This is a genomic window from Sphingomonas sp. BL-S-30 (assembly GCF_055521475.1).
This window is the reverse complement of the sequence record NZ_CM145481.1, coordinates 1526371-1641713: the sequence shown is the minus strand read 5'-3', so window position 1 is coordinate 1641713 and position 115343 is coordinate 1526371. Positions and strand designations below refer to the sequence as shown.

The 115343-nt window shown below is 65.9% G+C and carries 97 protein-coding genes and 1 tRNA gene (2 of these 98 only partly in view); 52 read left to right on the top strand and 46 right to left on the bottom strand.

The annotated features are described in order from the left end of the window. Both ACZ1I5_RS07575 and ACZ1I5_RS07570 read left to right on the top strand, forming a co-directional pair. Window positions 1-2594 carry the 3' portion of an LVIVD repeat-containing protein gene (locus tag ACZ1I5_RS07575; RefSeq protein WP_465173920.1) on the top strand. 1324 nt of this gene lie to the left of the window's left edge, so the window shows 2594 of its 3918 coding nt (coding positions 1325-3918); its start codon lies off the left edge, out of view; its stop codon occupies window positions 2592-2594. Between the two features lie 225 nt (window positions 2595-2819). Next, window positions 2820-3857 carry a glycosyltransferase gene (locus ACZ1I5_RS07570; protein WP_465173091.1) on the top strand — a complete coding sequence of 346 codons (1038 nt, stop codon included), beginning with the start codon at window positions 2820-2822 and terminating at the stop codon, window positions 3855-3857. On the opposite strand, the gene ACZ1I5_RS07565 is transcribed toward ACZ1I5_RS07570, so the two are convergent. Genes ACZ1I5_RS07565 through ACZ1I5_RS07550 form a run of 4 tightly spaced genes read right to left on the bottom strand, consistent with a single transcriptional unit; the run spans window position 3821 to window position 9331 of the window. Further along, on the bottom strand, window positions 3821-5188 hold the full coding sequence (locus ACZ1I5_RS07565; RefSeq protein ID WP_465173090.1) for a hypothetical protein: 1368 nt from the start codon (window positions 5186-5188) through the stop codon (window positions 3821-3823). The two genes, ACZ1I5_RS07570 and ACZ1I5_RS07565, sit on opposite strands and share 37 nt — an antisense overlap. After that, entirely contained in the window at window positions 5175-6029 is an 855-nt protein-coding gene (locus ACZ1I5_RS07560; protein ID WP_465173089.1) for a hypothetical protein, read from the bottom strand. The genes ACZ1I5_RS07565 and ACZ1I5_RS07560 overlap by 14 nt, the downstream gene beginning before the upstream one ends. After that, on the bottom strand, window positions 6030-8864 hold the full coding sequence (locus ACZ1I5_RS07555; protein WP_465173088.1) for a type 2 lanthipeptide synthetase LanM family protein: 2835 nt from the start codon (window positions 8862-8864) through the stop codon (window positions 6030-6032). Continuing rightward, window positions 8852-9331, bottom strand: coding sequence for a hypothetical protein (locus tag ACZ1I5_RS07550; RefSeq protein ID WP_465173919.1), 480 nt, complete (start codon window positions 9329-9331; stop codon window positions 8852-8854). Before ACZ1I5_RS07550 ends, ACZ1I5_RS07555 begins: the two co-directional genes overlap by 13 nt. Between ACZ1I5_RS07550 and ACZ1I5_RS07545 the strand changes: the two genes are divergently transcribed. After that, on the top strand, window positions 9221-9472 hold the full coding sequence (locus ACZ1I5_RS07545; protein WP_465174041.1) for a hypothetical protein: 252 nt from the start codon (window positions 9221-9223) through the stop codon (window positions 9470-9472). The genes ACZ1I5_RS07550 and ACZ1I5_RS07545 overlap by 111 nt on opposite strands. Before the next feature lie 66 nt (window positions 9473-9538). Further along, window positions 9539-10846: a hypothetical protein gene (locus tag ACZ1I5_RS07540; RefSeq protein WP_465173087.1), complete on the top strand. Its 1308-nt coding sequence runs from the start codon at window positions 9539-9541 to the stop codon at window positions 10844-10846. Between the two features lie 42 nt (window positions 10847-10888). Here ACZ1I5_RS07540 and ACZ1I5_RS07535 read toward each other — a convergent pair whose 3' ends face one another. From ACZ1I5_RS07535 to ACZ1I5_RS07520, 4 genes are read right to left on the bottom strand one after another with little or no spacing between them, the layout of a single operon-like run. Further along, on the bottom strand, window positions 10889-11737 hold the full coding sequence (locus tag ACZ1I5_RS07535; protein ID WP_465173086.1) for a phosphodiesterase: 849 nt from the start codon (window positions 11735-11737) through the stop codon (window positions 10889-10891). Between the two features lie 19 nt (window positions 11738-11756). Continuing rightward, window positions 11757-13556, bottom strand: coding sequence for a cytochrome c3 family protein (locus ACZ1I5_RS07530; RefSeq protein ID WP_465173085.1), 1800 nt, complete (start codon window positions 13554-13556; stop codon window positions 11757-11759). Window positions 13557-13563: 7 nt separating this feature from the next. Beyond that, window positions 13564-14442: a hypothetical protein gene (locus tag ACZ1I5_RS07525; RefSeq protein WP_465173918.1), complete on the bottom strand. Its 879-nt coding sequence runs from the start codon at window positions 14440-14442 to the stop codon at window positions 13564-13566. Further along, entirely contained in the window at window positions 14439-16898 is a 2460-nt protein-coding gene (locus ACZ1I5_RS07520) for a cyclic nucleotide-binding domain-containing protein (protein WP_465173084.1), read from the bottom strand. The genes ACZ1I5_RS07525 and ACZ1I5_RS07520 overlap by 4 nt, the downstream gene beginning before the upstream one ends. Window positions 16899-17022: 124 nt before the next feature. Between ACZ1I5_RS07520 and ACZ1I5_RS07515 the strand changes: the two genes are divergently transcribed. Continuing rightward, window positions 17023-17961, top strand: coding sequence for a tetratricopeptide repeat protein (locus tag ACZ1I5_RS07515; RefSeq protein WP_465173083.1), 939 nt, complete (start codon window positions 17023-17025; stop codon window positions 17959-17961). A gap of 100 nt (window positions 17962-18061) precedes the next feature. Here the strand turns inward: ACZ1I5_RS07515 and ACZ1I5_RS07510 are convergent, their stop codons facing one another. Both ACZ1I5_RS07510 and ACZ1I5_RS07505 read right to left on the bottom strand, forming a co-directional pair. Then, window positions 18062-20308: a CHASE2 domain-containing protein gene (locus ACZ1I5_RS07510; protein WP_465173082.1), complete on the bottom strand. Its 2247-nt coding sequence runs from the start codon at window positions 20306-20308 to the stop codon at window positions 18062-18064. Window positions 20309-20382: 74 nt separating this feature from the next. Continuing rightward, complete coding sequence (locus ACZ1I5_RS07505) at window positions 20383-20784, bottom strand: (deoxy)nucleoside triphosphate pyrophosphohydrolase (RefSeq protein ID WP_465173081.1); 402 nt, start codon at window positions 20782-20784, stop codon at window positions 20383-20385. 96 nt (window positions 20785-20880) lie between these two features. On the opposite strand from ACZ1I5_RS07505, the gene ACZ1I5_RS07500 reads away from it, so the two are divergent. Then, window positions 20881-21054, top strand: a complete 174-nt coding sequence (locus ACZ1I5_RS07500) for a Flp family type IVb pilin (RefSeq protein ID WP_465173080.1) — start codon at window positions 20881-20883, stop codon at window positions 21052-21054. Window positions 21055-21181: 127 nt separating this feature from the next. Further along, window positions 21182-21349 carry a Flp family type IVb pilin gene (locus ACZ1I5_RS07495; protein ID WP_465173079.1) on the top strand — a complete coding sequence of 56 codons (168 nt, stop codon included), beginning with the start codon at window positions 21182-21184 and terminating at the stop codon, window positions 21347-21349. Between the two features lie 119 nt (window positions 21350-21468). Here the strand turns inward: ACZ1I5_RS07495 and ACZ1I5_RS07490 are convergent, their stop codons facing one another. The 4 genes from ACZ1I5_RS07490 to ACZ1I5_RS07475 are packed head-to-tail and all read right to left on the bottom strand — an operon-like array spanning window position 21469 to window position 25248. Then, a complete protein-coding gene (locus ACZ1I5_RS07490) occupies window positions 21469-22416 on the bottom strand; it encodes an acetyl-CoA carboxylase carboxyltransferase subunit alpha (protein WP_465173078.1) in 948 nt (315 codons plus the stop codon). Between the two features lie 12 nt (window positions 22417-22428). Further along, window positions 22429-23346 (bottom strand): tyrosine-type recombinase/integrase, encoded by a 918-nt coding sequence (locus tag ACZ1I5_RS07485; protein WP_465173077.1) that lies wholly within the window; start codon window positions 23344-23346, stop codon window positions 22429-22431. Beyond that, the gene (locus ACZ1I5_RS07480) at window positions 23343-25130 is read right to left on the bottom strand and encodes a hypothetical protein (RefSeq protein WP_465173076.1); all 1788 of its coding nucleotides are present in this window, start codon (window positions 25128-25130) and stop codon (window positions 23343-23345) included. Before ACZ1I5_RS07480 ends, ACZ1I5_RS07485 begins: the two co-directional genes overlap by 4 nt. After that, window positions 25111-25248 carry a hypothetical protein gene (locus ACZ1I5_RS07475; protein ID WP_465173075.1) on the bottom strand — a complete coding sequence of 46 codons (138 nt, stop codon included), beginning with the start codon at window positions 25246-25248 and terminating at the stop codon, window positions 25111-25113. Before ACZ1I5_RS07475 ends, ACZ1I5_RS07480 begins: the two co-directional genes overlap by 20 nt. 99 nt (window positions 25249-25347) lie before the next feature. Here ACZ1I5_RS07475 and ACZ1I5_RS07470 point away from each other — a divergent pair, with 99 nt between their 5' ends. The 3 genes from ACZ1I5_RS07470 to ACZ1I5_RS07460 are packed head-to-tail and all read left to right on the top strand — an operon-like array spanning window position 25348 to window position 27405. Beyond that, complete coding sequence (locus tag ACZ1I5_RS07470; protein ID WP_465173074.1) at window positions 25348-25887, top strand: shikimate kinase; 540 nt, start codon at window positions 25348-25350, stop codon at window positions 25885-25887. After that, window positions 25884-26993, top strand: a complete 1110-nt coding sequence (aroB, locus tag ACZ1I5_RS07465; RefSeq protein WP_465173073.1) for a 3-dehydroquinate synthase — start codon at window positions 25884-25886, stop codon at window positions 26991-26993. Before ACZ1I5_RS07470 ends, aroB begins: the two co-directional genes overlap by 4 nt. 13 nt (window positions 26994-27006) lie before the next feature. Beyond that, window positions 27007-27405 (top strand): EF-hand domain-containing protein, encoded by a 399-nt coding sequence (locus ACZ1I5_RS07460; protein ID WP_465173072.1) that lies wholly within the window; start codon window positions 27007-27009, stop codon window positions 27403-27405. Window positions 27406-27601: 196 nt separating this feature from the next. On the opposite strand, the gene ACZ1I5_RS07455 is transcribed toward ACZ1I5_RS07460, so the two are convergent. From ACZ1I5_RS07455 to ACZ1I5_RS07425, 7 genes are all read right to left on the bottom strand, one after another. Then, window positions 27602-27937: a DUF423 domain-containing protein gene (locus tag ACZ1I5_RS07455; RefSeq protein WP_465173071.1), complete on the bottom strand. Its 336-nt coding sequence runs from the start codon at window positions 27935-27937 to the stop codon at window positions 27602-27604. A gap of 10 nt (window positions 27938-27947) precedes the next feature. Then, on the bottom strand, window positions 27948-28325 hold the full coding sequence (locus ACZ1I5_RS07450) for a diacylglycerol kinase (protein WP_465173070.1): 378 nt from the start codon (window positions 28323-28325) through the stop codon (window positions 27948-27950). Further along, window positions 28322-30076 (bottom strand): cation:proton antiporter domain-containing protein, encoded by a 1755-nt coding sequence (locus tag ACZ1I5_RS07445; RefSeq protein WP_465173069.1) that lies wholly within the window; start codon window positions 30074-30076, stop codon window positions 28322-28324. Before ACZ1I5_RS07445 ends, ACZ1I5_RS07450 begins: the two co-directional genes overlap by 4 nt. Next, window positions 30073-30507 (bottom strand): iron-sulfur cluster assembly scaffold protein, encoded by a 435-nt coding sequence (locus ACZ1I5_RS07440; protein WP_465173068.1) that lies wholly within the window; start codon window positions 30505-30507, stop codon window positions 30073-30075. The genes ACZ1I5_RS07445 and ACZ1I5_RS07440 overlap by 4 nt, the downstream gene beginning before the upstream one ends. Further along, on the bottom strand, window positions 30504-31070 hold the full coding sequence (locus tag ACZ1I5_RS07435) for a CvpA family protein (RefSeq protein WP_465173067.1): 567 nt from the start codon (window positions 31068-31070) through the stop codon (window positions 30504-30506). The genes ACZ1I5_RS07440 and ACZ1I5_RS07435 overlap by 4 nt, the downstream gene beginning before the upstream one ends. 182 nt (window positions 31071-31252) lie before the next feature. After that, a complete protein-coding gene (gene radA, locus ACZ1I5_RS07430) occupies window positions 31253-32626 on the bottom strand; it encodes a DNA repair protein RadA (RefSeq protein WP_465173066.1) in 1374 nt (457 codons plus the stop codon). Window positions 32627-32806: 180 nt separating this feature from the next. Beyond that, window positions 32807-33514 carry a glutathione S-transferase family protein gene (locus ACZ1I5_RS07425; RefSeq protein WP_465173065.1) on the bottom strand — a complete coding sequence of 236 codons (708 nt, stop codon included), beginning with the start codon at window positions 33512-33514 and terminating at the stop codon, window positions 32807-32809. A 129-nt stretch (window positions 33515-33643) separates the two neighbouring features. Here ACZ1I5_RS07425 and ACZ1I5_RS07420 point away from each other — a divergent pair, with 129 nt between their 5' ends. After that, a complete protein-coding gene (locus tag ACZ1I5_RS07420) occupies window positions 33644-34795 on the top strand; it encodes a glycosyltransferase family 4 protein (protein ID WP_465173064.1) in 1152 nt (383 codons plus the stop codon). Between the two features lie 12 nt (window positions 34796-34807). Here the strand turns inward: ACZ1I5_RS07420 and ACZ1I5_RS07415 are convergent, their stop codons facing one another. Continuing rightward, entirely contained in the window at window positions 34808-35119 is a 312-nt protein-coding gene (locus ACZ1I5_RS07415) for a DUF2218 domain-containing protein (protein WP_465173063.1), read from the bottom strand. 89 nt (window positions 35120-35208) lie between these two features. Further along, window positions 35209-35784 (bottom strand): PadR family transcriptional regulator, encoded by a 576-nt coding sequence (locus tag ACZ1I5_RS07410; protein WP_465173062.1) that lies wholly within the window; start codon window positions 35782-35784, stop codon window positions 35209-35211. A gap of 134 nt (window positions 35785-35918) precedes the next feature. Here ACZ1I5_RS07410 and ACZ1I5_RS07405 point away from each other — a divergent pair, with 134 nt between their 5' ends. From ACZ1I5_RS07405 to ACZ1I5_RS07385, 5 genes are all read left to right on the top strand, one after another. Next, complete coding sequence (locus ACZ1I5_RS07405) at window positions 35919-37232, top strand: replication-associated recombination protein A (RefSeq protein ID WP_465173061.1); 1314 nt, start codon at window positions 35919-35921, stop codon at window positions 37230-37232. Continuing rightward, entirely contained in the window at window positions 37229-37579 is a 351-nt protein-coding gene (locus ACZ1I5_RS07400; protein ID WP_465173060.1) for an MmcQ/YjbR family DNA-binding protein, read from the top strand. Before ACZ1I5_RS07405 ends, ACZ1I5_RS07400 begins: the two co-directional genes overlap by 4 nt. Further along, window positions 37576-37926 carry a hypothetical protein gene (locus ACZ1I5_RS07395; RefSeq protein WP_465173059.1) on the top strand — a complete coding sequence of 117 codons (351 nt, stop codon included), beginning with the start codon at window positions 37576-37578 and terminating at the stop codon, window positions 37924-37926. The genes ACZ1I5_RS07400 and ACZ1I5_RS07395 overlap by 4 nt, the downstream gene beginning before the upstream one ends. Continuing rightward, the gene (locus ACZ1I5_RS07390; protein WP_465173917.1) at window positions 37907-38776 is read left to right on the top strand and encodes a hypothetical protein; all 870 of its coding nucleotides are present in this window, start codon (window positions 37907-37909) and stop codon (window positions 38774-38776) included. The genes ACZ1I5_RS07395 and ACZ1I5_RS07390 overlap by 20 nt, the downstream gene beginning before the upstream one ends. Before the next feature lie 18 nt (window positions 38777-38794). Then, a tRNA-Thr gene (locus ACZ1I5_RS07385) sits at window positions 38795-38870 on the top strand. 470 nt (window positions 38871-39340) lie between these two features. Here the strand turns inward: ACZ1I5_RS07385 and ACZ1I5_RS07380 are convergent. Continuing rightward, window positions 39341-42208, bottom strand: coding sequence for a TonB-dependent receptor (locus ACZ1I5_RS07380; RefSeq protein WP_465173058.1), 2868 nt, complete (start codon window positions 42206-42208; stop codon window positions 39341-39343). 176 nt (window positions 42209-42384) lie between these two features. Here ACZ1I5_RS07380 and agaR point away from each other — a divergent pair, with 176 nt between their 5' ends. Further along, window positions 42385-43161, top strand: coding sequence for a transcriptional repressor AgaR (agaR, locus tag ACZ1I5_RS07375; RefSeq protein ID WP_465173057.1), 777 nt, complete (start codon window positions 42385-42387; stop codon window positions 43159-43161). A 14-nt stretch (window positions 43162-43175) separates the two neighbouring features. Here agaR and ACZ1I5_RS07370 read toward each other — a convergent pair whose 3' ends face one another. Further along, window positions 43176-44279, bottom strand: coding sequence for an amidohydrolase family protein (locus ACZ1I5_RS07370; RefSeq protein WP_465173056.1), 1104 nt, complete (start codon window positions 44277-44279; stop codon window positions 43176-43178). A gap of 144 nt (window positions 44280-44423) precedes the next feature. Between ACZ1I5_RS07370 and ACZ1I5_RS07365 the strand changes: the two genes are divergently transcribed. The 13 genes from ACZ1I5_RS07365 (at window position 44424) to ACZ1I5_RS07305 (ending at window position 62565) form a co-directional block, all read left to right on the top strand. After that, window positions 44424-46517, top strand: coding sequence for a glycoside hydrolase family 36 protein (locus ACZ1I5_RS07365; RefSeq protein WP_465173055.1), 2094 nt, complete (start codon window positions 44424-44426; stop codon window positions 46515-46517). Next, on the top strand, window positions 46514-47434 hold the full coding sequence (locus tag ACZ1I5_RS07360; protein ID WP_465173054.1) for an EamA family transporter: 921 nt from the start codon (window positions 46514-46516) through the stop codon (window positions 47432-47434). The genes ACZ1I5_RS07365 and ACZ1I5_RS07360 overlap by 4 nt, the downstream gene beginning before the upstream one ends. Before the next feature lie 67 nt (window positions 47435-47501). Further along, on the top strand, window positions 47502-48785 hold the full coding sequence (locus tag ACZ1I5_RS07355) for a D-tagatose-bisphosphate aldolase, class II, non-catalytic subunit (protein ID WP_465173053.1): 1284 nt from the start codon (window positions 47502-47504) through the stop codon (window positions 48783-48785). Further along, window positions 48778-49917 (top strand): SIS domain-containing protein, encoded by a 1140-nt coding sequence (locus ACZ1I5_RS07350; RefSeq protein ID WP_465173052.1) that lies wholly within the window; start codon window positions 48778-48780, stop codon window positions 49915-49917. Before ACZ1I5_RS07355 ends, ACZ1I5_RS07350 begins: the two co-directional genes overlap by 8 nt. A 23-nt stretch (window positions 49918-49940) precedes the next feature. Continuing rightward, window positions 49941-50879: an N-acetylglucosamine kinase gene (locus ACZ1I5_RS07345; RefSeq protein ID WP_465173051.1), complete on the top strand. Its 939-nt coding sequence runs from the start codon at window positions 49941-49943 to the stop codon at window positions 50877-50879. A gap of 264 nt (window positions 50880-51143) precedes the next feature. After that, window positions 51144-52397, top strand: coding sequence for a hypothetical protein (locus ACZ1I5_RS07340; protein ID WP_465173050.1), 1254 nt, complete (start codon window positions 51144-51146; stop codon window positions 52395-52397). Window positions 52398-52436: 39 nt separating this feature from the next. Continuing rightward, on the top strand, window positions 52437-53651 hold the full coding sequence (metK, locus tag ACZ1I5_RS07335; RefSeq protein WP_465173049.1) for a methionine adenosyltransferase: 1215 nt from the start codon (window positions 52437-52439) through the stop codon (window positions 53649-53651). 34 nt (window positions 53652-53685) lie between these two features. Continuing rightward, window positions 53686-55134: an adenosylhomocysteinase gene (gene ahcY, locus ACZ1I5_RS07330; protein WP_465173048.1), complete on the top strand. Its 1449-nt coding sequence runs from the start codon at window positions 53686-53688 to the stop codon at window positions 55132-55134. A gap of 9 nt (window positions 55135-55143) precedes the next feature. Further along, entirely contained in the window at window positions 55144-56088 is a 945-nt protein-coding gene (locus ACZ1I5_RS07325; RefSeq protein ID WP_465173047.1) for a methylenetetrahydrofolate reductase, read from the top strand. Next, a complete protein-coding gene (purU, locus tag ACZ1I5_RS07320) occupies window positions 56088-56945 on the top strand; it encodes a formyltetrahydrofolate deformylase (RefSeq protein ID WP_465173046.1) in 858 nt (285 codons plus the stop codon). Before ACZ1I5_RS07325 ends, purU (ACZ1I5_RS07320) begins: the two co-directional genes overlap by 1 nt. A 17-nt stretch (window positions 56946-56962) precedes the next feature. Then, the gene (gene folD / locus ACZ1I5_RS07315) at window positions 56963-57844 is read left to right on the top strand and encodes a bifunctional methylenetetrahydrofolate dehydrogenase/methenyltetrahydrofolate cyclohydrolase FolD (RefSeq protein WP_465173916.1); all 882 of its coding nucleotides are present in this window, start codon (window positions 56963-56965) and stop codon (window positions 57842-57844) included. 387 nt (window positions 57845-58231) lie between these two features. Next, on the top strand, window positions 58232-61003 hold the full coding sequence (locus ACZ1I5_RS07310; RefSeq protein ID WP_465173045.1) for a TonB-dependent receptor domain-containing protein: 2772 nt from the start codon (window positions 58232-58234) through the stop codon (window positions 61001-61003). Window positions 61004-61218: 215 nt separating this feature from the next. Beyond that, window positions 61219-62565: an MFS transporter gene (locus ACZ1I5_RS07305; protein ID WP_465173044.1), complete on the top strand. Its 1347-nt coding sequence runs from the start codon at window positions 61219-61221 to the stop codon at window positions 62563-62565. A gap of 45 nt (window positions 62566-62610) precedes the next feature. Here ACZ1I5_RS07305 and ACZ1I5_RS07300 read toward each other — a convergent pair whose 3' ends face one another. Together ACZ1I5_RS07300 and ACZ1I5_RS07295 are read right to left on the bottom strand one after the other, a co-directional pair. Then, on the bottom strand, window positions 62611-63741 hold the full coding sequence (locus ACZ1I5_RS07300) for a cobalamin-independent methionine synthase II family protein (RefSeq protein ID WP_465173043.1): 1131 nt from the start codon (window positions 63739-63741) through the stop codon (window positions 62611-62613). A 165-nt stretch (window positions 63742-63906) separates the two neighbouring features. Next, window positions 63907-64857, bottom strand: coding sequence for an SMP-30/gluconolactonase/LRE family protein (locus ACZ1I5_RS07295; RefSeq protein ID WP_465173042.1), 951 nt, complete (start codon window positions 64855-64857; stop codon window positions 63907-63909). Between the two features lie 191 nt (window positions 64858-65048). Here ACZ1I5_RS07295 and ACZ1I5_RS07290 point away from each other — a divergent pair, with 191 nt between their 5' ends. Next, entirely contained in the window at window positions 65049-66398 is a 1350-nt protein-coding gene (locus ACZ1I5_RS07290) for an MFS transporter (RefSeq protein WP_465173041.1), read from the top strand. Window positions 66399-66407: 9 nt separating this feature from the next. Here the strand turns inward: ACZ1I5_RS07290 and ACZ1I5_RS07285 are convergent, their stop codons facing one another. Beyond that, window positions 66408-66875, bottom strand: a complete 468-nt coding sequence (locus ACZ1I5_RS07285) for a YkgJ family cysteine cluster protein (RefSeq protein ID WP_465173040.1) — start codon at window positions 66873-66875, stop codon at window positions 66408-66410. Between the two features lie 66 nt (window positions 66876-66941). Next, window positions 66942-67817: an amidohydrolase family protein gene (locus tag ACZ1I5_RS07280; RefSeq protein WP_465173039.1), complete on the bottom strand. Its 876-nt coding sequence runs from the start codon at window positions 67815-67817 to the stop codon at window positions 66942-66944. A gap of 350 nt (window positions 67818-68167) precedes the next feature. Here ACZ1I5_RS07280 and ACZ1I5_RS07275 point away from each other — a divergent pair, with 350 nt between their 5' ends. Then, on the top strand, window positions 68168-69160 hold the full coding sequence (locus tag ACZ1I5_RS07275) for an adenosine kinase (protein WP_465173038.1): 993 nt from the start codon (window positions 68168-68170) through the stop codon (window positions 69158-69160). Here ACZ1I5_RS07275 and ACZ1I5_RS07270 read toward each other — a convergent pair. From ACZ1I5_RS07270 to ACZ1I5_RS07255, 4 genes are all read right to left on the bottom strand, one after another. Further along, window positions 69157-70470 (bottom strand): hypothetical protein, encoded by a 1314-nt coding sequence (locus tag ACZ1I5_RS07270; protein WP_465173037.1) that lies wholly within the window; start codon window positions 70468-70470, stop codon window positions 69157-69159. The genes ACZ1I5_RS07275 and ACZ1I5_RS07270 overlap by 4 nt on opposite strands. 76 nt (window positions 70471-70546) lie before the next feature. Then, a complete protein-coding gene (locus tag ACZ1I5_RS07265; protein ID WP_465173036.1) occupies window positions 70547-71062 on the bottom strand; it encodes a flavin reductase family protein in 516 nt (171 codons plus the stop codon). A gap of 564 nt (window positions 71063-71626) precedes the next feature. Next, entirely contained in the window at window positions 71627-72904 is a 1278-nt protein-coding gene (locus ACZ1I5_RS07260; protein WP_465173035.1) for a cobalamin-independent methionine synthase II family protein, read from the bottom strand. Next, window positions 72864-73985, bottom strand: a complete 1122-nt coding sequence (locus tag ACZ1I5_RS07255; RefSeq protein ID WP_465173034.1) for a peptidyl-alpha-hydroxyglycine alpha-amidating lyase family protein — start codon at window positions 73983-73985, stop codon at window positions 72864-72866. Before ACZ1I5_RS07255 ends, ACZ1I5_RS07260 begins: the two co-directional genes overlap by 41 nt. A 20-nt stretch (window positions 73986-74005) precedes the next feature. On the opposite strand from ACZ1I5_RS07255, the gene ACZ1I5_RS07250 reads away from it, so the two are divergent. From ACZ1I5_RS07250 to ACZ1I5_RS07230, 5 genes are all read left to right on the top strand, one after another. After that, window positions 74006-75040, top strand: coding sequence for a hypothetical protein (locus ACZ1I5_RS07250; protein WP_465173033.1), 1035 nt, complete (start codon window positions 74006-74008; stop codon window positions 75038-75040). Further along, on the top strand, window positions 75037-75933 hold the full coding sequence (locus ACZ1I5_RS07245; RefSeq protein ID WP_465173032.1) for a sulfotransferase domain-containing protein: 897 nt from the start codon (window positions 75037-75039) through the stop codon (window positions 75931-75933). The genes ACZ1I5_RS07250 and ACZ1I5_RS07245 overlap by 4 nt, the downstream gene beginning before the upstream one ends. Next, on the top strand, window positions 75933-76196 hold the full coding sequence (locus ACZ1I5_RS07240; RefSeq protein ID WP_465173031.1) for a PqqD family peptide modification chaperone: 264 nt from the start codon (window positions 75933-75935) through the stop codon (window positions 76194-76196). The genes ACZ1I5_RS07245 and ACZ1I5_RS07240 overlap by 1 nt, the downstream gene beginning before the upstream one ends. Before the next feature lie 133 nt (window positions 76197-76329). Next, window positions 76330-76479 (top strand): hypothetical protein, encoded by a 150-nt coding sequence (locus ACZ1I5_RS07235; protein WP_465173030.1) that lies wholly within the window; start codon window positions 76330-76332, stop codon window positions 76477-76479. Between the two features lie 141 nt (window positions 76480-76620). Then, window positions 76621-78513: an asparagine synthase-related protein gene (locus tag ACZ1I5_RS07230; RefSeq protein ID WP_465173029.1), complete on the top strand. Its 1893-nt coding sequence runs from the start codon at window positions 76621-76623 to the stop codon at window positions 78511-78513. A 9-nt stretch (window positions 78514-78522) separates the two neighbouring features. Here ACZ1I5_RS07230 and ACZ1I5_RS07225 read toward each other — a convergent pair whose 3' ends face one another. Further along, a complete protein-coding gene (locus tag ACZ1I5_RS07225; RefSeq protein ID WP_465173028.1) occupies window positions 78523-79578 on the bottom strand; it encodes a 50S ribosomal protein L11 methyltransferase in 1056 nt (351 codons plus the stop codon). A 9-nt stretch (window positions 79579-79587) separates the two neighbouring features. Here ACZ1I5_RS07225 and ACZ1I5_RS07220 point away from each other — a divergent pair, with 9 nt between their 5' ends. After that, a complete protein-coding gene (locus tag ACZ1I5_RS07220) occupies window positions 79588-79764 on the top strand; it encodes a hypothetical protein (protein WP_465173027.1) in 177 nt (58 codons plus the stop codon). 288 nt (window positions 79765-80052) lie between these two features. Here the strand turns inward: ACZ1I5_RS07220 and ACZ1I5_RS07215 are convergent, their stop codons facing one another. The 9 genes from ACZ1I5_RS07215 to ACZ1I5_RS07175 all read right to left on the bottom strand — a co-directional run bounded on the left by ACZ1I5_RS07215 (window position 80053) and on the right by ACZ1I5_RS07175 (window position 92849). Beyond that, window positions 80053-80541, bottom strand: a complete 489-nt coding sequence (locus ACZ1I5_RS07215; protein ID WP_465173026.1) for a hypothetical protein — start codon at window positions 80539-80541, stop codon at window positions 80053-80055. Then, window positions 80538-81479 (bottom strand): alpha/beta hydrolase, encoded by a 942-nt coding sequence (locus tag ACZ1I5_RS07210; RefSeq protein ID WP_465173025.1) that lies wholly within the window; start codon window positions 81477-81479, stop codon window positions 80538-80540. Before ACZ1I5_RS07210 ends, ACZ1I5_RS07215 begins: the two co-directional genes overlap by 4 nt. Further along, on the bottom strand, window positions 81476-84835 hold the full coding sequence (locus ACZ1I5_RS07205; RefSeq protein ID WP_465173024.1) for a glycosyl hydrolase: 3360 nt from the start codon (window positions 84833-84835) through the stop codon (window positions 81476-81478). Before ACZ1I5_RS07205 ends, ACZ1I5_RS07210 begins: the two co-directional genes overlap by 4 nt. Then, entirely contained in the window at window positions 84832-86136 is a 1305-nt protein-coding gene (locus tag ACZ1I5_RS07200; RefSeq protein WP_465173023.1) for a glycoside hydrolase family 1 protein, read from the bottom strand. The genes ACZ1I5_RS07205 and ACZ1I5_RS07200 overlap by 4 nt, the downstream gene beginning before the upstream one ends. Next, entirely contained in the window at window positions 86133-86993 is an 861-nt protein-coding gene (locus ACZ1I5_RS07195; RefSeq protein WP_465173022.1) for an alpha/beta hydrolase, read from the bottom strand. The genes ACZ1I5_RS07200 and ACZ1I5_RS07195 overlap by 4 nt, the downstream gene beginning before the upstream one ends. Window positions 86994-87019: 26 nt before the next feature. Continuing rightward, entirely contained in the window at window positions 87020-89314 is a 2295-nt protein-coding gene (locus ACZ1I5_RS07190) for a TonB-dependent receptor (protein ID WP_465173021.1), read from the bottom strand. Between the two features lie 37 nt (window positions 89315-89351). After that, window positions 89352-90188 carry a fumarylacetoacetate hydrolase family protein gene (locus tag ACZ1I5_RS07185; protein ID WP_465173020.1) on the bottom strand — a complete coding sequence of 279 codons (837 nt, stop codon included), beginning with the start codon at window positions 90186-90188 and terminating at the stop codon, window positions 89352-89354. 31 nt (window positions 90189-90219) lie between these two features. Next, window positions 90220-91776: a bifunctional 3-(3-hydroxy-phenyl)propionate/3-hydroxycinnamic acid hydroxylase gene (locus ACZ1I5_RS07180; protein ID WP_465173019.1), complete on the bottom strand. Its 1557-nt coding sequence runs from the start codon at window positions 91774-91776 to the stop codon at window positions 90220-90222. Window positions 91777-91955: 179 nt separating this feature from the next. Continuing rightward, a complete protein-coding gene (locus ACZ1I5_RS07175; protein ID WP_465173018.1) occupies window positions 91956-92849 on the bottom strand; it encodes a LysR family transcriptional regulator in 894 nt (297 codons plus the stop codon). A 186-nt stretch (window positions 92850-93035) separates the two neighbouring features. On the opposite strand from ACZ1I5_RS07175, the gene ACZ1I5_RS07170 reads away from it, so the two are divergent. The 3 genes from ACZ1I5_RS07170 to ACZ1I5_RS07160 are packed head-to-tail and all read left to right on the top strand — an operon-like array spanning window position 93036 to window position 95796. Beyond that, entirely contained in the window at window positions 93036-93926 is an 891-nt protein-coding gene (locus tag ACZ1I5_RS07170) for a VOC family protein (protein ID WP_465173017.1), read from the top strand. Between the two features lie 22 nt (window positions 93927-93948). Then, complete coding sequence (locus ACZ1I5_RS07165) at window positions 93949-94947, top strand: cupin domain-containing protein (RefSeq protein ID WP_465173016.1); 999 nt, start codon at window positions 93949-93951, stop codon at window positions 94945-94947. A gap of 27 nt (window positions 94948-94974) precedes the next feature. After that, complete coding sequence (locus ACZ1I5_RS07160) at window positions 94975-95796, top strand: IclR family transcriptional regulator (RefSeq protein WP_465173015.1); 822 nt, start codon at window positions 94975-94977, stop codon at window positions 95794-95796. 255 nt (window positions 95797-96051) lie between these two features. Here ACZ1I5_RS07160 and ACZ1I5_RS07155 read toward each other — a convergent pair whose 3' ends face one another. Together ACZ1I5_RS07155 and ACZ1I5_RS07150 are read right to left on the bottom strand one after the other, a co-directional pair. Next, entirely contained in the window at window positions 96052-98406 is a 2355-nt protein-coding gene (locus ACZ1I5_RS07155; RefSeq protein ID WP_465173014.1) for a transketolase family protein, read from the bottom strand. A gap of 76 nt (window positions 98407-98482) precedes the next feature. Next, entirely contained in the window at window positions 98483-99379 is an 897-nt protein-coding gene (locus tag ACZ1I5_RS07150) for a LysR family transcriptional regulator (protein WP_465173915.1), read from the bottom strand. A 228-nt stretch (window positions 99380-99607) separates the two neighbouring features. On the opposite strand from ACZ1I5_RS07150, the gene ACZ1I5_RS07145 reads away from it, so the two are divergent. From ACZ1I5_RS07145 to ACZ1I5_RS07095, 11 genes are all read left to right on the top strand, one after another. After that, window positions 99608-100813: an aromatic ring-hydroxylating oxygenase subunit alpha gene (locus tag ACZ1I5_RS07145; protein ID WP_465173013.1), complete on the top strand. Its 1206-nt coding sequence runs from the start codon at window positions 99608-99610 to the stop codon at window positions 100811-100813. Next, a complete protein-coding gene (locus tag ACZ1I5_RS07140) occupies window positions 100810-102069 on the top strand; it encodes a cystathionine gamma-synthase family protein (protein WP_465173012.1) in 1260 nt (419 codons plus the stop codon). Before ACZ1I5_RS07145 ends, ACZ1I5_RS07140 begins: the two co-directional genes overlap by 4 nt. Next, window positions 102066-103484, top strand: coding sequence for an FAD/NAD(P)-dependent oxidoreductase (locus tag ACZ1I5_RS07135; RefSeq protein ID WP_465173011.1), 1419 nt, complete (start codon window positions 102066-102068; stop codon window positions 103482-103484). The genes ACZ1I5_RS07140 and ACZ1I5_RS07135 overlap by 4 nt, the downstream gene beginning before the upstream one ends. After that, window positions 103477-104625, top strand: a complete 1149-nt coding sequence (locus tag ACZ1I5_RS07130; protein WP_465173010.1) for an NAD(P)/FAD-dependent oxidoreductase — start codon at window positions 103477-103479, stop codon at window positions 104623-104625. Before ACZ1I5_RS07135 ends, ACZ1I5_RS07130 begins: the two co-directional genes overlap by 8 nt. Then, a complete protein-coding gene (locus ACZ1I5_RS07125; protein ID WP_465173009.1) occupies window positions 104622-105878 on the top strand; it encodes a sarcosine oxidase subunit beta family protein in 1257 nt (418 codons plus the stop codon). The genes ACZ1I5_RS07130 and ACZ1I5_RS07125 overlap by 4 nt, the downstream gene beginning before the upstream one ends. Then, window positions 105878-106141, top strand: a complete 264-nt coding sequence (locus ACZ1I5_RS07120; protein ID WP_465173008.1) for a sarcosine oxidase subunit delta — start codon at window positions 105878-105880, stop codon at window positions 106139-106141. The genes ACZ1I5_RS07125 and ACZ1I5_RS07120 overlap by 1 nt, the downstream gene beginning before the upstream one ends. Continuing rightward, on the top strand, window positions 106138-108870 hold the full coding sequence (locus ACZ1I5_RS07115) for a 2Fe-2S iron-sulfur cluster-binding protein (RefSeq protein ID WP_465173007.1): 2733 nt from the start codon (window positions 106138-106140) through the stop codon (window positions 108868-108870). The genes ACZ1I5_RS07120 and ACZ1I5_RS07115 overlap by 4 nt, the downstream gene beginning before the upstream one ends. After that, entirely contained in the window at window positions 108863-109315 is a 453-nt protein-coding gene (locus ACZ1I5_RS07110) for a sarcosine oxidase subunit gamma family protein (protein ID WP_465173006.1), read from the top strand. The genes ACZ1I5_RS07115 and ACZ1I5_RS07110 overlap by 8 nt, the downstream gene beginning before the upstream one ends. A 219-nt stretch (window positions 109316-109534) precedes the next feature. Then, on the top strand, window positions 109535-110836 hold the full coding sequence (locus ACZ1I5_RS07105) for a spinster family MFS transporter (protein ID WP_465173005.1): 1302 nt from the start codon (window positions 109535-109537) through the stop codon (window positions 110834-110836). A gap of 25 nt (window positions 110837-110861) precedes the next feature. Further along, a complete protein-coding gene (gene purU / locus ACZ1I5_RS07100) occupies window positions 110862-111722 on the top strand; it encodes a formyltetrahydrofolate deformylase (protein WP_465173004.1) in 861 nt (286 codons plus the stop codon). A gap of 10 nt (window positions 111723-111732) precedes the next feature. Beyond that, window positions 111733-112890 (top strand): DUF3089 domain-containing protein, encoded by a 1158-nt coding sequence (locus tag ACZ1I5_RS07095; protein WP_465173003.1) that lies wholly within the window; start codon window positions 111733-111735, stop codon window positions 112888-112890. A 241-nt stretch (window positions 112891-113131) separates the two neighbouring features. Here ACZ1I5_RS07095 and ACZ1I5_RS07090 read toward each other — a convergent pair whose 3' ends face one another. Beyond that, a protein-coding gene (locus tag ACZ1I5_RS07090) for a TonB-dependent receptor (protein ID WP_465173002.1) crosses the window boundary here: on the bottom strand, window positions 113132-115343 show its 3' portion. Its footprint extends 233 nt past the window's final position; only the last 2212 of its 2445 coding nucleotides appear in the window; its start codon lies beyond the right edge, outside the window; it ends in the stop codon at window positions 113132-113134.

The window sequence follows — 115343 nt, the reverse complement described above, 5'->3', positions numbered from 1 at the left end:
CCGAGGCGGCCGCCGCGCTGGGGAGGTGGAGCGACCCGGATTTCCTGCGCAACGTCTATGATCTCAACCCGGGCCTGAAGGACACCCAGTTCGCCGATTATCACGGCCATGGCTGGAATTTCCGCGGGGTGTTCAAGCGCGACCGCGAGGGCAATCTGCTCGATGCCGAGGGCAAGATCGTCTGGCCGGACGATCCCGAGAAGTGGCGCAAGAAAGGCGAAGGCGCCTTCGTGCCGCCGGGCAGCAATCCCGGCAAGGCAGTGCACCTGATGGACATCCATGCCGAGAAGGGCATGCAGTGCGCCGACTGCCATTTCTCGCAGGATAGCCATGGCAACGGGCTGATCTATGGCGAGGTAGCCAATGCGGTCGAGATCGGCTGCAAGGACTGCCACGGCACCGCCGATGACTATCCGACCCTTAGAACGTCGGGGCCGGCGGCAAGGCCTCAAGGTAACGACCTGTCGATCCTGCGGAATCCCGACGGGCAGCGCCGTTTCGAATGGATCGGCAAGCCGCTCGGGCCGAGAGTGCTGATCCAGCGATCGATCGTCGATCCGAAGCTCAGCTGGGAGGTTCGGCTGGTCAAGGACAGCGTCGACCCGGCCAGCAGCCACTTCAACGCCAAGGCGGCGCGCGCGAAGCTGATGAGCCGCTATGGCGGGGAGGACGGGAAATTCTCGTTCGGGCCGGGCATCCCCGCCGTCGACCGGGCGCATGGCGAGGACAAGGTCACCTGCTACACCTGCCATCTGAGCTGGACGACGAGTTGTGGCGGCTGCCATCTGCCGATCGAGGCGAACTGGAAGAGCAGCACGCATCATTTCAAGGGCGAAGAGACGCGCAACTTCGCGACCTACAACCCGCAGGTGGCGCGGGACGACATGTTCCAGCTTGGGCGCGGCATGACGACCAAGGGCAAGGTGGTGACGCCGGTGCGCAGCTCCTCGGCGCTGGTGCTGTCCTCCACCAACGTCAATCGCGAGCGCATCTATATCCAGCAACCGCCGATCAGCGCGATCGGCTTTTCCAGCCAGGCCTTTGCCCCGCATTTCCCGCATACGGTGCGCACCACCGAGACCAAGACCTGCACCGACTGCCATTTGTCGGCGAAGGACGACAACAACGCGATCATGGCGCAGCTGCTGCTGCTCGGCACCAATACCGTCAATTTCGTCGGGCTGAACGCCTGGACCGGGCTCGATCGCGGGTTCGAGGCCGTGCGCGTCACCGAGTGGGAGGAGCCGCAGGCCGTGATCGGCTCCTATCTCCAGCGCTATGCCTATCCCGATTACTGGCGGATGCATGTCGAGGGGAACAAGCGCGAGCTGAAGAACTGGGTGCGCGGCAAGACCTTCGACAAACGTTTCTCCGGCGAGACCCGGCCGAAGGAGGAGTTCCGCAACGTGGTGCAGGGCACGTCCGACCGGGTCGGCTGCCTCCAGCTGCGCGGGGAGTACATGTACGTCGCCGAGGGGCGCGGCGGCTTTCGCGTCTATGACGTCGCCTCGATCGCCAACAAGGGCTTCTCCGAACCGATCGTCTCGGCGCCCTTCTCGAAGCTCGGGCAGAACACGCGTGTCGCGTCGACAAACGCGACCTGCATGGCGCTGCCGACCGATCAGCCGATCAACCCGCAACGCAACACGCCCGCCATGCGCGCAATGAACCAGGAACAGGCGTTCCTGCCGATCTACAGCTATGCCGCGGTCACCGACGCGGTCGAGGGGCTGATCCTGGTCAATATCGAGACCATGGCCGACGGCGAGTTCCGCAACAATTTCCTGAAGCGTGCGGTGACCTGGAACGAGGGCGGCGTGCTGAAGGGCGCGCGGCACATCGTGCTGGCGGGGTCGGTCGCGTACATCACCGCGGATGCCGGGCTGGTGGTGGTCGATCTGGCCGATCCGCTCCACCCGCGCCTCGCCGCCGTCCGCCCGCTCCGGGATGCGCGGGCGAGCGCGATCCAGTTCCGCTATCTCTGGGTGACCGATGCCGAGGGGGTGAAGCTGTTCGACGTGACCAGGCTGCTCGATCCGGTCGCGGTGCCATCGGGCACGATTCCGCTGGCCGACGCGCGGCGGCTCTATGTCGCGCGGACCTATGCCTATGTCGCGGCGGGGGCCGAGGGGCTGGTGATCGCCAATGTGACCAACCCGACACGGCCGGTTCTCTACAAGAAGGTCAGTTTCGACGGGCAGCTCAACGATGCGCAGGATGTGATCCTGGGCAGCACCAATGCCTCGCTGTTCGCTTATGTCGCCGACGGGCGGAACGGGCTGAAGGTGCTGCAACTGACCTCCCCCGACAGCCAGCGCAATTTCTACGGCTTCTCGCCGGCGCCGATGCCCGAGCTGATCGCCTGGGCGAAGACTCCCTCCCCTGCGCTCGCCCTGTCCAAGGGGCTCGACCGCGACCGGGCGGTGGATGAGACGGGCGGACAGATCGCAGTGTTCGGGCGGCTCGGCTCGCGGCCCTTCACCCGGCCGGAGATGGAGAAGCTGTTCCTGACGAGCAAGGGCGTGCCGTGGAAGGTGAGCGACACCGCGGACATGAAGGACTGGCGCCCGCCGATGCTCGCGCCGAAGCGATAGCGTCCAACAAAAGCGCGATTTTTCGCTTCGCTTTTTTCTTTCGCTGCTATGTTGGATTTTCAGCGGCATTTTGTCGTTGCGTACCAACGGCTTGGGGCGGGCTTTCCCTGTTATGGCATAACAGCGAAAAACCCGCCGGAATTGCGGGAAAAGGACGCAATTTTACCGCTGATCGGCGGGAAAACGCCTCCAACATTCGACCGACAATGAGAAGGAGCCGGGCGGTTGGCCGATGGCGCCGCCGAGCTGCATCCTGCATTGTTCGCGCAGGCGTTGAATCGGGCCTATTCCTCCCGACCCGAACGCATGGACCAGACGAAAGAGACGATGGCTTCACGACACCGCCTGTTGCTGATCCGACACTTCGGCGCACCCACCGGGGGCAACGTCAAGGTGCGCGACTATTATCTGCACGCAGCGGCGCACCCGTCGATCGACGCTGCGTTGTGGTTTTCGCCCGGGTCGCGTCACCGTGAAAGCGACATCTGGGAGGGCGTCGCGGAGGCGGCGATCGTCGGCGATCCTGGCGCCGATCTTGCCGACGCCCGGTTCGTCGCCCTGAACGGCAAGGACTGGTCGCTGCTGCCGGACCGCGCGTCGAAACCGGAAATTCTCCATTTCACGCAGCATCCCGGCTATCTCACCGATCCGGTGCTCCGCGCCTATCTGGCCCGGCCGGCGCGGCGCATCTGCACGACCCCTGCCCTGCTCGACGCGCTCGCGCCGGCTGCGGGCGGGCCGATGCATCTGGTCCCGATCGGCGCCGCCGACGGGTTCTTCGCGCGGCGATCGGACAGCAAATCGATCGGCGTGACGATCCTGTCCGGCAAGCAGCCTGCGCTCGCCGAGGCGCTCGCGGGGCGCCTCCGGCGTCGCGGGCTTGCGCCTGCCCTCGCCGGCGTCCCGCGCTTGCCGCAGGCGGCGTACGAGGCATTGATCGGGGCGACGGATGTGCTGGTCGCCTTGCCCAATGTCGTAGAGGGATTCTACCTCCCCGCACTCGAGGGAATGGCGGCGGGATCAGTGGTGGTCACCAACGATGCCGGCGGCAATCGCGGCCATTGCCGGCCCGAGGCGACCTGCCTGATCGCGCCGCGCGACGACCTCGATGCGCATGAGGCCGCGGTGATGCGCGCGCTGTCCGACGCGCCGCTTCGCGACAGGCTACGCGCGGGCGGAGACGCGGTCGCGAGCAGGCACACGATGGCGGAAGAGCGTCGCGCTTTTCACGCGGTGCTCGATATCGCACTCGCCGAACGCTGACGGCCGGCGGAAGCGGCATCAGGCATGGTGCGGAAGAAGGCGTGCTTGGATCCGGCACCGGGCGCGAGCCTGCGACCGAGCGGGCCGGCAACCAGCCACGCACCAAGTCGCGCAAGGTCATCGGCGACGGTCTGGACCGTCGGAAAGGGCGCGCCCGGCACCGTGCCGATAAATTCGATCTCGACCTGATCGAGCCGCCCCTGCCCCGCAGTGCAGCGGTCCAGGCTGACGAGGTAGGCACGCCCTTCCGGAAGAGCGAAGGGGATCTTGGTCTGCGCCTTTTCGAACATGGCTATTCGCGTCCAGCCAAGCTCGCTGGTGAACTCGGCGACCGGGCACAACGCGCCGTCGGCATCGGTGGTGCGCGACGCGATCGTGTCACGCAGCAAGGCCGACCCGAGCCGGCGTTCGCCGCGCTTCCGCTTGGCCGACAGGCGACCGGAGGCAGTCTCGACCACCGTGCACTCAGCGCCGGCGTCACCGTCATGGCAGACATGGTAGCGCCGCACGCGCTCGATCCGCGCCGGTGCCGGCAGCAGCGCCTCGAAGGTGTCGGCGATCGCTTCAGCCACCGCATCGGCGTCGTCGTCCGCAAGCCCGGCGGGAACGTCGAACTTGATCTCCATCTCCGGAAAGCCGGCGGGTGCCGGGTCGATCTTCTGCCGCAGCGCGTCCTGGAAAAGCAGGGCCAGCGAAGCGTTCGGCCGCACGCGAATGGCGCCGCCCGGATCGAGCGCCTGCCGCACGGCAGCGACCGCGGCGCGGGTCGGCGCCTTGATTTCGAGACGTGGGCCGAGATCGCCAAGAGACCTGATCGTCCCTGCCGCCGGGTCGATACGGAACAGCGCGCGCGTGCGATCGACCGTGATCCGGCGTAGTTCAGCGGCGGGCCCGAACGGCGCCGCCGCTCCGGGCGAGAAGCTTCGGTGTTCGCGCGCCGAAACCCGCACCGAATGGACGCGGTACACCCTGCCGCGCGACGTCAGAAGCGGCGCGCCGCCATCGGGCATCGTGCGGAGCAGAACCGGGCCCAGCTGCTCTATTTTGCCCAGGGATGATTTTGCCTGGAGCTTGCCCTCCACCCCGGACGACAGGACCGCCGCAACCGCGTCGGCCGACACTTCGGGCAAATTCCGGTAGGCGCGCATCCGGATCGCGGTCGCGACGTCCCAGTCGCCATCGACCGGATGCAGGAAGAAGGTCAGCGTGTGCTCGAACGGGCGCGGGATCAGCGGCCATGCCACCAGCCGCGCGGAAACCTCATCAAGGTCAGCGACGAACAGATCGCCGCGCCATTCCACACGGCGCATGCCGGCTTCAGTGCCAGACATGGTGCGCAGCGGGGTAGATCTTCATTTCCACCGGCCCGCCAGGCCGCGCAACCAGCTTGGCGTGATTGAGCGTCCGCACCACCCCGCTTCGCGCGTTCAGCAGCTGACCCGTCCACCGCGCCCAGTCCGGCAGATCGTCGACGACCGGGCCGGCCGCCTCGCCGGGCCAGGAGAGCCAGCGCGCCACGTCCGCGTCGCTGCACCAGCCGCGCCGGCGGCATAGCCCAAGGAAGCGCTCCCAATCCTTCACATAACATTCCAGGCCGACCCGATCGGATAGCGCACCGCGCGTCACATCGACGCTCCCCACACAATAACTGGTGACATCGGCCACGCTCGCCGCGAGTTGCTCCAACGGTGCAACACACAGGATTCCCGCGGCCAGAAGATTGAGACGGAGAAGAGAAGGTGAGCGCGCGGGCATTGCCGCCACATGCGAAACATAAGGCGCCAGGTCGTCGGGGACCTGCGTTCCCGGTACGACGAGGCTCGCGACCGCCCGCGCGCCAGTCTCGCGGGCCGGCAAGTCAGTGCGCAGCCCGACAAACACGCCCGGCGCATCGGTGTAGGGAGCGTCGAACTCAAGATACACGCTCTGCACGAACGCCGCGCAAGCCGCGTCCTCGTCGAGGCACGCGGCGAGGATTCGGGGGTGGAACCGGCGCCACTCCCCTTTGCGCGGCGGCACATGGGCGCACAGGCTAAGCGAGTCCGTGTTGCCGCTCCGTAGCTCGAGCGCGATGTAGGAGGAGAAAGGAAGCGCCGCCGCCATGCGCCGGAGTTCCGGCGCGTTGCGACCAAAGGGCAGAAGGTCGATCAGAGGGAGGAGCGAATCCGACACCTAGTCGAGGGCCAGCACGCAGGGCAGCGTGCCCGGACGGGCGCATCGCAACAGGCTGTAGCCGATCCCCGCCGAGCCGCGAAAGAAGCCCGGCTTGACGTCGTCCGCCGATGCATTCGCCAGCAGGCGGAACCCGCCATTCTTTTCCGCGCGCCGGCTCAGGAAGACACTCGCCGCCACGGCTTCGTCGACGATCGCGGCACGCCCCTGACGCACGCCCGCTTCGAGCAGCCAGTCGATCCGACCCATCGTGCCGCAGCAGACATAGTCGGGTCCCTGGATGCCGAACCGCCGCGTCTCGTCGATTGCCGCGTCGATCTCTCGGGCACTCGCGGCCTGCTCACCCCCCAGTCGCGACAAGCCGATACCGGGAGCACCGTGACACCAGGCAGTCGAGAAGGCAGGCGTATGGCCAACCCGGAAGGCATCCCGAAGATCGGGCCAATTACTCTGATCGGCGCTAAACAGGTCCCGCTCATAGGCGCGCGCTTCCGCCGCCGCCTCCGCCATCCGCGCGTCGCCGGTGACCTCCGACAGGCGAAGCAGCGCCATGGCGATTCCGGCCGCACCGTGGCCCATGCCGGTCAGCGGCACCGCGGCAAAGGTCCGCCACGCGCGCCGGCCAACTTCGCCCGTCCGGTGCCGCAGCAGATGGTCGCCGCACGCCACCGCGCGGTCCAGCAGCAGGGAGTCGGGATTCATCTTCCAGAGCGCCAGCAGCGCGCACAGGGTGCCGGCACTGCCGCTGGCGATGTCGTAATAACGGTCTTGCTCGATCCGCTCCGGCGTGATCAGCCGCGCCGCCTCGCATGCCGCGCTGACCAGGTCCGTATCGCCGAGGATGCTGCCGACCCGCGTAAGCGCATACACGACCGATCCGATGCCGCTCAGGCCGCCGGCGGGCACGCTGCGACCGAGCGCCTCCCGCAAGGTAGCGTCGTCGGAGGTCAGGGCACGGCGCAGCGGCTCGACCGTTTCCCGGGCGGCGGCGACATAGCGGTCGTCGCGCAGCACCATACCGGCGGCGGCGAGGAATATGGCGATGCCGGACGTGCCGCCATACAGGTCGAACCCGACCGGCTCGACCTGGAAGCACGGTGCCGGCGACCTGTCCTGCAGGGCAATCCAGCTTCGCCCACCATCGACCAGGAAGCTGGCCTGTACCAGCCGGTCGGCGATCGTTCGGGCCGCGCGCAGTAGCACGGCCTGGCCCGCCGATCCGTCATGCTCGGGAAAGGGCAGCGGCGGTTCGACGAACGGGACGGGTATGGCGGCCAGAGCACGGAGCGCGCCCCTGACGATCGCCTTTTGACGGCCAAAGGCCTCATCGTTCCAATGCCGGAGCCGTGCACCAACGTCGTTCCAGGCCGAATCGCGAAAAGGCAAGGACGAGGGCGCGAGGGTCGAGGCCCCGCACGCCACGGTGAACAGCGGGACGTCGCGCCGCCGCAGCGCCGCGCGTTCCTCTTCGGCGAGCTTCCGCTCCGCGACGGGATCGCAAAGGACCTCCATCGCCTTGTCCAGCACACCGAACGCCTGTTCCTGCGTTGCGGGCGACTGCAGGCTCTCGGGCTGGGACGCTTGCCAGAGCAGCTCGGCATAGAGCTGTGTCGGCCGATAGATGAAGCGCGTCGTCAGCGCGGCAAAGGCCTGCAAGGGCAGATCGTCCCTTGCACTTTCCAGGGCGCGCCACATCTCCTCGAACCCCGCCTCGACCTCGGCCTGCCAGTCGGCGGCGCTGGTCGCAGCGCCGTCGAGCCGGGCCAGGTTCGGCATCGGCCGCGTCGGCAGGTCTCCCCAGGTCAGCCGCATCGCGTCGGTGTTTGCCTCCAGCCACACGGGGCCACGAGCGGCGGTATCCGCGCCACCGCTCAGGCCGCTTATGTCGACCAGCCGGCCGGTATCGGTCAGTTCCCAGCGCGGCAGATAGCCTGACCGCGCGACCGTATCCCAGCCCAGCGGGTCGGCGATCTCGTAGAGGCCGGTTGTGGGCAATGGCGGCGTGTAGCGCGGCTGCAACAAGGTCTCCGCGTCGACGAGCACCGGATATGGGCCATGCGCGACGACATTCTCGCAATGGCAGTCGGTCGCCCCCAGCAGGTACAGCAACGCGGCGAGCCCGCCGGCACGTCGGTAGAAGTGCCGGACGTCGCGCACATCCGTGCAAGGGAGCGTCGCGACATATTCCATCCAGCCATAGCCGGCCTCGCTGCGGACCCATGGCACGTACCAGTCGAGACCCGGCATCCCCGGATTGCGGTTGCACCAGTCGAGCAAGCCGGAGAAGGCGTGTTCCATCGCCACGCTGCGCGGCTTGTAGATCATCGACTCGCCGCCGGTCATGAAGAGCCGCACGACTTCGCGGCCGCCATTGTGCGGATCGGAGCCGGCCATGCGCAGGCCCTCGACGGCCATCGCGGGGAAATCCGCCCGCACCCGCATCGCGAGTTCCGAACAGAAATGCGTCCAGTCCCGGATCAGCCCCGCCATGACCTCCGCGAGAACGGGATAGTCCGCATGGACCTTGCTCCAGCCATCGCCGAGCAGCCACGCCACGAAGGCGCGGTAGCGGAAATCGGCGGGTCGCGACGTTTCGGCCGAGACGAACAGCGATACCAGGCGCGCGCCCGGAGCGGAGAATTGCTCGAACGCGCGCTGCAAGACCGGCGCCGAGGCGGCCGACAGCCTGCGTAGGAGATGGTCGGCCAGCGCATCCCGCGCCGCGGGATGGAATGCCGTGAAATCTACCCCGGCGAGCGCCGCCTCCCGCAACGGCCGCAGCGCGTGGTGAAAAGGAATATCGGCACTCTCCGGGCTTTCACTCAGAGCGTGCAAAGGCAAGACTGCGTCGTGAACCCGCACTGCATCGAATAGCCCGAGGCCGTACTGGGCGAGCTGCACGGCGACGGCCCGGGGCTGGGCGAAGGACCGGGAGTGGGCGGCGGCCCAGGGGGTTCCGGCGACGGCGGAGGTGCTGGAGGCGGCGGTGGCAAGGGCGCCGGCGGCGGCGGAGGCGGCGGCCCCGGGGGCTCCGGCGACGGCGGAGGCGGCGGCGGTGACGGCGGCAGGGGCGCCGGCGGCGGGGGTGGAGGCGGCCCCGGGGGTTCCGGCGACGACTGCAGATACTGGATCGGATCGACCTGCGGCGCGGTATCGTCGCTCACGGCCTGTCGTTGCTCCAGCGTTGCGATGTGCGCCTGAAGCTCTTCCCTGGTGAAGGCGTAGCCGTGATCGTTGCCCAGCTGGACCGCCGCATCGAGGAACGCGTCGTGCGATTGCGCGCGCGCCAGCGTTTCCTGCAAGGCGGGATCCCGGAGCAATATGCGCTGGAACTGCTCGATGGGCGGGAGCGACTGGCTGACCGGTTCGGCGCCGGACGTCTCGCCCTGCCCCGTCAATGCCTGTCCGCCTGCGCGCGCGGCCCCGGCTGGATCGTTGGGTGACTTGGCACCCTGCTCGTCTTCAGCCATCGTCCCGCTCCCCGATTGGTAATTGAATACCACCCTATCATGGAAGGAAGCAGAGTCGAGATGCCGGGCGAGCCGATACCACCGCCTTGCCCCTTGTTTCGCGACAGCATGATTCCGCGCCGCATCGGCGACCTGGATGACGATGGCCTTCGACCCGACACCGCGCTGCCGCTCGCCGAGGCGCGCCTCGTCTTTGCCGATCATGCCTTGTTGCAGAACGACTTCCCCTCATTGCGGGACGATGCCCTGGCAGCGGGCGGTTACCCGCTAGGTGAATACGACGCCGTGCGCGAAGCGTGGCTGCTCGAGCACGCCGCGCTCATCTCGGTGACGCAAGCGGCGCAGGACATCACGAACACGCCGGTCGCCACCCGCGACGCGCCTCGCCGGGTGTGGCGGCCCACGCGCTATGGCCGTGCCTTTCTGTCGGACATCGGATGCGGACTGCTGGATCTGAAGGGCACCGGCCGGGAACCGAATTGTGCGCCCGCGCTCGACGTGCACAGCAACGGCCTGTTGCTGATGCGCGACGGATTGCGCGAGATCCTGTTCCAATGGATCATCGAGGCCGTCTTTCGGCATGCGGCGCCCCATTTCTCCACCGTGCCGGTCTATGGGTTCATCGACACGGGCTTCGGCGCGACCTCGCGGTCCGGGGCCGTCGAGCCCGCGGGGATCATGGTGCGACGCGCCCATCGTCGGGCACGGGGGAATGTCGATCTGCCTATCAGCGGCTCGCGCGACGAGGCGGTGAAGGTCGAGATCGAGCTGTTGCTGCGTCACTATGGGATCACCTCGGCGAACCGCGGCACGCGCTTCCTGTTTCACGACGAGGAAGAGCTGGTCGCGTCCTACGCCGGAACGCCCGTGCCGAGCCTTTCGCCCGACGATACGGCAACGGTGCGCGGCTGGATGCGCGGCGCCCGCCGGCTCGCCGGGGATGGCATGAACATCCAGACCGCGCGCGCGCCGGACGACCGGGCATCGTTCGACGCCCAGCTGGTCGATTTCGGCCAATATCAGGTCCGCGGGCGTTTCGACGATCCGCTGGTCAGCATGGGATATGGGCGCCTGCTGAACTGGAGCGCGGGATTATGGCCCGACGACCCGCATTTCGTGCAGCCGGTTCCGGCGCTTGCCCTGTCGGTCGAGCGATGGGGGTTCGGCGCACACAGCGCGACCAATCCCGACCGAGGCAAGCGCAAGGACGGCGAAGGAGCGACGCTGTTCACGGCGGCGCTCACGCGCGATTTCCGCGATGGTCGGCTTAGCGGCGGCGAGGTGCAGCGGGCGATGTGCGATTATATCGCGGATACGGTGCGCACTTGGCCCGGATTTGCGGCGTGAACATGGACGAACCGCGCGACGCCGGTCAGGCCGGACGCTCCCTCAACCCGACCGTTCCTCGAACATCTGCCGCACCAGCGGCTGCATGCCGTCGTCGAACGCCGCGAGGATGGCATGGTCCTGCACGGTATCGAAATGGCTTGCCAGGCGTCCCCCTTCCCAGCGGTGCAGCGTGTAGCCGGGCGGACCGTCGCTGACCATCGGGCGGCCGTCCGGACGGTCGGGGTCGATCGGCGAAAGGTCGAGGGACAGTTCCGCCCCGGTGGCGCCACCGATGGTGACGGCGATCCCGTTCCACAGGGTGACGATCGGCCGGTGGAGATGGCCGCACCAGATCGCGCGGATCTTGCGATGTCCGGCGATCGCGTCGGTGAAGCGCGCGATCCAGGGCTGGTCCGGGCCCGGATCCATCCATTCGATGCCGACATCGAGCGGCGGGTGGTGCATGACGATCACCGTCGGCGTGTCAGAATCCTCGGCGAGTTGGGCCCCGAGCCATGCCGCACGCACCTCGCAGAAGCCGCCGCCGTGCCGCCCAACCTCCAGCGTATCGAGGACGATGATGCGCAGCCCCGGCAGCATGATGCCGTACTGAACGAAGCCCGCGACCGACGGCACCTGCGGGAAGGCCCGGGCGAAATTGGCGCGGTCGTCGTGATTGCCGAGACAGGGATAGACCGGGAACCGACAGGCGCCGAGCGCTTCGGCGAGGCGGGCATAGCTTTCGGCATCGCCGCGATCGGCCAGGTCGCCGGTCGCGACCATCAGGTCAGGGCGATTCCGGCCTGTCGTCAGTTCGGCCAGCACCCGGTCGAGGCGCTGGCGGTTGGTCTCGTCCGGATTGCCCGGATCGAAACCGAGATGGATGTCGGTGATCTGCGCGATCAGCATGATCCCCTCTCCCTGGTTGTTATGGCGGACCCGACGCAGGTACGGCGACCGGCAGCGTGCGGATGCGGGCCCTGATTGTCGAGGGCATCCAGGGCGCGCCGGCTTTGGCGTGATAGCTGTGGCACATGGCGCAGCCCGACGGCACCTTGGCCGCGGCGCCCTCGCCGGCGTGGCAGGTGCGGCAGGTCCTGATGCCCGGCAGGAGCAGATCGTCGGCCGAGCTGGATTGCCGGGCGGTGTGGCAGCTCTCGCATTTTTCGGTGCGATGCGCGGCGTGATCGAACCAGCCGTGCATCATGTAGCGCATCGGCTGGTGCACCGGCAGCACCGTCCAGTCGGCCGCCCCGCTCGCCCCAGGCGGCGTGACGTCATGGCAATCGAAACAGGCGCCGTTCTTCGTGAACACCGCCCTGATCGCGGCGTCGGCATTGCTCGGCCGGCCGCCCGGGCCGAAATAGGCGTGATAGACCTGGCCCGGGGCATAGGCGCCGGGGCGGCGGCGATCGCCCGGGCCGGGCGCGCTGGGCGGGTTCGCGCGGTAGGTCGCGCGCAGATCGGCGATCATCTGCGGGACGTCGCCGTGGCGCAGGGTGCGTACCGTTCCGCCGATCCGGTCGAAGCCGAGGCTGTGGCACATCTGGCAGCTCTGCTCCATCCGGACGGGCAAGAAACGGACCCCGTCCGCGCTGGGCTTGTGGCAATCGGCGCAGACCAGCGCGTCGCCGAAGCCGTTCCGTGCCTTCATCGTCTGCGCCATGCGCGCGACGCCGCCGCGCGTGTCGAGGTGGAGATTGTGGGGGAATTTCAGGCCGTTGTGCTCGGTCGGCAGGCGATCGAGCGACGCACGCGCCAGCACGGGCGTGGCACCCGGCACGGTCGCGATCAGCGGCTGGAATTGCGGATGGCTGGTGCCGAAATCCCCGGCATCGCCGATTTTCGTGTCGGTCAACCGGGTCTTCAGCGAACCATGGCAGTCAGCGCAAAAGGCCTGAGGCGTCGGCGGCATCGGCCCGGCGCCTTCATGTTCGGTGTGGCAATCGACACAGGCGCCGGGGCCGGGCTTGCCGAAGGTCCGGGCGACCTTGGCGAGCATCCGTCCGGTGAAGTCAGGCGCGGCGCGGGCGCCGGCGAGGCGCGCGGGCGGCGCATGATCGTGCACGTCCTTGTGGCAGGCCATGCAGCTGTCGTCGCGCACCGAGACGAACGCCTTGACGTGGCAGGCCTCGCACTTGCCCTCCAGCGCATGATGCGCCTGACTGAGCGGGCCGCTCGACCAGCTATGGTCGGCCCTGAGCGCATAGATGCTGCGCGTGTCGCCGCGGTCGCGGTGGAGATAGCTCCAGACCGGCCAGGCGAGGAAGCCGAGCAACACCGCCGCGACGAGTAGCCAGGCGGTCGAGCGCTTGCCCGGGAGCAGGCCCTTGAGCGAATAGGCGTTCGCTTCCTCGCGCTCTTCCGCGGTGTCGGAAATCGCCCCGACCCGCGCGACGGTCAGCGCGATCTGCCCCCCGGCATCGCGCGTCACGGTGATGCGGTGGCCGCCGAAACCGAGCTCGGCGCCCCTGGCGGCGTTGATCTCGCCGCGCCGTACGGTGCGGCCGTCGATCTCGAAGCCCAGGGTGCCCAGCGCGACGACGGCAACATAACGGTCGTCGCGGCGCTCGATCCGGGCGTGGCGCGGGTCGACGGCGAGATCGGGCAGCGCAATGTCGTTCTCGGCGCCGCGGCCGATCGTCACGGCATCGCTGTCGATCTGGGTCGAGCGCACGATCTCGCGGTGATCCGCGGTGAAGCTGATCTGGCGGAGCAGGAAGGTCACGCCGCCGTCACCAGTAGAAGAACACGCTGACGATATGCGCGGTGAGCGCGGCGATCAGCGCGAAGGTGAAGGGCACATGCACATAGAGCCAGATCTCCAGCATCGCCTTCAACCGCAAATGCCGCCGGACTTGCGCCAGCATCGCCATTTTGCGGTCGAGCAGGGCATCGACCCGCTCGAGCGGGTCGTCGCCCATATCAGGGCGCGGGCCGGTGCGTTCGCGAATGGTATCGAAGGTGCGTTGCGTGGCGCAGCCCGGGTAACGGCCCGACAGGCGCGCGATCAGGCCGCCGCCGAACGGGTCCTGTTCGAGCGACGTGCGGACGAGGTCGGCCTGGCGCTGGCCGAGCGGCTGGGCGGCGTCGTGGAGCTGGCGGTCGATCGCACGGAGCGCGTCGAGCATTTGCGTCTGAGTCATCTCCTCCCGATTGGTGCTGAGATAGCGTGGAATCGCGGCATAGACGGTGATGCCGTAAAGGCCCGACAGGATCACCAGCAACATCAGCGCGTAAGCGAGGGTGTGCACGTTCCAGCCGAACTGGAAGCCGGTGTGCAGGGTCGCGATGACGATCAGGCTGAGCCCGAGATAGACATGCGCGCTGGTCCAGGCTTTTAACGACCATCGGCCGCTGGTCATCGCGCGTTTGCGCGCGCCGAGCAGGCTGAGCCACAGGATCAGCAGCACGCCGATCGTGCCGAGCGTATAGCCATAGGGCGAGCCGCCATTGGGGCGTGGCGTCACGTCGATCAGGGCATAGCCGAGGATCGCGATCAGGCTGATGGCGAGCGCGATCTTGAGCCAGCGGAAGCTTTTGTGGCGCAGGAATCCCTCGTGCAGCGCGACCTTGCCCGGGCGCGTCGCTCCACCGGAGGCGCGGCTGGCTATGACCGGGTTCCCTGTTCGAGCCGCGCGACGTCGAGGAATTCCTCGGGCGCGACGCGGATCGCGGCGCCGGTCGGGCAGGCACGGACGCAGGCCGGGCCGCCATCGATGCCCGAGCACATGTCGCACTTGATGGCTTTCTTCGGCTTCTCGACGCCCGGTTTGGCGTGTTTGCTGCGCCATTTCTTGGTCGGCTCGCCCGGGCCGGGGCCGATGCCGAGGAACATCCAGCTGAGCAGGCTCGGTTTCTTCGGCGGCACGCTGTCCATGCGGATCACGCCATAGGGGCAGTTGCGCTGGCAATTGCCGCAGCCGATGCAGGTGTCGTCGATCACCACCTCGCCATCGGGCCCGCGATGGATCGCGTTGGGCGGGCAATCGGCCATGCAATGCGGATGCTCGCAATGCCGGCAGCTGGTCGGCACGTGGAGATGGGCATAGGTGCGTCCCGCCTCGCGATCGAGCCGCGACAGGCCCTCATGACTATCGGCACAGGCCTTTTCGCAATTGTCGCAGCCGACGCACAGATTCTCGTCGATCAGCAGCACGTCGGTCGCCTCGCCGATGCCGTTCTCGACCAGGAAGGTCGCGGTCTGCGAATACATGTCGACCACGCCGGAGAAGCTGTCCTTGCGGCTCTCGACAAAGGCGTTGACGTTCTGGCGCTGCGCCATGTCGGCACGGGCCTTTTCGAGCAGGCGCGGCTTGGCCTCCATCAGCCGGCGGAAGGCAGCGCCGGGGAGCTTGATCACTTCGGACTTGATCGCCGCCTTGACCGTCGCGGTGCGCCTGCCGCCGCCGATCAGCGCCATTTCGCCGACATAGGAGCCGGCAGGCAGATAGGAGAGGAAGACCGGTTTGCCGCCGACATTCTTCTCGACGATCATGCTGCCGACACGGATGACGAAGATGTCCTCGCCCGCCTCGCCTTCGGTGATGATCGGCTCGCCAGCGCGCACCGTATGGATTTCCGACGAATCGAGCAGTTCGGCGAGGTCCGTTGAGGTGAGGCCCGAGCCGAACAGCTGAAGCAATTGGCGCTCGACCGAGATGCGCGTCACCGCGCGCTTGGCGGCAGGGACCGATGCCATCAGCTTGAGCGCGGCTGTGCGCGAGACCTCGACCGCGATCATGTCGCTGCCCGCGCGCACCGTGGCGCCGCGGCGGCGGCCGGAGATCAGCCCGACCTCTCCGAAGATCGAGCCCTGTTCGATCGGAACGGTGATCGAGGGATCGTCCCTGTCGACCTGGACCAGCGCGGTGCCCTCGGCGATCGCGAACAGCGAGGAGCCGGGATCGGCGCGTTCGACGATCACCTCGCCCGCCTTGTAGGAGCGCACTTCGGAATCGAGCATGAACTCGCGCATCTGCAGCGGCGACAGGTCGTGGAGGATGGTGATGTTGGCGCGCAGCATCTCCAGCCAGTCGTCGACCGAGCGCTTCGCCTTCAAGCGGGCGAACTTGGCCTGGAGGATCGGCTCGTCAGCGGGTTTCAGGCTGGTGTTGCCGTTGATGAACTCGACGACGTCATAGCCCTGGTTCATGCAATGCTTGATCAGCGGATAGCCGGCGAGCGCGCCGATCACGAAGATGCCGGGCTTGGTCGATTCGAACACGGGCGAGAGCCTGGGAAAAGCCTCGCGGTCGGCGCTGCTGAACTCGATGCCGCAGCTTTCGACAAAGGCGCGGGGTGCGGCCGACCCCATGCGGGCGATGATCCGGTCGCAGCGGATCGTCTCCTGCCCGTCGCGGGTCTCGAGCACCAGCTCGCCCGGGCGCACCTCGGCGGGGGTGGTCTCCAGCCGGATCGAGATGCGCCCCGCATCCGCCGCCTCGTTGAGCAGTTTGACGTTGGCGGCCTTGGACCGGGCGAAATCGGCGGAGCGGTTGAGGATGGTGACGACATTGCCCTGCGCCATATCGGCCGCGAGGCCGAGCGCATTCTCGATGCCCGCATCGCCCGAGCCGACTACGGTGATATGCTCGTCGACATATTCGCCGGGATCGTCGAGCTGATACTGGACGTGCGGCAGGGTAGATCCGGTGCAACGCATCAAATTGGGATTGCCCTGGGTGCCGATCGCCAGCACGATCGTCTCGGCATTGACGGTCGAGCCGTCGGTGAGCGCGATGCGGAAGTCGCCGCGCTCGCCTTCGATCGCCTTCACCTCGCTGCGGTAGCGGACATTGATGCCGAGGCTCGCCGCGAGCTGGTCCCAGATGCCAAGGACGGCCTCGCGCTTGCCCGCGTCGAACTGCATGTCGGAGCGGAGCACGAGCTGGCTGGGCGTCGCCATGACGTGCTTGCCCTTCTGGTATTTGAAGATCGTGTCCGACAGATGGTCGGTCTTTTCCAGCAGGACATGGCTGAGCTTGAGCTGGGCGGCGCGCGCGGCGGCGCTCAGCCCCGCGGGACCCGAGCCGATGATCGCGATGCGGACCCGGTCCGTCACGCACATTCCCCCAAAGCACCCGCCGCGGAGGATGCAGGCCCGTTCAGGATTGCATTTGCCGCTGGCCGGTACACACTAGCATGATGCGCGCTCGGCGCCAGCCTCAACAAGGTAAAGCCAAAGGATAGCGATGGAACCGGGCAAGCAAAAGTCGAGGACCGGACTGATCCTGCTGGTATTCGCGGGGGTGATTCTGGTCGTCGCGATAGGCTGGTCGGTGTTGGGCAGCGGCGGTCTCGAGAAAAAAGGCCCTTCTTCCGTGGCTTCGCCTGCGCTCGGCGGGCCGCCAACACTTGCCGCGATCGAGGAACGGACACGAACGACGCCGAATGATCCTGAGGCATGGCTCGCGCTCGGGCAGGCGCAGACCGATCTCGGCCGCCATGCCGAGGCGGCACAGGCCTATGAGCGCGGCACCCGGATCGCCGCAGGACGCGCCGATCTGTGGTCGGCGCTGGGCGAAGCGCGAGTGATGGCCAGCGCCGACAGCCCGATGCCGGCGCCGGCGCTCGACGCGTTCCGCAAGGCAGCGGCGATCGACCCGAAGGACCCGCGCGCGCGTTATTTCCTGGCGGTGGCGCGCGACCTGGCGGGCGACCACAAAGGCGCGATCAATGACTGGTTCGCCCTGTTGCAGGACACGCCGCCGGGCGCGCCCTGGGAGCGCGACCTGCGCCGGACGATCGAGCAGGTCGGCAAGATCAACGGGATCGACGTGGCCGGCCGGCTGGCGGCAGTGAAGCAGCCGGCGCCGCATCCGCTGGTGCCGGGCAGCGCGACCGCTACGGCGCCGATCCCCGGGCCGAACGCCGAGCAGATGCGCGCCGCCGCCGCGCTGCCGCCGCACGAGCAGGATGCGATGGTGCAGAACATGGTCGCGGGGCTGGAGGCAAAGCTCCAGGCCAATCCGGACAATGTCGATGGCTGGATCATGCTGATGCGCAGCCGGATGACCCTGGGCGAACCGGCCAGGGCAAGCGCGGCGCTGAAGGCGGCGGTGGCGGCCAATCCGGGGGCGACGGCGCGGTTGCAGGCCGAAGCGACGGCGCTCGGGGTACCGGGCGCTTGAAGCGCGGAGATGGGAAAAGGGGTCAGAGGGGAAAAAGGGGTCAGAGTGATTTATCGGTTGCGGGCGGCCGGAAATTCACTCCGACCCCTTTTTTGCGCCCCTATTTCTCGGTCGCCGAGAACACCCCATCCCAAGCCTCACCCGGCGGATTGGCCGCGAAATGGGCGATCCGATCGCGGATCAGCAGATAGAATTTGCGCAGGCCATAGCTGGTCGCGGACCCCTGCCCCGTTTCGGCCAGCGCGTCGGCCTTTGCCCAGTCCTGCGCTCGATAGGCTTCGAGCATGGCCTGATGGCGTAGCGCGAAGTTGCGGAAGCTTGCCTCCTGCTCCAGGCTTTCGTCGCCGAGCAGGGCGAAGATCTCCTCGGGCGCGTCACGGCCGACGACGCGGACATGATCGAGTGCGACGATGGCGAACTGGGGCAGATGGCGACGCAGGTCCTCGCCGATCGCGATCTGCACGCCGTAATATTTGGTCAGCCCCTCGATGCGCGAGGCGAGATTCACCGTGTCGCCGATCAGCGAATAATTGAGCCGCTGCGCCGAGCCCATATTGCCGACGCAGCAGGGCCCGGCGTTGAGGCCGATGCCGATGCAAACCTCGCCCGGCCATACGCCCCCGGTCTGGCCGCGCATCGCGAGATTGATCTCGCGCAGCCGCCTGGTCATGCCGAGCGCGCCGCGGGCGGCATTGGCATATTGATCGGGGTCGTCGAGCGGGGCGTTCCAGAAAGCCAGCACCGCATCGCCGATGAACTTGTCGATCGTCGCCTTGCGGGCGAGCAGGATGTCGCACATCGGCGTCAGGAACGCGATCAGGAACTGGATGATCTCCTGCGGAGTCAGCTTCTCCGACAGCCTGGAGAAGCCGCGGATGTCGCAGAACAGCACGGTCATCTCGCGCTCCTCGCCGCCAAGCTCGAGGCTGCCGGGATCGGCGACGATGCGCTTCACCATGTCGGGCGAGAGATAGCGGTCGAACGCCTGGTGAATGTACGCGCGCTGCCGTTCCTCCCGGTAATAGGTCAGCGCCGTCTCGATGACATAGACCAGGGTAAGGCCGAGCACCGGCCAGGTCGGATCGAGCAGCAGCTGGTCGCGGCTGAACGCCATCCAGCTGCCGCCGGCCAGGCCTCCCACCATCACCATGCCGAGGACCGCGCCGCGCGTCGCGCCCAGCCAGGGCAACGAGAAAGCCATGACCAGGCCGAGGACGAGCAGTGCCGCGCGCTCGGCACCCCGCGCCCAGTCGGGCTGGCGCAGGAAGCTCTTCGTGATGATCTGCTCGAGCGCCTGGGCATGGATCACCACGCCCAGCTCCGTCTCGGCGAGCGGAGTCGATTTCAGGTCGTAGAGGCCCTGCGCGCTGGTACCGACAAAGACCACCTGCCCCGCGAAGTTGCGCTGCATCTCGGCCGCCGACATCCGGCCCGTCATGACCTTCCACGCCGGCACGATCCGTTCGGGATGCGGCGCCGTGTAATACATTACGAGCTGGCCTGACCGAGTCGTCGGCACCTCCGAATCGCCGACCTTGAGCGACACGACGTTCGGGCCGCCGCTTCCCAATTCGCCGCTGGCATCGCTGGATTTCACGATCACCGACTGAGTCCGATAGGCAGTGCGGAGCGCCTCGAGCGAGAGCGCGGGCAGCAGCTGGCCGTTCTGAGTCGAGATCAACGGCGCCTTGCGCACGATGCCGTCGCTATCGGGTGGCAGGCTGACGAAACCCAGGCCGGCGGCCGCGTCGCGCAGCACGGGCAATGGCTGGATCGCGCCCGTATAGGTCGCCTTGCCAGTGCTCGGCGGCGAGCCGGCAACCGCGAAGCCCATCTTCGGCTCGACCTGACCGCCCTTCTTCTCGCCGGTCAGGAAAAAGGCCAGCGCGACGGTCGACTTCCTGAAGGTATCGGCGAGCACGGCATCATTGTCGGGCAGCGTGTCGAGCGCCGCGACGACTCGCGCATCGCCGCCCTGCCGCTTCACGCGCTCGGCCAGCTGAGTCGGCGAGGTGCGGTCGGGTTCCGAAAAGACGATGTCGAAGGCCACCGTGGCGGCGCCGGCATCGGTCAGGCGCCTGGTCAGCTCAGCAATGTCAGTGCGGGGCCAAGGCCATTGGCCCAGCCGGCGCAGGGTCTCGTCATCGATATCGACGATACGGACGCCGGCATCCTGCCAGGGTCGCGGCTTGGCGCGCTGATAACTGTCGAACAGCAAGGACCCGATTCGGTCGATCGCCGGCACCCCGACCATCTGCAGGCCCAGCATGACCGCGAGCACGGCAAGCCCGGGCAGAATCACCCAGGCCTTTGCCCGCAGGCCCTTGAGCAAAGGCCGTCCCGCCATTCTCCCTCCCCCGGGGGTTCGCCCGCCTGTGTGTATCACAGAATACGGATCGGCCCCAGTTTCGGACGCCTTGCTCAGACCAGCGCCATCAGCCGCCCAATCAGCGGCAGGTCAGCGGGCGGCATGTCGAGATCGTGCAATGCCTCCGGCAAGCACCATAAAAGTTCCTCCGCATGCAGCGCGCGCGGCGTGCCGTGCCAGGCGCGGCAGATATAGAGCAGCAGCAGCAGATGACGGCCGGCAAGGGGCTCGCTGGCGAAGGCGGCGGGTTCGAGCTGAGCCGGGTTCACGACGATGCCCAGTTCCTCGGCGAGTTCGCGGATGAGTGCCGCTTCCGGCGTCTCGTTCGGCTCGACCTTGCCGCCGGGGAACTCCCAAAGGCCCGCCATCATCTTGCCCATGGGCCGCTTCTGCACCAGCACCCGGCCTTCACGATCGATCAGCGCCACCGCGACGACCGGAAAAAGCCCTGCCATGACAACATCTTCCATGGCCTTCGCCATTCATTAACGCTCCTACATTAACGTTCGGGGGATTTTTCCAGCCGGGACCAACCATCAATGGCGCGCAACATGATCAGGAAGCTGGTGAAGAACCGCAAGGGCGCCACCGCAATCGAATATGGCCTGATCGCGGCGCTCGTCGTCATCACCATGATCGCGTCCTTCACCCAGGTCGCGCGGACCACGACCGACATGTGGGGCAACGTCAACACGAAAATGGAAAACGCGCGCTCGGGCCGCTGACCGGCCCCGTAAAATTTCCTGGAGCGGCTTAAATGTTTCTCAACCTTGCGATTCTAGTTTGAGCTTGCTGGCCCGGTTCACCGGATCAGCCGGGTACTGAAGCTTTAGACCATTGGAGACCGGAATCATGCAGACCATCCGCAAGTTCATCAAGAACAGCAAGGGCGCCACCGCAATCGAATACGGCCTGATCGCCGCACTGATCGCCGTCGCCGCGATCGCCGCGATGCAGGGCCTGGGCAACCAGCTGCGCACCACCTTCGAGAACGTCTCGTCGAACATGAAGGCTTCGTAAGCTCTTACCAGCTTGACGAAATGGGGGCGGCGGAACTTCGGTTCCGCCGCCCTTTTCGTGGTGCCATCGAAAATATACTTCTTTCCTTCAGCTCCCGCTCGCGGAAAGAGGGGGGGATTTTAGAGCCTGCCGATCGCCAGGAATTTGTCGCGTCGCCCACGGCGCAGCTGATCGGCACCCTGATTGCCCAATTCAGCCAACGCGCCATCGAGCGCATCGCCCAGGCTGGCGATGGCAAGCGCGGGATCGCGGTGCGCGCCGCCCAGCGGCTCGGGCACGATCGTGTCGATCACGCCCAGTTCCTTCAGGTCCTGCGCCGTCACCTTCATCGCCTCGGCCGCCTCGGCCGCCTTGTCGGCGGTGCGCCACAGGATCGAGGCACAGCCCTCGGGCGAGATCACTGAATAGACCGCGTGCTCGAACATCAGCACCTTGTTGCCGGCGGCGAGCGCGATCGCGCCGCCCGAGCCGCCCTCCCCCACCACCGCCGAGATCAGCGGCACACCGAGCGCGAGGCATTGTTCGGTCGAGCGGGCGATGGCTTCGGCCTGGCCGCGTTCCTCGGCCTGGACGCCGGGAAAGGCACCCGAGGTATCGACCAGAGTCAGCACGGGCAGGCCGAACCGGTCAGCGAGCTGCATCAGGCGAATCGCCTTGCGATAGCCCTCGGGCTTGCCCATGCCGAAATTGTGGCGGAGGCGGCTGGCGGTGTCGTCGCCCTTTTCATGGCCGATCACCATGACCTTGCGCCCGCGGAAGTTCGCGAAGCCGCCGAGGATCGCCTGATCGTCGCCGAACGCGCGGTCTCCGGCGAGCAGCATGAAATCGTCGAACAGCCCGGCGACATAGTCCTTGAAGTGCGGGCGCTCGCCGTGACGAGCGACCAGCGTCTTCTGCCAGGGCGTCAGCCGGGAATAGGTGTCGCGCAGGAGCTTGTCGGATTTCGCCTGGAGCCGGGCGACCTCCGAATCGATATCGACCGCGCCATCGGCTGCGGTCTCACGGAGTTGGTCGATCCGGCCCTGGAGCTCGGCGATCGGTTTCTCGAAATCGAGGAAGCTTGCCATCGGCCGCGTCGGTTAGGCCCCGCGCCTCTTCACGTCAACGAGGGGATGGCGGGTGTTAACCAACTCTACCAGCCGACTGGCATCGACATGGGTATAGATTTCCGTCGTGGCGATATCGGCATGGCCCAGCATCGACTGAAGCGCGCGCAGATCGGCGCCGCCCGCGAGCAGATGAGTCGCAAAGGCATGGCGCAGGACGTGAGGGCTGACCCGGTCGGGCGGGATGCCCGCCTCCGCCGCGAGCCCCTTGAGCAGCTGGTAGAGCCGAACGCGCGACAGGAAGCTCTTGCCCGAGGGGAAGAGCCACGGGCGATCGGTCGCGACATGAGCGCGCCACGCCGCCACCGCGGCACGGGCGCGATCCGAGATCGGCACCAGCCGTTCGCGACCGCCCTTGCCGCGCAGGATGAGATAGGGGCGATCGGGCGCTATCGCGTTGCGCGGGAGCGAGACCAGTTCCGTGGCGCGCAGGCCCGAGCCGTAGAGCAGCTCGACCAGCGCGGAGAGCCGGAGATCGTTGGGATCGGGCGGCACGCGCTCGATCCGCTCAGCGATCGCCGCGAACAGCCGGTCGACATCGTCATGACCGAGCACCTTGGGCAAAGCGCGCTGCGCCCCCGGCCGGGGCAAGGCGGCGCCGGGATCGTCGGTGCGGTGGCCTTCATCGGCAAGAAAGGCGAAGAAACGGCGAAGCGCGGCCGATTTGCGCGCGACGCTCGATCGGGACAGATCGAGCCACTGATCACCGAGACGGGCGAGATCGGCCGCCGAGGCGGCCGCGAGACCGCCCGCCAGGAAGGAGGACGCAAGCGCCAGGTCGCTGCGATAGGCAGCGATGGTGTTCTTCGCGGCCCCGGCCTCGGCGGCCATCATCTCGAGGAAGCGCTCGATCAGCGCTCGGTCGCTGCCCGGGCCGGGCGTGCCGGTCAAAGCCGCGCCAGCGCCTCGGCGGCGATCATCCGTGCCTCCGCCTCGAGCCCCACCACCCTCAGCGCGGTGACGATATGATAGAGCGCCTCGGGCGGCACGCCCCGCCACAGCCGGGTCTGCATGCCGACCGCGGCCAGCAGCAGCACCGTTCCGGGCTCACGCCCGCGCGCGGCACGGCTGAGCGCGCGAGTCCAGGCATTGTCGACCCCGATCGCCACATCGAGCGAGCGCGCACCGCGCTCCACGTCGTCCGCCGACAGGCGGCCCAGCCCCGCCATGCCGGCGAAGAACAGGCGCTTCTTCAGGCCGCTCGACTCGCCAGCACCCGCGTAGCGGTTGACGTCCGACCAGCTCGACGAGGCCGATGCCGGATCGGCCAGGGCAAGCATCGCCCAGGCATCGCCGCCGGCAGGCACGCTCGCCCGCCAGCGCATCGCACCACGATCGATTCCGGCCGTGAGCATCGAGGCGACGATACGGTCGGCGTCAGCGCCCTGCGTGCCGGCGGGGATCCGCGCCGCGGCGCGCGCGGTCAGGATCAGGCGAGCGAAACGCGCGTCCGCCGTCTTCGGCTGATCCCAGAGCTGCTTCAGCGCGTCGAGCCGGCCCTGCATGTCGGCCGCGGAATAGGCGCTGCGCAGATCCCGGGCGACGCCATTCTCGGCTGAGGACTGATCGTCCTCGTCGATCTCGCCGTAGAGGTCGACCAGCGCCGCATTCGAGAAGACGCCGCGCACCGCGGCCTGCTCGGCGGGCGCCGCGCGCATGCGGGCCACCAGCACAGGGGATTGCGCGCGCCACGCCTGGACGTTGGGGGAGACGGTGGCGAACAAGGCTTCGGGGATCTCGACCGCCGTCGCGCTGGCGAGGCCGTAGCGCCACGCGGTAAGGCGATCGACACTGTCCCATTCGATCGTCACCGCCTGCTGCCCGCGCGCGCCGGTGCCGGCGACCTTCTGGGCCAGGAACAGGTCGATTCCGTTGACGAGACCGTTGTTGCGCGCCGCCTTCATCAGTGCCTCGGCCTTGCGCGGTTCGCCAGCGAGACCGGCACAGATTGCCTGCGCCACGACCCAGGCGCGCTCGCGGCGCAGCTGGGCGCCGCCGTCAGCGACTGGACACAGGGCGCCGGGATCGCCCGTCGCCAGCGCGGCCTGCATCGCGATTTCGTAGAGTTTGGGCGTGAAGTTGTCGCCATCGACGCTCTGCACCACGCCGCGTGCCGCGACCGATTCGCCCATGCGCAGCAACAGCCAGGCGCGCTCGGCGGCGAAATCGGCGCCGTTGATGCCGCGCGGCGTGTCGACGCGCGAGACCAGCGCGCGCCTGAGGGCAATCGACAGCCAGCGCGACGCGATCGGCACATCGAGACGGCGCATCAGCGTTTCGAGATAAGGACCATCGGCATTGCCGAAGGCGCGCGGCGTCAGGCCCCCGCCATCGGGACCGACCGGGCCGACCGATGCCAGCGACCGGCGCGCATAATCGGGCATGTCGTAGCGCGCGAGCAATGCCGGATCGACCGGCGCGGGAACACCCGGCGTGGCGGACGGTGTCGGACTTGGTGTGACACCGTCCTCCGGCGTCAGCGTCGTCGCCGCAGGGCGCGGCGTGGCAGACCCCGAAGGCGTGGCCGCGGGGGTCGGCGCGGGCGCCGCGACGGGATCGCCGAAGCCGGGCGGCAACAGCGATTCGGGCTTGTCCTGACCCAGCGCGGGAAGCCCCACGCCGACAAGTACCGCGGCGATCGCGCCGAGCGCGACGCTAGTTCGAGAGATTCGCAAGCGGCACTACCTTCTCGACGCGGGTCAGCGGCTTTTCGTTCGTACGCCCGGCCAGGAAAAACAGGCCCCCGACCACGACGACCAGGATGACGATGAGCGCTATCAGCGAACGGGACATGAGCTAACCTTGTACAGACGCGTTATGACGGACGTGAGAAAATCTACTGCGCGCGGCCTTTTGCCCGAGACGCGGGCTCGCTGTATAGCCCCCGCTTCCATGTTGCAAAGACACACCCCTCTCCCGGACTGGACCGGCCAGCCGATTGTCCTCGTCGGGCTGATGGGTGCCGGCAAGTCTACCGTCGGCCGTCGCCTGGCGGCGCGCCTGCGCCTGCCCTTTGTCGACGCCGATTCGGAGATCGAGGCCGCCGCCGGCATGTCGATCACCGAGATCTTCGAGCGATTCGGCGAAGCGCATTTCCGCGACGGCGAACGGCGCGTGATCGCCCGGCTGATCGACGGCACACCGAAGGTGATCGCGACGGGCGGCGGCGCGTTCATCAACGACGACACCCGCACCCTGATCCTGAACCAGGCGCTGGCGATCTGGCTCGACGCGAATCCCGCCGTGCTGGCCGACCGGGTGGGGCGCCGCGACACGCGGCCATTGCTGCGCAATCGGGATCCGCGCCAGGTGCTCGATGAACTGGCCAAGATCCGCAATCCGATCTACGCGCTCGCCCATATCCGCGTGCCGAGCCATCACGCGCCGCACGAATCGACCGTGAACTCGATCCTGAAAGCCCTGCGCTTATGACCAGCATCACCGTTTCCCTCGGCGCGCGCAGCTATGAGGTGGTGATCGAGGACGGGGTGCTGGCACGGTCGGGAGAGCGCCTCGCGCCTTTGTCGCGCGGACGGACCATGGCGATCGTCACCGACGAAAATGTCCTGCCGCATCTCGCCACGCTGCAAACGTCCCTGACCAAAGCGGGCGTGGCGAGCGAGGCGATCGTGCTGGCGCCGGGCGAAGGCTCGAAGAGCTGGGCGACGCTCGAGCAGCTTACGGACCGGCTGCTCGACCTTGGCGTGGAGCGGGGCGACCATGTGATCGCGCTGGGCGGCGGCGTGATCGGCGATCTGGTCGGCTTCGCCACCGCGATCGTCAAGCGTGGCTGCGGTTTCGTGCAGATCCCGACCACCTTGCTGGCGCAGGTCGATTCCTCGGTCGGCGGCAAGACGGCGATCAATGCGCGCGCCGGCAAGAACCTGGTCGGGGCCTTCCATCAGCCGGCCGTGGTGCTGATCGACCCGCAGGTGCTCGATACGCTGCCGCTGCGCCAGGTCCGCGCGGGATATGCCGAAGTGGTGAAATATGGGCTGATCGACGATTTCGCCTTTTTCGAATGGTGCGAGGCCAATGCGGCGGCGCTGCTCGCCGGCGACCCGGCGGCGCGCGAACATGCCATTGCTCATTCGGTCGCGGCCAAGGCGCGCATCGTCGCCGCCGACGAGCGCGAGACGACCGGCGTCCGCGCGTTGCTCAATCTCGGCCACACCTTCGGCCATGCGCTCGAAGCGGAGGCCGGTTTCTCGGACCGGCTGCTGCATGGCGAGGCAGTCGCGGCGGGCATGGCGCTGGCGTTCGACTATTCGGCGGCAAGGGGCCTCGCGCCGGGCCAGGACGCGGAACGGGTAGCGGCGCATCTTCGCGCGGTCGGCCTGCCCGACAGCGTCGCGGCGGCCGGCATTAGCGCCGACAGCGACACGCTGGTCGGGCACATGCTCCACGACAAGAAGATGGATGCGGGCACCCTGCCCTTCCTGCTCGCGCGCGGGATCGGCCGGACTTTTCTCGACAAATCGGTGGACCTGAAGGACGTCGCTGCGTTCCTCGATGCGGACGCGGGCCGGGCCGGATGAGCACGAAAGTGCGATGCCGGCCATGATGATGATCCTGGCGCTGGCGCTTGCGGCCCAGGAGGGTTCACCCTCCTGCTCGACCCGGGCGGGATGCGATGCGGCAATAACCGCCGTCATCCGCGCGTCCGACTCCGATCGCGACGGCCGGCTGAGCCGGGCCGAATGGACCGCCATGGGCGAGCGTGCGCTGGCGCCGCTGCCGGCCGTTCCGGGTGAGATCGCGCGTCTGAGAGGCGATATCGCGGCGGATTTCCGCGCGGAGGATGCGAATAGCGACGGCTATCTCACGCATGACGAGATGCTGACCGTGCGGCTGGCGGCCTTTGCCTGCATCGACGCCGATGGCGACGGAACCCTTTCGAACGAAGAACGAGAGCGCGTTTCGCTATGCGCGCCCGAAGCGCGCCGCTAGCCGGCTCGCGACGGTGCTGCCGAATCGGCGCGGCGATGGATCGCGAAACAAGGGAGATATGGGACACCAGCTTGTCCCATATCCCTTGTCCCACCGATGTAGATGATTCAAAATACCTTTATAAATCAAATACTTGAAGAAATACCGGCAACCCAAATTGGGTCGGCTGGCGGGACACGCGAGACGGGCGTGAGCCTCAGACCCTGCGCGTGGCCAGCCAGGCGAGCCATAGCCAGCCGGCGATCAGCAGGGCGCCGCCGATCGGGGTGATCGCGCCAAGCCAGCGCGGCAGGCCGAGCGCCATCAGGTAGAGCGTGCCGGCAAAAATTGCCCCGCCGGCGAGGAAAAGGACTGCCGGCCCCTTTGCGTCGAGACGGAGGATCGCGAGTGCGGCGATGGCGTGAAGCAGCTGATATTGCGCGCCGGTCTTCAGCCAGTCGGCCGCCGCCCCGCTTGCACCATGGGCGCCGAACGCCCCCGCGGCGACGGCGAGCGCTCCGGACAGCGCCGCGAAAAGGACGATCGGGTTCATGGCATTTCCTTCAACTTTCCAGCGCGAGCAAATGCGCCCAGACATAGGCGGCTCCAAGCACGATCGCCCCGAATAGCGCGGCGCAGCTGACCGTCAGCACGGCACCCGCCAGCATGTCCTTGATGATCTTGATCTCCGGATGGACCCCGGGATGGAGCAGGTCGATCAGCGCCTCGACCGCGCTGTTGATCAGTTCGAGCGCGAGCACGAGGGCACAGGCGAGCATGACGAACGCCCACCAGATCGGCGGCGGCTGAAGCAGGAACAGGGCGAGCAGGGCGAGCAGCGCGCACCATGACTGAGTCCGGAAGCTCCGCTCGCGCGCCCAGGCCGCCTTCCAGCCCGCCAGGGCGAAACCGACGCGCGCGGCGAGCGACCGGTTCTTCATCCGGCGTCTTCCGCGCCGCGCAGCGGCTGAGTGATGACCTTCTCGACCGCGGCGCGAAGATCGCCGGCCTCGACCTGGGCCTTCAACCGCTCCTTGTCGCGCGCCCGGTACATGTCCTCGGTGCGGGAAATCTCCTCATCCTCGATGCCGAGGCTGGACAGCGCCATGCGCGCCATCTTGATCGCGGATTCGAGCACTTCGCGCACCACGCCGCGCACCGGCGCACCCTTGAGCTTGATCAGCGAGCGCCGATCATAGGCGCGCACGAAGATCGCCGCCTGGGGGAAAGCCTCATGCACGGCCTCGATCATCTCGGGCGTGATCTGGTCGCCGTCCGTGCAGAACAGGATCAGTTCCGCATCGGCGCCGCCTGCCTGGCGCAGCATGTCCAGCCTGGTGCCGTCGCCATAATAGACCTTGGCGCCGAAGCTGCCGGCGATATCGATCATCTCGATATCGGTATCGATCAGGGTCACGGGCACGCCCTGCGCGATCAGCATCTGGCCGACCGTCTGGCCGAAACGGCCGTAACCGACGATCAACGCATTCGCGCCGTCCGACATCGGGCCTTCGCGGGTGCCGCCGTCGGTCTGCGGCTCGGTGCGGATCCGCTCGGTCGCCTTCATCAGGAACGGCGTGGTCGCCATGGACAGCGTAACGATCGCGCCGAACAGGCTGGCGGCCTCGGGCGCGATCAGCATCGCATTCTGCGCCTGGGCGAACAGCACGAAGCCGAATTCCCCGCCCTGGCTGAGCAGCAGGCCGAGCGCGAGCGCACCGCGCCAGGTCATCTTGAAGATCAGGCCGATGCCCATGATGATCACGAGCTTGGTGACGATCAGCGCCACCGCCATGCCGAGCACGAAGAGGGGCCGCTCCGCAATGGCATGAAGATCGAGCATCATGCCGACCGCGAGGAAGAACAGGCCGAGCAGGATCGAGCGGAACGGCTCGACATCCGCCTCCAGCTCGTGCCGGTACGGGCTGTCCGCGAGCATCACGCCCGCCACGAACGCACCGAGCGCGGTCGACAGATGCAGCGCCTCCATGAGCGCGGCGGCGGCGATGACGGTGAACAGGCCGGCGAACACGAACATCTCGCGCTCACCGAGATTGCCGATGGTCCGGAACAGCGGGCGGAGCGCATAGCGGCCGATCAGCACCAGTCCCACCACCGCGAGCACGGTGTAGAGAAACAGCTGCCAGCCGGGAGGCCCCGCGGCGTCGGCCGGGTTGCGCGACATCACCGCGACGATGGTGATCAGCGGGACGATCGACAGATCCTGGAACAGCAGGATCGAGAAGGCGCGCTCGCCGAAGGGCGTGCGCAGGCGGCCGGCCGATTGCAGCATCGGCAGCACCTGCGCGGTCGAGGACAAAGCGAGCGGCAGACCGAGCGCGAGCGCGGCGGCGGGCGAGAATTGAGTGATGACCCACACCACACCCGACACCGCGATACCGCACAGCACGACCTGCATCAGGCCGAGCCCGAAAATCTCCTTCTTCAGCTGCCATAGCCGCTGCGGATTGAGCTCGAGCCCGACGATGAACAGGAGGAGGGTGATGCCGAGCTCGGCGACGCCGATCTTCGACTCGGCGCCGCCGACCAGGCCGAGCGCCTGCGGCCCGACCACCGCACCCGCGACGAGATAGCCAAGGGTCGCGCCGAGCCCGAAGCGGCGGAAGATCAACACGAAGACGAGCCCGAAGCCGAGCAGGACGACCGCGTCGAACAGCAGCGATTCGCTCATGCGTGGAGCCTTGCGCGCGCGGCCTCGGCGGCGTCGGCGGCGGCCTCGAACGCCAGGCGGATCGAGGCGTGGCGCGCGCTGTGCGGCAGCGCGGGGGTGAACAGCTCGAAACCGGGCCAATCGGGCAAGGGCCCCTCCCCCGCGAGCCAGGCGGCCAGCGCGTCGCGGGCGGTGGCCAGTTCCTCGGGTGTCTTGCCGATCACGCTGGCACCCATCAGCGACGAGGATGCCTGGCCGAGCGCGCAGGCGCGCACCAGCAGGCCGACCTCGCTGACTCGGCCGGACTCGTCGACATTGACGTCCACGGTCACGCGGCTGCCGCACACCGGCGAGCGCTTCTCCGCGCTGCCCATCGGATCGGACAGGCGATCATGATGCGGGATGGTCGCGGCGAGGCGCAGGATCTCGGCATTGTAGAGTGGCGCGTTCATGGCCGCTCCTCGCTGCTATTGGTGGGTGTGGCGGCATTGTCCGCCGGGCCGAACACCGGTTTTCCCTTGCGCCTGCGGTCGACGAAGTCGGCGATGCTCGCGCTGGTCGTGTTGAGCAGCGGGTAGGTTCGGGCGGCGGTCAGCCACTCGGGCCGATGACTCGGGCCGCCGCTCATCGTGTCGGTCACCAGCGCGACGAGCAGGAAGCCGAGGCTGGCAAGGATCAGGCCTTTCACCGCGCCGAAGCCGAAGCCCAGCGCGCGATCGACCGGGCCGAGGATCGAATCGCGCGTGCGCGAGCCCAGCGCATTGGCCACCGCGCGTCCGGCGAAATAGGTGATGCCGGCGATGAGCGCGAAGGACAGCACCGCAGCGCCGGTGACCGTCCCGACCGACCCCGACAGGAGCAGGGTGAGCGGCGCGTGGAACAGCTTGATCGCGAAGACGATCGCGACCCAGGCGAACAGCGACAGGATCTCGGTCACGAAGCCGCGCATCAGGCCGAGGATGGCGGCGCCGCCGACCGCGATCAGTACGAGGATGTCGAGTGCGGTCAGTCCCATCAGCGTCCGTTACCTGCCCATTCCGTTCGTCCTGAGTAGCCGTTGAGCTTGTCGAAATGGCGTATCGAAGGACAATGCCCCAAGCGAGGGCGCTTCGATACGGGTCTTCGACAAGCTCAGCCCCTACTCAGCACGAACGGGGTTTTGGTTGGCCGCCTATGTGGCGACGATTTGCACCGTCGCTAGCCGCGCCCCAGCATATGGTCAACGAACTGACCGAGCGTGCGGAATCCCGACAGCTTGAGCGGGGTCTTCTCGCTGGTGATCGCGGCCGGCACCAGCGCGCGTTCGAAGCCGAGCTTGCCTGATTCCTTGAGCCTGAGCGCGCCGTGCGCCACCGGCCTGATTTCGCCCGACAGCGCGATCTCGCCGAATGCCACCGCATCGGGCGGCACCGGACGCTCGGACAACGCGGAGACGAGCGCCGCCGCCACGGCCAGGTCGGCCGCGGGATCCTGCACCCGGTAGCCCCCGGCGATGTTGAGATAGACTTCGCAGGACGAGAAGCTGAGGCCACAGCGCGCCTCCAGCACTGCGAGCACCATCGCCAGCCGGCCCGAATCCCAGCCGACCACCGCGCGCCGCGGCGTGGCGCCGCTCGCGAGGCGGACGACCAGCGCCTGGATCTCGACCAGCACCGGACGGGTGCCCTCCAGCGCGGGGAAGACCGTCGTGCCGGTCACGCCCTCGTCGCGCTGGGTGAGGAATAGCGCGCTGGGGTTGGAGATTTCGGCCAGCCCTTCCGCCACCATCGCGAACACGCCGATCTCGTCCGTGCCGCCGAAGCGGTTCTTGATCGCGCGGAGGATGCGGTATTGGTGGCTGCGCTCGCCTTCGAAGCTGAGCACCGTATCGACCATATGTTCGAGCACGCGCGGGCCGGCGATGCTGCCGTCCTTGGTGACATGGCCGACCAGCACCACCGCGGTGCCGCGTTCCTTGGCGAAGCGGATCAGTTCCTGCGCCGACGCGCGGACCTGGCTGACGGTGCCGGGGGCGCCCTCGATCAGGTCGGAATGCATGGTCTGGATCGAATCGATCACCAGCAGCGCCGGCGCCGGCCCCTGACGCATGGTCGTCAGGATATCCCGAGTAGAGGTGGCAGCGGCCAGCTGCACGGGCGCATGGCCGAGACCGAGGCGCCGTGCGCGCAGGCGCACCTGATCGGCCGCCTCTTCGCCGGAGACATAGGCGACCGAAAGACCGGCCAGCGCCATCTTGGCCGCCGCCTGGAGCAGCAGGGTGGACTTGCCGATGCCGGGATCGCCGCCGATCAGTGTCGCCGACCCCTCGACGAAACCGCCGCCCAACGCCCGATCGAATTCAGCGATGCCGCTCGGCAGGCGTTCGGGCAAGGCGACTTCGGCGTCGAGGCCGACCATCGTCATCGCACGACCGCCCGACTGGAGGTTATGCTTGGCCTGGAAGGGCGTGACGGTCCCGCCGACTTCCTCGACCAAGGTGTTCCATTCCGCGCAATCGGCGCACTGCCCCGCCCAGCGGTTCGCAACCGATCCGCAGGCCTGGCAGACATAGCGTTTCTGGGGTTTCGCCATGGATAGAGCCTTAGCGGGAAAAGAACGGGAGGGGAACAAACTTTTCTTTTTTCCGACCGCCGGCGACGCTGGTGGTGGAGGGGCATGCCACGACCGCCAACGCCTGTGGCTTTCCCCTCCACCACTCGCTGAAGAAGCGAGTGGTCCCCCTCCCCATGTTCCATGGGGAGGAAAAGAGGGTCAGGCCGGTTTTGCCGGAATAGTCAGTCCGCGTTGCACCGCGGGGCGGGCGAGGCCGCGCTCGAGCCAGGCAGCGACGTTCCTGAAATCGTCGAACCCGACCAGATCGCGCGCTTCGTAGAAGCCGATCAGGTTGCGGACCCAGCCGAGCATCGAGATATCGGCGATGGTATAGTCATCGCCCAGGAACCAGTCCTTGCCCGCCAGGGCCGCGTCCATCACGCCGAGCAAGCGCTTCGATTCGTCAACGTAGCGGCCGAGCGGGCGCTTGTCCTCCCAGTCCTTGCCGGCGAATTTGTTGAAGAAGCCGAGCTGGCCGAACATCGGCCCGACGCCGCCCATCTGGAACATAACCCACTGCGTCGCCTCCCAGCGGCCGGTGGGATTGTTGGGGATGAACTTGCCCGTCTTGCCGGCGAGATAGAGCAGGATCGCCCCGCTTTCGAACAGGCCGAGCGGCTTGCCGCCCGGCCCGTTGGGATCGATCATCGCCGGAATCTTGCCATTGGGATTGAGCGATACGAATTCCGGCGATTTCTGATCATTGGTGGCGAAATCGACGAAGTGCGGCTCATAGGCCAGTCCGGTTTCCTCGAGCATGATCGATGCCTTCACGCCATTGGGCGTTGGCAGCGAATAAAGCTGGATGCGGTCGGGATGCTGCGCAGGCCAGCGTTTGGTGATCGGGAAATCGGACAGATCGGTCATGAAGGTCTCCTTTGCGGATGAACGTAGGGGCCTGCGGCCACGATGCACCTCTCGCCATGAACTGAATTTAACGCGAATGCGACCAGAGCAGAGATTGGCGTTTGGCTCCGGGGGGTCTATGCGCCCGCCATGCAAGCGAAAGACCTCCGCGTCGCGCTGTTCAGCGGCAACTACAATTATACGCGCGATGGCGCGAACCAGGCGCTCAATCTCCTCGTCGGCCACCTCCTGAAACAGGGGACGACGGTGCGCGTCTACTCCCCGACCAGCCGCCGCCCAGCCTTTGCCCCGACCGGCGATCTGGTCAGCGTACCCTCGATCAAGCTTCCCGCCGGGCGCGCCGAGTACAAGCTCGCGCGCGGCATGCCGGCGAAGACCCGGGCCGATGTCGACGCCTTCGCACCGAACCTGATCCATGTCTCGGCGCCCGACTTGCTGGGGCATGCCGCCGTGCGTTATGCCGAGCGGAATAATATCGCCTCGGTCGCGTCGTACCATACGCGGTTCGAGACCTATGTCCGTTATTACGGCATCGGTTTCCTCGAACCGATCATCATCAACGCCCAGCGCAAATTCTATTCGCGCGTGGACGAGGTGCTGGCGCCGAGCCAGATGATGGGTGAGATCCTGCGCGACTGGGGCGTGACGGCGCATATCTCGCGCTGGTCACGCGGGGTGAACCACGACCGATTCAATCCCGGTCGCCGCGACATGCAATGGCGACGCGGCCTGGGCATCGCGGACGACGAGATCGCGGTCGGCTTCCTCGGTCGGCTGGTGAAGGAAAAAGGCCTCGACGTATTCGCCCAGGCGATGCACGCGCTTGATGCGCGGGGTGTGCGGCACAAGACTTTGGTGGTGGGCGAAGGCCCGGCGCGCGACTGGTTCGCGCAGGAAATCCCGGATGCGGTGTTCGCCGGATTCCAGTCGGGCGACGATCTGGGCCGGGCGGTCGCTTCGATGGACGTGTTCTTCAATCCCAGCGTGACCGAAACGTTCGGCAACGTCACGCTGGAGGCAATGGCGGCAAAGGTGCCGGTGGTCGCGGCGCGAGCATCGGGCGCGGTCGGGCTGATCGATGACGGCGTGACCGGGCTGATCGTCGATCCAACCGATATCCAGGGTTATGCCGATGCCCTGCAGCGTTTCTGCGAGGATGATGATTTCCGCCATTCAGCCGGGGAAGCCGGACACGCCAAGGCCGCCGGTTATCGTTGGGAGACGATCAACCAGGCGGTGCTGGATACGTATCTGGCGGTGCTGGAGCGGCGGGGGAAATAGCCCCAGCCCGGGTTACTTCCAGTCGAACGTGAGAGGCGCTTCGCGGAAGGCGAAGCGATCGAGGTGCCGGGCGACGGCGCCCTTCAGGCCTTCGAGCTGTTCCGGCGAGGTTGCATCGATCCGGACGTCGAGTGCCTCGGCACGCGCATCGAAGGTGACCAGCCCGTCGCCGGGATGATCGGCACCGCGCGCGTCTTTCGGGAACACGACGGTGCCGTGTTCGGGCGTAAACTCGACGGTCAGGTTGTGCTGCCAGTGCTTGCACAGCTGCTGGAGATATTTGCTGCCGCTTGTGGTGGGCACGCTGGCGGTTGCGCTGTCCATGAGCGCTGTCCTTTCTTCATTCGGTCGTCGGTGCCGGCGGCCGGGTCGATGCCCAGCCGCCGACGCAGAAGTTGCAAACGCGTCACGCGTTATTTCAGCCGCTCGATCTTCTGCGCGGCTTCGTCGATCAGCGCCGCGATATGGTGCAGCGTGTCGCCATCGACCTCGCCTGCGCCGAGCTTCTGCTGGAGCACTGCCTTGAGGTTGCCCATGGCGCGGCGGACCGGACCGCCGCTGGTGCGCTCGCGCATCGAGCCGAGGTCCTCGAGCCGGGCGAACAATGCCTCGACCTCTTCCTCGCGCTCGGTGAGTAGCGCCTGGCCCGCATTGGTGATGGCGAAGAGCTTCTTCGCGCCTTCGGACTTCTGCTCCTCGATCAGGCCCATATCGTCGAGCATGGTCAGGGTCGGGTAGATCACGCCCGGGCTCGGCGCATAGGCGCCACCGGTACGCTCCTCGATGTCGCGGATCAGGTCGTAGCCGTGACGCGGCTGCTCCTCGATCAGCTTGAGCAGGACGAGCCGCAGCTCGCTGCCGTCGAACATCCGGCGGCTCCGGCCGCCGCGTTCGCCATGGCCGTGCACTTCCCATTGGAAGGAGAAGGGACCGCGCGTGAAGCGTCCGCCCCGGGGACCGCAATCGCGGCCGCGCATATGATGAAACATGAGTCTTCCTTTTTGTGTATCACGATGCGTCTAAGATATATCTTGAGTCGGTTTTGACAAGAGGGAATTTTTCACGGGGTGCAGCGCGCCATGGCGGGGTGGCACGTTTCGGCCGTCCACCCTATGTTCCGGGCATGGCCGACCTTTTTGCTACCTATGATCCCCCTGCCCGCGAAGCGGTTTCCGAGAATGCGCCGCTGGCCGACCGGCTGCGGCCGCAACGGCTGGAGGAGGTCGTCGGGCAGGAGCATCTGACCGGGCCCGAAGGCGCGATCGGGCGGATGGTCGCGGCGGGGCGGCTCTCCTCGATGATCCTGTGGGGGCCGCCGGGCACGGGCAAGACGACCATCGCGCGGTTGCTGGCCGATGCGGTGGACCTGAGGTTCGTGGCGATCTCGGCGGTGTTCTCGGGTGTGGCGGACCTCAAAAAGGCGTTCGCCGAGGCGCGCGAGCATGCCCGGATCGGCAAGCGCACCCTGTTGTTCGTGGACGAGATCCACCGCTTCAACCGCGCGCAGCAGGACGGTTTCCTGCCTTATGTCGAGGACGGCACGGTGACGCTGGTCGGCGCGACGACGGAGAATCCGAGCTTCGAACTCAACGCCGCGGTGCTCAGCCGGGCGCAGGTGCTCATCCTCCATCGCCTCGACGCGGCAGCGCTCGGCAAACTGCTCGACCGTGCCGAGGAGACGATGGGGCACCCCCTGCCCCTCACCCCCGAAGCGCGCGACGCGATGATCGCCAGCGCGGACGGCGACGGCCGTTTCCTGCTCAACCAGGCCGAGACGCTGTTTTCGGTGAACCTGCCCGAACTGCTCGACCCGGCCGGTCTCTCGGCGTTCCTGCAACGGCGGGTCGCCGTCTACGACAAGGATCGCGAGGGGCATTACAATCTCATCTCCGCGCTGCACAAATCGATGCGCGGATCCGACCCGCAGGCCTCGCTTTATTATCTCGCGCGCATGCTGACCGCTGGCGAGGAGCCGCTCTATGTGCTCCGCCGGATCACGCGCTTCGCCAGCGAGGATATCGGGCTGGCGGACCCCAATGCGCTGGTACAGTGCCTCGCCGCCAAGGATGCCTATGATTTCCTGGGGTCGCCCGAGGGCGAGCTCGCGATCGCGCAGGCGTGCCTCTATTGCGCCGTCGCGCCCAAGTCCAACGCGGCCTATGCGGCACAAAAGGCCGCCTGGCGCAGCGCGAAGGAAACCGGATCGCTGATGCCGCCGCAGAACATCCTCAACGCGCCGACCAAGCTGATGAAGGATATCGGGTACGGCAAGGGCTATGCCTATGACCACGACACGTCGGAAGGGTTCTCCGGGTCCAATTACTGGCCGGCCGAGATGAGCCCCCAGACCTTCTACACCCCGACCGAGCGTGGCGTTGAGAAAAGGATCGCGGAACGCATGGCGTATTGGCAGGAGCTGAAGGAGCGCGGCGAATGAGTTTCGACTGGAACAGCATCACCGCGTTCGCGCTTGGCCTGCCCGACACGGAAATGTCGACCAGTTATGGCAGCCCGGCGGTCAAGATCGTGTCGAACGGCCGTGCCTTTCTCCATCCCAGCCGGGAAGCGGATTCCTTCGTGCTCGCGATCGACCAGGACACCAAGGAAATGCTGATGGAGACCGATCCGGAGACCTTCTGGCAGACGCCGCATTACCAGGGCTGGCCCGGAGTGCTGGTGCGTTATGACAGCGCCGATCCCGAGCGAGTCCAGGCGATGATCGAACGATCCCGCGACTGGAGCGCCGCGCGGCCGCGATCGAAGCCGCGCAAAGCCAAGGCATGAGCTTCAGCTGGGACGAGGCGGTGGCCTTCGCCCTGACCTTGCCGGGCGTGTCGATGGGTGCGGGCGCGCGGGGATCGGCCTCGCCACAGGTGCGCGGGCGACAGATCGTCTCGCAGGGACGGACACCGGGTGATTTCGTGCTGCGCGCGACGCGCGAGGAAATCGGGGTGCTGATCGGGACCGACCCCGAATGCTTCTGGCAGACGCCGCAATATGAGGGCTGGCCTTGCGTGCTGGTGCGATCGGCGGCGGCCGACCCGGAGCGACTGTGCTTGCTGATCGAGCGCGCCTGGTGGGACCGCGCTTCCGGTGCGCAGCGAGCGAGGCGTGGTGGCGCGCGCCCCTGACCATTTCACCCGTTTCGCCGCGATCGACTGGTCGGGTGCCAAAGGCCAGTCCCATCCCGGCATCGCGCTGGCGCTGTGCGAGGCGGGCGACGCCGCGCCAGTGATCGTCGATCCGCCGGGCAAGGCCTGGTCGCGCACCGAAATCCTCGAATGGCTGCGCGCGCGTGCCGACGAACCGTTGCTGGCCGGCTTCGATTTCAGCTTCTCGCCGCCGATCATCGAACGCGGCGCCTATCTGCCCGGCGAGGAAACGCCGGTCACCTCCCGCGCCTTCTGGGGTTATGTCGACGCCTCCAGCCCCGACATGGACCTGGGCGCCGCCTCGTTCCTGGAGAGCCGGCGGGGACGGCATTTCTATCTCGGCGCGGCGGACGGGGCGAAGGCGGGCTTCATCCATCTGCGCCGCAGCGAGATGCACTACAAGGCCGGGGGCGGACACAAACCCTCGTCGCTCTATGACGCGATCGGGGCGGCGCAGGTGGCGAAGGCGAGCTTCGCCGGCATGCGATTGCTGCACCATCTCGGCACGGCAATTCCCGTCTGGCCGTTCGATCCTGTGCCCGACAAGGGCGCGATGATCGTCGAGATCTACACCTCGATCGCCGCGCGCGCGGCGGGCAAGCGCAAGGGCCTGAGCAAGTTCCGCGATGGCGAGACGCTGGATGTGGCGCTCGCCACCATGGGCTCGAAGCCGCATGCGCCACTCGCGCGCTATACCGATCATGCGACCGACGCGATCCTCACCGCGGCCTGGCTGCGCGCCAATGCAGGACGCGCCGATCTGTGGAATCCGCCTGATCTGACGCCCGATATCGCACGGCGCGAGGGCTGGACGTTCGGTGTGGTTTGACGCATGGAGCGCCCGGACGCCGGTTTAGCTCAGCTGGTAGAGCAGCGGTTTTGTAAACCGAAGGTCGCGGGTTCGATTCCTGCAACCGGCACCACATACGAGTCCTCGTGTTCTCATGACCGATCGACCACTGGCGCTCTCGAACGGTTGCAGCAATGCGACGAGCGCCAGTTCACGGTCGCCTGTCTCACACCACCATGAGGACGTCGGTCGCCAGTTGGCAGCCTGAAGAGCAATTATATGCGACTAAAGGTGCTTGCATTAAATCAGAGCCACCACCACCCGTTCGTCCTGAGTAGCCATCGAGTAGCCGCGCAGCGGCGTATCGAGAGGGCGTATCGAAGGACAGGTTCCGCGTGACAACCTGTCCTTCGATACGGGCTCTCGATACGCCTTCGGCTACTCGATCCCTACTCAGGACGAACGGATCAGATTTAACGATCGCCGCTCTAAGGGCCACGAGCCTACCACGCCGCCCCCATAGACTTCGAAGCCCGTACCGGCGGCGTCTTTTGCCGCCAGCAATGTTGCCGATCGATGACAGCACCGCTCACCCAATATGAGTCACAAACGGCCGCGGATACCGAAGAAGAAGGAACGACCCGAATATTCGTAGAAATTCGGTACGTTGCTATAGGTGTTGAAGCGCTTGATTGCCGAACCGAGCAGGTTCGACCCTTGGACATAAACCGACACATTGTCGGTCAGGTCATAGGACAGGCTGGCCGACATCTCGTGATAGCCGTCTTCCTTGACCGGCAAATAGCCCAGATTGCCCGACTGGGCGTAGGTGTAACGCGACTGAAAGCTGTACGAGACCTGTGCGCTGATGCCGTTCTTCTCATAGAAGAGCTTGGTGTTGGCCGAGAAAGGAATCGCGCCGGGCAGGCCGGTCGTCACCGCCCCGGATGTCGCGCGTGAGTGGTTGTAAGTCAGGTTCGCCTGGACGCCGAAACCATTGTCGAGGAAATATTGACCGCCAACCTCCAGGCCATACACCTTGGCGCTGTCGCCGTTGATCACCTGATATTCGACGAAGTCGAAATTCTGCTGCTGGTTTGCGGGCTGCGCCGTCGGCGTGATCACGACATCGACCGGAACGGTCGAGACGAAACTGGTGATGTGCTTGTAGAACGCCGCCGCGGTAAGCGCGAGGCGGTTGGACGGGTAATATTCGAACGACACGTCGAACTGATCGGCGCTGGTCGGCTTCAGATTGGGATTGCCGGCATCGTAGATGATGAAGGTGCCCGACTGCGCCGAGGTCGCGTCCTTGGCTGGGGACAGTTCGCCGAAGCTCGGCCGCGAGATCGCCCTCGATGCGGCAAGCCGGACACGGAAGCCGTCCGCGATGTCATAGGCGAAATTGACCGCCGGAAGGAGGCGCAGATAGTCGCCGCCGCCATTGATCGCATCGACCGGATTGAAATTCACGTCATTGTCCTGCGTGCCGACGCGCGGGATGATGCTGGCGATGCTGGCGCCATAGCCCGTCGACGACACTTTGGTCGACACGAGGCGCAAGCCGATGTCGCCGCGCCAGCGCTGTCCGGCCAGGTTGAACTGCACATAGCCCGCCCAGGTCCGTTCCTTGATCAGATAGGATGCGGGAAGGTCGGGCTCGACCAGCTGAGTCGAATAGCCGGCGGGATAAGGCGACAACGCGCAGCCCGGGATGGGCGTGCCGGTCGCATCGAGGCAGCTGTTGGGGTCGAGGATCGCCGGGTTGTTGTCCGCGCGCGGAAGCGCCGCCAGGTACGTATCGATGTCGAAATAGGGAAAGTTGCGCGGGAAATCGCCCTGCAGCTTGGTCAGGATCGTGCCGTTGCCCGGCCGCACCACTGACGCGCCCAGCTGGCCGAAGGTGAAGGGATAGCCGCAATAATTGCAGGAAGTGGTATATTGGTTGTCGATCGTCTCGACGTTCTTGCGGCGATCGGTCCAGGCACCGCCGAAGGTGATCGACTTGAACGTGTCATTGTCCACCTCATAGGTGACATCCAGCTTCACGCCCTGCGTGCGATCCTCGATATTCTGGCCCTGGATTCCGATATAATGCGCCCGGAAATCGTCATTGGTCGCCTGATCGAGCGTGCGTCCGCCGGGAATCGTGATGTCGAGGTCCGGGATGCCGCCCGCACGTGTCGCGAAAACCGCTGACGCGCCGGGAATGCCGGCCACGACGAACCGGTTCTGCCCGCCCGTATTGTCGCGCGCCTTTCCGTAATAGCCGTCGATCGCGACCTTCAACCGGTCCGCGGCCTGCCAGTCGACATGGCCGCCGATCTGATAGGTCTGGCTGTTGCGCGGCTCGTCAGTGGTCAGCACCTCGCTGACGAGATCATTGATCGCAAAGCCGGTGACGACATTGTGGGCATCGATCTTGATCGATGCCGGATCCCAGCGCAGCGACCCGTCATCGCCCAGCGGATTGAGATAGTTGGACGAGCGATAATTGTGCTGCGTGACATTATACCGGCTGTAGATACCGTCGATCGTCAGCTCGAATGCGCTGGACGGCTTCCACTGGAACGCGCCCGCCGCGCCAATCCGTTCGCGCTCGCCCTGCACGGTGCCGACGCTGTAATAGTCGGGCCAGATATAGGCTGGACCATCGGCGTCGGGATTGATCTTGCCGTCCCGGTTGAAGTCGACGCCATAGGCGGCCTCCGTCCCGTCCGTGATCGAATATTCGCCCAGATTGTCGGTGCGGAACTTGTACCTGTTGTAGCTCGCGCCGGCGATGATGCCCATCGTGTCGTTGGCGAAGGTCGCGCTGACGACGCCAGTGACCTTGTAGCCGCCCTTCTCGACGAAATCATTATACTGGCCTTCCACCGAGCCGGTGGCGTGAACCCCTGGGCGGTCGAGCGGACGCGCGGTGCGCAAGTTGATGTTGCCGCCGATGCTGCCCTCCAGCTCCGACGATCGCACCGCCTTCTGCACTTCGGCGCCCGAAATGATTTCCGATGGCAGCACGTCGAAGGCGAAGGATCGATCGGTGCCGTCGGTCGGGAGAATGCGGCCGTTGAGCGTGGTAATGGCGAAATTCTCGCCAAGCCCGCGGATCGTGACCGAGCGTCCTTCGCCGCGGCCGTCGCGGCCGACGGTCACGCCCGGAATGTTGGCGAGTGCTTCGGCGACGTTGCGGTTGGGAAACTTGCCCAGTTCCTCGGCGGAAATGGCGTCCACGATCGTATCCGCGCTGCGCTTGGCCTGGATCGAGCGCAGCAAGCTGCCGCGGACACCGCGCACGACGATATCGGGGGCGTTGTCCGACGCGTCGGTATCGCCGGCCTGCTGTGCCGGATCCGGTTCGGCCGTTACGGATGTGGCTTCCTGAGCATAGGCCGATGCAGTGGGAACGGTCAGCAAGGCCGCTGCGCTGACCCCGGTAAGCACCACATTCCGCAAAATGCGTCGTTGCGTCATCGCCATTCCCCTTATCAGCTGCACGATCCTTGGAGCCTGAATGGATTCGCGCGATTTATTGCGATTTGGTATCCCCACCGTAGCGAAACTGTCAAATAGAAAAGAAACGAAACTTCCGCTTTGTTGTGCGAGCAATTTTAGGCTGATATGCAGGGCCGGAACGGGAGGAAGCCAATATGTCCGTCACGCGGGACACCAGTGGTAGGAGACAGCAGATCAGTGCCTTGGTGCGGGAGCGCGGCAGCGTGCAGGTCGTGCCACTCGCCGAACGCTTCGGCGTATCGATGCAGACGATCCGAAAGGACCTTCATTACCTGGCGAAGCGCGGCATCGCCGAGCGATCCTATGGCGGCGCGATCGCGACCGATGCCGTCAACGTCGCGGCGGAGCCTCCGGTCGAGGCCAAGCGCGCGATCAACGTCGACGAAAAGGCGCGCATCGGGGCGCTGGCGGCGGCCATGGTGATGCCGGGCGATTCGATCGTGCTCGATTCAGGCACCACCGCGCTGCAGATCGCGCTGCACCTGGCTGACAGCGACGAGGTTACCGTGCTGACCAACGATCTGGATATTCTCTGCGCGCTGGCGAGCAAGGAGCGCATCAACGTCGTGATGCTGGGCGGCACGTTGCGGCGGCGCAACCGCGCCTTTTACGGGGCACAGACCGAGAGCGCGTTCGACGACCTGCATGTCGACAAGCTGTTCCTCGGCGTGGACGGGTTCGATATCGAGCGTGGCATCACCACGCATTTCGAGCCGGAGGCCGTGCTCAACCGAAAGATGGTCAAGGCGGCGGGACAGGTCATCGCGGTCACCGACCGGTCCAAGTTCGGCCGAGTCTGCCTGCACCGAATCATGAACGTGGCCGAGATCGACGATCTCGTTACCGATACCGCCGATGCCGGAATGCAGGCAGCCGCCGACCGCCTGGGCTTTCGCCTTCACATCGCCTGAGCTTAGCCCCCGGTTCAGCTCTTGAGCTTGAAGAAGCGCTGGGCGTTTTTCCAATAGATCTTGTCGATCACCGCGCGGGGGAGGTCCAGCCCCCTGGCGTCGGCGCTGATCGCATCGACCCGCTGGCTGAGCGGGGTAGCCAGATAGCGCCAGTCGGCGCGCCACACCTGGTCCGCCTCCTTGGGAAAATCGCTGGTGGCGGGCGGATTCTGGGCGCGTGCGGCAGGATCGGGCGGGCTGTCGGTCAGGTCGGTGCCATACAGGATGCGGTCCTGATATTTGACGAAGAAGGCGCGCACCTTGCCGATATCGGCATTGGACTGGACCTGCAGGTTGGACATTCGTGCCGCGAGATCCACGACCGTGTTGGGATAGCGATCGAAGAACCGCGCCAGTTCGTCCACGCTCCATTCGAGGCTCGCCATATGCGCGCCGTCAAAGGCCAGCCCGGGATGGCGGGCGACGAACCGGTCGCGCGCCGCCATCAACGCCTCGTAGCGTGGCTCCTCGGGGTGGAGAAACATGTAATATTCGGGATGCTCCCTGAAATAGGAGCGATCATTCTCGGTCGTCATCTGCTCGAGCGGCAGCCAGCAATTCTTCGGCTCGGCCTGGTGCGCGATCAGCGGCACGCCGCGCTTTTCGATGTGCGCCATCACGCCATCGAAGCGCGGATCGTCCAAGAAGACGCGCTTTCCCTGCGCATCGGTCGCGACCATGCCGATATTTTTCCACACCTTCACGGCCACCGCGCCCCGCGCGAACGCCTCGTCGAGCGCGCGGTTGGTGCGCTCGGTCCAGCCCGGCGTTCCGAAACCCCGCATGGAAAATGTCGTCGCAAAGTGGAAGCGCCGGGCATCGATCGCCTGCATCTGATGCGCGGCCACCGCCTGCATCGGCAACGGCGGGAAGTCGGGATAGTCGACATTGATCGACAGCAACGCCATCCCGTCGCGCCGCGCCACGTCCAGGAACCGCGGATCCGTCACATTGGCATGGACATGGGCGTCGAACTTGGCGACGCGCGCGAAATCCGCCTCGCCATAGCCCGGCGCAGGCGCAGCCGCGCCGGCCAGCAGTGCCGAGGTCAGCGCCATCATGGCCTTCAGTGAACGCATCTCGACCCTCCAAAACAAATGAAACGAAAGAAAACGATCAATAAAATTGCGAATATGGTTTGCGCCGCCGCTGCGGTTCGTGCAACATCTTTCTCCAAGGCTGCGCGTTTGCGATGCCAGCCGATATCAGGGGAGCCCTTCGTCATGCTGTCCAACCTCGTCGATCGCCGCGGCCTGCTCGGCCGCCTGATGGCCGGCGCTGCCCTGGTGTCCGCCCCGGCGCTGACGGGGCGCACATGGGCCGCCACACCCGCAGGCGTGACGCTGTCGGACGGCACGCTGACGATCGAGTTCGATGCCGCGATGCGGTCGCGCCTATCCTATGGCGGCAAGCCGGTGACGCCGATGGCAGCCGGCGAGGCATTGTTCCTCGCCGGTCATCGCCCGCTGGATCGCTTCCTGCTGCTCGACCATGAAGAGACGTCGATATCCGGCCCGCACGGCCCGGGCCGGCGGCATCGACTGCGCGCGACCGCCAGCGGCGCGGTGGAGCAGTTGCTCGATATCATTTTCCTCGATCATTATCCCGGCCTCGCCCTGTACGAGCTGCGCTATCGCAACACCGGAGACCTGCCGCTGGCGGCCGTCGGCTGGCGCGTCGCCACGCATGACCTGCTGGCGGACCCGGCGGGCGCATGGACCTTCGCCGGCGCTTCCTATCCCGATCGCCGCGACTGGGTGCAGAAGGTCGCGCCCGGGTTCGAACAGCGCAACTTCATGGGCATGAACGGTTCCGACTATGGCGGCGGCACCCCGGTCGCGGTGGTGTGGCGGCGCGATGTCGGCCTCGCGGTCGGCCATATCGAACCGGTGCCGCGGCTGATCTCGCTGCCCGTCGCGGCGCAACCGGATGGGACGCGCATCGGGCTCTCGGGCGACGAACCAGCCTTGCTTGCGCCCGGCGCCACGCTGGCCCTGCCGACCGCCTTTCTGATGGCGCATGGCGGTGACCATTTTCGCCCTCTCGACGCCTATCGCCGCATCATGGCCGAGCGCGGCCTCGCCGCCCCCGCCATCCCCGAATCGAGCTATGGTCCGATCTGGTGCGCTTGGGGCTATGAGCGCAATTTCACCCCCGAACAGGTGTACGGCACACTGCCCAAAGCCAGGGAATTGGGCTTCGAATGGGCGGTCCTCGACGACGGCTGGCAGACATCGGAGGGTGACTGGAAACTGGATCGCCGGAAATTCCCGCGCGGCGACGCGGACATGAAGGCGTTCGCTGACCGTATCAAGGCCGACGGCATGCGTCCGCGCCTGTGGCTGGCCCCGCTCGCGGTCGATCCCGGCACTGATCTTCTGCGCGACCATCCTGACATGCTGATTCTCGACCGCGACGGCGCCGCGCAGAATGTCAGCTGGTGGAGCGCTTTCACCATGTGTCCGGCCTATCCGCCGACGGTCGAGTTCTTCCGCGCGCAGGTACGCCGCATCATCGGCGACTGGGGCTTTGAGGGGCTGAAGCTCGACGGGCAGCACCTGAACGGTGTCGCGCCCTGTTACAACCCCGCGCACAACCATGCGCGACCCGAGGAATCGTTCGAGAAACTGCAGGATTTCTGGAAGGCGGTTTATGACGAGGCGATCGCCATCAACCCGCAAGCGGTGATCGAGATATGTCCGTGCGGCGACAGCTTCGCCTTCCACAACATTCCGGCGATGAACAACACGCCGGCGTCCGACCCCACCTCATCATGGCAGGTCCGGCTGAAGGGCAAGACGTTCAAGGCGCTGATGGGACCGTCCGCGCCCTTTTCCGGCGACCATGTCGAATTGAGCGACGGGCGCGACGATTTCGCCTCCACCTACGGGATCGGCGCGATCCCTTCGACCAAATTTACCTGGCCGAAGGACGTGCCCAATCCCACTGATCCTCTGCCGCCCGGCGGCTATCTGCTCACCGCGGAGAAGGAAGCGCTGTGGCGCAAGTGGATCGATCTGTACCGCGCCAACATGCTCTCCAAAGGCCGCTATCTCGGCGATCTCTACGATATCGGTTTCGACAAGCCGGAAGCGCACGCGATCGAACGTGACGGCGTGATGCATTACGCCTTCTATGCCGAGAAATGGGATGGCCCGCTCACGCTGCGTGGCCTCGGCACCGGGCGCTATGTCCTCACGGACGGTTTTACCGGCAGCCCGCTCGGGACCGCCACCGCGGCACGCAACAGCCTCCAGGCGAGCTTCCGGCACTTCCTGCTCGTTCGGGCCAGCCCGGCGCGGGAAGACAAGGCATGAGTGGGGCGGTTGTGCCGTCGGGTCGCGCCTGGCTGATCAACGCGTTGGCAACCGTCATCCTCTGGGGAATATGGGGCGCATTTTCCGGTCTTTCCGCTCAGCACGGCTTTCCGGAGACCCTGGTCTATTGCGTCTGGGCACTGACGATGATTCCGCCCGCGCTGGTGGTGCTGGGGCTGGCCGGCTGGCGGCTCGACGCCTCGCCACGCGCGATCGGCTATGGTCTGGCGATCGGGCTGCTCGGCGCCGGCGGCCAGATGGTGTTGTTCTACGCCGTCGCGCGCGGGCCGGCCTATCTCATCTTTCCGATCATTTCACTGTCGCCGATCGTGACGATCGCCTTGTCGTTCGTGCTGATGCGCGAACGCACCGGGCGACTGGGCGCGTTCGGTATCCTGCTCGCGCTGCTCGCGCTGCCGACCTTCGATTTCGCGCCGGGCAGCGGAGGCGGCGCATCGGCCGCCTGGCTCATACCGGCGATGATCGTGATGCTGTGCTGGGGCGTCCAGGCCTATTTCATGAAGGCAGCCAATCACGTCATGTCGGGCGAAAGCATCTTCGTCTACATGACGCTCTCCGGGCTGGTGCTGATCCCGGTGGCCTGGGCGATGACGGACTGGGGCCAGCCGATCAACTGGGGACTGGATGGTCCGTGGCTCGCCGCGCTGATCCAGGTGCTCAACGCGATCGGCGCGCTGACGCTCGTCTTCGCGTTTCGCTACGGCAAGGCAATCATCGTCGCCCCGCTCGCCAATGCCGGCGCGCCGCTGGCCACTGCCTTGCTGTCGCTGGTGATTCTCGGCGTGGTGCCTGGCCCCCTCAAGACGATCGGCATCCTGCTCGCGCTCGTCGCCTCGCTGCTGCTGGCGATCGAGCCCGACGCGAAGGATCCGGACGCCATTGTCGAAACAAATTAGTTTCGTTATATTTCGTTTCGTTGCTTTTATCCGGACGCCGCGATAAAGGCCTTCCGAAGGAGCCGATGTGCAGGCGATTCTAGAGATGGTGCTTCGGCACAAGGCCGGCGAGCGGATCGGCGTGACCTCGGTCTGTTCGGCGCACCCATTGGTGATCGAGGCAACGTTGCGCCACGCGCTCGTCACCGGCCAGCCGATCGCATTGATCGAAGCCACCTCGAACCAGGTCAACCAGGACGGCGGCTACACCGGCATGGTCCCGGCCGACTACCGCGATTTCGTCCGGGCAATCGCAACCGCGGTCGGATTCCCGACGGATCGCCTCGTGCTCGGCGGCGACCATCTCGGCCCCAATGCATGGGTAGCCGCGCCGGCCGCCGAGGCGCTGGACAAGGCAGAAGTGATGGTTGCGGATTATGTCCGCGCGGGATTCCGCAAGATCCATCTCGACTGCTCGATGAGTTGCGCCGACGATCCCGTGCCGCTGCCCGAAAGAACCATTGCCGAGCGCGCGGCACGGCTGTGCCGCGCTGCCGAGGACGCGTTCGACGGCGATCCGGCCGACGCGCCGGTCTATGTTATCGGCACCGAAGTACCGGTTCCGGGCGGTGCCGCGGAGGATCTCGGCGACCTGGCCGTCACCGCCCCTGAAGCGGCGATCGCGACGATCGGCATGCATCAGGACTTGTTTCGCGCATCCGGCCTGGAGAGCGCCTGGGACCGCGTCATTGCCACAGTCGTGCAGCCCGGTGTCGAGTTCGACCACGACAAGGTGGTCGATTACCGGCCTGAGCGCGCCACCGCGCTGAGCCATGCGATCGAGCAGTTCGACCATATCGTGTTCGAGGCGCATTCCACCGATTACCAGACACCCGACGCGCTCGCCGCCCTGGTACGCGATCATTATGCGATCCTGAAGGTTGGTCCCGGGGTTACTTTCGCGTTGCGCGAGGCGCTCTGGGCGCTCGACGCGATCGAGGCGGAGACGATTCCCGCCGGCGACCGCGCTGCGTTGCGCGCCGTTACCGTGTCCCGCATGCACGCAGCGCCGAAGCATTGGCGGAAATATTACCATGCCACCGACGCGGCGCTCGATCTCCAGCTGCAATACAGCCTGTCCGACCGGATCCGCTATTACTGGCCCGATCCGGAGATCGCCGCGGCGCAGGAGGCGCTGTTCGCCAATCTGCGCCGGACACCGCCCCCGCTGGCGCTGGTCAGCCAGTATCTGCCGCTCGCCTACGCCGCGGTACGCGCCGGCCATACGACACTCGACCCGGCGGCGCTGACCATGGCGCATATCGCCGCCACGCTCGACGCCTATCATGGAGCTTGCTTTCCCAATGCCTGATACCCTGCTCGCCCCCGAGGCCGACGGCCTCGGCACGTCCTGGACTCGTCGCGAAATCGACCAGCAGCCTGAGACGCTCCGCGCCACCCAGGCGCTGCTGCGCGACCGGAAGGCCGAGATCGAAGCGTTCGTCACCCCTTTGCTTGCCCGGCCCGATCTCCGCATCGTGCTGACCGGCGCGGGAACCTCGGCGTTCATCGGAGAGTGCCTCGCGCCCTGGCTCTCGGGCGTGCTCGATCGCCCGGTCGAGGCGATCGCCACCACCGACATCGTCAGCGCGCCATCGCTGTACTTGCGCCCAGAAGCGCCGACGCTGCTGGTGTCGTTCGGCCGCTCGGGCAGCAGCCCGGAGAGCGTCGCCGCGGTCGACCTGGTCGAGGCGATAGTGGCCGAAACCTATCATCTCATCGTGACCTGCAATGTCGAAGGCGATCTGGCCAGGCGCGCCGAGAACAACACCTGCGTCGTGGTATTGCCGGAGGCGACGCACGATCGCGGTTTCGCCATGACCTCGAGCTTCAGCGCGATGATGCTGGCGGCGTTGTCCATCCTCGGCGGGATCGAGGCGGTCGATGCGCGCGGACCCGCGATCGCGGCGGCGGTGGAGGACGTGCTCACGCGGTGCGAGCCCCTTGTCGCCGACCTTGCAACGCGTGGGTTCAAGCGCGTCGTCTATCTCGGCAGCGGCGTATTCAAGGGCCTCGCCCGCGAGGCCGCGCTCAAATTGATGGAACTGAGTGACGGCGCGGTCGTCACCGCGTTCGACACCGCGCTCGGCTTCCGCCACGGGCCCAAGACGATCGTCGATGCCGACACGCTCGCCGTGGTGTTCGTCTCCAACGATCCGCTCACGCGCCGCTACGATCTCGACATCGTCGAGGAACTGCGCAGCGACGGCCATTGCGGCGCGCTTGCGGTGATCTCCGCTCAGCCCGGCGACGGCGCGGACATCACGGTCGCCGGCATGGCCGATGCGGTCGATGCCGATCTGCTCTTTCCGTTCATCGTGCCGGCGCAAATGTTCGGCCTGCACGTCTCGCTCGCGCAGGGCCTCGCTCCCGACCGTCCCAATGCCAGCGGCACCGTCAACCGCGTCGTACAGGGCGTGCGGATCTACGCCGCGCAAGCATGACCGACGCCGCATATTTTCTGGGCGTGGACGGCGGCGGGACCAAGACCGAATTCGTCTGCATTGACGCCGCCGGCGCGATGGTCGCGCGCGCGGTGACCGGTACGACCTATCATATCGAGGTCGGGATGGACGAGGCGCTGGCACGGCTCAAACAAGGCATCGCCGCGATTTGCGGTCAGCTCGAGATTCTACCCGACGCGCTCAGCTTCGTTTTTTTTGGCCTGCCTGCCTATGGCGAAGACAAGGTCGTCGACCCACAGCTTCATGCGGCCTGTGGCCGCCTGCTCGGCCATGAGCGCTACGCCTGCGGGAACGACATGGTGTGCGGCTGGGCGGGCTCGCTCGGCTGCCAGGATGGGATCAACATCGTCGCGGGCACGGGCTCGATCGCCTATGGGGAACGGCAGGGCAAAGCGGCGCGCGCGGGCGGTTGGGGCGAAGTATTCGGCGACGAAGGTTCGGCCTATTGGATCGCGGTTCAAGGCCTCGCGCTATTTTCGCGCATGAGCGACGGCCGCGCGGCGAAGGACCTGTTGTACGGCCGGATCGTCGAGGCGCTGGCGCTCGACGACGATCTTGACCTTTGCCAGCGTATCATGGGGCCGGCGGCGATGAGCCGTGGCGAGGTGGCCGGTCTGGCGGGTTTGGTGTCGGGCGCGGCCGCCGACGGCGATAGCGGCGCCAACGCAATCCTGGTGGCAGCCGCCCATGAACTCGCGGCGCTGGCGATTGCCTTGCGCGATGTGCTGGGTTTTCCGCCCGATGTCAGGGTGCCGCTGTCCTGGTCGGGCGGCGTCTTGTCGCGGGAGCCCCTGGTCCGGAACGCGTTCATACGGATCGTCAGCGAAACCGGCCGCTTCGCGCTGGCTGACCCACTTCACGCACCGGGCTATGGCGCCGCCCTGTATGCCGAACGGTTGGCGCATAGCCGAGGCGTAGGAAGACTCGGGAACCGCCCGTAGGGGTAGTTAAATAGCGGGATATAGACACGACGGCGCCTGATCGATGGAAACCTTTGTGTCCAGATTTGTGACCTAGTTCCCTCTTTGACGTCGCTTGGACAAGATTAGATAGTTGCGAAAGCCGCAGATTTCTGCGGGTCTCGAATATGTGCCGGTTTAGGCCCTTCATCCTCCCGTCGCCCGCCGGGTGGGCGGGGTCCCACGCTCCGGTGGGATCGATTGTGGTTTACGGCAGCCACCGCTCCGGAACATCTCGCCCCTCAGATGGCCCGGCTGGCACAGAACTGGCCCGCCATAAGGAATGAGGCGATGGCGATGAAAAGCGACGACCTGCAGCGCACCGACGAGATCGCTGACGCAACAACGACCGCGGAAAGCTCGCAAGAGCCGAATTTCCGCTTCTACGACAACCGACAGAAATATCTGATGTTCGTGAACACCTGCTCTGAAAAGTGGGTAGTGGCTGAACGCGTCGCCCGTGAGCTCAAGAAGCTGAAGCCCGTCCCGCCGGCCGTGCGCTTCTTCGATGCCGGTATGGGCGACGGTACGGTCCTCGCCCGGGTGATGCGCTCGATGCACGAGGCTTTCCCGCGTTTTCCATTCCTGATCGCCGGCAAGGAGATCAGCCTTGAGGACGTCCGCCTGACCCTGGACAAGATGCCGGACCGCTTCTTCGAGCATCCGGAGACCGTTCTGGCGCTCACCAATATTTCCTATGCTGAGGCGCCGCACCTGGTACCAGCGAAGCCTGAAGTGCGGGAACGCATGACCTGGCAGGCAGTAGCCCTCAAGGGCACCACCACGGCCGAGTTCGAGCGCCAGATCCTGGAACTGCAGCCGTTCCTCGCTCAGAACTGGCGCACCCGCGTTTCGGAAAAGACAGGCAGTCTCATCCCGGAAACACCAGCGACATTGATCCTCTACCGCGAGGATTGCGCCTTCATGCTGGAGGATGTGATCCCCAAACGGGACGAGCCGGTCGCCAGCTACGACCTGGTCGTGGCGAGCCAGCCCTTCCGTCTCAGCGCCTCCACCGAATTCAAGGCGAAGCGAGTGCTGGCCCCGCTCGCCCGCGCCCTTCGGCAGGACGGCAGACTTCTTGGCATCCATTCCGCCGGCAATGATCCGGGACTGGACATCATTCAGCTCGTCTGGCCCGCCGAAGATCCCTTTACCATGTCCCGCCACGCCTTGCTCGATGCGACGCGCAAGGCGATGGGCGATGAAGCGCGCGACTTTCGGTTCGATGCCCTGCCGACGTCGGAAGCGCTCTTCAGATACGAGATGCACACCTTGCCCGACGAACTCGATAGCGAGCGAGCGTCGATCGGCACCTCGACTCTGCTCGCCGCCTGGAATGCCGCAACCTATGTCGCCCAGATCGACGATGAACGCCTGTCAGAGGCGATGAGCAACTCCGCCTATCTCGAGGCGACGCGGAAAGTGCTCCGGAAGAATGGCGAGCTTTGGTTCAACGACGAAAGCTACGTCATCGTCCGCAATCCGCGCGCGGCCTGACGCCGCCACCTGCGATTTTATCGAAAGAAGGGGAGCCACATGGCCCGCAATGATTTCCTGTTCACGTCCGAATCCGTTTCCGAAGGCCATCCCGACAAGGTCTCCGACCAGATCAGCGACGCGATCGTCGATCTGTTCCTGTCCAAGGATCCCGAAGCGCGGATCGGGTGCGAGACGCTGACGACCACCCAATTGATCGTGCTGGCGGGCGAGATCCGCTGCAAGGGCGTCTATGAGGACGGCCAATGGGCACCCGGCGCGCTCGAGGAGATCGAGCAGACGGTGCGCAATACGGTTCGCGAGATCGGCTATGAGCAGGAAGGTTTCCACTGGGAGACGCTGACCTTCTACAACAAGCTGCACGGTCAGTCGGCGCACATCGCCCAGGGCGTGGATGCGAGCGGCAACAAGGATGAAGGCGCGGGCGACCAGGGCATAATGTTCGGCTTCGCCTGCGACGAGACGCCCGATCTGATGCCGGCGACACTCTATTACAGCCACAAGATCCTCGAGCGCATGGCAGCCGACCGCCATGCCGGCACGGCGGCGTTCCTCGAGCCGGATGCCAAGAGCCAGGTGACGCTGCGGTTCGACGAGAACGGCAAGCCCCTGGCCGCGACCGCGATCGTCGTGTCGACCCAGCACGCACCGGGTTATGACAGCGGCGCGAAGGAAGCGGAGCTCAAGAGCTATGTCCGCTCGGTCGTGGCCGAGATATTGCCCGCCGCCTTGTTGTCCGATGCGACCGAATATCACATCAACCCGACCGGCAGCTTCGAGATCGGCGGGCCGGACGGCGATGCCGGGCTTACCGGCCGCAAGATCATCGTCGACACCTATGGCGGTGCGGCGCCACATGGCGGCGGCGCGTTCAGCGGCAAGGATCCGACCAAGGTCGATCGGTCCGCCGCCTATATCACGCGTTATCTCGCCAAGAACATCGTTGCCGCCGGTCTCGCCACGCGCTGCACGATCCAGCTCGCTTACGCGATCGGCGTGTCGAAGCCGCTGTCGCTTTATGTCGACACGCATGGCACCGGCACCGTCAGCGACCGGGCGCTCGAAGCGGCGATCGGCGGCATCGCGAAGCTCGGCGGGCTCACCCCGCGCGGCATCCGCACCTATCTGAGCCTGAACAAGCCGATCTATCGCAAGACCGCTGCCTATGGCCATTTCGGCCGCGCGCCGGAGGGCGATCTGTTCCCCTGGGAACGCACCGACCTGATCGACGACCTCAAGGCTGCCATCGCCTGACCGGCTTCCTCCCCTTCATGTCACGGACCTCATCATGACCCTCACGCTCGATACCGCCCCCACGCCTGTCACCCAAGACTATGTCGTTGCCGACATCGATCTCGCCGATTTCGGCCGCAAGGAGATCAACATCGCCGAGACCGAAATGCCCGGTCTCATGTCGCTGCGCGAGGAGTTCGGTGCATCGCAGCCGCTGAAGGGCGCGCGCATCACGGGCTCGCTGCACATGACGATCCAGACCGCGGTGCTGATCGAGACGCTGACCGCGCTCGGCGCCGATGTCCGCTGGGCGACCTGCAACATCTTCTCCACCCAGGACCATGCCGCCGCCGCGATCGCCGCGACCGGCGTGCCGGTGTTCGCCGTGAAGGGCGAGAGCCTGGCCGACTATTGGGACTATGTCGGCGACATCTTCAACTGGGGCGCCGGCACCGCCAAAGAAAATGGGGGCGCCACCACCGCCAACATCATCCTCGACGATGGCGGCGACGCCACCATGTTCGCACTCTGGGGTGCGAAGATCGAGGCCGGCCACACGCTGGGCGAGCCCGAGAATGAGGAGGAAGTCGAGTTCCAGCGCGCGCTGAAGGCGTTCCTTGCCAAATATCCCGGTTACCTGACCGAGACGGTCAAGAACCTGAAGGGCGTCTCGGAAGAGACCACCACCGGCGTTCACCGCCTGTACGAGATCGCGAAGAAGGGTGAACTGCCCTTCCCGGCGATCAACGTGAACGACAGCGTGACCAAGTCGAAGTTCGACAACCTCTATGGCTGCAAGGAATCGCTGGTCGACGCGATCCGCCGTGCCACCGACGTGATGCTCGCCGGCAAGGTCGCGACCGTCGCCGGCTTCGGTGACGTCGGCAAGGGCTCGGCCCAGTCGCTCCGCAACGGCGGCGCGCGCGTGATGGTGACTGAAGTCGACCCGATCTGCGCGCTGCAGGCAGCGATGGAGGGCTTCGAGGTCGTGACGATGGAAGAGGCTGTCACCCGCTCGGACATCTTCGTGACCGCGACCGGCAATGCCGACGTCATCACCGCCGATCACATGAAGGCGATGAAGCCGATGTCGATCGTGTGCAACATCGGCCATTTCGACAGCGAGATCCAGATCGCGGCGCTCAGCAATTACGAGTGGACCGAAGTGAAGCCGGGCACCGACCTGGTGAAGTTCCCGGACGGCAAGCAGATCATCGTGCTGGCCAAGGGCCGCCTGGTGAATCTGGGCTGCGCGACCGGCCACCCGTCGTTCGTCATGTCGGCCAGCTTCACCAACCAGACGCTGGCGCAGATCGAGCTCTTCACCAAGGGCGAGAACTACAAGAACGACGTGTACGTCCTGCCGAAGCATCTCGACGAGAAGGTCGCGGCGCTGCACCTCGAAAAGCTCGGCGTGAAGCTGTCGACGCTCACCGCAAAGCAGGCCGGCTATATCGGCGTGCCCGTCGAGGGCCCGTTCAAACCCGATCATTACCGCTACTGAACCGAAACGATGGAAAGCTCGCTCACGGTGCCCAGCGCCGGCCTGCCCAGTGATCCGGCGACGATCGTGCGCGAACGCATTATCGATCTCGCGCGCGAGGCCTCCTATGAGGTCTCCGCGCGCGATGCCAAGGGTGTAGATGCGGCGATCGCGCTACTGCCACCCGGAACGCAGATATCGGTCACGTGGCTGCCGCAGGACAGCGACGACGATCGGGTCGGAACCGCCCGCCGTCTGCGCGACGCCGGCTTCGATCCCATCCCGCACATCGCCGCGCGGATGATCAACGACACAGCGCAGCTTGAGCGGCTCCTGGGTCGGCTGTGCGCCGCCGGCGTCGCCCAATTGCTGGTAATCAGCGGCGATGTGAAGCAGGCGGTGGGCCCCTTCGGGGATAGCACCGCGCTGATCCGCAGCCCGGCCTTCGCGCAGCCCGGACTGCGCCATATCTGGCTCGGAGGTTATCCCGAAGGTCATCCAAAGGTGGAACACGCGGTGTTGCGCGCGACTCTGGATGCCAAGATCGCGGCGATCCACGGGCTCGGGATGACTGCCGGCGTCATTACCCAGTTCTGCTTCGACGCCCGTCCGATTTTGACCTGGATGGACGATTTTCGCGCACGCCATGCCGAAACTACCGTTCGGGTCGGGCTCGCCGGACCAGCGGGCGTTCGTACACTGCTTCGTTACGCCGCGATCTGCGGGGTAGGCACCTCTACCAAGGCGATCGTCTCGCGGGGGGCTTCGATAGCACGGCTGCTCAGCGACGCCGCGCCCGATCCCATCATCCGCGATCTGGCGGAGACCGCGGCGTTCCACGATCTCCAGCCGCTGGGTTTCCATCTATTCCCCTTTGGCGGGCTGGACCGCACCGCGCGTTGGATGGGGGCGATCGCCGCGGGGCGCTTCCGGCTGCGCGATTCCGAATGGGGCTTTCAGGCGCTGGACCAGTGATGACCGACTCCTATCTCCTCACGCTCTCCTGCACTGACAGGCCCGGGATCGTTGCCGCGATCTCGACCTATCTCACCGAGTGCGGCGGCAATATCCTCGAGGCTCAGCAGTTCGAGGACGCCGAGACCGGACGTTTCTTCATGCGCGTCGAATTTGCGCTGGACGGGCGAGCACCGTTCGAACAGGTGCGCGAGCGATTCCAGCCCCTCGCCGCCAGGTTCGCGATCGACTGGCAGATGCGCGCTCGGGCTGAGCGTCGGCGCGTCCTTATCCTCGTTTCCCGGCCCGACCATTGTCTGGTCGATCTGCTGTATCGCCTGCGAACCGGCGATCTCGCGATGACAGTGGTCGGCGTGGCTTCCAATCATCCACGCGAGGCGTTGGCGACACCCCTTCTCGATGACCTGCCCTTTTACCATCTGCCGGTCACGACCGCGACGAAATCGGACCAGGAAGCCCAACTCCAGGCCCTTATCGAGAAAACCGGTGCCGAACTGATCATCTTGGCGCGCTACATGCAGATCCTGTCGAACCGGATGGCGGCTTATCTCTCCGGTCGTTGCATCAACATCCACCACAGCTTCCTGCCGGGCTTCAAGGGGGCCAAACCCTATCATCAGGCCTATGCCCGGGGCGTGAAGATGATCGGTGCCACTGCGCACTATGTCACTTCGGACCTCGATGAAGGGCCGATTATCGCTCAGGATGTAGAGACGATCACGCATGCGGACCGGCCCGACGACCTGGTGGCAAAGGGGCGCGACATCGAACGCCGCGTGCTCTCCAGGGCGGTAAAGCTGCACCTCGAGGATCGCGTGCTCCTCAACGGCGCGAAAACCGTCGTGTTCCGCAATTGAGCCGGGGCTTGTCGCGAATGACCGGACCTCGCGCCCCTGCCGAGCGCATCGACGGACGTGCGATCGCCGACAGGCTCGATGCGGACACTCAAGCCGCGGTGCAAGCCATCGTCGCGCGCCACCGGCACCCGCCAGGACTCGCCGTGGTTCTCGTCGGAAGCGACCCCGCGAGCGAGGTTTATGTCGCTCGCAAGGTGGAGGCTTGCCGACGCGTCGGCATCGCCTCAACCGAACATCGCCTCCCCGCTGATACGCCACAGGACCGGCTTCTTGAACTGATCACACAACTCAACGCCGATCCCACGCTGCACGGTGTCCTGGTTCAGGTGCCGCTCCCCGCGCATATCGACGAAGGCGCGATCCTTGATGCGATCGATCCAGCCAAGGACGTGGACGGCTTCCACCCGGTCAATGTCGGGCGTCTCTCGACGGGGACTGGCGGACTCGTCCCCTGTACGCCGCTCGGCGTGATGATGCTGCTCGACAGTGTACTCGACGATTTGACCGGGCTTCACGCCGTGGTGATCGGCAAGTCGAACATCGTCGGAAAGCCGATCGCGATGCTGCTGCTCGAACGCGAAGCGACCGTGACGATCACGCATATCGAGACACGTGGCCTTCCCGACATCGTCCGCAAGGCCGACATCGTCATTGCAGCGGCGGGCGCCCCGCGGCTCGTACGCGGCTTCTGGATCAAGGAAGGTGCCGTCATTATCGACGTCGGCATCACGCGAATTATCCAGCGTGACGGCAAGACGAAGCTCGTTGGCGACGTCGCGTTTGACGAAGTCCAGCATGCTCGCGCGGTCTCGCCGGTGCCGGGCGGTGTGGGGCCGATGACGATCGCGTGCCTATTGACCAATACGGTCAAGGCAGCGAACCGGAAGGAATGGGCCTGAACATGCAGAGCGCGCAATGGAGCATCCATTGGCCTCAAATGCTGTTCGGGCGCGGCCGGCTTCATGCCCTCCCTCTCACCCCCGCAGGCACGAAGATCGATAGATCAACCTGAGGCGATTATAGCAAACGTCGTTTGTCACTGTCGAATTTTGTGCTTGCCGGTCTGTCCATATGTGTCATAAGCAACTACCATTCGTCATTTCAGGATGATGATTCAGGGGACTGCGTAACACGCGGACGCCGGCAGAAGATGACCGAAGCGCCAGCGTGAAATGATGAACGGCCATAAGGTCGCATCGATAAGGGGAGGCAGAATGCAGAACTCATCGTCGGTTCCCGGTCGCCGCCGGGTTGCAGCGCGGCTCAGTGGATCCAGCCTTGCGACCATGGCGCTGATGCTCACGGCCGTCGCCGCTCCGGCCTTCGCCCAGAGCGGTCCCACGCCGGTGCCCGCCCCCCAGGCGGAGGCGGACCCAGCTGCACAGGACGTGCCAGCCGAGGGTGAGGTTGTCGTCACCGGCTCACGCCTTGGCGCGGGGTTCACCGCCCCCACACCGGTCACTTCTATCGGCCAGGCTCAGATCGAGGATCGCGCACTGACCAGCGTCGCCGAACTGGCTTATGATATCCCGCAATTGCGCATCAATCAGAACGTCGGCAAGTCGAGCGAGCCGGTTGGCCAGAGCGTCGCGGATCTTCGCGCGCTTGGCGGTGCGCGTACGTTGCTCCTGCTCGACGGACGTCGCCTTGCGGCAACCAGCCCGTTCGGCGGAATAGACACCAATATTTTCCCATTGTCGCTGATCAAGGGCGTCGAAGTGGTGACGGGCGGCGCCTCCGCGGCTTACGGCTCCGACGCGGTTGCCGGCGTGGTCAACTTTTCGCTCGAAAAGCGGCTGGAGGGAGTCAAGATCGACGCGTCCTACGGCATTTCGGGATATAATGACTTCAAGCGCCCCGTGATTTCAGGCGCTGCGGGCCATTCGTTCCTCGACGGCCGGCTCAACGTCACGGTGGCCGGTGACTTCTATCGCAACACCGGCCAGACCACGGTGGCGACACGCCCGTGGGGCCGCGGCAACCCGATCCTGTTCAACAACCCGACCTATACTGCCACCAACGGCCAGACGAAGAATTACGTCGCCTATAACGGCCTTTACTCGCGCATGACCTTCGGCGGTCTTATCGTAATGCCGGCAACGAGTCCGCTGTACGGCACTCAATTCGGCATCAACGGCACCCCGCAGCCCTTCGTCTATGGCACGCCCGTCAACACCACCTTCATGCTGGGCGGTGGGGGTGTCTCGATCGAGGACGAGGGCAATCTCCTTCCCTCGATTACGCGCTATTCGGGCTATGGGCGGGTCAGTTTCGACGTCTCCGACAACATCACACTCTGGTCCGACATGCTATGGTCGCACGTCGAGGTGAAGTCGGATCTCGCGCCGAACTACGATCTCGGCACGCTGACGATCCAGCGCGATAACGCGTTCCTGCCTGCCTCAATCCGTACGACGATGATCGCCAATGGGATCAACTCGTTTGCCTTCGGCCGCATGAACCTCGAGGATGGCTATTCGCAGAACAACAGTAAAGCGCGAGCGATGCGTTACGCCGCCGGTGCCGAAGGCAAGATCGGCACCTGGTCCTGGGACCTGCACGTCCAGCGCTCGGAGAACACGTTCCGCCAGGAAAGCCAGAACAACCGCATCCAGTCGCGCTGGTTCCAGGGTGTCGATTCGGTGATCAGCCCGACGACACAGCAGCCGGTATGCCGAATCAATGCCAATGCCAGCACCGCTGACGACAACCCGGCCTGCGTGCCGATCAACGTGTTCGGCGCGGGCTCGATCAGCCAGCAGGCACTCGCCTGGTATCGCGGCACCTCCTTCTATGACGCGAAGATGAGCCAGGATTCGGTCGGTCTGAACTTTTCGGGGTCGCCCCTGAAGACCTGGGCCGGCGACATCAAGCTCGCGGTCGGGGGCGAATATCGCAACGAGAGCATCAAGAGCATCTCCGATGCAGTCTCGATGGTCTCGGGCTGGCGCTCCATCAACCAGCAGCCCTTCGCGGGCAAGCTCCATGTCGCGGAAGTCTATGCCGAGACCGCCGTGCCGCTGGCCAAGGACACACCGTTTCTCCAGGATCTCGAGGTGAGCGGCGCGGTGCGCTACGCGGACTATAGCTCGAGCGGCGGCGTCACCACCTGGAAGGTCGGCCTCAACTATTCCCCGATCAAGGACATCAGGTTCCGCGGAACATTATCTCGCGACATCCGCGCCGCGAACATCAACGAACTGTTCTCGGGCCAGAACCAGGTGATCAACACGATCAACGACCCGCGTACGAACGTCGCGGCTTTCGCCACGCAGCTTACCGGCGGCAACCGCGATCTCAATCCCGAAAAGGCGGACACCAAGGCATTCGGCGTGGTGCTGCAACCGACGTTCATTCCCGGCTTCAACGCCTCGATCGACTATTATTCGATCAAGATCGACAACGCGATCACCGCGGTCCCGCCTCAGACGATCGTCAACAACTGCTTCATCGCGAAGATTGCGTCGTTCTGCCCGCTCATCACTCAGAACGCCTCGAACCAGATCGTGACGATCCAGGCGACACTGATCAACGCACAGACGGTCGAAACCAGCGGGATCGATTTTGAGCTCTCCTATCGCCGTCCGGTCGACTGGTTTTCGACGACCGGCTCAATCGGCTCGCGCCTGCTCATCAACTATGTCGACAAGCTCTCTCTCACCACATCTGGCGTCACGACCAGTTCACTCGGCGACCTCGCCACCGATCCGGGCGGTCAGCCGCGCTGGAAGGCGAATTTCGACCTGACTTATACTGGCGGACCGATCCGTCTGGGCGCGTATGTCCGCTACATTGGCGGCGGCAAGTTCCGCACGATCTACGTCGACGACGTCGATCTGCCAGCCGACCAGAACAATGTGAAAGGTCGCGCCTATCTCGACCTGTCCGCCTCCTACAAGATCACCGAGAATGTCGAAGTCTATGGCAAGATCGACAATCTGCTGGATACGGCGCCACCGATCATCCCGAACAACATCGTCCAGCCGACCGTGTCCAACTCGCAGATGTACGACAAGATCGGCCGTTATTTTGTCGGCGGCGTGAGGTTGCGCTTCTGATCCGCCGTTTCGCCCCAAAAAGAGTGGAAACCCGGCGTCCGCAATGCGCCGGGCTTTCAATCGGGGCGCCAAAAAGTGAAGCCGTCCAGTGTCGTTGGAACATTGCAGCGGGCGTTCGTAACTACTGAATTGGGCTGACATTATTCGAGGGTTTGCATGCCGAGACGACAGATCGCCAGATTGCAATATCGCCTCGCAGGCGAAGGGCCCTCAGCATGAGCCAGGACGGGACGCCCAACGACCTCATCAAGCAATCGCCGATGGGATGGTATCAATATGCCATCGTGGCGATCTGCGTGCTGACCTATGCCGCGGACGGTCTCGACGTCGTTACGCTGTCCTATGCCGCGCCGTCGCTCATCAAGGAATGGGGGATTTCGACCGAGGCGTTCGGCTGGGCCTCCACAGCAACCCCGATCGGCATCGCCATCGGCTCGATCTTCATTTCGCCCTTTGCCGATCGCATCGGCCGTCGCGTGCTGACGTTGTGGCTGCTCGGCATCCTGATCGGATTACTCGTCGCCACCGCCCTCAGCCACTCGATCGTTGCCTTGATGAGCTTTCGATTGCTGACCGGCATGTGCCTGGGGGCGCTGGTGGTCTGCCTCAACGTCACCGTTTCCGAATTCAGCAACGCCCAGCGTTCGAATTTCTTCATCGGAATCCTCCATACAGGCTATTCCGCGGGGGGCATGCTGTGCGGCGCGCTCGCGGCCTTGCTGATCGAACCCCATGGCTGGCGCTCGATCTTCATGGCCGCCGCTGTGCTGAACATGCTCAGCTTCGTGCTCGCGCTCTTCCTGCTCGCCGAATCGCCGACCTTCCTCGCGGGCCAGCGCAAGCCCGGCGCTCTCGACCGGCTGAACACATTGATGCGCCGGCTCGGCAAGCCCGTTCTGACAAGCCTGCCCGAGGTCGCGGCGACCGCCAGGACGAAGCGCACTGGCGTGTCGATCATCCCGCGCGCCATGTGGTTCGGCACCGGGCTGCTGTGCCTGGCGGGATTCGTCTTCACCATCTCGGGTGGCTTCATGGCCGGATGGCGACCGCAGATCCTCGCCATCGGCGGGCTCACCATGACCTGGAACGGCATTGCGGGGATGACGACGTACGGCGCGGGCATCATCGCACATCTGACCGTGGGCAGCCTGGCGCGACGGGTCGGTGAAGTCCGCATCGCGGTCATCTTCCTGCTTGCCATGAGCGCCGCGTTCATGCTGCTCGGCGCGGTCCCGACTGGAGCCACATGGGCATTGATCGGCGCATCGACGCTGTGCGGCTTCTTCAACGTCGGCAGCTATACCTCGCTGGTTCTGGTCACGCTCAATTATCACGACGTGACGACGCGCAATGCCGGGCTCGGCATCATGATGGGCTTTTCACGCGTCGGAGGCATCATCGGGCCGTTGCTGGGCGGCTATGCGATCGGGGCCGGGCTCGGTCGATTCTGGGTGATGCTGTTGTTCGGTGGCCTGATGCTGATCCCGGCAGCCGCCGCCTTCCTCGCGCAGCGGCGCTCCGGCACGGGATCGGCGGGTCAGGGCGCCGAAGCGCTTCACTGAGCTACGAAAGCGCGGCCGGTCAGTCACCTGACCGGCCGCCCAGGCTCATTTCCAGAGTTGCGTCGACGCCAGCGCCGCGCCCTCGACCAGCGCGCTCAGCTTGGCCCATTGCACCTCGGGGTGGACACGCGCCATGTTCCAGCCCTGGGAGAAGCCACAATCGGTCCCGGCAATCACATTCTCGCGGCCCACTATCCCGGCATAGTTGGCGATGCGCCACGCGACGAGCTCGGGATGTTCGACGACATTGGTCTGATGGCTGATGACACCCGGAACCAGGATCTTGCCGTCCGGCAGCTTGACGTCCTTCCAGACCATCCATTCATGCTCGTGCCGCGGATTGGCACCCTCGATCACATAAGCCTGTGCCTTGATCTTGAGAATGAGGTCGACGACCTCCCGCAGGGGCACGTCGGTCGTGTGCGGCGTGTTCATGCTGCCCCAGCACATGTGATAGCGCACGCGATCCTCCGGGATGCCGCGTAATGCGTGGTTATAGGCCTCGACCTGCATTTCCGAGGCGCGACGAAGATCTTCCAGGGTCGGATTGGGATTGCCCGGCAGTACCTGATTTCGCGACGGCAGACCAAGGTCCAGCTGCACCACGAAGCCAGCATCGACGATCGCCTGATATTCGACATGCATCGCGTCGGCGAGTGCATAGAGATAGGCCGACACAGTGGGATAAACCGTGCCTGCATCGGCATCGTCGCGCGCTGGCGTGGCAGACGGCATGAAGGCCTCGACAAAGTCCTTGCCCGCGAGCGCTGCCTTGTAATTCTCGATGTCGGTCTGGAGCGCGCCCTGGCCGATATAGGTGATCGGCGCGGCGACGCGAACGCGCGCGGGAGGCGTGTCGCCCGCCTTCCTTACCTTGTCCGCGTCGAGTTCCGGCGGCATCCACATGGTTTTGTACATGGCATTGTACTGTTTCATGAAGCCGGGAAATTTTTCAGTGAGCTGGGTGTAATAGGCGCCGCGGGTTTCCGGAGGTATTTTCTCCAGGCCACCCAGGCGCTCCACGACGTAATTGTGGAAACTGGGCTTGGAGATTTCGCCGTCGCTTGGAATATCGATCCCGATTTCGGCCTGTTTTGCTACAACGTCGATGACGCCCTGCCTGACGCTCTGCTGAAACTGCGCCTCGTCGACCGGCTCGCCCAGCACCTTGGCCATCATGCCCTGAAGCACATCGAGCGGACGGATCAGGCTACCGACATGCGTTGTCAGAATGCGGTCTGTGCTGCGTTTCATATCCTGTCCTATCTCGTTGAGCGAAGGGTAGAAATTCTGGCGATCGGGCTATGTGGCCCGTGTGCGCGGCAATATTGGCGGCATGCTCTAACCGGATGTCGGGACAATAGCGCCGCGCGGGACGGGAACGCCGGGTATTTCGAGGCGGATGCGGTTGAGCGATCGGGCGCCGGTGAAATAAAGCGTGCACCAGTCCTGATCGCCCCAGTTCATGTTGGAGACGCGGCCCTCCATCGCGATCGTGCCGAGATGCTTGCCCGCGACATCGAGGATCCAGATGCCGCCAGGGCCGGTGCAATAGACATTGCCCAGGACATCCACTTTCATCCCGTCCGGGCCACCTACGCGGGTGTCCGCGCGCATGTCGCAGAACAGCCGCGCGCTGCCGAGGTCCAGCATGCCGTCGGCCTCGACATCATACGCCATGATCAGCTTGCGGTGCTGGTTGCTGTCGTTGACGTAGAGGATTTTCTCATCGGGCGAGAAGCACAGCCCGTTGGGATTGACGAGGTCACGCACGACCATGTTGATCCGCGCTCCGTCCGGCGAGACTCGGTAGACGCCGGCACAATCGATTTCGGGTGGATGGTCGGCCGGTGTAAACGGAACCTTGGGCGGCGGATCGGTAAAATAGATCGCACCATCGGATTTCACCACCACGTCGTTCGGCCGGTTCAGCTTCATGCCGCGATAGCGATCGGCGATCACCGTGATGCTGCCATCGGCTTCCTCGCGATCGACGCAACGGCTGAAATGATGGCATACGACCAGCCTGCCCTCGCGATCGAGCGTCTGGCCGTTGCCGTTCTCGGTGCCTTCCTTGTCGGTCGTGATGCCATCCCGGGGATGCCAACGCATCCGGCGGCTGTTGTGGATGTCGCTGAACAGCAGATACCCCCCGCCGGAGTCGGTGGCGGCGATCCATACCGGGCCCTCGGCCGGTCCCGTGGGTCCGCCGAAGCCGCTGCCGAGTTCCTCCCATTCGGCATCGCGTGCCACGATAAGGTCGAGCCGCGGATCGAGTCGTTCGACAGGCATCGCCCTTTTTCCTCTCCCCGCTTCACGGTCTGGCGCCGTGAACACGATTTATTATGACAGCCTGTCTTATAACAGCGTCACTGATAGCATGAAAGAGGTTTGAACCGTTGACAGACAGCCAGGCTTATATTCTTATGATTGCCAAAGGTCGCCCGTCGAGGCCGGCCGGATAAAGCATGAGGGGGCCGCGCGTGGACCGACCGACGATTGGAATCGACGCGTTCCTCGATGGCGTAAAGTTCCGTCCCTTCCACGTGCGCGTGATGGTAATCGGCGCGCTCGCGATGCTGGTCGACGGCTTCGATCTCGGCGTGCTGAGTTGGGTGCTTCCCAAGATATCCGACCAGTTCGGCGTCGCGCGGACGGCGCTCACCTGGGTGTTGTCGATGCAGCAGGTCGGCATGGTGCTCGGCGCCTTTCTGATCGCGCCGTTCGCTGATCAGATCGGGCGCCGACGGCTGCTGATGCTGTGTCTCCTCGCCGTGGCGGCAAGCTGCTTCGTGACGATCTTCACCGACAGTATTTGGGCACTTGCCGTTTGCCGGCTGTTGACCGGCATGTTCGCGAGCTCGGTGATTGCCAATATGGTCGCCCTCGCCTCGGAGCTGGCGCCGGCGCGCCAACGCGCGACGATGGTGACCGTCGTGCTCGCCGGCTCGATGCCGGGCGCGCTGCTAGGCTCAGCGATGCAGGCATTCCTGCTGGAGCCCTATGGTTGGCATATCGCTTTCTGGATCGGCACCGGGATGCCGCTGTTGCTGCTCCCGCTGATCTATCTGTACCTGCCCGAATCGCCCAAGTTTCTCGCGGCGCGCAATCCGGACGACCCCCGACTGCAGGCAATCGTCACTGCCCTGATGCCGGAGAACGAAGGCGAACCGGTGATATTGGCGCGGCCCGCCGCGCAGGAAAGGCGCGCGAGCAGCTTGAGATTGGTCCGTGACCTGTTCAAGCCGGGCCTCGCGCTGCCCACGGTGCTGCTCTGGCTGAGCTTCGTGAGCAGCTTCGGCTTCATCAGCGCAGCCGTCTGGAAGACCACAGTGTTCCACGACATCATTGGCCTGGGCTGGGGCCAGGTCGGCCTCACCACCGCGATCGGCACCGGCTTCGGCGCGGCCGGCATGCTGACGATCGGCCTCATGATCGACAGGTTCGGTTTCAAGGCGATCGTCCCATCCTATTTCATCGTCGCGGCCGGTGCAGCGATCGGCATGGGATTGTTCGCGCCAGGCTGGGGCATGTTCGCAGCCTTGGCCCTCAACGCGCTCGCCCAGCACGCCGCGCATGCCGGCCTCGCCTCGATTGCGTCGACACTCTATCCCACCCGCAATCGTGCCACCGGCGTCGGCTGGGCCTATGGCGCGGGTCGCGCCGCCTCGATTGTCGGGCCGATGTACGGCGCGCTGGCGCTGGAGCATGAGCTCGGCGCCATTGGATATTTCTTCCTCCTGGCCGCGCCGCTGGCTCTGGCTGGAGTGGTCATCTGGATTCTGCTGACGATCTACCCGCTCAGCCCGGGCAGGCATGCCGCTGCGCACTAGGTTCGTTGCTCACCTCGGACGGGGCGCGCTGGCCAGCGCCTCGAAGGCGGCGATCTGCATCTCGACGTCAAGTGCGTCGTCCAGCCCGAGCGCCTGCGCCAACCGATAGCGGTCGCGACCGCGCTCGACGATCTTTTCCTCCAGCACGTCGCCGCGCGCCCATAAGGCATCGCGCTTGGCGCGCGACATGCGCCCGAGTGCCTTGAATGTCCGGGCACAATGGAAGCGCCGGCAAATCGCAGGGGCGCGGTCATGAATCGCGCAGCCCTGGGCCTGCAGATAGACGCAATTCCCGGTGCGCGGATCGCGTTTGAGCGCGGGCACCCGCTGCCCGGGATAGAGCGCGCTGCCGATATATTCGAAGTCGAATGTCGAAAGATCATCGCCTGCTTCGGGGCGCAAGATCACCTGCTCGGTCTTGCAGCACTCCGTGCAGCCGTCGCAAGGAATGGCGTTCTGATCACGCGCCTCGCTCATGACCCCTCCCCGACAACCGCGCATGCGCCGGCCGCCCTGGCACGCGCATGGGGCAATTGCGCGGCATCACTCGGCTGCCGGATGCCATCCCAGCACGCGCTTGACTGTGCCACCGAAGATCGCGGCCTTCGCTTCTCGATCGATCTCGCCGCTGTGGAGCAGCATGTCCCGGCTCTCGCTGTACAGGCAACCACGGTTACGCAACGGACCGCCGGCCCTTGCCATGCGCAGTCGCGTGTAATCGCTCGCCCACATCAGCCGCTCGGGGCCGAACGCGGAGATCACCCGGTGGAGATTTTGCCACACATCGGCGAATGGATAGGCCTGGTCCGACAGCAACGGCAGGCCGCACAGTTTCACCGATACGTTGTCGAACTCGGCAAGGGCAAGGAGATCATCGATGCGGTCCCAGGGATCGTCCCTGGGGGGCGACACCGGATGCTGACTGAGGCCAAGGTGATCGATGATGATCGTCAAATCGGGATGCCGCTCGATCACCGGGCGCATCGCCGCGGACTGGCCGTGCGTGGACAGGAAAAGCGGCAACCCCACCGCTTCGGCCGCCGCGAAGCCCGGATCCATGGCGCCGCTGGCGAAGGCGCCGGACAAGTCGGTCGTCCGGAAATCCGAAACGAGCAGTCGGCCCGCCGCCAGCCTCTTGTCGCCGCGTGCGCGCTCGACGGCGGCAGCCAGATCCGAACCCGTCGCGCTGAACGTCTCCACCCCGATGAATCGCCCGGGGTAGCGTGCCACGCAGGCTTGGATATAGGGCAGGGCCGCGACCACCAATGTCGCGTCGACGCCCGTGCTGTCCATCGCCTCGCGCGCCAATTCGACATTGACGGCCAGCTTCGCTCCCTCGGGCATATCGTCGCCGAACGGCACCGGGGGCGCGGGCTGGTGGATCTGGGCATCGATGATGTCGAAGTCTGCGCTTTTCAAGAAACGGACCCTTCATTGGCGGCGAACCCGCGGTAGATCGCCCGGCCGCATGCCGTGCAGCACAGGTCTTCGACAGGCAGTGGGACGGAGGTGGAATGAAGCGCGGGCGCACCGCCGCAGCACGCGCAGCTCGACGGAATGGAGAAGCGGTCGAACTGGGCCAGCATCGCATCGCTCCACGCGGCGCCACAGAACGGGCACGATGCGCCCTCCCCTTGTGATCCGCTCAAACCAGTCATCGCCCTCCCCGTCTCCACATGCGCCTTGTTGAACGCCGTTCGTCTTTATATAACGATCATCGACTTTATCCAGCGCCTTCATGCCCTGTTTCGTCTGTCCAGGAGACAAGAATGCAGCCTCCCCAATATCACGTCCTCGCCATCGGCAACGCGATCGTCGACGTCATTGCAAATGCCCGCGATGCGTTCCTCGACCAGCAAGGGATGGCGAAGGGCAGCATGGCGCTCATCGACGAAGACAGTGCTGAACGCCTCTACGCAGCGATGGGCCCGGGCATCGAAATCTCGGGTGGCTCGGGGGGCAATACCATTGCCGGCGTGGCAGCGTTTGGCGGAACCGGTGCCTTTATCGGCAAGGTGCGCGACGATGCGCTCGGCGACATTTACCGCCACGATCTTGGTGCGCTCGGCGTACGGTTTGCCACTCCAGCAACCACCAGCGGTCCTGCGACGGCGCGGTGCCTGGTTCTGGTGACGCCCGACGCCGAGCGGACGATGAACACCTTTCTCGGCGCCTGTGTCGGGCTGGACGAAGACGATATCGACCCGGTGCTCGTCACCTCGGCTGGGATAATCTATCTGGAAGGCTATCTGTTCGATCAGCCGCCGGCCAAGGCCGCGTTCCGCAAGGCGGCATCGCTCGCCCGCGCTGCGGGCCGCAAGGTAGCGCTGACCATCTCCGACAGCTTCTGCGTCCATCGCCACCGCGACGAGTTTCTCGACCTGATCGATGGCCATATCGACATCCTGTTCGCCAATGAGGATGAAATTCGCGCGCTTTATGGCGTCGACGACGTCGTCTCGGCTGCGCGCATTGCCGCGCGGCATGTCGAGATCGTCACGGTAACCCGGGGCGCTGCCGGGGCATTGCTGATCGATGGGAACGGCATGGTCGAGGTCCCGGCAGCGGGCGTGGCCACCGTCGTGGACACGACCGGCGCGGGCGATCTCTATGCGGCAGGCGTCCTGTACGGCCTCAGCCACGGACTGGCGCTTGAAGAATGCGGGCGCCTCGGCTGTGCGGCCGCCGCTGAAGTCATCGGGCATGTCGGCGCGAGGCCGCAGGCCGACCTGAAGGCGTTCCTGTCGGCCAACACCGCCTAGTTGAGCCGCGCGCGGCGCGAGATCAGATAGATCTCGTCGTTGAACCACAGTCCCTGGTGGCGCTGCAGCACTTCACGCGTCGCCTCGAGATACTGGTCGTTGGAGATCGCCTTGGCGAACCGCCCGTCCTCGATCTGAGCAACGTAACTGGCCGCGTTCCACGCCGCGAACAAGGTCGAGCTGCCGATCGGCGTGTGCTCGTCGATCTCGGTCGGCAGCGTCCGGATGTCGTAGCGAAATAGCGCCTCCTCATCGGACAATGCCTGGAAATGATAGTCGCGCGCCGAAGAACCCAATTCGCTTCTGACCGCATCCATGATCGCCTGGCGGCTGGTCTGGAACGGATTCTCGTTCGGCCAGATCGCGCGGATGATCTCCAGCCCGGGATCGTTGCCGTGGCTATGGACTCCCATCAGTCTACCATTCGCGCGAAGCGCCTTGACCAGGGGCGTCACCACCCGCGAGGTCTTGAATTCAAGCGGCGCGTGGGCGCGATAGGGCTGCGACAGGAGCACGAAATCGAAATCGGCCTGGGCATAGCCGCGGCGCGGGATGATCGGATCGAGCATGAAATGATGATCGCTCCGATACAGCACGAGCACCGTCGGCGTCTTGTACATCGGATTGCCGCTCGGCGCGATGCTCGCCTGCCAGTGCCTGGCGAGAAACGGATCGAGCTGCTGGATCTGCTCTTCGAACTGGCCCGCCGACGTTCCATCCAGGCCGACTTCGTGCCACACCATCGCGCTCGCGCCGGCAGGCGTGTCGGGCTGGAGCGTCGGCGCTTCGGCATATTTTAGGTTGGTGAGCACCAGGACGGTGCCGGGATGCTCGCGCAGCCGATCGGGCATCTTCTCGAGAGTCAGACGGATATTCTCCATGCTGATCTCCTTGGCGACGACATAAAAGGGTACCCAGGGATGACGGCGATGAAGCCCGCGCAGCATGCGCGCCAGGGCGGTGCCGTCGCCCGCGCCACCGTCGAACAGGCGGATGGCGGGTGGAACGGGCTGGGTATCCGAAAGCTCGCGGACCGCGCGATCCGCGATGATCTGTTTCTCGTTCGTCGTGTTGACGAACATCAGATATTTCTGGCGGTTGTCATAGAAACGAAAATTGTGCTCGGGCCGGACCTCGGCGCGAAGGCCCTTGATCCCCGCGCGCAACGCGCTTGCCGAAGCGCCGTTCTGATTTTCGATGAAACGATGCACGCGCTCCACCGTCTGGACGGTTACGCGGCCACCCTCCTGCAGCCGGGAGACCAGTTTGCCGTCGTTGACGGCCAGCCGACCGAAAGTCGACTGCGCCATCTTCAGGCGCCGGCAGGCGTGCTCGATTTGCACGAGAAGGGCTTGGGTATCGTCCATTATATTCTGTGCTGCCCGATCAAAACCTGACCACGCCTGCATAGTCGCCATCGACATAAATCAGCGGATCAGGCTCGCCCCACGAGTCCGCTTCTCGCACCGCGCCGATGACGACGGCGTGGCTGCCAAAATCGAAATGGGTTTCGTATTCGCAGAAGAAATTGGCCTGCGCCTCGCGCAGATAAGGCGACCCGCACGCTCCCGAGCCCCATTGCCCCTCGCTGAACCGCGCCTCGCCTTCAGCGTCGCCACCGCATGCCAGCGACACGCTGCGTTGATCGGCACGCAGGATGTTGACGCAGAAATTAAGTCCCGCCACGAGCGGCGCACAAAGGCCAGCACTTCTGTCGACGCAAATGAGCAGCAACGGCGGATCCATGCTGAGTTCGCTCACCGCGGTCGCGCTCACCGCCCAGCGCTTCCCCTCGTGCCAGCATGTCACCACCGCGGCGGCTTTACCCAGCCTGCGAAGCCCGTTTCGCAGCTGCTCAACGGCATTCAGCGGTGCCGACGCGGCCATTCCCAGCTCGATCATGCGCGCTGCCCTCTCCCGCCGACAATGCACGGCGCGGATGGCTCATGCGACATTGCGCACAGCACCTCCCGCGACCGGGGTGCAGCCTTGGCGAGACGCTGCGCCGCACCTCTGGCGTGAATCAGGGCAGGTCGGCCTATCGCGGCGCGACCAAAGCTTGCGACCTGCATCGCTCTCCATTCATCGTTTTTGACTATGATTTGACTAGCAGAGTGTTGCCCTGGACACCCTGCGTCCAATTCTTTGTGCTCGAACGATTGATACCGCCGAAGCATGAAAAGTGACGAAACTTCACTAACTTGGCTGGCTTATGCCATGTGCCGGCGAGATGCCGACACATGATTGCGCAATGGCCAAAGCCCTTCACGGGATGGCCGGCCCCCTCCACGACCGCGGATATGCCGCCGAGCAAGGCCATCTCTATCTTGTCAGTCTCGTGCGTGAGAACATGGCGTATCGGATTTGATTCGGCCTGATTTCAGGCCGAAACGTCGTCGCATCCGGCGTGCGGTTCTCCCGCCTGGGGTCGGGCGGTGCGGCAAGCCCTGCCGCACCGTGATTGTCTCAACCCTTGAGCTTCTTTGTCGCGATCGCAGCGCCCTCGGCCATCGCGGACAGCTTCGCCCACACGACCTCGGGATGCCCGACGCGCGAGCCGATTCCGCAGTCGGTGCCGCCCTGAATATTCTCCATGCCGACGAGCTTGGCGACATTGACCAGCCGCTCGGCGACGAGTTCGGGATGCTCGACGAGATCGGTCATATGACCGACCACGCCGGGGCAGATGATCTTGCCCGTGGGAAGTTTGACATCCTCCCAGACGCGCCATTCATGCGCATGTCGGACGTTGCTGGCTTCGAAGGTGTAACACTGGGCGTTCACCTTGAGCATGAGATCGACGATATTCTTGAATTCGATGTCATGGACATGTGGGCGATGACCACTGCCCCAGCACATATGAAAGCGAACCTGCTCCTCCGGCAGACCTTCGAGCGCGTGGTTGATCACTTCAACCGCGAATTCGAGATAGTCGCGATACTGCTCGACCGACCATTCCGGGTAGAACATCCAGCTTGTCGCGAATTCCGGCTCATCGATCTGGACGATCAGCCCTGCATCGGTGACTGCCTTATACTCCTGGCGCATCGCTTCGGCGACCGCCATCATATAGTCACGCTCATCGCGGTAATGGGCGTTTCGCGCGCCGGCGCCGGCGCTGAGCGGCCCCAATGCCGCGATGAAGCCATCGACATCGCTTTTGCCTGCGAGTCCGCTCTTGAGCGCGTCGATGTCCTTCGCGATCTCGGCATGGCCGATATAAGTCAGGGGGCCGGTGCAGACCTTTTCCTTGGTCGGTTTTTGCGGCTTGTTGCCGGGCGTCATGAAACCGGGACGGACCGGCCCGCCGGCGCCGGCGAACCACAGGCCGGACTCGTAGAAACCCGGAAAGTCGAGCCGGTCACGCTCGCCCGGGCCGGCGCGCTTCGAGGGCGTATCAGCGTCGCGCGGGAGTGTCTCCCAGCCGGTCACGCGCGCGGCGATGTAGCTGGTGTAGCTGCCCATGTTGGCGGCCTTCACATATTCACCGTCATTGATGATATCGACGCCGCATTCGATCTGCTTCTCGACGACTTCGCGCACGGCCACCGGCAGCCGTGTCTGGATCGCGGCCCGATTGGCGTCGGCATCTGCGAGCAAGGCGTCCAGGTCAGCCGGGCGCGGCAGATTGCCGCCATGAGTCGTCAGGATATGATCGGTGGAACGCCGCATTTTACATCTCTCCTTTGGCGGTCTCGCCGGATCATTTCCGGCGGACGAATTTCTGGATCTGGTGGTCGCCATAAGCCTCTGGAATCCAGCCTGGACGGATGGCGAAACTATAGGGCACTTCCGCGACATAGACGTCGCCGTGGCTATCGACGGCAATGCCGTGCGGCGCGATGAAATTGCCCGGCGTGTGACGCGCCTGGGACGAACCACCCCAGCGATCAAGGACGCGACCATCGGGGGCAAGGACGCTCACGCGGCCCGGATGATCTTCCTGCATTTCGCCGTGAACGAAGCTTTTTTTCCCCTTGGGCCGCCAGAGTTCGGCGACATAGACGAGACCCTCGGAATCGATGGCGAGGTCGCACGGCCGCTGGATATCGGTCCACTGATCGAGATACGCGCCGTCGGGCGAAAAGATCTGGATTCGGTCGTTCTCGCGGTCGCAGACCAGCACGCGACCATCTGCGTCGCAAGCAATGCCATGCGGCAGATGGAATTCGCCGGGACCCGTACCGATCTCGCCCCAGGACTGAATAAGGTCGCCGCCCGAAGTGAAGCGGTGCACCCGGCAATTGCCGTATCCGTCCGCGACGAAAAGCTCTCCACTCGGGGAGACCGCCAGGTTGGTGCAACGATTGAACGGTCCGCCCGGGTAGCGGATGCATTCGCAGGCATGGACCTCATAGGGTGGCTTGGGGTCGTATCCTGTATCGGAAGCACGACCGGGCACGCCCAACGTCATGATCGGCGTGCCGCCGAGCGTGAAGACCCGGATGCTGTGGTCGCCATTGTCGACGCAATAGACCCGATCATCCGGGCCGATCGTCAGGCCATGCGCCATCGAAAAGATGTCGTCACCCCAGCTGCGAATGAAGGTGCCGTCGCGTTCGCATACGATGATACGGTGCGGAAAGCGCGCAAACAGATAGACGCGGTCCCGCGAATCCACCGCGACCCCAGTGACATCGCGATGCGACATGCCCTGAGGTAGCTTTTCCCAATCCGCGACCACGTCGAAGGCGGGTGCTGCCATGGTGGCCACTAAAGGCATTTCGCTCCCCATCGGATATCCAACCGGACCTAGACGCCCGTTCGCCCCTAAGCCAGGCTGACATATATCGCTGAGAGGCCGTTTGTATATAGCGAATGCCATATGACAAGAGCAATCGGGGCTTGCAGACCCGGTATCGCGTTCGAAGAATCAATGCACAGCATGAGCGTGGCTATCCGCCGCGACACGCCCACGCTATTCGACAAGGGTTCGCCCCCCGATCAGCAAAGAAGACCGCCGTGCAGTATTTCAGGATTGCGGGGCTGACGGTTGGCAGCGATCTTCCGTTACCGCAAATGACACCCGTGACGGCAAGCGCGTCCGCGGCGGATATTCATATCCGGCGCGGATCGGTACCGCAGACATTGCCGCATGCCGACGCTGTCGGTCCTACCTGGGAGATCGCCGGGGATCATTTCCTGTTGCGCGTACCCGGCGTCGCGCGCTTCCTGCTGCTGGAGGGACGCGACATCATGTTCGAACCCTGCGATCAGGAACGGACTTCCGACATCGCCGTTTTCGTGACCGGGACGGTGTTCGGCATTCTGCTGCACCAGCGCCGGCAGACCGTGCTGCATGCCAGCGCGGTCAATGTCGGCGGAAAGGCCGTGCTGTTTTGCGGGGCGTCCGGGGCGGGCAAGTCCACCATGGCGGCGGCACTCGGCACTATCGGCTATCCGCTGCTCAACGACGATATCAGCGTCATCGGGCGCGATGGCGAGGACGTGCCGGTCACCCACAGCGACGGCCGGCAGCTGAAGCTCTGGCAAGAGGCCGCCGATGCGCTGGGGTTGGCCGACCGCCTTGGGGCTCCGGTGCGTAACGGCCTGTCCAAACATTATGTCACGCCGCGATCCTCGATCGGCGAAACCCTGCCGATCGGCGCCGTTTACATGCTCCGTGAAGCGGAACCGTCGCGGCAGAGCGGTATCGCAAGACTCAACATCGCGGACGCCGCGCACGCTATCATCGCGAATGCCTATCGCCCCTTCCTGGTCGCGGCGATGAATCAGAAATCGCTTTATCTCCAGTCCGCGATGGCAATCTCCAAAAGTGCGGGCGTCTTCCTGCTTACCCGCCAGAAAGACTTTGCGGGCATCTCGGACATTGTCGGCGGACTGGAGCGGCATTGGCGCGAACACGGGCTGCTCGCGTGACCAACCGGGTCTGGCTGGCGTCCTATCCCAAGTCCGGCAACACCTGGTTTCGGGTCCTCATCCACTGCCTCGATCTCGAACCCGGCGATATGCTCGACATCAATCGCCTGGGCACACCGATCGCCAGCGCACGCGCGCCGTTCGAGGACGCGACCTTGATCGATTCCGGTATCCTGACCCGTGCCGAAATCGAATATCTGCGGCCGCGGATTCACGAGCGCCCCGATCCTGACATGGGCGATCACGACACCCCGCTCGCGACGCACTTCGTCAAGACGCACGACGCCTATTCGCTCACACCGCAGGGCGAGCCACTGCTCGCTGGCGCGCGCGGGGCGAAGGGTGCCATTCTCATCGTCCGCGATCCACGCGACGTGGTATCGTCGCTGGCGGATCACAAGCAGATCAGCCTTGACGAGGCCATCGCGTTTCTCGACAGTCCGGACGCCGCCTTCGGCGACAGGCCCGTGGGTCTGGCGCGCCACCTGTATCAGCAATTGGGTCGCTGGAGCGATCATGTCGCTGGCTGGCTGGGCCAGCGCGACATCGCGCTGCACCTGGTCCGGTTCGAAGATCTTCGGCAGGACACCGCGCGCATTCTGCGCGACGCAATGGCGTTCGCCGGACGTGCGGTCACACAAGACCAGGTGGAGCGCGCCGTCCGGATGGCGAATTTCGCCTCGCTGCAGGCGCTGGAGGCGCGAACCGGGTTTCGCGAGACGGCACGCAACGCCACCGCCTTCTTCAGACGCGGCCAGGCTGGCGCGTGGCGGGACGAATTGACCCCTCACCAGACGCGCGATATCGAATTGGCGCACGGGCCGATGATGGCGACCATCGGCTATGACCTGACCTACTCTCCTCCGCCACACCGGAAGGTCGGGCAATCCTGATGATGATGACACGCGAGCCAGGCGAATGGATCTGCGCCGAGGCGAACGGCGAAACCGTGATGATGAGCGTGGAGACCGGCACCTATGTGGGTCTCAATGCGATGGGCGCGCGAATCTGGGACCTGCTGGCCGAGCCGCATGAGCTGGAAACGCTGTGTGCGATACTGGTCCGGGATTTCGACGTGACGCCCGAAATCTGCCGTGCCGAGACTCAGGCTTTTCTCGACACCCTGATCCGGCAGGGCGCGGTGTTGCGTAGCTGACTACTCGGTTGTTCAGGCCGGATGTGCATGGTACGAAGATGGCACGACAAAAGGCAGGCGATGGCGGTTCGTCTGGCCGATCTGTTTCAGCCCGCTGGATCTGATTGCGTGAACACGCGATATAAGGAGCATTATGCAGGCTGTTGAAAAAGAAGAAGCAGGCAGGATCGAAGTTCCCGCCCGCGCGCCATGGGAAACGCCATATGCTGTCACCACCGAGTTCGTGGAGACGCAGGGGATATTCAATAGCGGCGGTGATATTTACGCCTCTTCCGGCTCCTAGGGTCGCCGCAATACTGCTCTGTCGGGCTTTTCGAATCTGACCAGGTCGTGCGAGGCCCGGCATACGCACTTCAGGCTCTTCACCATGGTCGCCGCGGTGGGTGTCGTTGCGGGTCAGCGCTAGGGGCTTGCCGGAACCTGCATGACCAACTTTGCCGGCCTGATTCGATTTGACGGCGCATCCATCTCCGACCGGCAGGAAGCGACGCTCGCCTCTGCCCTGGTCCAGCGACAGCGCGGGCGAGTGCAGTTCCAGCGCGCGGCGCATGCCGTTTTCGCTCAGGTCGCATCAGCGGGTGAGCCGTGGACAGGAGCGCTGTTCGCGGCGGACAGCCGGCTCGACAATCTTGGCGATATCGCCGCTACCGCCGGCGTGTCGTCGCGCGGCGGCGAAGCGGCCTGCATGCGCGCGATCTTCGAGCAGCGCGGCGACGCCGGGCTCGCGCTGCTGCTCGGCGTGTTTGCCATGGCGCACTGGGATGAAGCCGACCGAACGCTGACCCTTGCCCGCGACTGCACCGGCGGGCGCGCCCTTTTCTACCATGCGGGCAAGGGCTTCGTGGCCTTTGCCTCGCATCTGGGGACGCTGCTGGCCTTGCCCGATGTGCCATGCGACCTCGACGAGCGGCTGCTGGCAAACTTCCTGGCGCTCAATCACCGCGAGCGCGAGGCGACATTCTATCGCGGCGTCAACCGGGTGCCGTCGCGCACCGTGGTGAGCATCACGCCCGGGGGCATTGCCCAGCGGCAGTACTGGAGTCCACGGCTTGACGCAGCGCCGCCCTTCACGCGCGACGAAGACTATGTCGCGCGCGGGCGCGAATTGATGGACCGTGCGGTGACGCGCGTTCTGCGCGACACCCCGCGCGTGGCGATCTGCGTCAGCGGCGGCTTCGACTCCAGCGCGGTGGCCGCCACCGCCGCCCGCCTCGGGTCGGCGGAGCTCGATTGCTATTGCGGGGTTCCATCGCCGGGGCTCGACCGGTCGGTGCGCGACCACCGGTACCTCGACGAAAGCGACAAGGTCAGGGCGCTGGAGCGCCTGCATCCGGCGCTGCGCCTGACGCTGGTAGCGCCGCAGGCCGCCCATCCGATGCAGGCCGATCCCACGCGCTTCTTCCAGACCGTCATGCCCATGCCCTGCCGCAACGTGGACAATCTCGGTTGGTTCAGCGGCATCCAGGACACGCTCGTCCGGCACGGCCACCGTGTGGCGCTGACGGGGACCATGGGCAATCTGACGTTCAGCTGGGATGGACGGTTTTGCCTGTCGTCACTGGCGCGGCAAGGGCGCTGGCTGGAATTGGCGCGACAGGCGCGCGCGCTGGCGCGAGGCGCCGGTGACAACCTGCCGCGCACCGTGGTGCGGCAGGGGCTGGTCCCGCTGCTGCCGCCCGGCCTGCACCGCGTCTTCCAGCGCCTGCGCGGGCGCGAGCCGGAGGATGTCAGCCGGTTCAGCCTGCTCAACCCCGATGTCGCCCAGTCGCTCGACCTGCCCCGACAATGGCGGGACGACGGGTTCGATCCCACCTACAGCACGCGCGGCACCAGCGCCCAGCTGCGCGCGCATCAGATCTTCGACCAGCTGCAGATTTCCCGCGATCACCTCGCGATGCAGGGCAACAGCCTCGAAACGCGCGATCCCTATGGCGATCGCGAGCTGATAGAATTTTCCCTCACCATTCCCGAAACCCTGTTCCTGCGCGACGGCGTGCCCCGCTGGTATGCGCGCCAGCTGTTTGCCGATCGCCTGCCGCGCGAGATTCTCGAGGAAACCAGGAAGGGCGAGCAATCACCCAACTGGTTCGAATCACTGAATGCGCGCCGGCCGCTGATCGAAGCGGCCGTCGAGCGGCTCGAGGCCTCCCCGCTGGCCAGCCGGCTGGTGGACATGCCGCGCCTGAAGCAGCTGATCGCCGGCTGGCCCGGCGACACGCGCGCGGCGGAGGAGCATATGCCGGCCTACCGCCTGGCGCTGGATCGCGCCGTCCATGTCGGGCAGTTCATCCGCTGGGTCGAACGCGGAAACGAATAACCGCCGTCGCTACGGCCGATCGATCCAGATCGCGAGATTGTGACGGTCGTGCGATCCGGCGATCGTCATCGCCTGCCCAGGCGCGGTGTCGATCATCGGCAAGGCATGGAACATCATGTCCCAGCAGGAGGTAGCGCCAGGCATGGGCCGGTTCTCGTACTGCGTGTCGTCGTCCATATCGAGCGCGATCCATTGCGCGACGCCGTTGACGCGCCCGCCCGCCGCGCGAACATTTGTCGTGGCTCTCGCCGGCGTACAGAAGCTCCCGGAACCGAGATCGAAGTCGAAAAGATCGCTGGGCTCGCTGCGCAATTCTATCCGGTCGCTGCCGACCGAACGCGCCCGAGCAGGCGCACGCAGATCGTTGAAGAGCGACAGGTCGAAGCCGTCGACCATGTGCATCCGCCCGGTCTCGCCACGAACATCCTCCGTCAGCGCCACGCGCACCCGGCCGCGCGCGGGGATCGCCTGCGCCCCGGGCCTCATCAGGTCGCGCATCGCCTTTTCATGCGCTGGCAGCACATCCTCGCCCAGCAGATTGTTGCTGACGATCTCCGACACCAGAAGGTCAGCGTGCCCGCCCAGCTCCTCCAGGGTGAGCTTGTCCGAATGGCCGGAAAAGATGCGCACCACATCCCCATAGCCATTGGCGTCGACGATGCCGCGCGCGGCATGGGCGACCATGGGATTCATTTCGCAGCTGACCACTTCGGCGGCACCGGCGCGCGCCGCCATCATCGCGAGAATGCCGGTGCCGGTGCCGATTTCCAGCACGCGCATGCCGGGTCTGATCGCCCGGCGCAGCGCGGCGTCATACGCCGCGTTGCGCGCCGCATCCGCCACGATCGTGAAGTGCCAGTTCGGCACGTCTCCACTCAGCAGGGCGCGCGCGCGTGCCGCCAGCTCCGCGTCGTCCGGCACCAGCGCCAATGTCCTGCGGCACAAGGCAACCGCCTGCTCGACCTGACCGGTTTTGCGCATCAGGTTCGCCAGCTGCATCATCGCCGCCGGGTTGCCCTCCGCCTTGGACAGCAATGCCGCCAGCCCGTCCTCGCGATTTCCCATCGCCTGACCTTGCCGCGATTCATCGCGCGCGTCGAGCGGATCGATGTCTTCCGCCCGGGCTATCTCGCCGATCTCACGGTGCTCGACGCCGATCTCTTCGCCATCGCGCCCGACGCAATCCCCAAGGTGAAGACGTTGCGCACGATCGTCGGCGGGCGCGAGCGGTTCGGGCCCGACAAGGCATAACAGGGCGGAACAGGGAGGCGATTTTTTTCTCTCCCTGTTATCTCCAACTTTGTTGGAGATATTTCCGGGAGATTTCAGGTCTTTATTGGGCGTTTGCCCTGTTCCTGCGGAACAGGGCGGGCAGGCGGCGATAACAGGGCGCCGCCCATTGCCAAGCAGGGCGCGTCGATTCAGTCGACTCAACTGTCCGGCGGAAGCTGGTTGCATGCTGCGATCCTGCATCCGGGAACGGTGGCATGACGGGATGGAACTTTGAATCGAACACGTCGCTACGCGGCTCCTCGAGGGCTACGCAGGACGAACGGGTGTTGGTGGCTCTGATGTACTGCAAGCTGCTCCAATCGCCACGGCCGACACGATCGCCCCGAGCAGGGCGCCATATAGCGTCTTGGCGATGGCCACGGTGCCGAACGGCCAGACCGACGGGCCGATCGACAGAAAAGCGGCATTGATCAGGAACGACAGCGATGCAGCCGCGCCGGCGATCAGCAGCGCACGGCGCAGGCCGTTGCGGCGTGAGGGTGGCTCGTCGACAAGGCCCGGCAAGCCACCCCGCGCCAGGCGCCTGTGCGTGATCAGCGTCGGCACGACCGCTGACATCAGCGCGATCATCACGCCTTGCGGCACGGCGTCGAGGATCAAGCCGCCGGTGCCGCCCACCGGCACATGGCTCTGGCCACCGAAAAGCAGGAAGCAGAAGGCCAGGCTGAGCAGCCCGTTGATCACGGCGCCGACCGCTGCCTCGACCGCAACATAGCGTCGGACCGCCTGGTTCATCGTTGCGTGCCGAGCAGCCCGCGTGCCTGAAGCCAGGTCACGAATTCCGGAAGGACCTGCACGGTGGTCGTCCCGGGCCGCCCGGCACCGAAGCCATGGTCGCCGCGCTCATAGGCGTGAAGCTCCACCGGCACGCGCGCAGAGCGCCATGCCTCGACGATGCCGAAGCCCTGGCGTGAGAACAGTCCGTCGTCCATCGCGATCGCGGCGAACATCGGCGGCGCGCCGGCCGGCACCGCGATGGTCGACATCGGGCCATAGATATAACCGATGAACGCCGGGCGATCGGCCGGGGTACCGGTCAATACCGCTTGCAGCGCGGTCATCGCGCCGGCGGAAAAGCCGATCATGCCGACCCGGGCGGGGTCGATATGCCATTCAGCGGCGCGGCTGCGGATCAACCGCAGCGCCTGTAGTGCATCGGCGGGCGCGAAGGGGTCGCTGATCGATTGCGTTCCACCGGGCCGGGCTGCCTCGCCCATCACCTGGCCGACGGTCTGCATGAAGGCCTGCTCGTCGTCCGGGACCGGATTGGTGCGATATTTGAGCACGAACGCCGCGATGCCGCGATCGGCCAAGCGTTGCGCAACCTGATAGCCCTCCGTGTCCATCGACAACGACAGGAACGCCCCGCCAGGTGCGACGATCACGGCGGCACCCGTTGCCTTGCCCGGCGCGGGCAACACCGGGACGATCGTCGGCACGGTGACGTTCCGGGCGATCCGCCCGTCCATCCGCGTGGCAGGATCGATCTGGGCGGTGAGGCGGCCCCAGCGCTCGGTCGTGGTTCCGGCGGGCAGCGATCCGGCAGGATAAAGCGGGATCGCACCCGGCTGGTCGGGCGTCGCGATCCGCGCAAGCTCGAAGCGCGGCTGAGCACCAGCGGCAAGCGGCACGATAGCGAGAAGGACGGCGACGGCCTTGGCGAGAAAGTTCATGGCGTTCCCTTCGTTTCGGTCAGGATGGTGACGGGCCCGATCAACCCGGATGGCCGCAGCGGCGCGTCGGGCTGATAGGTCGGCGCGGCGGTGAAGGTTACCTTGGTGGCGCCCGGCTGGACGTCACCGATCAGGCGATTCACCCAAAGGTTGGCGACGCGAATCTCGAGTTGATTCCTGCCCGGACGGGCGGCTGCGGTGACGTCGACCCGGTAGGGTGCCTGCCAGACGGTGCCGACCGGTGTTCCGTTGACCCGCACCTCAGCGACGTCCCCCAGCTTGCCGAGGTCGACCCACAACCGGCCGTTTCCGACGGTACGCGGCAGGACGACGCTGCTCTCATAGGTCACCACGCCGGAAAAATAGCGGATGCCGGGATCGGCCTGCTTATTGAGCGGCGCCAGTTTCTCGAGGACGGTACCGGCGGGCGCGCCGCGCTTCGTCTGGAAAGCGACCTTCCATGGATCGGTCGCAGTCGCGATGGTGCGCAGGACCGGTGGCGCGATCGTCGCACCGCCGCCTGATGCAGGGCGGCGGAATACCACGAACAGCGATTCCTCCGGCGCGATGGTCAGCGGCACGATCGTCTGGTTGCCACTGGTCCGGAAGGACAAAGGTTCGGCCTTGCCAGTGTCGGCGTGCCAGATATCGGGCGCCTTGCCGGTCACGCGAAACCGGGCGTCGATCCGCATCTCGCGCTGCGTGCGGTTGTCGAGGAAATAGATCTCCCCATCGGGAAGCGCGCGATGCTGGAACAGCAGGTCGGTGCCGTTGGCGCCGGCATAGGTGAAATCGGAGCCGATCCCCGCCCGGTCGAGCGCCGCGCCGGGATCTCGGCCGGTGATGACGCGGCCCTGCCCCACTCGCGCCTCGCCGCCGCCGGGCCAGAGCCGCTTGATCAATGCGGCCGTTTCAGCCTTATCGTCATCGAGCGACGGCGAGCCTGTCGGCGCGTCGCCGACCAGTGTCGCGCCGGCTTCGACCAGCGCCGCGATGCGTCGCAGCGTCGCCAGGGTCATGCGCTGGCTGCTGCCGCCGAGATAGAGCGCCCGATAGCGCGCCCCGCGCGCCGCGACGAGGTCGCCGCCCTCGACCCGCAACTTGCCGGCAAGAACATCGGCATTGACGAAATCCACCCCGCGACCGACCGGCAGATCGGCGGGCGCGCGATCCGCGAACAGCGCGGTCAGCGGCGCCTCCTCGCCGTAGAAATAGGCGATATCGGCGACATGCCGGCCCTGCTGCAGCAGGAAACTCGACCGCGCGAGGTAATCGACCCAGGGCCGCGCCATCTCGGCCCAGCTTTCGTGGCGATTGAAATATTGTCCGAAGATCGCGAGGCTCAGCCCCGGCTCCTTGTCGTCCATCGGCGACATCACCGAGGTATGGATCACCGGCCGGTTGACGCCCAGTGCGAATTCCAGATCGGCCACGCGGCGCAGATCGGCCGGGGCGAACGCCCAGGGCGAGAAGGAGGCGGTGAAGGATTCCGCCGCGACCAGATTCTGGCCATAGACATGCGCGACCGAGGCCGCGCCCAATATGTCGCCGACCAGGGTCGGGCGCGGGGCACCGTCCTTTCCGAACGCCCACATCGCCGCCATCGGCACATCGGTATGCGCGCGCATCGCCATGTCGTCGCCAAGCTGCGGCCGGCCATTTTCGAGCGCCTCGCCATAGAGCTTCAGGCCGCGTTCGTGCGCCACCGTGGCGATGGTGCCGTAATGCTCGCTGGCGAGCAGGTCGGCGAGCGTGCGGCGATAGTCGTAGAGGAAGGCATCGCTCTTCGCGCGCGACCCGATCACCGCGCCGGTCAGCGCGGGAAGCCAGGGCCGGGGATCATAGCCGCGCAGCGCCTTGAAGCGATCGAGCAGCTGCGGCGTCCAGTTCGCATCGCCGGATTCGATGCTGTCGGTCAGCAGCGCGTCGACGCCCTTGCCATCCGGCCCGATCGCCGCGCCATAGGTGTCGAGATAGGTGGTGATGTAGCGGCGCACCGCCGCCCCGTCATATTTGTCGACCTCGAGCCCGGTCGCTTCGGGCGAGGCGGGGTGATTGGTCGTGCCGAGCAGCGACCAGCCAAGCCGCGCCACGCGCCAGCGGCCCGGCGGCGGCGTCCAGTCGAGCGTGCCGTCCGGCCGCATCCGGCCGGTCAGGTCGACCACCTTGTCGGGCGCGACGCCGTCCAGCTCCGGCGCGTCGCCGCCGAGCGCATAATAATCGGGCACCGTGGCGAAGCCCGCCTTGGCCTCGAACCGGTTGATCCGCGCGTCGCCGGTCAGCCGCAAGGTACCGATCTGCACGGTCTGCGGCGCCGGGCCGGTCGGGAAAACTCCGCCCACCACCGCGCCCGGCGCTGGGGCGGCGAGGCCGACCTGTTTCGGGCCGTCATTGGGCGCGAAGACGACGCGGAAACGTGTCGCCGTCACCGGCGCGAACGCCGATGTCGTCGGGACATTCCCGAGCGGGAGCTTCGCCACCGGGCGCCACCCCGCCCTGGTCTCCGCTTCCAGCACCGGCAGGAATTCCGGGTCGCCGAACGGCGGAACGGCATTGGGCAAGAACAACGTCACCGAGCGAACCGTCTGAGCCGCCGGATAGGCGAAGGTGATCGTCGGAACGGCACCGGCTGCGCCGCGCGGAATCGCGACGGTCGTTTCCTCGCGTGCGTCGGAAAGCGCCGCTACGTCGAGCGTATCGCCGGCTTGGCTGGTGGCGCGGGGAAGTGCGGCACCAGGTGCCGCGACCGGCCAGGCAAGCACCGCGATTTCACCCGATGCCTGGGGTACAGCGCTCGCCTTCTCGCCGGTAAAGGCCGCGAGCGGATCGAAGAAGGGTGTCGACCCATAAGGTCCGGTGACGCCGGGTGGCGCGGACAGGCGCCCGCGAAACGGTTTGCCGCCGACGATCTCGGTCTCGCTCCACACCAGCTTCTTCATCGCGTCGGCGGGCGGCACCCATGGCCCGCCGGTTTCGCTCCAGCCGGGCGAAGCGGCAATCGCCAGTTCCAGGCCCAGCCGGTCCGCCGTGGTTGCGGCATGCGCGAAAGCCGCCTTCCACGCCGGGGTCATATAGGCGATGCGGTCTTTCACCACCTGCGGCGTGCCGAGCGAGGCATCGAAGGTCTGCACGCCGCCCAGGCCGACGCGCTTCATCCATTCGAGGTCGCGCGTGATCCCGTCCTCGGTGATGTTGCCGTTCAGCCAGTGCCACCAGACGCGCGGACGGGCGCTGACCGGCGGATCGCGAAAGCCCTCCGCCAGCGCGTCGCCCGTCGGGGCGGGTGCGTCCTGCGCCGAAGCGGCGCCGGCAATGGCCAGCGCAGCGAGCGAAACGGCCAGCAGGCCGCGTTTCACAGCGCGTTCCAGCGAGCGATGGCGGCGAGCACGCCAGCGCTCGGCTTCGGCGTGCGCTTGAAGGTCGTGCGGTCGACCGCCACCAGACCGAGATGCTGCTTATAGCCCGAGATCCATTCGAAATTGTCGAGCAGCGACCAGTGGATATAGCCCAGCACCGGCACGCCCTCGCCCATCGCCTTGTGCAGTTCGGCCAGCGCGGAGGGGATCAGGCGGGCGCGGATCGTGTCGTCGTCAGTCGACACGCCATGCTCGGTGACGATGATCGGCTTGCCGATCTGCGAAGAGGCATAACGCACCGCGTTGGCGAGCGAGGGCGCGTAGATCTCGCCGCCCATCGCGTTGACCGTCGCGTCCCTGGCCGGCGGCAGGCGGCCCTCCGGCCCCCACAGCACGCGCTCGTAATTCTGCACGCCCATGAAGTCGTCCTCGCGCGCCACCTCTAGCCAGGCGGCATAGAGTTCCTTGCGGGCAGCATCGCGTTTGGCGACGGGGCCAACCGCCTCGTCATCGAACATCGACAGGGTGAAGCCGACAGGCAGATCGGGACGGACCGCCTTGATCGCGGCGCGCGCCTGCCGGTGTCCGGCGATCAGATTGACCGTCATCGCATCGACATCCTCGGCGTTCACCGCATTGCCGGCGATGAACCTGGCGACATTCGCCTTTTTCGCGGCGGCATCGAGCATCCCCCGCTGCAGGTCGAGCACGAAGGGCGGCAGGACGTAGCGCAGGATTCGCATGATATTGGGCTCGTTGAGCGTCATCGCATGGCTGATGCCGGCACCGAGATGGCGCGTGGCACGCTCGCAGAAGCGGGCAAAGAGCTGCGGCGAGTCGGGGTGAAGCCACCCGCCCTGCTTCGCGAACCACGAGGGGGTGGTGTAGTGGTTGTACGTCACCATCGGCCGGATGCCGCGCGCCCGGCATCCCTCGATGATCCTCTTGTAGTGATCGAGCATGGCGATCGAGAACAGGCCCGGCTCCGGCTCGATCCGCGCCCATTCGAGGCTGAAGCGATAGGCGCCCAGATTCAGCACCTTCACCAGATCGAGATCGGCCTGCCACAGCTCGAGGCTGTTGACCGCGTCCCCCGACGGTTCGGAGAAGACGCTCGGCTTCACATTCTCCAGAAACCACACGTCGCTGTTGACGTTGTTGCCCTCGACCTGATGACCCGCGGTCGCGGCGCCCCAGAAAAAGTCTTTTGGAAAGGTCTTTGCCGGCGCGCGCTGCGCCAGCGCGGGCGAGGCCAGGGTCGCCCCGGCCGCAGCGATGAAGGAACGGCGGTCGATCGTCATGCGAGGTCTCCGATGAAGGCGCAGATCTCGTCGGACAGCCGGGTGTCCGTGGTGCCGAGATGATAAGCGAGGCTGAAGTGGTTGTGGCCCGAGCCGACAAAGGCGCGCGGCATGATGCCGTGGCGCTCCAGCCGGGCGGCGAGCAGCGATAGGAATTCCGCCTGGAATCGCGGCGGATCATATTCGGCGCCGGCAACCAGCAGTGGCAGCGTCGTCGCCACCACTGCATCGAGCGGTCGGCGTTCCGGGTAAAGATCGGGCGCGCCATAATAGAGGGAGTCTCGTTCATCCAGCGGCGTGAACCCGTAAAGGCCGGAAAGCAGCACCGCCGCCGCCAGCCCTGCGCCGCCGCGCAATTGCAGGTGCGTGGCGACATGCACCGCGCCGGCCGAAGTACCGACCGCGACGATGCGCGCGGGATCGCCGCCATGCCCGGCGATATGCGCGCGCAGCCAGTCGACCGCGTGCCCGACATCCTCGCCGCCCGCCGGCCATCCATGGTCGGGCGCGAGCCGGTAATTCATCACCGCCCCGACCATGCCGTTCTGCGCCGCCCAGCGCCCGGCATGGGCGTTGAACGGATGATCGGCGCTGCGTTTCTCCCCGCGCAGGAAACCGCCGCCATGCACCCACAGAAGTACGGGCGCGGCGGCGCCCCCTCCTGGCGGTGCGTAGAGGTCGAGCGTCTGGCGCGGATCGTCGCCATAGGACAGGTCGGCCACCGAGACGGGGTGCGCCGCGGCATGCCGGTCCTGCTCTTCGCGATAGAGCGCGTGGACCCGGGCCAGGATATCCGGCCCCAGCACGCGCCCCATCGCCGCCAGCGCGGCGCGGTCCGAAGCCGGTTGCATCGCCATCTCTTCCTCTCCCGAGACTCTCGCGATCAGAATTTGCCGTCGAGGCTCAGTCCGACCTGCCGGAACGACTGGGGACCATAGATCGCCCCGATGTTCGCGGTGCCGTTATAGGGGAAGTCGCTCTGCAGCAGCGAGGGCTCGTGGACGTCGAACAGGTTGCGCGCGAAGATTGCGACCTGGAAGCGATCGTCCTCGGTCCGCACGCCGATCCGGCCGCCCGTCATCCAGTGCGGGCGGAAGGTCGTCTCGATCCGCGAATTCGCCTCGTAGCGCAGGCGCGATTTCCAGACGGTGTCGGCGGCGATGAAGCCCTTGAAGTCGCCGGTCAGCGCATGCTCATATTCGCCCGACAGGGTGAACTTGTACTTCGGCGCATAGGCCAGCTGAGTCCCGCCGAGATTGGTACCGTCAGTGCCGAGGAACCCGGTCGGATAGGTCGCCTTGGCGTAGATGAACCCGGTGTTGAGCGACATGCCGTCGAACGGCCTGCCGAAGAAATTGATCTCCGCGCCGCGCGATTTCACGCCGTCGATATTGGTCTGAACGCAGGAGATGACCGCGTTCGCATCGACGGTGCATTGCTGCGCCTGGAAGTCGCGGATCTTCTGGTAGAAGATGTTGATGTCGGCCACCCAGCCGCCGAACAACGTGGTCTTCAGGCCGCCTTCATAGACCATCGGGATCTCAGGGCGCACGACATAAGGCGTCAGCGGGGCCGACGGCGTCGCGATCTGGCCGCCCTTGAAGCCGCGAGAAACCGTTGCATAGACCATGGTCGCCGGGGTCAGGTTATATTGCGCGCCGAAACGGTACGACACGACCGCGCTGCTGAGCCGCTGGGCCTGGTTGGGGCTGGCCGGCACGTCGAAATTATACCGGTCGAGCGACAGCTTCGCGCTGGTGTAGCGACCGCCCGCGATCAGGCGGAGTTCCGGCGTAAGGTGGATTGTCCCCTGCCCGAACACCGCCAGCGATTCATCCACGATACTGTCATTGGCACCCAGCGAGCGCACGATCGGGATGGCGACGCCGGGCGCCGGGATCAGCGTGACGCTCAGCGTTTCCGGCGTGCGCGTCTGCTTCTGGCGCGAATAAAAGGCGCCGACGGTATATTCGAGGACCTGGTCCGCCGGCGAGGCAGCGCGGAATTCCTGCGTGAACAGGCTGAGATTGCGGTGTACGTCGCCATTATTGACCTGGAGCTCGAGCGGATCGGCCCGGAACACGTTGCCCGCCGCGCCGGCGCCGCGCTCGCGGCTTTCACGATAGGCCGTGATCGAGGTCAGCGTGAACGGGCCGGCGTCATAATCGACCTGCCCCGAGCCGCCATAATTGGAGCTGCGACCGACGACCGACTGGTTCGTGCAATAGTTCCGATTGCCTTCGCCCGGCGTCACGCCGCAGCTTGCGAGGCGGGCGGTGATGCCCAGCGGATCGAAGCCCGCGCCGCCCAGGAAGGGCCCTGGCCCGCCGGTCTTGACGAAGGTGAAGAAATCGCCGGCGCCGTTGAAATGACTCTCGCTGTAATCGCCGATCAGATTGACCGTCAGATCGGCGGTCGGCTTCCACAGGAAGCGCGCGCGGCCGCCATAGCGATTGCTGTCATTCAACCGGCCGGTCAGGGCGTTGCGATTGACGCCCTGGCGCAGATTGGCGAGGCCGGACACGCGCAACGCCGCATTCTCGCTGAGCGGCACGTTGACGAGGCCCTGGATGATCTGATTGCCGAACTGCGATCCGGCAAAGCCGGCGCTCGACAATTCGGTGCGGAGCCGCGCGCTGAAGTGAGTCGGGTCGGGCGCGTTGGTCGAGATGTTGATGACGCCGGCCGAGGTGGTGAGGCCGAACAACGTGCCCTGCGGGCCCTTCAGCACCTCGACCCGCGCAACGTCGAACAGGTCGCTGATATTGGCATTGCCCTGGCTGACCTGGTCGACGACCACGCCGACCGACGCGACTGCGCCGGCGGAAAAGGTCTGGGTGCCGATGCCGCGGATCGTGCCGCCGCCGCCGGTGTTCTGGCCCGGCGCCGCCTGGATCTCCAACGAGGGCGCAATCCGGTTCAGATCGTTGACCGTATTGACCTGCTGCCGCTCGAGCTGCGCCTGATTGGCGACGGTGATCGAGATCGGAACCTTGGTGACGTTTTCCTGCCGGCGCTGCGCAGTGACGATGATGTCGGACATCGCGCTGCTATCGGCTTCGGCAGCCTGGTCGGTACCGTCCTGTTCCGCCGGCGCAGGCGCCTGCTGGGCCACGGCGGGCGTGGCGAGTGCCATCAGGCTGGTGGTGGTCAGTGCTGCGGCAATGAATCGTGTCATGGTGCCTCTCCTGTTGTCGTGATGCGTCTTGTGACGCTTAGTTTTCGTCGGCGATCGGGTTGGTGAGCGTGCCGATCGGGCCGATCGTCACGGTGATGAGGTCCCCTGGCTTCATCCACAGCGGCGGCGTGCGCTTGGCGCCGACCCCACCGGGCGTACCGGTCGCAATCACGTCGCCGGGCGACAGCGGGGTGAAGGCCGAAATGTAAGCGATGATCTTCGCGATCGGGAAAACCATGTCGCCGATCGGCTGGTCCTGGACGACCTGGCCGTTGAGCCGGGTGACGACACGGACTTCGGTCAGGTCGCCGGCTTCTTCGGGCGTGACCAGCCGGGGTCCGAGCGCGCCCGTGGAGGGGAAGTTCTTGCCGGGGATGAACTGGCTGGTGTGCCATTGCCAGTCGCGCACCGAGGCGTCGTTGAAGCAGGCATAGCCGGCGACATGGCGCAGAGCGTCCTCCTCGCGGATGGCGCGGCCGCCGCGGCCGATCACCACCGCCAGCTCACCCTCGAAATCGAGATCGGTCGAGGCGCGCGGCCGGACGATCGGCTGACCGTCGGCGACCAGGGTATCGGCGAAACGCGTGAAGATCGACGGATGGTCGGCCTTGGCGCGGCCGGTCTCCTGGCGATGGCTTTCGTAATTATGGCCGACGCACAGGATCTTGCCCGGGTTGGGGATCACCGGCAGCAGCGTCACGTCGGACAATGCCAGCGACGCGTCCGATACGAGACTGTCGAGCAATCCCGCCGCAATCGCTGCCTTGAGGTCGGCCGGGGCGCCGGGCGCCGCGGCAAGATCGATCACGCGATCGCCCTCGACCCGGCCGAAACCGGCGGTGCCGTCAGGGCGAAGGAAGCTCAGAAATGCCAAGGATCGTCTCCTGAAGTGAGGATGGCGGAGGTCATGACGCGATCGCCTCGGCCCGCGACGCCAGCGCGCGGCGCAGCTTCTCGATCAGCACGGCCGGATCGCCGGCCGAGGTACCGAACACGTAGAAATCGGGGCGGACCAGCACCGAACGAACGCCGCGATGGTCGAGCCAGGCCGCGACTCCGTCGCTATCGCCGAGCGTGCTCGCATCGATGACGCTGGCCGGGACCGGCGAGGCCTTGAGCGCTCGCTGTCCGGCCGGGAGCAGATCGGCGTCGCGCACGAACAACCGCCAGCCATGGCCGGTCACATTGTCGAGCAGCGCACCATCCGCGACGCGCGGCTGGATGAAGCGCTCGCCGACGCCCGGCGTGCCCGGTGCGACCACGCCCTTGCGGATCGGCGGGATGAGATCGGCGGCGGTACCGCTCGATACGGCACGCGCGCGCTGGCGCATCGTCGCATCGCGCTCACCGGCACGGTCGGGGTCGAGCTCGCAGATATAGCGCCCCGCCTCGACCGCCGCCGCGATCACCGCGCGCACATGCGGATCGCGTTCCGGCTGATAGGTGTCGAGCAGCCCGGCATTCGCTTCGCCGCGGTCCACCGCCGCCAGCTTCCAGGCGAGATTGGCGACGTCGCGCATGCCGTGACACATGCCCTGGCCGAAAAAGGGCGGCGTCTGATGCGCGGCATCGCCGGCCAGGAACACCCGGCCCTGCTGCCAGCGCGACGCGACCAGGCCATGGAAGCGATAGGTCGCCGCGCGGACGATCCGGTGCGGTACGCCGTCGAGATAGGGCGCCAGCAGCGCCGCGACCTTTTCGGGCCGCATCATCTCTTCATCGTCCTCGCCGGGGAGGAGCATGAACTCCCAGCGGCGCATCGACCCGCGACCGGGCACCAACGTCGCCGGGCGCGCGGGATCGCACATCATCACTGACAGGCGCTGCAGATCGGCCGCCTCGGGTACACCCCACAGATCGGGGAAACGCACCGGCCCATCGACATCGACATCGACCACCAGCCAGGGTTCCTCGAAATCGAGATCGTCGAGATCGATATCGAGGAGCTTGCGCACCGTGCTGCGCGCGCCGTCACAGGCGATCACATAATCGGCCCGCACCTGCGACAATGTCTCGCCCGAGCGCAGGGTGAGCGTCACGCCGCCCTTATCCTGTTCCATGCCGACGAGTTCAGCATCCAGGCGCAGTTCGGCATTGGCGAAGCGCCCTATGCCGGCGCGGAGCGCATCCTCCAGCTCAGGCTGATAGAAGAAATAGTCATTGGCCCAGCCGAACGGCTTGTCGCGGCCGGCGGTCCCCATGTAGCGGATCACGCCGTGATCCGCGCCGATATGGAGATGCCCCTCCGTCTCGTTCATGCCCGGACGAATGGTGTCGATCAACCCGGCCGACTGGAACAGCCGCATCATCTCGTGGTCGAGATGGACCGCGCGGGGCAGTGGATGCGGCTCGACCTCGCGGTCGACGACCAACGTCCGGAAACCAGCCGCCGCGACCAGATTCGCGGCGAGTGCACCGACCGGTCCGCACCCGATGATCGCGACATGCACCGTATCGCTCACCGACGACCACCGCAGGGCGCCATGCGCCAGCCGGTACCGCGTCCGTCATTTCCGGGGCTCGTCGAGCCGTGATGCATGGTGCAATCCCCTCTGGCCGCGCTGCTGGCGGCTGGGGATCATGTGCTCGCTCACGACGTCAAAAGTAAAATATTGGATTTTGGTAAATGCATAGTTGCAGTTTATAGGTCGCTGCCTGCCTCGATCGCTTCGACGAAGCGCGCGCCGAGTTCGGACAGTGGCTGATCGGCGAGGATGCGAATGCCGACATTGCGCACGATCGCGGCGTCGCTGATCGGCACTGCGCGCAACACGCCGATCGACAGTTCGGCCGCGACCACGCCGCGCGGCAGCATCGTCACGCGGGCACTTTGCTGCACGATCGCCTTGGAGGTCAGCAGGGAATCGCAGCGGATCACATCGGCCGGGACCGCGACCTCGGCGGCGAGGAACAGTGCCTCGATCTGGCGGTGGAAGGCGCCAGCCGCCTGCGGCAACACCCAGCCCCAGTCCACCGTGTCGCGCAGCGAGACCGTCGGGCCGAGCCCGTCATGCGCGCGTCCGACGATCAGCGCGAAGGGATCACGGGCGATGCTGCGTTCCTCGATATCCGGCGGCGGTGCCTCGATCCCGGTGGTCGCGACCGCGACTTCGATCTCGCCCTTGCGCAGCAGCTCGGTCAGTTCGAAATCCGGCCGTTCGAGGATGTGGAGCGACAGCCGCTCGGATGGATGCAGCCGCGCGACCGCATCGGGCACCAGGCTGACCAGCGCGCCGGGCGTGCCGCCGATCCGCAAGGGTCCCTGCACGCCCAGCTTGGTCAGCGCGACTTCCTCCACCGCATCGCGCAGCAGCGCCTCCATCGCCTCGGCGCGCCGGTACAGCGCCGTGCCCGCCGGCGTCAGCGCGATGCCGAGCCGGCTGCGCCCGAACAGGCTGGTGCCGAGCACATGTTCGAGTTGCGCGATCGCCACGGAGACGGAGGGCTGGGATATGTTGAGCCGCCGCGCCGCGCCGCTGATCGAGCGCTCTCGGCAGACCGCGAGATAGGTGCGCATCAATCGGGGATCGATCATGGCAAGCTCCGGAAGTTCGATGGTCGATCTATAGATGCAAACTATGATTGCCTAGCAATCGCGTATTGGACAACTATGCCAGATCGGTCCAGATCGATGCTCGAGCCGGCGGCGAACGGCGCGAGAGGACCGTTACCCCTTTCCGCGCATTCCGCCGTCAGCAGTGGCGGGAGTGATCAGGCGCACATGAACCGGTTTCCGCTGGAAGGCATCCGCAGCGTCGATTTCGTCGTGCCCGATCTCGGCGCGGCGACCGATTTCTACTCTGCCGTATGGGGGCTGGAGCTGGTCCGCCGGACCGACGCGACGAGCTGGCTGCGCGGCACCGGCAGTGATGCCCAACTGCTAGCCCTGCACGGCGGCACCGCGCCCTCGATCCGGTCGATGACCTTCCGCGCCCAGCCGGACAGCGACCTCGATGCCCTCGCCGCCGCGCTGGCAGGTCAGGACTGCACTTTGATTCATGGCGTGCAGGCGCTCGACGAACCGGGCGGCGGAGAGGCTGTTACCGTTCGCGATCCGCAGGGCCGCGCCATCCGCATCGTCCGCGAGGACGACCGGGTCGGCCCCCTGCCCTTCGATCCTGACCGGCCGGAACGGCTGGCGCATGTCAACATCAACAGCGACGATGTCGCCCGCGATACGCGGCTGTTCACCGAGGGGCTCGGCTTCACGCTCACTGACCGGTCGAAGATGATGGCGTTCGTGCGCACCAATGACGACCATCATTCAGTGGTGATCGCGGATGCGCCGGTGAACACGCTCAACCATGTCGCCTTTCAGCTGCCCGATTGGGAAAGCGTGATGCGCGCGTCCGGCAGGATGGTCGATCACCTTTTCCCGATCGGCTGGGGGCCGGGGCGTCACGGGCCGGGCAACAATGTCTTTGCCTATTTCGTCGACCCGTTCGGCTTCGTCATCGAATATACTGCCGATGTGCTTCAGGTGGACGACAGCTACCGCGTCGGCGGCCCCCAGGATTGGGTCTGGCCCGAGGGGCGGACGGACCAATGGGGCATCGCCCCGCCCAAAAGCGCTGCGTGCAAGGGCGCGCAGCTCGCCATCCCCTTTTCCTGATCTCGATTTCGAAGGAACCGACATGTCCGACACGGCCACCCAGACCCGAACCGCCCCTTATGTCGTGCGTGCCGGCGAAGGGGCCTGTCATCTCGTCGCGGGCCAGATGATCCGGACCCTGGCGGGCGTGGACGAGACGGCGGGCGGCTTCGGCGCGGTGGTCTGCGACGCGCCGCTCGATCGCGGGCCGATCCCGATGCACTGGCATGAGCGCGAACACGACACCTGGTTCTGCACCCGCGGCAAGCTCCAGGTCTGGTGCGGCGACCAGAGCCGCGTGCTGACGCCGGGCGATTTCGCCTATGTCCGTCCGGGCGACACGCATTCCTATCAGAGCGTCGCGCCGCGCACCCAGTTCTTCGGTGTCGTCGCGCCGGGCGGCTGGGAGCAGTTCTTCGCCGATGCCGGCGAAGTGTGGGGCATGACCGGCCTGCCCCCGGCAGGCCATCCGTTCGATTTCTCGCGGATGGGCCCGGCAATGGGCAAGCATCGCATCATGCGCGTCGAAAACCCGGTCTTTGCCGAGGCGAGCCCGATCGGCGCGGCCGACCAGCAGTTGCCCGGCGCGCACCAGTCCTATTTCCTCGAGGCGGGGTTCGGCCCGCGGCGCAGCCTGTTCGGCCATCTCTCGACGGCGTTGCTGACCGCGTCCGAAAGCAAGGCGATGGTCGACATGCGCCAGATCGAAGGCGGGCGCGGCGCGGCCATTCCAGCGCTCCGCCACGCCGAAACGCACCAGTTCCTCTATCTGGTCGACGGCATGCTGGAAGTCACGCTCGACGGCGTCGAGCATGTCCTGTCGAGCGGCGACGCCGTCAATATTCCCGCGGGCACGATCTATGCGACGATGGTGACGAGCGGTGCCGCGCGGTGGATCGCGTCCAGCTCGGGCGGCAATGGCGGGGCCTTCTGGGACACAGCCGGCACCCCGACCCCCGAATTCAGCTTCCCGCTGGCGGCGGACCGGGACGATGCGCCGCGCCTGCAGGCGCAATCGGGCATCGATGTCGCTCTGGCCTGACGGCGCGAGGTCGCGCAGGATAGGCGGATGAGCGACAAGGATCCGGCAAATCTGTCCCGAAAGCGCAGTGGCGCCGACGCCGACGCGCCCGACGCGTCGGCGGACCCGCGCAAGGGAAGCCAGACGATGATGCGCGGCCTCGATCTGATCGAGGCCGTCGCCAACGGCATGGCGAGCTATGGCGAACTGGCCGACAAGCTCGGGCTGAGCAGGAGCACGGCCCACCGCCTGGCACATGGCCTGGTCGAGCGCGGTTATCTCGCCGCGACGCCGCGCCTCGGCTATCGTCTGGGTCCCAAGCTGCTCGAGCTCGGCTTCGTCGCCCAGTCCCAGACTGATCTCGTCCAGGTCGCGCACCCGCATCTCGAAATGCTCTCTATGACGACCGAGGACACCGTCCGCCTGGGCGTGCTGCAGAATGAACATGTCGTCTATATCGACGTGGTCTCGGGCACCCGCCGCATCACCATCGCCAACCGGCCAGGCGACGCCCAGCCGCTGACCACGACCAGCGCCGGCAAGGCGCTGATGCTTGACGACCCGGAAGCCAGCTGGAAATCCCGCCTCGCCGCCGACCTCGCGGCGGGCCGGCCGGCAGTCGACCCGGAGCTGTGGCTTGAGCGAATGAAGACCTTTGCCGGGGCCGGCTATGCCTATGGCCTTGCCGAGAATGACGACGATGTTCGCGGCGTCGCTGCTCCTGTACGAAGCGCGTCCGGCGCGATCGTCGCGGCGGTCAGCGTGTCGAGCGTGACGCATTATATGAACGAACAGCGCATGAGCGATTTGTCGATCGTTGTGAGAAAGACTGCCCAGACGATCAGCCGTGAGTTGGGCAATGCGCGTTAGGATTGATCGCATCTCGGTTCGGAGCCGCACGCGCGCCAGCGTCCACCCGCGGTCTCGATAACCGGGGCGGTGCGCTCTCAGTGCACCAAGCCCGAACAGACCGATCCGCATCCCGTGATCGAGCCGAGAGCCGTCGTGCCCGCACCTCCGCAGGTCGCTTCAATCCACCTCCAGGTCCAGCAACCGCACGAATTGCGGGCCGCAATGCAGGTCGCGCTCGATCACGCCTCCTGGGGTGGCATCAATGAACCGCGGTCAGTTTGCCCGATCGAGAAAAAGATCGGCGACGGCGTCGATCATCGCGTCGGTATCGAGCCTGTAGCGGCGGTACAGATCCGGCAGGTCGCCCGTCTGGCCGAAGCTGTCGGTTCCCAGCGGGCTCACCCGCATCCCCCGGACGCTGCCGAGCCATGACAAGGTCGACGGCGATCCGTCGATGATCGTCACCAGCCCGGCTCCTGGCGCAAGATCGTCGAGCAGAGTCTCGACGTGCGAGGCCCCTCGCCTCTTTCCCGTCCAGCGGCTCGCGCACTGCGCGGACCAGCCCCGGTGGAGCAGATCGGGCGAGGTCGCCATCAGGAGTCCGAGCCCCGGCAGGTCATCGGCCAGTTCCTCATACGCCCTGAGCACCTCCGGTGCGACGGCGCCGGTGAAGACGATGGCGGCATCGCGGTCGCCGCCGGGCCGCTTCAGCCAGTAACCGCCTTTCAGCGCCCCTTCCTGCCAGCCATTGTCGGGGCGTTCGATCTGGTCGATCGCCCGCGTCGTCAGGCGCAGATAGACCGAGCCCCCGTCCGCCGCCTGGAGATGCTCGAACGACCAGCCCATGATGAGCGCGAGTTCGTCGACAAAGGCCGGCTCGAAATAGGTGAGACCCGGCTGGCCGATGCCGATCAGCGGGGAGTTGATCGACTGATGCGCCCCGCCCTCCGGTCCGAGCGTCAGGCCCGACGGCGTCGCCACCAGCAGGAAACGCGCATCCTGGTAGCAGGCATAGTTGAGCGCATCGAGGCCGCGCGCAATGAACGGATCATAGACCGTGCCGATCGGGATCAGCCGCGTGCCGAACAGGGGCGCCGACAGGCCAAGCGCCGCGAGCATGAGGAACAGGTTGTTCTCGGCAATCCCCAGTTCGATATGCTGGCCAGCCCCATGCCCCGCCCATTTCTGCGCCGAGGGAATGCGCGCGGCGGAGAAGACGTCCTTCAGTTCCTGGCGGCGGAACAGCCCGCGCTGGTTCACGAAGGCGCCGAGATTGGTCGACACCGTGACGTCGGGCGAGGTGGTGACGATGCGGTCGGCCAGCGGATGGCCCGACTTGGCGAGATCGAGCAGGATCCGGCCGAACGCCGCCTGAGTCGACAGCTCGGCACCGTCCGGCACTGGCAATGCGACGGGGACTGGAACGGGCGCCGCGGCGACAGTCTCGCGCGGTCGCGCCAGCGCGCTCGCCTCGACGAAAGATCGGACGGTCGCGGCAGCGTTGTCACCGAGGCCGCCATAAGGCGCCCATTCCTCGCCCGGCGCGATGCCGAGATCGCCGCGCAACCCCTCGATCTGGGTCGGGTTCATCAGCCCGGCATGATTGTCCTTGTGCCCCGCGAACGGCAGGCCATAGCCCTTGACGGTATAGGCGATGAACAGGGTCGGCCGATCGTCGTCGCAGCGCGCAAAGGCATCGAGCAACGTCTCGATGCAATGCCCGCCGAGATTGGTCATCAGCGCCGCCAGCGCCGCATCGTCATGCGCCTCGATCAGCGCCCGTGCGTCGCCATCCGCGCCGAGATCTGCCAGCAGGCGTTCCCGCCAGGCCGGTCCGCCCTGGTAGGTGAGCGCGGCGAATTCGGCATTGGGGCAGGCATCGATCCAGTCGGCGATCGCCTGGCCGCCTGGCCGCGCGAACACCTCCCGCTGCTTCTTGCCGTGCTTCAACGTTTCGACCCGCCAGCCACAGGTTTCGAAGATGTCGTCGAAGCGGCGGAACATGCGGTCCGCGGTGGTGCTGTCGAGCGACTGGCGGTTGTAGTCGACGATCCACCAGCAATTGCGGATATCGTGCTTGTACGCCTCGATCAGGCATTCGTAGATATTGCCTTCGTCGAGCTCGGCATCGCCCATCAGCGCGATCATCCTGCCGGTATCCGCCTCCGCCATCTCGCCATGCGCGACGAGATAATCCTGGATCAGGCTGGCAAAGGCGGTGATCGCCACGCCCAGCCCGACCGACCCGGTCGAGAAATCGACCGGGATCTTGTCCTTGGTGCGGCTGGGATAGCTTTGCGCCCCGCCCAGGCCGCGATAGCGCTGCAGCGCGTCGAGGCTCTGCTGGCCGAGCAGATAATGGATAGCATGGAGCACCGGGCCGGCATGCGGCTTCACCGCAACCTTGTCCTGCGGCCGGAGCGCGCCGAAATAGAGCGCGGTCATGATCGCGGTGATCGACGCGCAGCTCGCCTGGTGCCCGCCGACCTTCAGTCCATCCCGGCTCTCGCGCAGGTGATTGGCATTGTGGATCGTCCAGGACGACAGCCAGCGCAGCCGCGTCTCGATCGTCTCGAGTATGGCGATGGTGGCCGGATCGGCCCGGCGTTCGGGGGGAATCGTGGTCATGTCCATGATTCCCCGAATAGCCAATCGGCGGCCGCGCGCGATGCCAATCTTGTCATGGGGCGAAAACCCCAGGGCATCACGCGGCGGCCTGATCCAATTGCCGCGCCGCGAACCGGGCGATCAGCCAGCTTCGCACCAGGCTGATCGTCGGGTCGGCCAGGTCCTCCGGGCGCAGCTTCAGATAATAGCCGAACCCGTCGTCGATCACGCAATCATGCGGCACGACCAGCCGCCCCGCGGCGATCTCGGCTGCGAACATGTCGATATCGGTCAGCGCGACCCCCGCTTTCATCGCATAACCCACCGCCAGCAACGCCGTGTCGAAGGCAAGCCCGCGATCGACGTCGAGATCGATCCGGCACTGGCGCGCAAAGATGCTCCAGAGCAGCCCGCGCGGTTCTCCATCGAGCTTGACGTGCAGCAGGTCGTTGTCGGCGAGGAATTGCGCCAGCGGCTTGCCCGCATGGGCGGCAGCGGTTTGCGGCGAACAGACGGGCGCGACGCGCACCATCCACAACAGGTCGGTCACCCGGTCGTCGATATTGGGCCGATCGAACACGATCGCCATGTCGGTTTCGTTGCTCGGCAGCCCGGTGACGCCCGAGCTGGAGATATCGATGCGGATGTCGGGATGCTCGGCATGGAATGCCTGGATCATCGGCATCACGACCTGATGCAGCAGGGATGGCGGGATATGGATGCGGATCGGCCGGCTCGCATTCGGATTGGCGCAGATCGCGTTCATCGTCTGCTCGAGCCGATCGAACGACTTGCTGACTTCGGGCAGCAGCGCCTTGCCCGCGGCGGTCAGCACCAGTGTCTGGCCGGAGCGATCGAACAGCTTGTGCCCGAGCAATTCCTCCAGGCTGATGACGTGACGGCTCACGGCACTTTGCGAGACGTTCAGCGCCTGCGCGCCCGCCGTGAAACTCAGTCGCTGACCAACCGCATCGAACGCCCGAAGGGCGTTCAGGGGCAGCCAGCGCCGATTGACCGTTGATGTGCGTGCTATGGCTATCTCCCTGGTCGCTACGGCTATGCCCTTTTTCGATACCAAGCGCGTTTTTTGGGCTGATGCAACGGCGTCAGGCGCGCAGGTCCGATGCTTGCAGCTTTTGGCATGCGGCCATGCGCAAATGCGATTTCTGCTTGGCCCCGGCGTCATGCCACTCACCCCATGGGGTAAGTTGGAGAATTCGCTTTGGACCTGGGGGATATTTCGGCGCTGCTGCGCGCGCGCCCGGCGGGCCATTCGCTACCACAGGCTTTCTATACCGACGCGGCCGCCTTCGAATTCGATCTCGCCGCGATCTTCGGCAAGTCATGGCTGTTCGCCGGTTTCGAGGCCGAGATCAGGAAACCCGGCGACTATCTGTCCTTCATGGTCGGGCGCTGGCCGGTCATCATCCTTCACGGCCGCGACGGCGAGCTGCGCGCCTTCCACAACAGCTGCCGCCATCGCGGCTCGATCCTGTGCAAGCCCGGACAGGGCAATACCGCGCGCCTCACCTGTCCCTATCATCGCTGGACCTATGGTCTCGACGGCCGCCTGCTCGCGGCGGGCCGCATGCCCGAGGATTTCCAGAAGAGCGACCATGGCCTGAAGCAGGTCCATCTCGAACGGGTCGCCGGCGCGATCTTCATCTGCCTTGCCGAAACCCCGCCCGATATCGACACCATGCGCCGCGACCTGACGCCGTTGCTCGCGCCGCACAATCTGCAGCACGCCAAGCTCGCCTATCAATCGACCCTGGTCGAATATGCGAACTGGAAGCTGGTGATGGAGAATGGCCGCGAATGCTATCATTGCGCGACCGGCCATCCGGAACTGTCGCTGACCTTCCCGGTCAACGCCTCGGCCTATTTCGACCTGGAGGACGAGCCCGCGCTCGCCTTCGGCCGTCGCATGGCCGAGATCGGCCTGCCGATGGGGCCGGTCGGCGAGGATTGGTGGCAGGCGGTGCGCTTCCCGCTCAACCCCGGCACCGTCGCGATGACCACCAACGGCCAGTTCAATGTCAAGAAGCTGATGTGCGAGGCGGGCGGCGGCGATACCGGATCGTTGCGCTGGGCGATCGAGCCCAATAATTTCTGCCATTCGACCAGCGAATATACCTTCGCCTTCACCGCGATCCCGGTTTCGCCGACCGAGACTCATGTCGTCTCCCGGTGGCTGGTGCATGAAGATGCCGTCGAAGGCGTCGATTACGATATCGAGACGCTGACCGACCTGTGGACGCGCACCAATCTACAGGACAAGGAATTCGCCGAGAACAACCAGCTCGGCGTCAACTCGCCTGGTTACACGCCCGGCCCCTACAGCCCCGACGCGGAATCGCTGACCCTGCGCTTCGTCGACTGGTATTGCGCCAAGGCGGCCGATTATCTGGAGCGCGCGGCGGCATGAGCGCGGGCGACGATCTCGTCTGGCGCCCGGAGACGCTGGCGGTCCGCGCCGGCTATGATCCGGCCGGCGCGGCCAACGCCGCCAAGCCGCCGATCTACATGACCTCGACTTTCGCCTATGCCTCGGCGCGCCAGGCAAAGGACATTCACGAGGCCTATTTCGACGGCACCGGGCCCGAAGTAGGCCGTGGCGGGCATATCTATTCGCGGCTCGGCCACCCCAATCTCGACATGGTCGAGACGCGCCTCGCAGCACTCGATGGCGCCGAGGCCGCCGCGGTCTTCAACAGCGGCATGGCGACTCACAGCGCGATCGCCCTCGCCCATTTGCGGCCCGGCGACAGCGTCCTGTTCAGCCGGCCGATCTATGGCGGGACCAACGGTCTCTACACTGGGCTGATGCCCGGCTTCGGCGTCGGCCATGCCGAATTCACCGATGGCTGCGACCGGGCGAGCGTCGAGGCAGCGGTCGAGGACGCGCTTGCCCAGGGTCCGCTCAAGCTGATCGTGGTCGAGAGCCCGGCCAATCCCACCGCCGCGATCGTCGATATCGCGATGGTCGTCGCCGTCGCCGATGCGGTCGGCGCGCGCACCGGAACGCGACCGATCGTGATGGTCGACAACACATTGCTCGGCCCGCTGATGCAGCGCCCGATCGAGCTCGGCGCCGATCTGTGCATGACCTCGCTCACCAAATATTGCGGCGGGCATAGCGATCTGCTGGCGGGCGGCGTGTCGGGCAAGGCGACGCTGATCGCGCCATTGCGGCTGCTGCGCACCACGCTCGGCAGCCATCTCGATCCCTATACGAGCTGGCTGATGCTGCGATCGATGGAAACCGTGCACCTGCGGGTCGAACGCGCGATGGACAATGCCCGCATCGTCGCCGAATACCTGCGCGACCATCCCAAGATCGCCGGAATCACCTATCTCGGCTTCCTCGCAGCGGGCACGCCCGCACGGGCCGTATATGACCGCCAGTGCCGGGCCGCGGGATCGACCTTTTCCTTCGCGGTCACCGGCGGCGAGGCGGAAGCGTTCCGCTTCCTCGACCGGTTGAGGCTGCTCCGCTTCGCGGTCAGCCTGGGCGGCTCGGAAACGCTGATCACGCATCCGGCGACGACGACGCACTATGCGCTGTCGCCCGAGGAACGCGCGGCCGGCGGCATCACCGATGCCACACTGCGCCTGTCGGTCGGCATCGAGCATGTCGACGATCTGCTGACCGACCTCGCCCAGGCGCTGGAGGCCGTGTGACGGCCCGGGACGTCCACGCGATCGACGGCAAGCTGCCCGCCCCCGACGCCCGGTTCGACGTCGTGGTCGTCGGTGCCGGATCGGCAGGCACCGCCGCCGCCATCGCCGCGGCGACCGACGGCGCATCCGTGCTGCTGGTCGACGAGAATCCGGTCCCGGGCGGCCTGATGGGCACTGACGTGCCGCTCTTCTATGGCGGTCGCATGACCGCCGCGGTGCAGCAGCCCGGCCGCATGCTGGAACAGGTCTTCACCAGCAATCCAGCGCTCGAAGCAGCGTTCGAGGCAGGCGTCGATGTCCGCCTCGGCACCGCTGCCTGGGGACTCTATGTCAACGGCCCGGCAATGCGGGCGATGCCCGAGCCGATGCTGGGCATTGCCGATGGCGAAGCCGCATCGATGATCGGTTTCGACCGGCTCATCCTCGCCACCGGCGCGCGCGATCTGGTGCTTGGTTTTGCGGGCTGGAATCAGCCCGGCGTGATGGGCGCGCAGGGCTTTGCAGCGCTGCTGACCCGCTATGACGCGCTGGCCAGCCGCCGGGTGCTGGTAGTCGGATCGGACAGGCTCGGGCTGGAGACGGCGCTGCTCGCTCAGTCGAACGGGATCGACGTCGCCGGCATCGTCGAGATCGCGGCCAGCGTGCAGGGCCCTCCCGACCTCGCGGAGCGCCTGTCGGCATCGGGCGTCCCGATCCATCTCGGCCACACGCTGGTTTCGGCGGCAGGCGGGATCGACGGCGTCGAGGCCGCGCGGATCGCCCCCATGGATGGCGGTGTGCCCTTCGAGATCGCCTGCGACACGATCTGCCTCGCGATCGGCACCCGGCCCGCCACCGAATTGCTCGACGCCGCCGGAACTCAGGCCAGCGACCGGATCACGCTGGTCGGCGACTGCGCCACGACCTGCCCCCCTGCGCCCGAGCGGATCGATGCCTGGAGCCGCGCGCTCGGCCGCCATGCCCCATCCGACACGATCGTCTGCCAGTGCGAGGACGTGACCCGCGCCGACCTGATCGGCGTCCAGCCGCCCCAGTATCTCGACCGGCCGGAGCGCATGGCGGCGCGGTCGCTCTCGTCGCTGCTCAACGACGGCCCGGCCCATCCCGACCAGATCAAGCGGCTGACCCGCGCCGGCATGGGCCAGTGCCAGGGCCGCCGCTGCCGCGATCAGGTCGCGTGCCTGCTGGCGCAGGAACAAGGCGTCCCGCTGGCATCGGTACCCGTCGCCAGTTTCCGCGCGCCGGTTCGCCCGGTGCCGCTCGGTATCCTCGCCGACTGGCAGGAAAGCGCGGAGATGGCAAAGGGCTGGGACGTGTGGTTCGGCATCCCGACGCAGTGGACGCCCTATGCCGTGATCGGCACACCCGAAGAGGCCGATCATGTAGCGGGCCTTGGCGGCAACATGCATGTCTGAACCGGCAGCACCGAAGGGCGCCTCGGTCGTGGTCATCGGCGCCGGCGTTACGGGGCTGAGCGCCGCCTGGTGGCTGGCGCGCTCCGGCCTCGACGTGGTCGTGCTCGACAAGGGCATTGTCGGCTGGGAGGCCTCGGGCCGCAACGGCGGCGGGGCTTCGCATTATCAGAGCCCGCTCTTCGCCGAAGAGCAGCGTATGTGGCCGATGATGGACGAACTGCTCGGCTATCCGACCGAATATCGCCGCGAGCGGATCATCATCCAGCGCGACCCCGAGCTGCTCGATCATTACCGCGCCGTCGGGCGGATGTGCACCGCGATGGGCTATCCGGTCGACGATCTCGATGCGCGCCAGGCGCAGGAAATGGTGCCGCTGACCGACGAGACCTGTCTCGGCGGTATCCATCTGCGTTTCGGCGGCCATGCCAATCCGCAGCGGACGGTGCAGGCTTATGCCTGGGCGCTGCAGGACCTTGGCGGCCAGATCCTGCAGCATTGCCCGGCTTTGTCGATCGGCACCACGGGCGGCAAGGTCACCGCGGTAAAGACGCCGCGCGGCTGGATCGGCTGCGATGCGCTCGTGGTGGCGGCAGGGCCGCAATCGGGCATGCTGCTGGCGCCGCTCGGCGTGAATTTCCCGCTCGCCTCGGCCCGGGCGGAAATGATCGTGACCGAGCCCGCACCGCTGATGGCGATCGGCGGCGTCGACGGCAACGGCCTGTACGGACGCCAGACGCTGCGCGGCAATCTCGCCTTTGGCGGCGGCCCGCACGAATGGATCGCCATGGAGCCGAACGGGCCGGCAGCGCGGCCGACCTCGCCGCTGGTCCGCAACCTCGCCCGCCGCGTGGCCGAGATGTTTCCCCGGGCGGCGGGGCTGAACGTCATCCGCTCCTGGGCGGGCGTGATCGAAAATACCCCCGATGGCCGCCCGATCATCGACCGGCTAACCGATCCCGGCAACGTCACCGTCGCGACCATGTCCGGGGTCGGCTTCGGCCTGTCGCCGGCGAGCGGCCACGCGATCCGCGACCTGGTGATCGACGGCGCCTGCTCCTTCGCGGACATCGCCAAGCTCGGCCTCGCCCGCTTCGCGACGCTCGAGCCCGACTGGCGCGAGCAGCGCGGCTGGGCGGCATGACGCGCTATTCGGCGCTCGCGCTGCTGCGGGCCGGCTTTACCGGCCAGCGCCACTGGCCCCGTGCCTGGCGCGATCCGGAGCCGAAGAAGAGCTATGACGTGATCGTCATCGGCGGCGGCGGGCACGGGCTCTCCACCGCCTATTATCTCGCCAGAAAGCACGGCGTGAAATCGGTCGCCGTGCTGGAAAAGGGCTGGATCGGCGGCGGCAATACCGGGCGCAACACCACGATCGTCCGGTCGAACTATCGCCAGCCCGCGCTCCACAATCTCTTCGATTTCGCGCTGAACCTGTGGGAGGGAATGAGCGACGAACTCAACTACAATGTCATGTTCAGCCCGCGCGGCGCGCTGTTCCTCGGCCATTCGGATTCGGACATGACTCGCCTCGCCGAACGCGGCGACGCGCTGCGCTGCGCCGGGATCGACGCCGACCTGCTGACGCGCGACCAGGTGCGCAAACTCGTCCCGCTGCTCGACATGTCGTCCGGCGCGCGCTTCCCGGTCCATGGCGGTATGATCCAGCGGCGCGGCGGCACCGCCCGGCATGACGCGGTCGCCTGGGGCTATGCCCGCGCTGCCGACGCGCTGGGCGTGGACGTGATCCAGAATTGCGAAGTGACTGGCTTCACCCTGGCTGGCGGGCGCATCACCGGTGTCGAGACCAGCCGCGGCGCGATCGGCGCCGGGCGTGTCGGCATCTGCGTGGCGGGCAATAGCGGGCCGGTCGCGGCGCTGGCCGGCATCAAGCTGCCGATCGAAGCCCAGACGCTCCAGGCCTTCGTCACCGAGCCGGTCAAGCCGATGATCGACACGGTGATCATGTCGCAGTCGCTGCACTGCTATATCAGCCAGTCGGACAAGGGCGGCATCGTGCTCGGCGGCGATCCCGATCAATTCCCCAGCTATGCCCAGCGCGGCCTGCCTGCCCGGATCGAGAAGGCGGCGGCGGAAGCGATCGCCCTGGTCCCGGCCCTGTCGCGGCTGCGCATGGTGCGCTGCTGGTCGGGCACGACCGATATGAGCTTCGATGGATCGCCGATCATCTCGACCCTGCCGGTCGACGGCCTCTATCTCAACGGCGGCTGGTGCTATGGCGGGTTCAAAGCGACGCCCGGATCGGGCTGGTGCTACGCCCATCTGCTCGCCACCGGCACGGCGCATCCGCTCGCGGCGCCCTTTTCTTTCGACCGGTTCGCACGTGGTGCGACGATCGACGAAGCGGGGGTCGGCTTCATGCCGCAGCTTCGCTGATGATGCTGGTCCACTGCCCCCATTGCGGCCCCCGCGCGCAGATCGAGTTCAGCTATGAACGCACGCTCGATTCGATCGTGACGCTCGACATGCCGGCCGATGAGGCCGTCGCCCGGCTTTATGCCCGCGCCAATCCGCGCGGGCTCGATGACGAACTGTGGCGGCATGGCATGGGTTGTCGGCAATGGCTCGTGTTGCGGCGTCACCGCCAGACGCATGAGATCGTCTCGGCCGCGAACTATGATCCGGCGGTGCACCGGTGAGCGGCCCCTCGCGCATCCCGGGCGGCGCCGAAGCCACGCTGCACTTCACCTTCGATGGTGTCGCGATGCGCGCCCGGCCGGGCGACACGCTGGCGGCCGCCCTGCTCGCCAACGGCGTGGGACTGGTGGCACGGAGCTTCAAATATCATCGCCCGCGCGGGATCATGGCCGCCGGGGTCGAGGAGCCGAACGCGTTGGTGACGGTCGGCGAAGGCGGCCGCACCGAGCCCAACACCCGCGCTACCGATCTGTTCGTTTATGACGGGCTGGTTGCGCAAAGCCAGAATCGCTGGCCGAGCCTTCGCTTCGACCTGGGGGCGGTCAACGGCCTGGCCGCGCCCTTCCTTACCGCCGGCTTCTACTACAAGACCTTTTTCGGCCCGCCCTCGCGCTGGATGCTTTACGAAAAGCTGATCCGCCGCGCCGCCGGGCTGGGCAAGGCACCGACCCACGCCGATCCGGATCGGCACGAGCATCGCGCCGCCTTTTGCGACGTACTGGTAATCGGCGGCGGCCCCGCCGGGATCGCCGCCGCGCGCGAGGCGGCACGGACCGGCGCACGCGTCATGCTGGTCGAGCAGGACCGAATCCTTGGCGGCGAGGCACCGCCCGGCGTCCGCGTCCTCACCCGCACCACCGCATCGGGGCTATGGGATCATTGCTTCGCGACGCTCGCCGAACGGCTGGTCGAGCCCGGCCAGGCGCCCGCGGACGGCATGCCGGTCCAGCGCCTCTGGCATGTCCGCGCCGGACGGATCGTGCTCGCCACCGGCGCCTTCGAACGGCCGCTTACCTTCGCTGGCAATGACCGACCCGGCGTGATGCTGTCACAGGCGGTACGAACCTGCATCACCCGCTTCGGCGTACTGCCCGGCCGCCGCGTGGTGATCGCGACCAATAATGACGATGCCTATGCCACTGCCGACGCGATCCTGGCTGCCGGCGGCGAGGTGGTCGCGATCCTCGACGCCCGCAGCGGGTTCAGTCCCTTGGCAAGCGAAGCGAAGACGCGCCTTCCGGTCCATACCAACGCCTGGCCCTTGATCGCCAAGGGCGGAACGGGCGGTATCGTGGCGGTGCGCGCGGACATCTGGACCGAGCAGGTGACATTCGCCGCGGATCTGCTCGCCATGTCGGGTGGCTTCACGCCAGTCGTCCATCTGCATAGCCAGGCCGGCGGCGCGCTCGACTGGCGCGCCGACATTCAGGCATTCGTGCCAGGCGCGTCGCGACAGGCCGTCACCAGCGTGGGCGCCGCCGCAGGCGAGGTCGCCCCGATCGCGCCTGCGGCGGCGGAGCTGCCCGACCCCAAACACAGCTTCATCGATTTCCAGAACGACGTGACCGCCGCCGATGTCGATCTGGCCTGGCAGGAGGGCTATCGCTCGGTCGAGCATCTCAAGCGCTACACCACCCTGGGCATGGCAACCGATCAGGGCAAGACCAGCAACATGGCCGCGCTCGCGCGCCTCGCCGGTGCGGCCGGGGTCGAGATTCCCCAGGCCGGATTGACGACCTTTCGCCCGCCCTTCACCCCGCTCACCCTCGGCACGCTGGCCGGTGCCGATGGCGGCGGCCATGCCGCGCCGAGCCGCCGCCTTGCCCTGTATGATCGTCACCAGCGGCTCGATCCGCTCTGGCAACCGCTCGGCTATTGGTACCGCCCGCGGGCCTATCCGCTTCCCTGCGAAACGCTGCACCAGGCCGCCATGCGCGAGGCATGCGCGGTGCGCACCGCTGCCGGCATCGTCGACGTCTCCACCCTCGCCAAGTTCGCCGTGTCGGGGCCGGATGCGGCGGCCCTGCTCGAGATCGTCTGCGCCACCGGCGTGAAGCTCGCGGTCGGGCGCGGGCGCTACACCATCATGCTGCGCGAAGACGGCATGGTGATGGACGACGGCACCTTCTGGCGGCTGGACGAGAACCGCTATCTGCTCACCAGCTCGACGGGCGGTGCCGACCGGATGGAAGCGCATCTGAGCTATGCGCACCGCGTGCTGGCCCCGTATCTGCGCGTGTCGGTGGTGGCGCAACAGGAGCATTTCGCCGGCATCGCGCTGGCCGGGCCGCTCGCCCGCGACATCCTCGCGACGCTCGCCGGCATCGATCCACCGGCGCATATGGGTGTCGCCGAGGCGATAATCGCCGGCGTCCCGGTGCTGATCCTCGCGGCGAGCTATAGCGGCGAACGCGCCTTCGAAATCTATGCCGCCGGCAGCGAGGCGGCACCGGTATGGGACGCGCTGGAGACCGAGACGCGGGCGCGCGGCGGTTGTCCCTATGGCCTGGAGGCGCTGGAATTCCTGCGCATCGAAAAGGGCCATATCGTGATCGGCGCCGAGGCCGATGGCCGCACGACGCCGCACGACCTCGGACTCGGCCGGATGCTGCGCAAGAGCGGCGGCTTTATCGGCGCCGCGGGCCTCACGCGACCGGCGCTGTCGTCGGATGGTCGCCTGCAACTGGTCGGCCTCGAAGCGCAGGACGGCCCGATTCCCGAAGGATCGATGCTGGTCGCGGCAACGGGTGCTCCGGTGCAGGGCCATGTCACCTCCGCGGCAGGGCGAGTCCTCGGCGACGGCGCGATCGCGCTCGGCTTGCTGACCGACGGCCATGCGCGCAAGGGCGACGTCCTGCTCGCCACCTCGCCGACTCGCAACCAGCATGTCCACGTCACCGTGACGGACCCGCTCTTCTACGACGGCGAGGGAGCGCGCTATCGTGATTGACGCCTCCGTCACCATCGCGCCGGCAGGCGATGTGCTCGTGCTCGATCTCTGGGGTGCGGACGGCCCGCCCGCCGATACCGCGATCCGGATGCTGCAGGTCGAGCCGCGCCGCTGGTGGTTGATCGGCGCGGGCGACCGCGCCGCCGAAGTCGCCGCCCGCATTGCCGATGCCGGCACCCTGACGCCGATCGGCGGCGGCCTCGTCCGCGCGACGCTCGACGGACCCGAGTGGCGCACCTTGCTGATGGTCAGCGGCTGTTTCGACGCCGAGGACCCGGGCTTCGGCATCGGCCGGGTCGCAGCGACCGTTATCCATCACATACAAGTCTGGATCGCCGTGACCGGCGACACGGCGTGTGACGTCTATATGGCAAGCAGCTACGCATCCGCCCTGACCGATCTATGGGCAGGCGCGATCGGCCCGGGATCGAACCATGGACGGTAAGGCGGCGACGATGCGCCTTATCCTTTTTCCTTCCCCGGCGAAGGCCGGGGCCCAGTCGGGGGACATCGCGGAACTGGCGCTGCGCGTCGTCACTACAGCCTTCCCTACTGCGCCCCGGCCTTCGCCGGGGAAGGAAGAGGGGAACGGCACTACGGAGGCGTTGCGACGCCACAAACCCGGCGCCAATGAGTATCGACCGCGGACCAGGGGGAATACACAATGACACCGACCACGCCGCGTCTCGAGTCCGTCCGCTGGTATGTCGTGCTGGTCCTCGGCCTCGTCTATGCCCTGAACATTGCCGACCGTTACGTCGTCTCGACCGTGCTCGAGCCGATCAGGGTCGAATTCAACCTCACCGATACCGGCGTCGGCTGGCTGACCGGCGTGTCGCTCGCTTTGTTCTACATTTCTATCGGCATCCCGATCTCGCAGCTCGCCGATCGATCGAACCGGCGCAACATCGTCGCGGTCGCGATGGGGCTGTGGTCGCTGATGACCGCGTTGCTCGGTCTCACCCACAATTTCTGGCAATTCCTGCTGGTGCGTATCGGCGTCGGCATCGGCGAGGCCGGCGGCACCCCGCCATCGACCTCGATCATCGCCGATTATTTCCCGCGCGATCGCCGCGCCTTTGCGCTGACCGTCTATGCGCTCGGCCTACCGCTCGGCGCCTGGCTCGGATCGACCGTCGCCGGCCAGATCGTCGAGCATTTCCATAGCTGGCGCGCCGCGTTCATTGCGCTCGGCGCGCCTGGCGTGATCTTCGGCCTCATCATCTTCCTCACCGTGCGCGAGCCCGTGCGCGGCCGGTTCGAATGCGTCGATCCGATCACCGAGCAAAAGACGCCGCTCGGCGAGACTTTGCGCTTCCTCTGGTCGCAGCGCTCGGCGTGGCACATCAACGCGGCGGGTACGGTGATCTGCCTGTGGGGCTGGGGCCTGATGTACTGGACCCAGACCTTTCTGGAGCGCAGCTACGGCCTGACCACCGCCGAGGCTGGCGCCCGGCTCGGCACCATCTATCTCTGGGCCGGGATCGCCGCGACCCTTGCGACCAGCGCGATCTGCGCCATGCCACAGATGCGCGAGCCCCGGCGCATCGCGTGGTTCCTCGCCGGCATCACGCTGTGTTCGACCATCCCGTCCTTCGTGATCTACTGGACTCATTCGCTCTGGGTCGCGACCCTGATGCTGTGGATCGTGGTGCCGGCCATCTATCTCTATGTCGGGCCGACCATGGCACTGCTGCTCAATTTCCTGCCCTGCTCGATGCGCGCGCAGGGCATGGCGATAAGCCTGCTGACCGCGAACGTGGCCAATCTGATCGTCGCGCCGCTGGCGGTCGGCTGGATCAGCGACACACTCTCCGGTCCGCTGCACAGCAACGCCGAATCGCTACGCTATGCCCTGATGGCGCTGTCGCTGACCGGTTTCTGGGCAGCCTATCATTACTGGACCAGCGTCCGTACCTATGCTGCGGACGGCCAGCGGATTCAGATGGCCGCCGCTGCCGCCTGATCTCTTTTTTTCCCACGGAGCCCTGATGTCAGCGCAGCATTTCGTCCTTGCCTTATCCTGCCCGGACCGGCCGGGAATCGTCGCCGCCGTCTCGGCGCATATCTTCGCGTGCGGCGGCAACATCACCGATTCCAGCCAGTATAACGATGCCGAGCTGGGCGGTTTCTTCATGCGCACGGCCTTCGCCCTTCCGGCTGGTACCGACCTCGCGGTCGTTCAGCGCGGTTTCGACAATCTGGCGGACCGGTACGGCATGACCCTGACCTTGCGCCCGGCGGCGGAACGGCAGAAAGTGCTGATCCTGGTGTCGAAATTCGATCATTGTCTGGTCGACCTGCTCTATCGGCGGCGCATCGGCGAGCTCGACATGGACGTGGTCGGCATCATCTCCAATCATCCGGCCGAAGCCTTCGCCACGCTCGATCTAAACGGGATTCCCTTCCACTATCTCCCGGTCACTGCGGCGACGAAGCACGAGCAGGAAGCGCGGATCTGGGAGATCCATCAGGCTACGGGTACCGATCTGGTAGTGCTCGCCCGCTACATGCAGATCCTGTCGGACGATCTGTCGGCGAAGTTCGCCGATCGCTGCATCAACATCCATCACAGCTTCCTGCCCGGCTTCAAGGGCGCCAAGCCTTATCACCAGGCCCATGCCCGCGGGGTGAAGGTGATCGGTGCGACGGCGCATTATGTCACCGGCGATCTCGACGAGGGGCCGATCATCGAACAGGACGTCGAACGCATCAGCCATGCCGACACCGCCGAGGATCTGGTGCGCAAGGGCCGCGACATCGAGCGGCGCGTGCTTTCGCGCGCGGTCGGTCTGCATCTGAGCGGGCGCGTGCTGGCTAATGGCGCGCGTACCGTGGTCTTCCGGGATTGAAGGAGACATCATGAGCCTGTTTCTCCTTCTCGCTGCAGCGGCCGCCCAGGCACCGGCCCCCAACGACTATCGCCAACCCGACACCTGGCTGTGCCGGCCGGGCCGGACGGATGTCTGCACCGGCGACATGGCCACGACCGTCATCGGCCCGGAGGGCATGATGAAGGCCGATCCGTCACCACGGGCAGGCGCGCCCAAAGCGGATTGTTTCTACGTCTATCCGACCACCTCGATGGACGAGCTGCCGCACAGCGACATGACTCCGGATCGCCAGGAACAGGGTTTGGTCGCCTCTCAGGCCGGCCCGCTGCGTGCCATGTGCCGCCTCTTCGCGCCGATCTACCGCCAGGTGACCCTCCCGGCGCTGCGCGCGGCGATGCGCACGGGCGTCAGGCCATCGGACGACGAGTTCGCCCTGCCCTATGCCGATGTGCTCGCGGCGTGGCGCGACTATCTGGCGCACGACAATGACGGGCGGCCCTTTGTGCTGGTCGGCCACAGCCAGGGCTCGGCGATGCTCAAGCGCCTGCTGGTCGAGGAGATCGACGGCAAGCCGATCCAGCAACGCCTGCTCTCCGCGATCCTGCCCGGCGTCTCGGTGATGGTGCCGCACGCCAAGCAGGTCGGCGGCGATCTGAAAACCGTGCCGCTCTGCCGGTCCGCCACCCAGACCGGGTGTGTCGTCACCTGGGCGAGCTATCGCGACACCAATCCGCCGCCGACGAACGGCCTGTTCGGCCGCGCACCGCTGATCGGCACCGCCGCCGCGGGACTGGAGGCCGGATGCACCAATCCGGCGAAGCTCGAGGGCGGCAAGGCGCCGCTCGATCCGATCCTCGGCTTTCCCTGGTGGCGCGGCGGCGTCGCGCAGTTCGAACAGCCCGCCATCTGGTCCGCACTGGGCAAGCCGGTGCCGACCCGCTTCGTGCGTACCCCCGGCCTGCTCTCGGCCGAATGCACCGTCCGGAACGGCTTTTCCTATCTGTCGGTCCATGTCGAACCCGGCGCTGCGACCGACCTGACCGACGCCGTCATCGGCCCGGTGGCGATCGGAGATACCGACTATCCCGAGTGGGGCTTCCATGTGGTCGATATGGCGATCGTCGAGGGCGATCTCGCCCGCCTGATCGGCAACCAGAGCGCCGCATGGCATCGGCGCCATCGCTGAAGCGGCACGGTTTCGGACTGAGTCGCCGCGATCCGGTGCACGATTAATGTCACACTCTCCAACAAAAATCCTGTTGAAATGTCCGATTAAGGCATTGATTTGTAACTATATTATTTCAGGCGATTTTTAGTGTTATCCTATAGGGGTGTGACATTAATCGCCAACTGCCTTGCTCCATTTCCATCTGGCACAGACAAAAAAGGGGCGGCACGGGCCGCCCCTCCTAATCTCCGGCGAAGCCTCAGAACTTCACTTTCGCCCGGAAACCGATCGTCCGCGGGCGGGCATAGGTGACCCGGTCGCCGGCCTGGTAGACCTTGTAATAAGTGGCACGGGCGACGTTGGTGATCTTGACGCCGTTGAACAGGTTGTTGCCGAACAGGCCGAATTCGAACTGCCCGATGTCATAGGTCAGCGCCGCGCTGACGTTATGTGTTTCCGGGATGACGGCATAGCTCGAGCTTGGGCCGTTCCTGGTCAGCACGCCGCCGACGATCTTGGTCGCGAAGTTGTTGAACGTCGTATATTGCTGCGACTGATACTGATAGCTGGCCTGCAGATGGACACTGCCGGGTCCGACGTCCTTGTCGTAGAAGAACGATCCCGCTGCGGTCCAGGCGGGGTAATAGGGCGTCTGGTCGCCGTCGAACGCGCCGACCGTCGGGATATCGCCCTTGGCCTTGGAGCTGTTGTACGAGGCGCTGCCGACAAGCGTGATCTCCGGGCTGGCCTTGACCATCGTCTCCACCTCGACACCCTTGCTGGTGATCTTGCCCTTGTTGTCAGTGAAGAAATAGGAGCAATCGAGCCGAAGGCGCGTCTGCACGTCCGTCCAGTTGATATAATAGGCGCTCGTGTTGAGGGTCACGCGTCCACCCGCCAGCTTGGCTTTCTGGCCGATCGTGTAGTTCCATAATTTGTCCGGGCCGAAGGTGAGCGGCGCGGCGGAATAGCCGAAGGCGGCAAGGTTCTGCGTGCACTGCCCCGCGACGCCCGACGAGCCGAGCGGCACCGGCTGGTTGCCGCCGCCATAACGGAAGCCCTTGGCGACCTCGCCATAGACCATGAAATTGTCATTGACCTTGTAGGAGATGTTCCCGCGCGGATTGACCCCGTTCGACTTGAGCGTCGCATTGGTCGTCAACGGTTTATGGTCGATCACGCCATACACCCCGCCTTCGAACAGGTAATATTTCTCCTTGAAGTTGAAATAGCGCAAGCCGGCGGTCAGATCGAGCTTGTCGGTGGCGTGCCAGGTTCCGTCGGCATAGGCCGCGAACTGGTGCTCATCGACATCCTGCAGGCCGGAGAAGATGTCGTTCGACTGGAACGCCCCGTCGACCAGCTTGGAATCATATTTGCCGTTCGGCGTGTTGAACGGCCCGTAGAAGTAATTCATGTAGGACAGCGTATCGAAACCGGGCGTCGGAATGTCCTGGCGGAGATGGCGGGTCTGCTTTTCATAGAACGCGCCGACGGTCCATTTAACTGGGCCGGTGTCCTTCGAAACCAGGCGGATTTCGCCCATATAGTCCTTGAGCTTCTGATCGATCTGATACAGCTCGGCCGGAATCTTGTTGGTGATCGACTGGTCGTATGTGGTCGGCGCCTTGAACAGCGGATAGGTCGTCGAACTGATCGGCAGGCCGCTGCCATAATCCTCGAAGAAATAGCCGATCTGCGGACCGGGCTCCGCATCGAAGCCGATCGCGCGATCGGTATAGGCGCCGGTCATGACAAGGCTGGCGAAGCCGACATCATAGTCCGCGCTGAGCGAGTAGAGCCGGAAGCGATCGTCGGTACCCTCGGGCCCGTTGGTCGAAACCTTGTAGGGGGCCAGCCCGCTCAGCCCGGTGCTCAGGCCCTTCGCGATGCTGCGCTCATAGGTGATGCTCGCATCGACCGTCAGTTCGGGCGTCGGTACCCAGCGTAGCGCGACACGCCCCTGATAGGTGTTGTTGCTGTTCGCGTTCTGCTTGTTGTAGGTGCCGATATTGTCGATATAGCCGCCGTCGCGCCCGACATAGAAATTCGCGCGCACCGAAAGCTGGTCGGAGACGATCGGCAGGTTGACCATGCCGCGGAAATTATAGCTCTCGGCGCCGTGCTGGGTCGTCGCGACACCAGCTTCCGCCGTTCCGAACATCGTATTGAGATCCGGCTTGGCCGTCACGAACCGGATGGTGCCGGCCATCGAGCCCGCGCCGTACAGCGTTCCCTGCGGGCCGCGCAGCACTTCGACGCGCTCCAGGTCATAGACCTTGAGGTCGGGCGTCTGCCCCTGCACCGAGATCGGCGTATCGTCGAGATACACCGCGACCAGCGAGCGATCGGACGTGTCCGACGAGGCATAGCCGCCGGTCGAAAGACCACGCATGTTGAATTTCTGATAGCCCGGCGCGCCCTCCGTGATCGACAGGGACGGCGTGAACTTGGCGATATCGGAAAGATTG

Coding starts and splice junctions, on each gene's coding strand:
- ACZ1I5_RS07370 (WP_465173056.1), bottom strand. CDS start 44,279: ATGCGTTCACTGAAGGCCATGATGGCGCTGACCTCGGCACTGCTGGCC.
- ACZ1I5_RS07300 (WP_465173043.1), bottom strand. CDS start 63,741: ATGGCCAAGGTGCTGGGCGAGCCGGTCGACGAGGCGCAGTTTCAGCAG.
- ACZ1I5_RS07420 (WP_465173064.1), top strand. CDS start 33,644: ATGCAAGCGAAAGACCTCCGCGTCGCGCTGTTCAGCGGCAACTACAAT.
- ACZ1I5_RS07225 (WP_465173028.1), bottom strand. CDS start 79,578: ATGGGAAATCGCGAGGACGGGCTGGCGGCATTGCTGTCCAAGGCGGAG.
- ACZ1I5_RS07470 (WP_465173074.1), top strand. CDS start 25,348: ATGTTGCAAAGACACACCCCTCTCCCGGACTGGACCGGCCAGCCGATT.
- agaR (WP_465173057.1), top strand. CDS start 42,385: ATGTCCGTCACGCGGGACACCAGTGGTAGGAGACAGCAGATCAGTGCC.
- ACZ1I5_RS07230 (WP_465173029.1), top strand. CDS start 76,621: ATGACCAACTTTGCCGGCCTGATTCGATTTGACGGCGCATCCATCTCC.
- ACZ1I5_RS07210 (WP_465173025.1), bottom strand. CDS start 81,479: ATGAACTTTCTCGCCAAGGCCGTCGCCGTCCTTCTCGCTATCGTGCCG.
- ACZ1I5_RS07425 (WP_465173065.1), bottom strand. CDS start 33,514: ATGACCGATCTGTCCGATTTCCCGATCACCAAACGCTGGCCTGCGCAG.
- ACZ1I5_RS07445 (WP_465173069.1), bottom strand. CDS start 30,076: ATGAGCGAATCGCTGCTGTTCGACGCGGTCGTCCTGCTCGGCTTCGGG.
- ACZ1I5_RS07500 (WP_465173080.1), top strand. CDS start 20,881: ATGATCAGGAAGCTGGTGAAGAACCGCAAGGGCGCCACCGCAATCGAA.
- ACZ1I5_RS07450 (WP_465173070.1), bottom strand. CDS start 28,325: ATGAAGAACCGGTCGCTCGCCGCGCGCGTCGGTTTCGCCCTGGCGGGC.
- ACZ1I5_RS07415 (WP_465173063.1), bottom strand. CDS start 35,119: ATGGACAGCGCAACCGCCAGCGTGCCCACCACAAGCGGCAGCAAATAT.
- ACZ1I5_RS07235 (WP_465173030.1), top strand. CDS start 76,330: ATGCAGGCTGTTGAAAAAGAAGAAGCAGGCAGGATCGAAGTTCCCGCC.
- ACZ1I5_RS07240 (WP_465173031.1), top strand. CDS start 75,933: ATGATGATGACACGCGAGCCAGGCGAATGGATCTGCGCCGAGGCGAAC.
- ACZ1I5_RS07340 (WP_465173050.1), top strand. CDS start 51,144: ATGGCCCGGCTGGCACAGAACTGGCCCGCCATAAGGAATGAGGCGATG.
- ACZ1I5_RS07200 (WP_465173023.1), bottom strand. CDS start 86,136: ATGACGATCGACCGCCGTTCCTTCATCGCTGCGGCCGGGGCGACCCTG.
- ACZ1I5_RS07165 (WP_465173016.1), top strand. CDS start 93,949: ATGTCCGACACGGCCACCCAGACCCGAACCGCCCCTTATGTCGTGCGT.
- ACZ1I5_RS07095 (WP_465173003.1), top strand. CDS start 111,733: ATGAGCCTGTTTCTCCTTCTCGCTGCAGCGGCCGCCCAGGCACCGGCC.
- ACZ1I5_RS07410 (WP_465173062.1), bottom strand. CDS start 35,784: ATGTTTCATCATATGCGCGGCCGCGATTGCGGTCCCCGGGGCGGACGC.
- radA (WP_465173066.1), bottom strand. CDS start 32,626: ATGGCGAAACCCCAGAAACGCTATGTCTGCCAGGCCTGCGGATCGGTT.
- purU (WP_465173046.1), top strand. CDS start 56,088: ATGACCGACTCCTATCTCCTCACGCTCTCCTGCACTGACAGGCCCGGG.
- ACZ1I5_RS07140 (WP_465173012.1), top strand. CDS start 100,810: ATGAGCGCGGGCGACGATCTCGTCTGGCGCCCGGAGACGCTGGCGGTC.
- ACZ1I5_RS07275 (WP_465173038.1), top strand. CDS start 68,168: ATGCAGCCTCCCCAATATCACGTCCTCGCCATCGGCAACGCGATCGTC.
- ACZ1I5_RS07160 (WP_465173015.1), top strand. CDS start 94,975: ATGAGCGACAAGGATCCGGCAAATCTGTCCCGAAAGCGCAGTGGCGCC.
- ACZ1I5_RS07505 (WP_465173081.1), bottom strand. CDS start 20,784: ATGGCAGGGCTTTTTCCGGTCGTCGCGGTGGCGCTGATCGATCGTGAA.
- ACZ1I5_RS07295 (WP_465173042.1), bottom strand. CDS start 64,857: ATGCCTGTCGAACGACTCGATCCGCGGCTCGACCTTATCGTGGCACGC.
- ACZ1I5_RS07540 (WP_465173087.1), top strand. CDS start 9,539: ATGGAAGGAAGCAGAGTCGAGATGCCGGGCGAGCCGATACCACCGCCT.
- ACZ1I5_RS07490 (WP_465173078.1), bottom strand. CDS start 22,416: ATGGCAAGCTTCCTCGATTTCGAGAAACCGATCGCCGAGCTCCAGGGC.
- ACZ1I5_RS07455 (WP_465173071.1), bottom strand. CDS start 27,937: ATGAACCCGATCGTCCTTTTCGCGGCGCTGTCCGGAGCGCTCGCCGTC.
- ACZ1I5_RS07510 (WP_465173082.1), bottom strand. CDS start 20,308: ATGGCGGGACGGCCTTTGCTCAAGGGCCTGCGGGCAAAGGCCTGGGTG.
- ACZ1I5_RS07435 (WP_465173067.1), bottom strand. CDS start 31,070: ATGGGACTGACCGCACTCGACATCCTCGTACTGATCGCGGTCGGCGGC.
- ACZ1I5_RS07120 (WP_465173008.1), top strand. CDS start 105,878: ATGATGCTGGTCCACTGCCCCCATTGCGGCCCCCGCGCGCAGATCGAG.
- ACZ1I5_RS07260 (WP_465173035.1), bottom strand. CDS start 72,904: ATGGCGACCACCAGATCCAGAAATTCGTCCGCCGGAAATGATCCGGCG.
- ACZ1I5_RS07405 (WP_465173061.1), top strand. CDS start 35,919: ATGGCCGACCTTTTTGCTACCTATGATCCCCCTGCCCGCGAAGCGGTT.
- ACZ1I5_RS07495 (WP_465173079.1), top strand. CDS start 21,182: ATGCAGACCATCCGCAAGTTCATCAAGAACAGCAAGGGCGCCACCGCA.
- ACZ1I5_RS07255 (WP_465173034.1), bottom strand. CDS start 73,985: ATGGCATTCGCTATATACAAACGGCCTCTCAGCGATATATGTCAGCCT.
- folD (WP_465173916.1), top strand. CDS start 56,963: ATGACCGGACCTCGCGCCCCTGCCGAGCGCATCGACGGACGTGCGATC.
- ACZ1I5_RS07360 (WP_465173054.1), top strand. CDS start 46,514: ATGAGTGGGGCGGTTGTGCCGTCGGGTCGCGCCTGGCTGATCAACGCG.
- aroB (WP_465173073.1), top strand. CDS start 25,884: ATGACCAGCATCACCGTTTCCCTCGGCGCGCGCAGCTATGAGGTGGTG.
- ahcY (WP_465173048.1), top strand. CDS start 53,686: ATGACCCTCACGCTCGATACCGCCCCCACGCCTGTCACCCAAGACTAT.
- ACZ1I5_RS07190 (WP_465173021.1), bottom strand. CDS start 89,314: ATGACACGATTCATTGCCGCAGCACTGACCACCACCAGCCTGATGGCA.
- ACZ1I5_RS07365 (WP_465173055.1), top strand. CDS start 44,424: ATGCTGTCCAACCTCGTCGATCGCCGCGGCCTGCTCGGCCGCCTGATG.
- ACZ1I5_RS07395 (WP_465173059.1), top strand. CDS start 37,576: ATGAGCTTCAGCTGGGACGAGGCGGTGGCCTTCGCCCTGACCTTGCCG.
- purU (WP_465173004.1), top strand. CDS start 110,862: ATGTCAGCGCAGCATTTCGTCCTTGCCTTATCCTGCCCGGACCGGCCG.
- ACZ1I5_RS07170 (WP_465173017.1), top strand. CDS start 93,036: ATGAACCGGTTTCCGCTGGAAGGCATCCGCAGCGTCGATTTCGTCGTG.
- ACZ1I5_RS07535 (WP_465173086.1), bottom strand. CDS start 11,737: ATGCTGATCGCGCAGATCACCGACATCCATCTCGGTTTCGATCCGGGC.
- ACZ1I5_RS07175 (WP_465173018.1), bottom strand. CDS start 92,849: ATGATCGATCCCCGATTGATGCGCACCTATCTCGCGGTCTGCCGAGAG.
- ACZ1I5_RS07325 (WP_465173047.1), top strand. CDS start 55,144: ATGGAAAGCTCGCTCACGGTGCCCAGCGCCGGCCTGCCCAGTGATCCG.
- metK (WP_465173049.1), top strand. CDS start 52,437: ATGGCCCGCAATGATTTCCTGTTCACGTCCGAATCCGTTTCCGAAGGC.
- ACZ1I5_RS07565 (WP_465173090.1), bottom strand. CDS start 5,188: ATGTCTGGCACTGAAGCCGGCATGCGCCGTGTGGAATGGCGCGGCGAT.
- ACZ1I5_RS07460 (WP_465173072.1), top strand. CDS start 27,007: ATGCCGGCCATGATGATGATCCTGGCGCTGGCGCTTGCGGCCCAGGAG.
- ACZ1I5_RS07270 (WP_465173037.1), bottom strand. CDS start 70,470: ATGGCGCAGTCGACTTTCGGTCGGCTGGCCGTCAACGACGGCAAACTG.
- ACZ1I5_RS07265 (WP_465173036.1), bottom strand. CDS start 71,062: ATGATCGAGCTGGGAATGGCCGCGTCGGCACCGCTGAATGCCGTTGAG.
- ACZ1I5_RS07215 (WP_465173026.1), bottom strand. CDS start 80,541: ATGAACCAGGCGGTCCGACGCTATGTTGCGGTCGAGGCAGCGGTCGGC.
- ACZ1I5_RS07400 (WP_465173060.1), top strand. CDS start 37,229: ATGAGTTTCGACTGGAACAGCATCACCGCGTTCGCGCTTGGCCTGCCC.
- ACZ1I5_RS07105 (WP_465173005.1), top strand. CDS start 109,535: ATGACACCGACCACGCCGCGTCTCGAGTCCGTCCGCTGGTATGTCGTG.
- ACZ1I5_RS07440 (WP_465173068.1), bottom strand. CDS start 30,507: ATGAACGCGCCACTCTACAATGCCGAGATCCTGCGCCTCGCCGCGACC.
- ACZ1I5_RS07520 (WP_465173084.1), bottom strand. CDS start 16,898: ATGTGCGTGACGGACCGGGTCCGCATCGCGATCATCGGCTCGGGTCCC.
- ACZ1I5_RS07130 (WP_465173010.1), top strand. CDS start 103,477: ATGTCTGAACCGGCAGCACCGAAGGGCGCCTCGGTCGTGGTCATCGGC.
- ACZ1I5_RS07195 (WP_465173022.1), bottom strand. CDS start 86,993: ATGGCGATGCAACCGGCTTCGGACCGCGCCGCGCTGGCGGCGATGGGG.
- ACZ1I5_RS07125 (WP_465173009.1), top strand. CDS start 104,622: ATGACGCGCTATTCGGCGCTCGCGCTGCTGCGGGCCGGCTTTACCGGC.
- ACZ1I5_RS07380 (WP_465173058.1), bottom strand. CDS start 42,208: ATGACGCAACGACGCATTTTGCGGAATGTGGTGCTTACCGGGGTCAGC.
- ACZ1I5_RS07475 (WP_465173075.1), bottom strand. CDS start 25,248: ATGTCCCGTTCGCTGATAGCGCTCATCGTCATCCTGGTCGTCGTGGTC.
- ACZ1I5_RS07305 (WP_465173044.1), top strand. CDS start 61,219: ATGAGCCAGGACGGGACGCCCAACGACCTCATCAAGCAATCGCCGATG.
- ACZ1I5_RS07515 (WP_465173083.1), top strand. CDS start 17,023: ATGGAACCGGGCAAGCAAAAGTCGAGGACCGGACTGATCCTGCTGGTA.
- ACZ1I5_RS07310 (WP_465173045.1), top strand. CDS start 58,232: ATGGCGCTGATGCTCACGGCCGTCGCCGCTCCGGCCTTCGCCCAGAGC.
- ACZ1I5_RS07155 (WP_465173014.1), bottom strand. CDS start 98,406: ATGACCACGATTCCCCCCGAACGCCGGGCCGATCCGGCCACCATCGCC.
- ACZ1I5_RS07285 (WP_465173040.1), bottom strand. CDS start 66,875: ATGAGCGAGGCGCGTGATCAGAACGCCATTCCTTGCGACGGCTGCACG.
- ACZ1I5_RS07350 (WP_465173052.1), top strand. CDS start 48,778: ATGCCTGATACCCTGCTCGCCCCCGAGGCCGACGGCCTCGGCACGTCC.